Origin of the sequence: Phytopseudomonas punonensis (assembly GCF_900142655.1) — a bacterium.
GTDB lineage: Bacteria > Pseudomonadota > Gammaproteobacteria > Pseudomonadales > Pseudomonadaceae > Aquipseudomonas > Aquipseudomonas punonensis.
The window spans coordinates 2,115-115,776 of the sequence record NZ_FRBQ01000001.1; the positions used below are offsets into that span (position 1 = coordinate 2,115).

At 61.8% G+C, this 113,662-nt stretch carries 104 protein-coding genes, 2 tRNA genes and 1 riboswitch (1 of these 107 running past the window's edge); of the genes, 47 read left to right on the plus strand and 59 right to left on the minus strand.

Going from position 1 to position 113,662, the window contains the following annotated elements; all coding sequences use genetic code 11:
• On the plus strand, positions 1-4,698 hold a 4,698-nt coding region (locus BUC40_RS00010; protein WP_073261326.1), incomplete at its 5' end, for a beta strand repeat-containing protein.
• Between the two features lie 72 nt (positions 4,699-4,770).
• A complete protein-coding gene (locus BUC40_RS00015) occupies positions 4,771-5,109 on the plus strand; it encodes a tryptophan synthase subunit beta (RefSeq protein WP_073261329.1) in 339 nt (112 codons plus the stop codon).
• Here the strand turns inward: BUC40_RS00015 and lapD are convergent, their stop codons facing one another.
• From lapD to BUC40_RS00030, 3 genes are all read right to left on the minus strand, one after another.
• Positions 5,110-7,041, minus strand: a complete 1,932-nt coding sequence (lapD, locus tag BUC40_RS00020) for a cyclic di-GMP receptor LapD (RefSeq protein ID WP_073261332.1) — start codon at positions 7,039-7,041, stop codon at positions 5,110-5,112.
• A gap of 20 nt (positions 7,042-7,061) precedes the next feature.
• Positions 7,062-7,751 carry a cysteine protease LapG gene (lapG, locus tag BUC40_RS00025; protein ID WP_425272899.1) on the minus strand — a complete coding sequence of 230 codons (690 nt, stop codon included), beginning with the start codon at positions 7,749-7,751 and terminating at the stop codon, positions 7,062-7,064.
• A gap of 125 nt (positions 7,752-7,876) precedes the next feature.
• Positions 7,877-8,341 carry a hypothetical protein gene (locus BUC40_RS00030; protein WP_073261336.1) on the minus strand — a complete coding sequence of 155 codons (465 nt, stop codon included), beginning with the start codon at positions 8,339-8,341 and terminating at the stop codon, positions 7,877-7,879.
• Between the two features lie 334 nt (positions 8,342-8,675).
• Positions 8,676-8,781: riboswitch (guanidine-I (ykkC/yxkD leader) on the plus strand.
• A 63-nt stretch (positions 8,782-8,844) separates the two neighbouring features.
• On the opposite strand from BUC40_RS00030, the gene BUC40_RS00035 reads away from it, so the two are divergent.
• From BUC40_RS00035 to BUC40_RS22585, 12 genes are all read left to right on the plus strand, one after another.
• Positions 8,845-9,912 (plus strand): putative urea ABC transporter substrate-binding protein, encoded by a 1,068-nt coding sequence (locus tag BUC40_RS00035; protein WP_073261338.1) that lies wholly within the window; start codon positions 8,845-8,847, stop codon positions 9,910-9,912.
• A gap of 70 nt (positions 9,913-9,982) precedes the next feature.
• The gene (locus BUC40_RS00040; protein ID WP_073261341.1) at positions 9,983-10,798 is read left to right on the plus strand and encodes an ABC transporter permease; all 816 of its coding nucleotides are present in this window, start codon (positions 9,983-9,985) and stop codon (positions 10,796-10,798) included.
• Positions 10,795-11,568 carry an ABC transporter ATP-binding protein gene (locus BUC40_RS00045; protein ID WP_073261345.1) on the plus strand — a complete coding sequence of 258 codons (774 nt, stop codon included), beginning with the start codon at positions 10,795-10,797 and terminating at the stop codon, positions 11,566-11,568. Before BUC40_RS00040 ends, BUC40_RS00045 begins: the two co-directional genes overlap by 4 nt.
• 11 nt (positions 11,569-11,579) lie before the next feature.
• Positions 11,580-12,308 (plus strand): urea amidolyase associated protein UAAP1, encoded by a 729-nt coding sequence (locus tag BUC40_RS00050; protein ID WP_073261348.1) that lies wholly within the window; start codon positions 11,580-11,582, stop codon positions 12,306-12,308.
• 10 nt (positions 12,309-12,318) lie between these two features.
• On the plus strand, positions 12,319-12,954 hold the full coding sequence (locus tag BUC40_RS00055; RefSeq protein WP_073261351.1) for an urea amidolyase associated protein UAAP2: 636 nt from the start codon (positions 12,319-12,321) through the stop codon (positions 12,952-12,954).
• Between the two features lie 223 nt (positions 12,955-13,177).
• Positions 13,178-16,852, plus strand: a complete 3,675-nt coding sequence (gene uca / locus BUC40_RS00060) for an urea carboxylase (protein WP_073261354.1) — start codon at positions 13,178-13,180, stop codon at positions 16,850-16,852.
• A gap of 117 nt (positions 16,853-16,969) precedes the next feature.
• A complete protein-coding gene (locus BUC40_RS00065; RefSeq protein WP_073261357.1) occupies positions 16,970-18,445 on the plus strand; it encodes a sensor domain-containing diguanylate cyclase in 1,476 nt (491 codons plus the stop codon).
• Complete coding sequence (locus tag BUC40_RS00070) at positions 18,442-18,663, plus strand: cysteine-rich CWC family protein (protein WP_073261360.1); 222 nt, start codon at positions 18,442-18,444, stop codon at positions 18,661-18,663. The genes BUC40_RS00065 and BUC40_RS00070 overlap by 4 nt, the downstream gene beginning before the upstream one ends.
• A gap of 3 nt (positions 18,664-18,666) precedes the next feature.
• Entirely contained in the window at positions 18,667-19,359 is a 693-nt protein-coding gene (locus tag BUC40_RS00075; RefSeq protein ID WP_073261363.1) for a pseudouridine synthase, read from the plus strand.
• A 366-nt stretch (positions 19,360-19,725) separates the two neighbouring features.
• Positions 19,726-20,604, plus strand: a complete 879-nt coding sequence (locus tag BUC40_RS00080) for an alpha/beta fold hydrolase (RefSeq protein ID WP_073261366.1) — start codon at positions 19,726-19,728, stop codon at positions 20,602-20,604.
• Between the two features lie 95 nt (positions 20,605-20,699).
• Positions 20,700-20,773: transfer RNA gene (locus BUC40_RS00085), tRNA-Gly, on the plus strand.
• Positions 20,774-21,012: 239 nt separating this feature from the next.
• The gene (locus BUC40_RS22585) at positions 21,013-22,344 is read left to right on the plus strand and encodes a hypothetical protein (protein ID WP_139272092.1); all 1,332 of its coding nucleotides are present in this window, start codon (positions 21,013-21,015) and stop codon (positions 22,342-22,344) included.
• A gap of 58 nt (positions 22,345-22,402) precedes the next feature.
• Here the strand turns inward: BUC40_RS22585 and nadS are convergent, their stop codons facing one another.
• A complete protein-coding gene (gene nadS, locus BUC40_RS00090; protein WP_073261369.1) occupies positions 22,403-22,690 on the minus strand; it encodes a NadS family protein in 288 nt (95 codons plus the stop codon).
• A gap of 35 nt (positions 22,691-22,725) precedes the next feature.
• Positions 22,726-22,965: a type II toxin-antitoxin system RelE/ParE family toxin gene (locus BUC40_RS00095; RefSeq protein ID WP_244160605.1), complete on the minus strand. Its 240-nt coding sequence runs from the start codon at positions 22,963-22,965 to the stop codon at positions 22,726-22,728.
• Positions 22,966-23,304: 339 nt separating this feature from the next.
• On the opposite strand from BUC40_RS00095, the gene BUC40_RS00100 reads away from it, so the two are divergent.
• From BUC40_RS00100 to BUC40_RS00110, 3 genes are read left to right on the plus strand one after another with little or no spacing between them, the layout of a single operon-like run.
• Positions 23,305-24,405 (plus strand): ABC transporter substrate-binding protein, encoded by a 1,101-nt coding sequence (locus tag BUC40_RS00100; protein ID WP_073261376.1) that lies wholly within the window; start codon positions 23,305-23,307, stop codon positions 24,403-24,405.
• Positions 24,383-25,468, plus strand: a complete 1,086-nt coding sequence (locus tag BUC40_RS00105) for a FecCD family ABC transporter permease (protein WP_208605734.1) — start codon at positions 24,383-24,385, stop codon at positions 25,466-25,468. Before BUC40_RS00100 ends, BUC40_RS00105 begins: the two co-directional genes overlap by 23 nt.
• Complete coding sequence (locus tag BUC40_RS00110) at positions 25,465-26,256, plus strand: ABC transporter ATP-binding protein (protein ID WP_073261378.1); 792 nt, start codon at positions 25,465-25,467, stop codon at positions 26,254-26,256. Before BUC40_RS00105 ends, BUC40_RS00110 begins: the two co-directional genes overlap by 4 nt.
• Positions 26,257-26,487: 231 nt before the next feature.
• Here BUC40_RS00110 and BUC40_RS00115 read toward each other — a convergent pair whose 3' ends face one another.
• The 21 genes from BUC40_RS00115 to trmJ all read right to left on the minus strand — a co-directional run bounded on the left by BUC40_RS00115 (position 26,488) and on the right by trmJ (position 46,365).
• Complete coding sequence (locus BUC40_RS00115) at positions 26,488-28,611, minus strand: TonB-dependent siderophore receptor (RefSeq protein WP_073261380.1); 2,124 nt, start codon at positions 28,609-28,611, stop codon at positions 26,488-26,490.
• A 140-nt stretch (positions 28,612-28,751) separates the two neighbouring features.
• Entirely contained in the window at positions 28,752-29,429 is a 678-nt protein-coding gene (locus BUC40_RS00120) for a type 1 glutamine amidotransferase domain-containing protein (protein ID WP_073261382.1), read from the minus strand.
• 323 nt (positions 29,430-29,752) lie between these two features.
• The gene (gene der / locus BUC40_RS00125; protein ID WP_073261384.1) at positions 29,753-31,225 is read right to left on the minus strand and encodes a ribosome biogenesis GTPase Der; all 1,473 of its coding nucleotides are present in this window, start codon (positions 31,223-31,225) and stop codon (positions 29,753-29,755) included.
• A 117-nt stretch (positions 31,226-31,342) separates the two neighbouring features.
• Positions 31,343-32,494: an outer membrane protein assembly factor BamB gene (bamB, locus tag BUC40_RS00130; protein WP_073261387.1), complete on the minus strand. Its 1,152-nt coding sequence runs from the start codon at positions 32,492-32,494 to the stop codon at positions 31,343-31,345.
• Positions 32,487-33,125 carry a tetratricopeptide repeat protein gene (locus tag BUC40_RS00135; RefSeq protein ID WP_073263798.1) on the minus strand — a complete coding sequence of 213 codons (639 nt, stop codon included), beginning with the start codon at positions 33,123-33,125 and terminating at the stop codon, positions 32,487-32,489. The genes bamB and BUC40_RS00135 overlap by 8 nt, the downstream gene beginning before the upstream one ends.
• 34 nt (positions 33,126-33,159) lie before the next feature.
• Complete coding sequence (hisS, locus tag BUC40_RS00140; protein WP_073261390.1) at positions 33,160-34,449, minus strand: histidine--tRNA ligase; 1,290 nt, start codon at positions 34,447-34,449, stop codon at positions 33,160-33,162.
• A gap of 20 nt (positions 34,450-34,469) precedes the next feature.
• The gene (ispG, locus tag BUC40_RS00145) at positions 34,470-35,582 is read right to left on the minus strand and encodes a flavodoxin-dependent (E)-4-hydroxy-3-methylbut-2-enyl-diphosphate synthase (protein ID WP_073261393.1); all 1,113 of its coding nucleotides are present in this window, start codon (positions 35,580-35,582) and stop codon (positions 34,470-34,472) included.
• A 1-nt stretch (position 35,583) separates the two neighbouring features.
• Entirely contained in the window at positions 35,584-36,606 is a 1,023-nt protein-coding gene (locus BUC40_RS00150) for a RodZ domain-containing protein (RefSeq protein WP_073261395.1), read from the minus strand.
• On the minus strand, positions 36,603-37,367 hold the full coding sequence (gene pilW / locus BUC40_RS00155) for a type IV pilus biogenesis/stability protein PilW (protein WP_073261398.1): 765 nt from the start codon (positions 37,365-37,367) through the stop codon (positions 36,603-36,605). Before pilW ends, BUC40_RS00150 begins: the two co-directional genes overlap by 4 nt.
• Positions 37,368-37,377: 10 nt before the next feature.
• On the minus strand, positions 37,378-38,526 hold the full coding sequence (rlmN, locus tag BUC40_RS00160) for a dual-specificity RNA methyltransferase RlmN (protein ID WP_073261401.1): 1,149 nt from the start codon (positions 38,524-38,526) through the stop codon (positions 37,378-37,380).
• A 25-nt stretch (positions 38,527-38,551) separates the two neighbouring features.
• Positions 38,552-38,983, minus strand: a complete 432-nt coding sequence (gene ndk / locus BUC40_RS00165; protein ID WP_073261403.1) for a nucleoside-diphosphate kinase — start codon at positions 38,981-38,983, stop codon at positions 38,552-38,554.
• A 140-nt stretch (positions 38,984-39,123) separates the two neighbouring features.
• Positions 39,124-39,324, minus strand: a complete 201-nt coding sequence (iscX, locus tag BUC40_RS00170; protein WP_042555297.1) for a Fe-S cluster assembly protein IscX — start codon at positions 39,322-39,324, stop codon at positions 39,124-39,126.
• Between the two features lie 15 nt (positions 39,325-39,339).
• Positions 39,340-39,681, minus strand: coding sequence for an ISC system 2Fe-2S type ferredoxin (fdx, locus tag BUC40_RS00175; RefSeq protein ID WP_073261405.1), 342 nt, complete (start codon positions 39,679-39,681; stop codon positions 39,340-39,342).
• Between the two features lie 3 nt (positions 39,682-39,684).
• Positions 39,685-41,550, minus strand: coding sequence for a Fe-S protein assembly chaperone HscA (gene hscA, locus BUC40_RS00180; protein WP_073261407.1), 1,866 nt, complete (start codon positions 41,548-41,550; stop codon positions 39,685-39,687).
• A 55-nt stretch (positions 41,551-41,605) separates the two neighbouring features.
• A complete protein-coding gene (gene hscB, locus BUC40_RS00185) occupies positions 41,606-42,133 on the minus strand; it encodes a co-chaperone HscB (protein ID WP_073261409.1) in 528 nt (175 codons plus the stop codon).
• Positions 42,133-42,456: an iron-sulfur cluster assembly protein IscA gene (gene iscA / locus BUC40_RS00190; RefSeq protein WP_070883323.1), complete on the minus strand. Its 324-nt coding sequence runs from the start codon at positions 42,454-42,456 to the stop codon at positions 42,133-42,135. Before iscA ends, hscB begins: the two co-directional genes overlap by 1 nt.
• Before the next feature lie 12 nt (positions 42,457-42,468).
• A complete protein-coding gene (iscU, locus tag BUC40_RS00195) occupies positions 42,469-42,855 on the minus strand; it encodes a Fe-S cluster assembly scaffold IscU (protein WP_070883324.1) in 387 nt (128 codons plus the stop codon).
• 41 nt (positions 42,856-42,896) lie between these two features.
• The gene (locus tag BUC40_RS00200; RefSeq protein WP_073261410.1) at positions 42,897-44,111 is read right to left on the minus strand and encodes an IscS subfamily cysteine desulfurase; all 1,215 of its coding nucleotides are present in this window, start codon (positions 44,109-44,111) and stop codon (positions 42,897-42,899) included.
• Between the two features lie 43 nt (positions 44,112-44,154).
• Complete coding sequence (gene iscR / locus BUC40_RS00205) at positions 44,155-44,652, minus strand: Fe-S cluster assembly transcriptional regulator IscR (protein WP_073261411.1); 498 nt, start codon at positions 44,650-44,652, stop codon at positions 44,155-44,157.
• A 149-nt stretch (positions 44,653-44,801) separates the two neighbouring features.
• Positions 44,802-45,581 (minus strand): serine O-acetyltransferase, encoded by a 780-nt coding sequence (gene cysE / locus BUC40_RS00210; RefSeq protein WP_073261412.1) that lies wholly within the window; start codon positions 45,579-45,581, stop codon positions 44,802-44,804.
• Complete coding sequence (gene trmJ, locus BUC40_RS00215; RefSeq protein WP_073261413.1) at positions 45,574-46,365, minus strand: tRNA (cytosine(32)/uridine(32)-2'-O)-methyltransferase TrmJ; 792 nt, start codon at positions 46,363-46,365, stop codon at positions 45,574-45,576. Before trmJ ends, cysE begins: the two co-directional genes overlap by 8 nt.
• Before the next feature lie 128 nt (positions 46,366-46,493).
• Here trmJ and suhB point away from each other — a divergent pair, with 128 nt between their 5' ends.
• The gene (gene suhB, locus BUC40_RS00220) at positions 46,494-47,309 is read left to right on the plus strand and encodes a type III secretion system regulator SuhB (protein WP_073261414.1); all 816 of its coding nucleotides are present in this window, start codon (positions 46,494-46,496) and stop codon (positions 47,307-47,309) included.
• 92 nt (positions 47,310-47,401) lie between these two features.
• Here suhB and BUC40_RS00225 read toward each other — a convergent pair whose 3' ends face one another.
• The 6 genes from BUC40_RS00225 to queA all read right to left on the minus strand — a co-directional run bounded on the left by BUC40_RS00225 (position 47,402) and on the right by queA (position 53,647).
• On the minus strand, positions 47,402-47,944 hold the full coding sequence (locus tag BUC40_RS00225) for a glycine zipper 2TM domain-containing protein (RefSeq protein ID WP_073261415.1): 543 nt from the start codon (positions 47,942-47,944) through the stop codon (positions 47,402-47,404).
• A 124-nt stretch (positions 47,945-48,068) separates the two neighbouring features.
• Positions 48,069-48,986: a protein translocase subunit SecF gene (gene secF, locus BUC40_RS00230; RefSeq protein ID WP_073261417.1), complete on the minus strand. Its 918-nt coding sequence runs from the start codon at positions 48,984-48,986 to the stop codon at positions 48,069-48,071.
• A gap of 9 nt (positions 48,987-48,995) precedes the next feature.
• On the minus strand, positions 48,996-50,864 hold the full coding sequence (gene secD / locus BUC40_RS00235) for a protein translocase subunit SecD (RefSeq protein WP_073261418.1): 1,869 nt from the start codon (positions 50,862-50,864) through the stop codon (positions 48,996-48,998).
• A 229-nt stretch (positions 50,865-51,093) separates the two neighbouring features.
• Positions 51,094-51,429: a preprotein translocase subunit YajC gene (gene yajC / locus BUC40_RS00240; protein ID WP_073261419.1), complete on the minus strand. Its 336-nt coding sequence runs from the start codon at positions 51,427-51,429 to the stop codon at positions 51,094-51,096.
• A gap of 38 nt (positions 51,430-51,467) precedes the next feature.
• Positions 51,468-52,583: a tRNA guanosine(34) transglycosylase Tgt gene (gene tgt, locus BUC40_RS00245; RefSeq protein ID WP_208605749.1), complete on the minus strand. Its 1,116-nt coding sequence runs from the start codon at positions 52,581-52,583 to the stop codon at positions 51,468-51,470.
• 14 nt (positions 52,584-52,597) lie between these two features.
• Positions 52,598-53,647 carry a tRNA preQ1(34) S-adenosylmethionine ribosyltransferase-isomerase QueA gene (queA, locus tag BUC40_RS00250; protein WP_073263800.1) on the minus strand — a complete coding sequence of 350 codons (1,050 nt, stop codon included), beginning with the start codon at positions 53,645-53,647 and terminating at the stop codon, positions 52,598-52,600.
• A gap of 113 nt (positions 53,648-53,760) precedes the next feature.
• Between queA and BUC40_RS00255 the strand changes: the two genes are divergently transcribed.
• The 3 genes from BUC40_RS00255 (at position 53,761) to BUC40_RS00265 (ending at position 54,991) form a co-directional block, all read left to right on the plus strand.
• Positions 53,761-53,845 (plus strand) — tRNA-Leu (locus BUC40_RS00255).
• Between the two features lie 344 nt (positions 53,846-54,189).
• The gene (locus BUC40_RS00260) at positions 54,190-54,402 is read left to right on the plus strand and encodes a cold-shock protein (protein ID WP_010486675.1); all 213 of its coding nucleotides are present in this window, start codon (positions 54,190-54,192) and stop codon (positions 54,400-54,402) included.
• A 94-nt stretch (positions 54,403-54,496) separates the two neighbouring features.
• A complete protein-coding gene (locus BUC40_RS00265; protein ID WP_073261421.1) occupies positions 54,497-54,991 on the plus strand; it encodes an RDD family protein in 495 nt (164 codons plus the stop codon).
• An 85-nt stretch (positions 54,992-55,076) separates the two neighbouring features.
• Here BUC40_RS00265 and lptG read toward each other — a convergent pair whose 3' ends face one another.
• Both lptG and lptF read right to left on the minus strand, forming a co-directional pair.
• On the minus strand, positions 55,077-56,138 hold the full coding sequence (lptG, locus tag BUC40_RS00270) for an LPS export ABC transporter permease LptG (protein WP_073261426.1): 1,062 nt from the start codon (positions 56,136-56,138) through the stop codon (positions 55,077-55,079).
• Positions 56,131-57,243, minus strand: coding sequence for an LPS export ABC transporter permease LptF (gene lptF / locus BUC40_RS00275; protein ID WP_073261428.1), 1,113 nt, complete (start codon positions 57,241-57,243; stop codon positions 56,131-56,133). Before lptF ends, lptG begins: the two co-directional genes overlap by 8 nt.
• A gap of 141 nt (positions 57,244-57,384) precedes the next feature.
• Between lptF and BUC40_RS00280 the strand changes: the two genes are divergently transcribed.
• The 6 genes from BUC40_RS00280 to BUC40_RS00305 all read left to right on the plus strand — a co-directional run bounded on the left by BUC40_RS00280 (position 57,385) and on the right by BUC40_RS00305 (position 65,301).
• Positions 57,385-58,875: a leucyl aminopeptidase gene (locus tag BUC40_RS00280; protein ID WP_073261430.1), complete on the plus strand. Its 1,491-nt coding sequence runs from the start codon at positions 57,385-57,387 to the stop codon at positions 58,873-58,875.
• A gap of 123 nt (positions 58,876-58,998) precedes the next feature.
• Positions 58,999-59,418 carry a DNA polymerase III subunit chi gene (locus BUC40_RS00285; protein ID WP_073261431.1) on the plus strand — a complete coding sequence of 140 codons (420 nt, stop codon included), beginning with the start codon at positions 58,999-59,001 and terminating at the stop codon, positions 59,416-59,418.
• Positions 59,419-59,427: 9 nt separating this feature from the next.
• The gene (locus BUC40_RS00290; protein ID WP_073261433.1) at positions 59,428-59,835 is read left to right on the plus strand and encodes a DNA polymerase III subunit chi; all 408 of its coding nucleotides are present in this window, start codon (positions 59,428-59,430) and stop codon (positions 59,833-59,835) included.
• Positions 59,836-59,956: 121 nt separating this feature from the next.
• Positions 59,957-62,788 carry a valine--tRNA ligase gene (locus tag BUC40_RS00295; RefSeq protein ID WP_073261435.1) on the plus strand — a complete coding sequence of 944 codons (2,832 nt, stop codon included), beginning with the start codon at positions 59,957-59,959 and terminating at the stop codon, positions 62,786-62,788.
• Between the two features lie 122 nt (positions 62,789-62,910).
• Positions 62,911-63,207, plus strand: a complete 297-nt coding sequence (locus tag BUC40_RS00300) for a winged helix-turn-helix domain-containing protein (RefSeq protein WP_073263802.1) — start codon at positions 62,911-62,913, stop codon at positions 63,205-63,207.
• 264 nt (positions 63,208-63,471) lie between these two features.
• A complete protein-coding gene (locus tag BUC40_RS00305) occupies positions 63,472-65,301 on the plus strand; it encodes an SLC13 family permease (RefSeq protein WP_073261437.1) in 1,830 nt (609 codons plus the stop codon).
• Positions 65,302-65,489: 188 nt separating this feature from the next.
• Here BUC40_RS00305 and BUC40_RS00310 read toward each other — a convergent pair whose 3' ends face one another.
• Positions 65,490-65,957 carry a bacteriohemerythrin gene (locus tag BUC40_RS00310; RefSeq protein WP_073261438.1) on the minus strand — a complete coding sequence of 156 codons (468 nt, stop codon included), beginning with the start codon at positions 65,955-65,957 and terminating at the stop codon, positions 65,490-65,492.
• A gap of 197 nt (positions 65,958-66,154) precedes the next feature.
• Here BUC40_RS00310 and rlmF point away from each other — a divergent pair, with 197 nt between their 5' ends.
• Entirely contained in the window at positions 66,155-67,141 is a 987-nt protein-coding gene (gene rlmF / locus BUC40_RS00315; RefSeq protein ID WP_073261440.1) for a 23S rRNA (adenine(1618)-N(6))-methyltransferase RlmF, read from the plus strand.
• Between the two features lie 38 nt (positions 67,142-67,179).
• Here the strand turns inward: rlmF and BUC40_RS00320 are convergent, their stop codons facing one another.
• Positions 67,180-67,806 (minus strand): DUF998 domain-containing protein, encoded by a 627-nt coding sequence (locus tag BUC40_RS00320; protein WP_073261442.1) that lies wholly within the window; start codon positions 67,804-67,806, stop codon positions 67,180-67,182.
• Positions 67,807-67,993: 187 nt separating this feature from the next.
• Here BUC40_RS00320 and BUC40_RS00325 point away from each other — a divergent pair, with 187 nt between their 5' ends.
• The gene (locus BUC40_RS00325; RefSeq protein WP_073261444.1) at positions 67,994-69,613 is read left to right on the plus strand and encodes an NAD(P)/FAD-dependent oxidoreductase; all 1,620 of its coding nucleotides are present in this window, start codon (positions 67,994-67,996) and stop codon (positions 69,611-69,613) included.
• Between the two features lie 123 nt (positions 69,614-69,736).
• Here BUC40_RS00325 and BUC40_RS00330 read toward each other — a convergent pair whose 3' ends face one another.
• From BUC40_RS00330 to dinG, 15 genes are all read right to left on the minus strand, one after another.
• Positions 69,737-70,069 carry a Na+/H+ antiporter subunit G gene (locus BUC40_RS00330; protein ID WP_073261446.1) on the minus strand — a complete coding sequence of 111 codons (333 nt, stop codon included), beginning with the start codon at positions 70,067-70,069 and terminating at the stop codon, positions 69,737-69,739.
• Between the two features lie 15 nt (positions 70,070-70,084).
• Positions 70,085-70,354 carry a K+/H+ antiporter subunit F gene (locus BUC40_RS00335; protein ID WP_073261448.1) on the minus strand — a complete coding sequence of 90 codons (270 nt, stop codon included), beginning with the start codon at positions 70,352-70,354 and terminating at the stop codon, positions 70,085-70,087.
• Positions 70,339-70,842 carry a Na+/H+ antiporter subunit E gene (locus tag BUC40_RS00340; protein ID WP_073261450.1) on the minus strand — a complete coding sequence of 168 codons (504 nt, stop codon included), beginning with the start codon at positions 70,840-70,842 and terminating at the stop codon, positions 70,339-70,341. The genes BUC40_RS00335 and BUC40_RS00340 overlap by 16 nt, the downstream gene beginning before the upstream one ends.
• On the minus strand, positions 70,839-72,341 hold the full coding sequence (locus BUC40_RS00345; protein ID WP_073261452.1) for a monovalent cation/H+ antiporter subunit D: 1,503 nt from the start codon (positions 72,339-72,341) through the stop codon (positions 70,839-70,841). The genes BUC40_RS00340 and BUC40_RS00345 overlap by 4 nt, the downstream gene beginning before the upstream one ends.
• Positions 72,341-72,667 carry a Na+/H+ antiporter subunit C gene (locus BUC40_RS00350; protein ID WP_073261454.1) on the minus strand — a complete coding sequence of 109 codons (327 nt, stop codon included), beginning with the start codon at positions 72,665-72,667 and terminating at the stop codon, positions 72,341-72,343. Before BUC40_RS00350 ends, BUC40_RS00345 begins: the two co-directional genes overlap by 1 nt.
• Positions 72,667-75,459 (minus strand): monovalent cation/H+ antiporter subunit A, encoded by a 2,793-nt coding sequence (locus BUC40_RS00355; RefSeq protein ID WP_073261456.1) that lies wholly within the window; start codon positions 75,457-75,459, stop codon positions 72,667-72,669. Before BUC40_RS00355 ends, BUC40_RS00350 begins: the two co-directional genes overlap by 1 nt.
• Before the next feature lie 413 nt (positions 75,460-75,872).
• Entirely contained in the window at positions 75,873-76,337 is a 465-nt protein-coding gene (locus BUC40_RS00360) for an outer membrane lipoprotein (protein WP_073261458.1), read from the minus strand.
• Between the two features lie 180 nt (positions 76,338-76,517).
• Positions 76,518-77,660 (minus strand): glycerate kinase, encoded by a 1,143-nt coding sequence (locus BUC40_RS00365; protein ID WP_073261459.1) that lies wholly within the window; start codon positions 77,658-77,660, stop codon positions 76,518-76,520.
• Between the two features lie 54 nt (positions 77,661-77,714).
• Complete coding sequence (locus BUC40_RS00370; RefSeq protein ID WP_073261461.1) at positions 77,715-79,073, minus strand: GntP family permease; 1,359 nt, start codon at positions 79,071-79,073, stop codon at positions 77,715-77,717.
• Positions 79,074-79,221: 148 nt separating this feature from the next.
• Entirely contained in the window at positions 79,222-80,328 is a 1,107-nt protein-coding gene (locus tag BUC40_RS00375; protein WP_073261470.1) for a sugar diacid recognition domain-containing protein, read from the minus strand.
• 86 nt (positions 80,329-80,414) lie between these two features.
• Entirely contained in the window at positions 80,415-81,062 is a 648-nt protein-coding gene (gene pdxH, locus BUC40_RS00380) for a pyridoxamine 5'-phosphate oxidase (protein ID WP_073261472.1), read from the minus strand.
• 48 nt (positions 81,063-81,110) lie between these two features.
• Positions 81,111-81,947, minus strand: a complete 837-nt coding sequence (locus BUC40_RS00385) for an OmpA family protein (RefSeq protein ID WP_073261474.1) — start codon at positions 81,945-81,947, stop codon at positions 81,111-81,113.
• 92 nt (positions 81,948-82,039) lie between these two features.
• Entirely contained in the window at positions 82,040-83,185 is a 1,146-nt protein-coding gene (locus BUC40_RS00390; RefSeq protein ID WP_073261476.1) for a serine hydrolase domain-containing protein, read from the minus strand.
• Positions 83,186-83,232: 47 nt separating this feature from the next.
• Positions 83,233-85,518: a beta-agarase gene (locus BUC40_RS00395; RefSeq protein WP_073263804.1), complete on the minus strand. Its 2,286-nt coding sequence runs from the start codon at positions 85,516-85,518 to the stop codon at positions 83,233-83,235.
• Positions 85,519-85,839: 321 nt separating this feature from the next.
• Positions 85,840-87,984, minus strand: coding sequence for an ATP-dependent DNA helicase DinG (gene dinG, locus BUC40_RS00400; protein WP_073261478.1), 2,145 nt, complete (start codon positions 87,982-87,984; stop codon positions 85,840-85,842).
• Positions 87,985-88,231: 247 nt separating this feature from the next.
• Here dinG and BUC40_RS00405 point away from each other — a divergent pair, with 247 nt between their 5' ends.
• Positions 88,232-88,693 (plus strand): CopD family protein, encoded by a 462-nt coding sequence (locus BUC40_RS00405; RefSeq protein ID WP_073261480.1) that lies wholly within the window; start codon positions 88,232-88,234, stop codon positions 88,691-88,693.
• A gap of 33 nt (positions 88,694-88,726) precedes the next feature.
• Here the strand turns inward: BUC40_RS00405 and BUC40_RS00410 are convergent, their stop codons facing one another.
• The 3 genes from BUC40_RS00410 to BUC40_RS23285 form a co-directional block, all read right to left on the minus strand.
• Positions 88,727-89,491 carry a collagen-like triple helix repeat-containing protein gene (locus tag BUC40_RS00410; protein WP_073261482.1) on the minus strand — a complete coding sequence of 255 codons (765 nt, stop codon included), beginning with the start codon at positions 89,489-89,491 and terminating at the stop codon, positions 88,727-88,729.
• A complete protein-coding gene (locus BUC40_RS00415; RefSeq protein ID WP_073261484.1) occupies positions 89,479-89,784 on the minus strand; it encodes a DUF1145 domain-containing protein in 306 nt (101 codons plus the stop codon). The genes BUC40_RS00410 and BUC40_RS00415 overlap by 13 nt, the downstream gene beginning before the upstream one ends.
• 153 nt (positions 89,785-89,937) lie before the next feature.
• Positions 89,938-90,573 (minus strand): OmpA family protein, encoded by a 636-nt coding sequence (locus BUC40_RS23285; protein ID WP_073261486.1) that lies wholly within the window; start codon positions 90,571-90,573, stop codon positions 89,938-89,940.
• A gap of 162 nt (positions 90,574-90,735) precedes the next feature.
• Here BUC40_RS23285 and BUC40_RS00425 point away from each other — a divergent pair, with 162 nt between their 5' ends.
• The gene (locus BUC40_RS00425; protein WP_073261488.1) at positions 90,736-91,233 is read left to right on the plus strand and encodes a DUF6231 family protein; all 498 of its coding nucleotides are present in this window, start codon (positions 90,736-90,738) and stop codon (positions 91,231-91,233) included.
• A 5-nt stretch (positions 91,234-91,238) separates the two neighbouring features.
• Positions 91,239-91,718 (plus strand): YchJ family protein, encoded by a 480-nt coding sequence (locus tag BUC40_RS00430; RefSeq protein WP_073261490.1) that lies wholly within the window; start codon positions 91,239-91,241, stop codon positions 91,716-91,718.
• A gap of 9 nt (positions 91,719-91,727) precedes the next feature.
• On the opposite strand, the gene BUC40_RS00435 is transcribed toward BUC40_RS00430, so the two are convergent.
• Entirely contained in the window at positions 91,728-92,270 is a 543-nt protein-coding gene (locus BUC40_RS00435; protein WP_073261492.1) for a hypothetical protein, read from the minus strand.
• A gap of 198 nt (positions 92,271-92,468) precedes the next feature.
• Between BUC40_RS00435 and BUC40_RS00440 the strand changes: the two genes are divergently transcribed.
• From BUC40_RS00440 to BUC40_RS00490, 11 genes are all read left to right on the plus strand, one after another.
• A complete protein-coding gene (locus BUC40_RS00440) occupies positions 92,469-92,966 on the plus strand; it encodes an LEA/WHy family protein (protein ID WP_073261494.1) in 498 nt (165 codons plus the stop codon).
• Between the two features lie 5 nt (positions 92,967-92,971).
• Positions 92,972-93,175, plus strand: coding sequence for an SEC-C metal-binding domain-containing protein (locus BUC40_RS00445; RefSeq protein WP_073261496.1), 204 nt, complete (start codon positions 92,972-92,974; stop codon positions 93,173-93,175).
• Positions 93,165-93,617, plus strand: a complete 453-nt coding sequence (locus BUC40_RS00450) for a DUF2489 domain-containing protein (RefSeq protein ID WP_073261498.1) — start codon at positions 93,165-93,167, stop codon at positions 93,615-93,617. The genes BUC40_RS00445 and BUC40_RS00450 overlap by 11 nt, the downstream gene beginning before the upstream one ends.
• Before the next feature lie 179 nt (positions 93,618-93,796).
• Positions 93,797-96,268, plus strand: a complete 2,472-nt coding sequence (locus BUC40_RS00455; RefSeq protein ID WP_425272908.1) for a penicillin acylase family protein — start codon at positions 93,797-93,799, stop codon at positions 96,266-96,268.
• 261 nt (positions 96,269-96,529) lie between these two features.
• The gene (locus tag BUC40_RS00460; RefSeq protein WP_073261501.1) at positions 96,530-97,795 is read left to right on the plus strand and encodes an NAD(P)/FAD-dependent oxidoreductase; all 1,266 of its coding nucleotides are present in this window, start codon (positions 96,530-96,532) and stop codon (positions 97,793-97,795) included.
• Entirely contained in the window at positions 97,795-100,536 is a 2,742-nt protein-coding gene (locus BUC40_RS00465; RefSeq protein WP_073261503.1) for a nitrate reductase, read from the plus strand. The genes BUC40_RS00460 and BUC40_RS00465 overlap by 1 nt, the downstream gene beginning before the upstream one ends.
• A 38-nt stretch (positions 100,537-100,574) precedes the next feature.
• The gene (gene cobA / locus BUC40_RS00470; protein ID WP_073261505.1) at positions 100,575-101,321 is read left to right on the plus strand and encodes a uroporphyrinogen-III C-methyltransferase; all 747 of its coding nucleotides are present in this window, start codon (positions 100,575-100,577) and stop codon (positions 101,319-101,321) included.
• 74 nt (positions 101,322-101,395) lie between these two features.
• The gene (locus BUC40_RS00475) at positions 101,396-102,703 is read left to right on the plus strand and encodes a nitrate regulatory protein (protein ID WP_073261507.1); all 1,308 of its coding nucleotides are present in this window, start codon (positions 101,396-101,398) and stop codon (positions 102,701-102,703) included.
• A 578-nt stretch (positions 102,704-103,281) separates the two neighbouring features.
• Positions 103,282-104,613 (plus strand): CmpA/NrtA family ABC transporter substrate-binding protein, encoded by a 1,332-nt coding sequence (locus tag BUC40_RS00480; protein ID WP_073261509.1) that lies wholly within the window; start codon positions 103,282-103,284, stop codon positions 104,611-104,613.
• A 13-nt stretch (positions 104,614-104,626) separates the two neighbouring features.
• A complete protein-coding gene (gene ntrB, locus BUC40_RS00485; RefSeq protein WP_073261511.1) occupies positions 104,627-105,472 on the plus strand; it encodes a nitrate ABC transporter permease in 846 nt (281 codons plus the stop codon).
• 10 nt (positions 105,473-105,482) lie between these two features.
• Complete coding sequence (locus BUC40_RS00490) at positions 105,483-106,337, plus strand: ABC transporter ATP-binding protein (protein WP_073261513.1); 855 nt, start codon at positions 105,483-105,485, stop codon at positions 106,335-106,337.
• Positions 106,338-106,349: 12 nt separating this feature from the next.
• On the opposite strand, the gene BUC40_RS00495 is transcribed toward BUC40_RS00490, so the two are convergent.
• Both BUC40_RS00495 and dcd read right to left on the minus strand, forming a co-directional pair.
• Entirely contained in the window at positions 106,350-106,577 is a 228-nt protein-coding gene (locus BUC40_RS00495; protein WP_073261515.1) for a hypothetical protein, read from the minus strand.
• A 276-nt stretch (positions 106,578-106,853) separates the two neighbouring features.
• Positions 106,854-107,420 carry a dCTP deaminase gene (gene dcd / locus BUC40_RS00500; RefSeq protein ID WP_073261517.1) on the minus strand — a complete coding sequence of 189 codons (567 nt, stop codon included), beginning with the start codon at positions 107,418-107,420 and terminating at the stop codon, positions 106,854-106,856.
• Between the two features lie 327 nt (positions 107,421-107,747).
• On the opposite strand from dcd, the gene BUC40_RS00505 reads away from it, so the two are divergent.
• Entirely contained in the window at positions 107,748-107,957 is a 210-nt protein-coding gene (locus BUC40_RS00505) for a cold-shock protein (protein WP_004423761.1), read from the plus strand.
• A 115-nt stretch (positions 107,958-108,072) separates the two neighbouring features.
• Here the strand turns inward: BUC40_RS00505 and apbC are convergent, their stop codons facing one another.
• Together apbC and BUC40_RS00515 are read right to left on the minus strand one after the other, a co-directional pair.
• Positions 108,073-109,161 carry an iron-sulfur cluster carrier protein ApbC gene (gene apbC / locus BUC40_RS00510; protein ID WP_073261519.1) on the minus strand — a complete coding sequence of 363 codons (1,089 nt, stop codon included), beginning with the start codon at positions 109,159-109,161 and terminating at the stop codon, positions 108,073-108,075.
• A gap of 95 nt (positions 109,162-109,256) precedes the next feature.
• Entirely contained in the window at positions 109,257-109,949 is a 693-nt protein-coding gene (locus BUC40_RS00515) for a YiaD family glycine zipper/OmpA-like lipoprotein (RefSeq protein WP_073261521.1), read from the minus strand.
• A gap of 153 nt (positions 109,950-110,102) precedes the next feature.
• Here BUC40_RS00515 and metG point away from each other — a divergent pair, with 153 nt between their 5' ends.
• The 3 genes from metG to BUC40_RS23200 all read left to right on the plus strand — a co-directional run.
• A complete protein-coding gene (gene metG, locus BUC40_RS00520; protein WP_073261523.1) occupies positions 110,103-112,151 on the plus strand; it encodes a methionine--tRNA ligase in 2,049 nt (682 codons plus the stop codon).
• Between the two features lie 16 nt (positions 112,152-112,167).
• Positions 112,168-112,971: a DUF4349 domain-containing protein gene (locus BUC40_RS00525; protein WP_073261525.1), complete on the plus strand. Its 804-nt coding sequence runs from the start codon at positions 112,168-112,170 to the stop codon at positions 112,969-112,971.
• Between the two features lie 163 nt (positions 112,972-113,134).
• Positions 113,135-113,662: the start of an RnfABCDGE type electron transport complex subunit B gene (locus BUC40_RS23200; RefSeq protein WP_073263806.1), read on the plus strand. The gene runs 597 nt beyond the window's last position; only the first 528 of its 1,125 coding nucleotides appear in the window; its start codon is at positions 113,135-113,137; its stop codon lies beyond the right edge, outside the window.

The window sequence follows — 113,662 nt, forward strand, 5'->3', positions numbered from 1 at the left end:
ACCGAAACCTTCAGCCTCACCGTAGGCGGCAAGACCGGCACAGCGACCATCATTGATAACGATGCAGCGCCGACTGTCGGTTCCGTGAGTTCGGCGGTCGATAACACCGGCGGCCAAGTCGATGAAGGCGATAACGCCGTCTTCACGGTGAACCTCACCAATGCCAGCAGCACGCCGACCACCTTCAGCCTTTCGCTGAATGCCGGTACCGCGACGGCAGGTAGCGATTACAACGCAGCTCTGACCAACCAGAGTTTCAGCAATGGCGTGACCTACAACGCTGGTAACGGGACGGTGACTGTTCCAGCTGGTGTGACCAGCTTCACGGTCACAGTGCCGACCATTAATGACACCGTCAGCGAGCCGACCGAAACCTTCAGCCTGACAGTCGGAGGCCAAACTGGTACCGCTACGATCATCGATAATGATGCAGCGCCGACTGTCGGCTCTGTGAGCTCAGCGGTCGATAGCACAGGCGGCCAAGTCGATGAGGGCGACAACGCCGTCTTCACCGTCAATCTCACCAACGCCAGCAGCACGCCGACCACCTTCAGCCTCGCGCTGAATGCGGGCACCGCGACGGCGGGCAGTGACTACAACGGTACGCTCACCAACCAGAGCTTCAGCAACGGCGTGACTTACAACGCTATCACTGGCCAAGTCACCGTTCCGGCTGGCGTGACCAGCTTCACGGTCACGGTTCCGACCATCAACGACACTATCAGCGAACCTACCGAGACCTTCAGCCTTACCGTAGGCGGTCAGACCGGCACAGCGACCATCATCGATAACGATGCAGCGCCAACCGTCAGCACTGTCAGTTCGGCTGTCGATAGCACCGGCGGCCAAGTCGACGAAGGCGATAACGCCGTCTTCACCGTCAACCTCACCAACGCCAGCAGCACGCCGACCACCTTTAGCCTCGCGCTGAATGCCGGTACTGCGACAGCGGGCAGCGACTACAATGGCACGCTGACTAACCAGAGCTTCAGCAACGGCGTGACCTATAACGCCACCACGGGCCAGGTTACCGTGCCTGCCGGCGTCACCAGCTTCAGCGTCACGGTACCGACTATCAATGACACCGTCTTCGAGCCGACCGAAACCTTCAGCCTGACCGTAGGCGGCAAGACCGGTACCGCGACCATCATCGACAACGATACGGCGCCTACCGTTAGCACCGTCAGCGCAGCGGTCGATAGCACAGGCGGCCAGGTCGACGAAGGCGATAACGCCGTCTTCACCGTCAATCTCACCAACGCCAGCAGCACGCCGACCACCTTCAGCCTCGCGCTGAATGCCGGTACGGCCACTGCCGGTAGCGATTACAACGGCACACTGACCAACCAGAGTTTCAGCAATGGCGTGACTTACAACGCTACAAACGGGACCGTCACTGTTCCAGCGGGCGTGACGACCTTTACGGTCACCGTACCGACCGTCAATGACACGGTCTTCGAGCCAACCGAGACCTTTACGCTCAACGTCGGCGGCAAGGTCGGCACCGCGACCATCATCGACAACGACCCGGTGCCGACGGTGAAAACCATCGACGTCGGCCAACCCGGTACGGCCGATGACAACGTGGTCGAAGGCAATAACCTGGTCTTCAACGTTACCCTGAGCAATGCCAGCTCGACGCCGACCGTGCTGTCCTTCAACGCCACCGGTACGGCAACCGCCAACGTCGACTACAAGCTGAGCGCTCAGAGCTTCAGCAATGGTGTGACCTACGATGCCAACACCGGAAAAATCACCGTGCCTGCTGGTGTCACCACGTTCTCGGTGACCGTACAGACGCTTGCCGACAATGTCGTGGCCGAGCCGTTGGAAACAGTGAAGCTGGACATCGGCGGCCTGAGCGCCACCGGCGGCATCATCGATGGCACGCCGGATGCGAAGGATGACAGCTACACCAAGATCACCGGCCTTAAAGCCGAATACTACGGCTACAACGACACGAGCACTGGTACGGGCAACGATGGCGCCAACCTGACCAACCTGAGCCAGGTTCGCCAGTTCATCGACAGCCACAACCCAGCGGCGACCTTCAACGCCACCAAGCTGGATTACGGCACGTTGAGCAATGCATCGGGCCTGGGCAACGGCACCAACCTGCAGAACTTCCTGGGTGTGGACGTCGCGTCAGGCAACGGTACCAAAGCCAATTCGCTGTCCACGGATCCGGGCAATACGTCCGACGCCATCATCAAGATGGGTGGCTACATCAACCTGGCCGCCGGTACCTACCAGTTCAAGGTCACGGCCGATGACGGCTATAGCATCCGTATCAACGGCCAGGTGGTTGCCGAGTTCAACAACATCCAGTCGACCTCCACCGCCACCGGCAACTCGTTCACCATCAGCGCGGCTCAAGCGGGCGCTCAGCAGATCGAAATCATCTATTGGGATCAGGGCGGTGACGCTCGCCTGAAGGTAGAGCTGGGCCAAGGCGGCACCTTCAAGGTCGTCGATTCGGACATGCTCTACCACGTGCCGAGCACATCGAGCCTGGTGGTCGAGTCCGGTGACAGCCTTACAATTGCCGGCAGCACCCTGCTCGGCAACGACACCGACCCGAATGGCGATGCGCTTTCCATCACCAGCGTGCAAAACGCCACCAACGGTACGGTCACACTCAACAATGGCAACGTTGTGTTCACACCGAAAGCAGGCTTCTACGGTGACGCCAGCTTCCAGTACAGCATCAGCGACGGTAAGGGCGGCAGCGATATCGCCACTGTCACACTGAAGGTAAACCAGCCGACTAACGCCATCCAAGTGGCAGGCAATGGTGCCAATGACAACGGCGACAACACCATCCGAGGTGGTTCCGGAAACGATGTGCTGCTCGGTGACGCCGGCGGCACGCTGACCACCGTCCAGCCCGCAACCAATTACAACATCGCCTTGCTGGTCGACACCTCCGGCAGCATGCAAGGCGATCGAATGAGCCTGACCAAGGATGCCCTGTCGAAATTCGTGAAAACCCTGGCAGGGCACGACGGCGTGATCAACCTTACCCTGGTGGGTTTCGCTGGCAACGTAACGCTGAGCACCACGGTTGCTGATCTGCAGAGCGGCAGCAAACTCGACACGCTGCTGGCGAACATCCAGAAGCTTACCGCTAATGGTGGCACCAACTACGAAGCAGCCTTCAAGGAAGCCTCCGCCTGGTTTGACGCACAGAGCGCTGCCGGCAGCTCCAAGGCTGCCGGTTACGAGAACCTGACGTTTTTCCTGTCTGACGGCGATCCGACTTACTACTACAACGGCAACACCACCACCGTCAGTGGTAATGGATCGACTACCAACAATGAGGTATTGCTGGGTTCGCTCGATACTTTCAATGTGCTCGCTGGCAAGAGTGCCGTGCACGCGATCGGCATCGGTTCGGGTATCAGCGAAAAGAACCTCAGCCTGTTCGACAACACCACGGACTCCCCTGCGTCCACCTACCTGACCAATGGTTCGTCGGCCACACTGGCCAACTTCAACAACAATTCGAGCGGCTGGAACAACCTGACCAATTGGGAAACCTCCGGCACCGGTGGCGGTAGCTCGGTGAGCCGCAGCTCGGATACGCTGGTGCTTCGTGATACCTATGGCGGCACACCTGTCACCGCAGCGACCCCGACGATGACGGTTGCCGATGGCGCCTTCAGCAGCCTGAAGTTTGCTTACGGCACAACGGATACCGGCAGCGGCGACTCCCTCTCCTGGAAGCTGCAGCAGCTGGTAAATGGCGCCTGGGTCGACGTGCAAACAGGTGGCGGCACCACTGGCGGCAATTGGACGAGCGTTGAAACATCGGTTGTCGGTGCTGGTACCTATCGCCTGGCGTTCAGTGTTGACGATAAGTCGTTCAACCTCAACAGCGCCTCCATGTCGATCGACAACATCACCCGTGTGGACTACACCAAAGTGCCGGTCGGCAAGGTTGAGATCGTCAACTCGGCCGATGAGCTCTCCGTAGCCCTGCACGGTGGTTCGAACGCCAACGTGCCGGTCGCTGTGGGCAATGACACCATCTACGGTGGCGATGGCAACGACATCATTTTCGGTGACGTGATCAACACCGATGGCTTGAAGTGGGGCGTGGACGGTAACCCGACCAAGCCAACCGACCTGCACGATGGTGCCGGCGTGAAAGCCCTGGAAACCTTCCTGGAGCTGAAGAACGGCATTGCGCCAACCAACGCCGATCTGTACGACTACATCCGCGCCAACCATGAGACGTTCAACGTGGCAGGCGATACCCGAGGCGGCTCGGATCACCTGTACGGCGGTGCCGGCAACGACATCCTCTACGGCCAGGGTGGTAACGACTTCCTGGTTGGCGGCGCAGGCGACGACATCCTGTTCGGCGGCGCGGGTGCCGATACGTTCGCGTGGCAGAAAGGCGATTTCGGCAAGGACGTGATCAAGGACTTCAGCGTGGCCGAGGGCGACACCATCGACCTCAGCTCGTTGCTGCAGGATCACAGCAACAACCTGGATAGCTACCTGAAACTGGTGACGGATAACGGCAGCTCCACCTTGCTGATCAGCACCAAGGGTGAGTTCAACAACGCCGACACAACCAATCAGCAGGTGGCCGCCAAGGCTGATGTGCAAATCGACCTGGGCCAGGCCAGCCTGCCGAGCTACGACATCAACACCCTGATCGCCAACCACACGATCAAAGTCGATCCGTGATAGGCCAATGCCCCGCCACACTTTCGTGGCGGGGCGCTAAGCTGTACGCATAGGTCTATTGGGAGAAGGCACGTGTTCTACGTAAAACGTAATGCCGAAGGCGAGCTGCAACGTGTGCAGCCCGAGCCGTTCGATGGGATGAACGGCGAGCTGCATGCCGACAGCGAGGAAGCGCGCGCCTGGTTTTCCAATCAGAACGTCGAAAGCAGCCTGTTGCAGCTCAAGCAGAGCGACCTGGATATGATCCGGGTACTCGAAGACTTGATCGACCTGTTGATCAAGAAAGGCGTGGTACGCATCACCGATCTACCCGACGCCGCCCAGAGCAAGCTGATGGGCCGCAGCCGAGCGCGCGATGCACTCGGTGGCATGAACCGTTTGATCAACGACGAAGAACGCGGCCTGATCTGATCAGGCCCAGGCTGCAGGCTCGCTGAACAGACGACCCTGCACGCCGCTGACGCCCATCGCGCGCAGCACCTCCCACTCCCCACGGGTTTCCACCCGCTCGGCAATCAATGGCAAGTCGATGCTGTTGGCTGCTCGCTGCATGGCTTCGATGAACAGGCGCTTGTCGCTTTCCTGATCGATACCACGGATAAAGCCACCATCAACTTTCAGATAAGCCAGGCCCAGCTTCGCAAGGTTACCGATCATGCTGAAGCGCCCACCGAAATGCTGCAGACCAAGTTCGACGCCCAGGCTGCGCAGCTTGCGGGTAATCGCTTCGAGCTCCGCAGGGCCAGGTAACTGGCCTTCGTCCAGCTCCAGAATCAACCGGCCGCTGGCCGCCGGGTTCAATCGCAAGCGCTCATAAACCTGCTGCAGCGCCTGCGGGTCACGCACCGTCATACCCGAGAGGCTCAGTGCCAACTTCCCTTCGTGGCTGGCAAGTTGCGCCAGCAAGGCATCGAGCATCACCAAGTCCAGACGAGCAGTCCAGCCAAAGCGCTCCAGCCACGGCAAGAACTGGCCAGCAGGTATGGTTTCACCGCCATCATCGATCAAGCGGGCCAGCACCTTGTTGTGCAGCACCTGCGTCGGCTCGGCCGCGTTGACCACCGGCTGCGCGTACTGCAAGAAGCGGCTTTGCTGCAGAGCACCGTCCAGCAGGCGATGCCAGTCGTTGCGCTCGTCACTCGCGCCTGCCTGCTGGCGGTGCTCGACGAACGCCCAATGGTTACGGCTGTTGCTGACAGCCTCGGCGAGCGCCGCATCCACTGCGCTGTAGAGCTCGCTGCTGCTCGCTCCCGGTGCGAAGGTGGTAATGCCGATATGCGCCACAGGCGAGCAATCGCTAGCACCGGTCTGTTGCAGCGATAGCAAGGCACCGCACAATTGCTCGGCCAGTTGCTCGGCCTCCTGACGATCGACACCGGCCGCCAACAGCGCGAACTCGCCGCCACGGTTGCGCGCCAGCAGGAAGCGCCCCTGGCTGATCTGTTGCAGTTGCTCAGCCACTGCTTTGAGCAGCAGATCGGTACGCTGCCCGCCGATACGCTGGTTCAGGCCGACCAGATCATTGACCCGCAACAGCATCAACGCGCCACTGCTGGCCCGCTCCTCCTCGGTCAGTCGGGCCTGCAGATCGAGGTCGAAATAGCGGCGATTGGCCAGGCCAGTCAGGCTGTCCTGATAGGCTTCGGCATGCAGTTTCTCGCTGCGCGAGGCCTCCTCGTCGAACAGCGTTTTGAGTTTCTCTACCATCTGGTTCATGGCCGCGACCACGCGGCGAAACTCCGGCGTGCGCGGCAGCTTCGAGGCACTGAGAAACTCGCGGCGGGCGATGGCGTTGGATTGCTCGACCATGTATTCAAGCGGGCGCAGCTGACGCTTGAGCAGCAGCACGCCAAGGCTGATGCACAGCAGGCTGATCAGTGCCAGCCACAGGAAGGTGGCGTACGCGGTTTGCCACAGCTTGGCGATAGCGAAGTATGGATGGCTGACCACCTCGACATGGGCCGCCTGATTCCAGCCGTCACTGACAATGGCGTCGCCCTGAGCAGGCGCCAGATCCACCAGGTCGGCAAACCACTGCGGCGCGCCGCGGCCCAGGCTCGGGCCGGATCGCTCGACCAGCACCTTTTCATCCGGGCCGATCACCCGAATGCTTTCGAAATAGCCACTGTCGAAAATCGAGCTGACCATCAGTTCCAGCATTGCCGGGTCGTCCAGGTGCGAGCCGAGCGACAGGCCCAGTGCCGTCGCGGCGTCCTGCGCATGGGAGCGCAACTGGTTGACCTGCTGCTCGCGCGAGCTCTCCACGTTGACCACGACGCTGCCGGCGAAACTCACCAGCATCAGCACGCAGATGGCGACACACAACTGCTTGAACAGTGACATGCACAACTCCTCGCTACGCCTTAAGGAAACCCTTCGGCGCGCATCTTCTTCAACAAATCCTGCCAGCGCGAAAGGCGCTTGCTGTCTCCCACCTGCTTGCCGCCAGCCGGCCCCGGCACCCAGAGCCCTTCGGCATTGAAGGCGTACACGGGCACCAGGTCACGCCGCTCGGTGGCGGGCTCGATAGCATCGATCAGGTTATCCAGTACCAGCGGCACGGAGGTGGGGGTCGGGTAATAGGTCAGCACCATGTGCGCCTGATTCAGGCGCACGGCCTTGACGTAGGTGATGCGCAGCTTCTCGCTCGGTACGCCCAGCTCACGCAAGCTGAAGTACTTGGCGATGGCGTAATCCTCGCAATCGGCAGCGCCGCGCATCAGCGCTTCCACGGGCGTCGCCCAATAGTCGGCAACACCCCAAATTTCCTGGTCGTCACGAAAGCGCAATTGCAGATTGAAAAAACGGTTCACGGCCTTGAGCTTGTCGGCTTCAGGCGCGCCTTGCTGCTCGTCGAGCAGCCGTTGCCAGGCATCGATACGCGGCTTGCCAGCACCCAGCGGGCCATAGAGTTGCTCGGCGCGGGCGGCGATACGCTGGAAATCCCACTGCGCGTTCAGGCCGCCAGCCACCAACGATAAGGCAAGCAGCCACGCCGCCAGCAATAGCCCGCGATAACGAGGTGAGAGAACGCCAGAATCGCCGATTGGCACGACAATGCTTCCAGACAAGCAACGCTGTCATGGTGCGGCGCACGGGGCCAAAAGACAATTGCTAGATGCCACTACAGGCGACGAATGTGTCGATGCGCTCAGAGCGCGCATCGGCACGGAGTAGATCAGCGCTCGCGATTCCAACCGCCGCCCTGGAGACGTTGATTCGTCTCGCGCTGCTGCCATTGCAGCGGTGCGGAGCGCTGTGGCCGTTGCTGCTGGTAGTGATGGCGCTGCCCTTCCCAGCCCGGCGGTGGCGCAGGGCGGTAATCGCGGCGATTGCGGTCGTGGCGGCCGTAGTAGCGCTGATCATAGCCAGACGAGTTGTAGTAACGCGGTGGCGGTGGTGGCGGCGCGTAATACCTCGGTGGTGGCGGCGCATAGTAGCCGGGCGGTGCAATACGCCGGTCGTAGCGACGATCCTCATAGACGTAGACGCGGGGTGCGCCGTACACCTCAGTGCGCTCCACATAGGTGCCCGGGTAGTACTGACGTTCGTAATACCGATTGCCATAGCGACTGTCGCCGTAAACGGCGCAACCGGTCAGCGAGAAACCCAACAACGCAACGAGCATGGATTTACGGATCATGGGGCGGCCTCCTTCGACCGCGAAACGCACATCGGCGGCTGCCGATGCCGGGAATGTTCCCAATCCATCAGACAATGGCTCATAGGCCGAATCCGCTCCGCTCGTCGGTGACTCGCTACAAATGATTTCAGAGATGATCGCCGCACCGACCAACACGACGCGCCGAAACCGCGCAAATCACATCGACCACGCACCACAAAGGCGCAACGGATCTCCTGAACAACACCGCGAGCCTCAGGCTAGGCGGCTCATCGAACGCTGGCACGATCCTCGCTTAGTCCCATATGTGCAGGAAAATCCCCGGCAATGGTCTGGGATAGCGGCATCACAATTTGCAATAGCCGACTAGGGTTCCGGTTCGCCAACAACAGGCGAATGACTGGTCCGAGAGTTGGCGACCTCCTCGAGGGGTTACACGGCGGGACAAAAGCCCGGGAGAACGCGCCCCAGTGATGGGACATGCCGCGCACTCCTGCCCGCCCTTTCTCGAACTGGAGGTTCCCATGCGCAAGCCCCGTCTTTTCTCCGTTCTCGCCGCTGGTCTCGCGGCAGCCATCACCCTCAACAGCCAAGCGGCCCAGAAGGACAGCTTCAGCGTCTGCTGGACCATCTATGCCGGCTGGATGCCTTGGGAATACGGCGCCGCCCAAGGCATCGTCGACAAGTGGGCGAAGAAATACGGCATCAATATCGATGTCGTGCAGGTCAACGATTACGTCGAGTCGATCAACCAGTACAGCGCCGGCCAGTTCGACGGCTGCACCATGACCAACATGGACGCCCTGACCATCCCTGCTGCTGGCGGCGTGGACAGCACCGCACTGATCGTCGGCGACTTCTCCAACGGCAATGACGGCGTCGTGCTCAAGGGCGAGAAGAAAACCCTCGCTGACCTCAAGGGCCAGAACGTCAACCTGGTCGAGCTTTCGGTGTCGCATTACCTGCTCGCTCGCGGCTTGGAAAAAGCCGGCCTCAGCGAGCGTGACCTGAAGGTGGTCAACACCTCCGACGCCGACATGGTGGCCGCCTTCGCCACCAAAGACGTAACCGCCGTCACCACCTGGAACCCGCTGCTCGCCGAAATCGAAGCCACGCCAGGCGTGACCAAGGTGTTCAACTCCAGCCAGATTCCGGGCGAAATCATCGACCTGATGGTGGTCAACAGCGAAACCCTGAAGGACAACCCGGCGCTGGGCAAAGCGCTGACCGGCGCCTGGTACGAAATCATGGCGACCATGAGCGACAGCGGCGCTGCCGGCAAGGCTGCTCGCGAGCACATGGCCAAAGCCTCGGGCACCGACCTCAAGGGCTACGAAGCGCAGCTCGCCACTACCAAGATGTTCTACACCGCCAAGGAAGCCGTGGCCTTCACCAAGAGCCCGAGCCTGCCGGAAACCATGAGCAAGGTCGCGGCCTTCTCCTTCGATCACGGCTTGCTCGGCGAAGGTGCGCAGAGTGCTGACGCCATCGGCATGAGCTTCGCCAATGACGTGATCACCGGCGATAAGGGCAACCTAAAGCTGCGCTTCGATCCGACCTATATGCAGATGGCTGCCGACGGCCAACTCTAGAACGGCTGACCGTTCCCATGCGCTGCGTGGGAACGAGCGTTTCGACACGGCCATCGCCAATGAGATTTCTATGCGCCTGATCAACCGACATCCCGACCGGGCCGGCCGCTTGCTGCTTGTGTTGTTGCCGTTCGCGCTGCTGCTGTTCGCCTACTTCATGGGCTCGGCGCAGCGCCTGGCGGACAACCCCAACGACAAGTTGCTGCCCAGTGCCAGTCAGATGGTTGCTGCCGTCGACCGCCTGGCCTTCACCGAAGACAAGCGAACCGGCGAATACGCCTTCTGGCAGGACACCACGTCGAGCCTGACGCGCCTTGGTATGGGCATCGGCATCGCGGCAGTAGTCGGTCTGTGCCTGGGTATTGCGGCGGGTATTCTGCCGCTGCTGCGGGCGCCGCTGTCTCCGCTGCTCACCGTGCTGTCGATGGTGCCGCCGCTGGCGATATTGCCGATTCTGTTCATCGTCTTCGGCTTGGGCGAGTTGTCCAAGGTGATGCTGATCGTCATCGGCATCACCCCGATCCTGGCGCGTGATCTGGAACAGCGCGCCCGGGAAATTCCTCAGGAATTACTGATCAAGGCGCAGACCCTCGGCGCCAGCACCTGGACGCTGATCCTGCGGGTGGTGCTGCCACAACTGTTGCCGCGCCTGCTGATCGCCCTGCGCCTGGTGCTGGGCTCCGCGTGGCTGTTCCTGATTGCCGCCGAAGCCATCGCAAGCACCGATGGCCTGGGCTATCGCATCTTTCTGGTACGCCGCTACATGGCCATGGACGTGATCCTGCCGTACGTGGTGTGGATCACCCTGCTCGCCTGGCTGATGGATCTGGGCCTGCGCCAGCTGACGCGTCTGTGCTTTCCCTGGTACGAGGGGGCAAAAGCATGAGCGCCTTTATTGAAGTAAAAAACGTTTGGCAGGTTTATGACGAACAAACCGTTCTGGAACGCCTGAACCTGTCCATCGCCGAGGGTGAGTTCTGCACCCTGGTCGGCGCCTCCGGTTGCGGCAAGTCGACCTTTTTGCGCCTGCTGCTGGGCCAGGAGCGCCCGAGCAAAGGCGAGATCCTGCTCGACGGCAAACCGCTGGCCGGCGAGCCAGATGCCAGCCGTGGCGTGGTGTTCCAGCGCTATTCGGTGTTCCCGCACCTGAGCGTGCTGGATAACGTCGCCATCGGCCTGGAGCTGCCACGTTCCGTCCTGCTCGGCCGGCTGTTCGGCAGCGCCAAGCGCGCCGCCCGCGAACAGGCCGCCGAACTGCTGCACAAAGTCGGCCTAGGCCACGCACTGAACAAGTACCCCAGCCAGCTTTCCGGCGGCATGCAGCAGCGCCTGGCGATTGCCCAGGCGCTGATCATGAAGCCGCGCGTGTTGCTGCTCGATGAACCCTTCGGCGCGCTCGACCCTGGCATCCGCAAGGACATGCACGCCCTGCTGCTCGAGCTGTGGCGCGAAACCGGGCTGACTGTATTTATGGTCACCCACGACCTCAGCGAAGGCTTCAGCCTCGGCACCCGCCTGATGGTGTTCGACAAGACCCGTATCGACCCTCATGCACCGAACGCCTTTGGTGCGCGCATCACCTATGACATTCCTCTGAATAGCGATCGCCGAAGCGCCATCGCAGCACTGCCAGCGCACCTTGCGCCGGCCCTGTAAGGAGATTTGCAATGACAACTGCCCTCACCCTGCGCCCCACCCTCTATGAGGAAACCGTCCCCGGCGGTGGCCACGCTTCCTTCGTGCTCAAGCGCGGCCAACTGCTGCGCCTCACCGATATCGAGGGCGGCGCCAACGTCAGCCTGCTGCTGTTCAACGCGGCCGAGAAAAGCGAGCGCCTGAACCTGCCCGACACTCTCAAGGGCCAACACACCGCCAAGCTCACCGCCGGCCACTGCCTGTATTCGGACATGGGCAAGGTGCTGGCAGCGATCACCGCCGACACCTGCGGCTGGCACGACAGCTTCGGCGGCGTGCTCAACGCCGAGGAAGTCGCCGAGAAGTACGGCCAGGGCCGCTACCAGGAACTGCGCAATGGCTTCTTCCGCAACGGCATGGACAACCTGCTGGTGGAAATGGGCAAGTGGAACCTGAACCTGCAGGACATGCTGATGAACCTCAACCTGTTCAGCCGCGTGGACGTCGACGCAAACGGCGCCTTCGGGTTCCAGGCTGACAACAGCAAAGCCGGTGACTACGTCGAGCTGTATGCGCCGATGGACACTCTGGTGGTGCTCACCGCCCTGCAGCACCCGATGGACCCCAACCGCCAGTACGCCCCCAAGCCGGTGCAGCTCGCCTGGAGCAAGGTCCAGAGCGACGGCATCAGCGTGCTGTGCCGCACCTCGCGCTCGGAGAACGGCCGCGCCTTCCACAACACCGAACGCCAGTACATCTGAGGGTGCCGACATGAGCCAGACCGCAAGCAACCTGCATCCCGAAACCGCCGTATTCCGCCACACCATCCCGGCCGGCGAGCCCTACCTGTTCGAGGTCAAGGCCGGCCAGACCCTGCGCCTGCATGACCTAGAAGGCAACCAGGCGATCGACACGCTGTTCTTCGCCGCCCGCAACCCGCGCGAGCGCTTCGACCCGCAGCGCACCCTGCGCAAGCAAAACAACGTCTACCTGACCACCGGCACGGTGCTCTACTCCAACCTCGGCAACCCGCTGCTGACCATCGTCGCCGACACCTGCGGGCGCCACGACACCCTTGGCGGCGCCTGCGCCCAGGAGAGCAACACCGTGCGTTACGCGCTGGACAAGCGCTACATGCACAGCTGCCGCGACAACTTCCTGCGCGCCAGCCTGCACGACGGCCGCCTGGAGAAGCGCGACATCGGCGCCAATATCAACTTCTTCATGAACGTGCCGGTCACGCCCGAGGGCGGCCTGACCTTCGAGGACGGCATCTCCGCGCCGGGCAAGTACGTCGAGCTGCGCGCCGAGACCGACGTCATCGTGCTGATCTCCAACTGCCCGCAGCTGAACAATCCGTGCAACGGCTGGAACCCGACCCCTGCCGAGGTGCTGGTATGGAACTGAGCCAGCGCCTGCGCCGCCTGTTGCTGCTGCTCTGCCAGAGCCGCTCGGGCCAATGCCTGACAGCGCAGAACCGTAGGGTGGACGTCGCTCTTAACGTCCACCAAGACCGCGATACAAATCGGCCTGCGTAAACAGCCAACGAACGACCTGATTCCAACCACGGACGGCCGTGGTGCAGACCCATTACCGGCGGGACGGCCCGCCTCCTTCGAGGGTTCCTCGAATGTTCGAAAAACTTTTGATTGCCAACCGCGGCGCCATTGCCTGCCGCATCCTGCGTACCCTGCGCGAGCTCGACGTCAAGGGCGTCGCCGTCTACTCCGAAGCCGATGTTGCCAGCCTGCATATCAGACAGGCCGACGAAGCCTTCTCCCTCGGTGAAGGCCCGGCCGCGCAGACCTATCTGGTGGTCGACAAAATTCTCGCCGTCGCCAGGCAGACTGGCGCCAAAGCCATCCACCCCGGCTACGGTTTTCTCTCCGAAAACGCCGCCTTCGCCGAAGCCTGCGAAGCGGCCGGCATCGCCTTCGTTGGCCCCACGCCCGAGCAACTGCGCGTGTTCGGCCTCAAGCACACCGCCCGCGCCCTGGCCAAACAGCACGGCGTGCCGATGCTCGAAGGCACCGAGCTGCTGGAAAACCTCGATGCGGCGCTGGTCGCCGGTGAACAGGTTGGCTACCCGGTGATGCTGAAAAGTACTGCTGGCGGCGGCGGTATCGGCATGCGCGTCTGCCGCTCGGCCGCCGAACTAAGCGACGCCTTCGAGGCGGTCAAGCGCCTGGGCCAGAACAACTTCAGTGACAGCGGCGTGTTTATCGAGAAGTACATCCAGCGCGCCCGTCACCTGGAAGTGCAGGTGTTCGGCGACGGCCAGGGCGAGGTGATCGCCCTCGGCGTGCGCGACTGCTCGGTGCAGCGACGCAACCAGAAGGTGCTGGAAGAAACCCCGGCGCCGAACCTGCCGGTCGGCATGGCCGACGAGCTGTGTGCTGCGGCGATCAAACTGGCGAAAGCGGTCAACTACCGCAGCGCCGGCACCGTCGAATTCGTCTACGACAGCGAGGCCGAGCGTTTCTACTTCCTGGAAGTGAACACCCGCCTGCAGGTCGAGCACGGCGTTACCGAACAGGTGTGGGGAGTCGACCTGGTGCGCTGGATGATCGAGCTGGCCGCAGGCGATCTGCCGCCGCTGGGCGAACTGGCCGCACAACTTCGGCCCAGCGGCCACGCCATCCAGGCACGCCTGTATGCCGAAGACCCGGGCCGCGACTTCCAACCCAGCCCCGGCCTGCTAACCGCTGTGCAGTTCCCAGAAGCCGACGGCAAAGCCCTGCGCATCGACACCTGGGTCGAAGCCGGCTGCGAGATTCCGCCCTACTTCGACCCGATGATCGCCAAGCTGATCACTTGGCAGCCGACCCGCGAGCAAGCCAGCGCCGCGCTGGACAAAGCCCTGGCCGATTCCGTGCTGTACGGCGTGGAATGCAACCGCGACTACCTGCGCCAGATCCTCAGTGATACGCCCTTCGCCAGCGGCTCGCCCTGGACGCGCTGCTTGGAAAACCTGGTCTACCAGGCCACCACCTTCGAGGTGCTCAGCGCCGGCACCCAGACCACCGTGCAGGACTTCCCCGGCCGCATTGGCTACTGGGCCGTCGGCGTGCCGCCGTCCGGGCCGATGGACAGCCGTGCCCTGCGCCTGGGCAATCGCCTGCTCGGTAATGAAGAAGGCGCCGCCGCGCTAGAAATCACCATGAGCGGCCCGCTGCTGCGCTTCAATACCGACGCAGTGATCGCCGTGACCGGTGCAGAGATTCCCCTGAGCGTCGATGGCATCGCCCAGCCGATGAACACCGCGCTGCTGATCGCGGCCGGCAGCACGCTCACTCTCGGCACCATCGCAGGTAGCGGCGCGCGTTCGTACCTGAGCGTTCGCGGTGGCATCGAGGTGCCGGATTACCTGGGCAGCAAGAGCACCTTCACCCTCGGCCAGTTCGGCGGCCACGGCGGCCGTGCCCTACGTGCCGGCGACGTGCTGCATATCCCGGTCTTAATGGATCACCAGGCCGGCGCGCAACTGCCCGCCGAGCTATATCCGGCTCTGCCGAGCGTGCGCGAAATCCGTGTGATCTATGGCCCCCACGGCGCGCCGGAATACTTCACGCCCGCCTATATCGACACCTTCTTCGCCACCGCCTGGGAAGTGCACTTCAACTCCAGCCGCACCGGCGTACGCCTGATCGGGCCAAAGCCCGAGTGGGTGCGCGAGAGCGGCGGCGAGGCGGGCCTGCATCCCTCGAACATCCACGACAACCCCTACGCCATCGGCGCGGTGGATTTCACCGGCGACATGCCGGTTATCCTCGGCCCGGACGGTCCCAGCCTCGGCGGTTTCGTCTGCCCGGTGACCATCATCGAGGCCGACCTGTGGCAGCTCGGCCAACTGAAGGCCGGTGACAAGGTGCGCTTCGTGGCGGTGGATATCGCCACGGCGCGGGAGCTGGCCAAAACCAATGCCAGCGAATGCGAAACTCTCCGTGAGAGCGGCCGGGCGGCGCTCCGCTTCAGCCGCGATACACGCGGCGCCCCTATCGCGGATAAATCCGCTCCCACAGATGCGACCGCTCCAACAAAAGCATCCGAGCTGCAAAGCCCCATAGTGCTGGATATCGGCCAGGACGACACGCGCCTGGTCGCACGCCTGTCCGGCGACACCCATCTGCTGCTGGAAATCGGCCAGCCGGAACTCGACCTGGTGTTGCGCTTCCGCGGCCATGCGTTGATGCAGGCACTGGAAGCCAAGAGGCTCGACGGCGTGCTCGACCTGACGCCCGGCATTCGCTCGCTGCAGGTGCATTACCAACCGGAAACCCTGGCCTTGCAGGCGCTGCTGGATATCGTCGCGGGCGAATGGGATGCCGTCTGCACAGCGCGTGATTTGAAAGTGCCGTCACGCATCGTCCACCTGCCGCTGTCCTGGGACGATCCGGCCTGCCAGTTGGCCATCGACAAATACATGACCACCGTGCGCAAGGACGCGCCCTGGTGCCCGAGCAACCTGGAGTTCATCCGACGCATCAACGATCTGGAAAACCTCGATGAGGTCCACCGCACCGTGTTCGACGCCAGCTACCTGGTCATGGGTTTGGGCGACGTGTACCTCGGCGCGCCAGTGGCCACGCCGCTGGATCCGCGCCATCGCCTGGTCACCACCAAGTACAACCCGGCGCGCACCTGGACCGCCGAGAACTCGGTGGGCATCGGCGGCGCCTATATGTGCGTATACGGTATGGAAGGCCCCGGTGGTTACCAGTTCGTCGGCCGCACCCTGCAGATGTGGAACCGCTACCGCGAAGTGGCGGCCTTTGGTGGCAAGCCCTGGCTGCTGCGTTTCTTCGACCAGATCCGCTTCTACCCGGTCAGTGCCGACGAGTTGCTGCGCATCCGCCGCGACTTCCCGCTCGGTCGCTTCGATCTTCGTATCGAGGAGAGCGAACTGGCTCTGGCCGACTACCAGCAATTCCTCACTGACGAAGCCGATGGCATCGCCGCCTTCCGCGATCAGCAACGCACCGCGTTTGCCGCCGAGCGCCAACGCTGGATCGACTCCGGACAGGCGCACTTCGAAAGTGACGAAGGCGTGGCTGAAGTCACCGAAGATGCAGCGCTCGAAGCAGGCCAGCACAGTGTCGACAGCCATATCGCCGGCAACCTCTGGCAGGTGCAGGTCGAGGAAGGCGCTACGGTCGAAGCCGGCGACGTACTGGTGATTCTGGAATCCATGAAGATGGAAATCCCGCTCACAGCGCCAATCGCCGGCATCGTCCGCGAAGTGCGCGTGCAACCGGGCGCCGCAGTACGCGCCGGCCAGCGCGTGGCCGTTATCGAACAGGGCTAACTCAATCAGCCAATGTCAGGCCTGGGCGGGCAGCCACAACGCATCGCGTCGTGCTGCCCCGCTTGCGCCATGGCCCCAGCCCACCTAGCATTGCGGCATTCCTACAGAGCCAGCACGATGCCCTCGCAGTCCGCCAAAGCCGCCAGCCCTCGCTCGCTGGTGTTTATCCTGCTGGTGTTGCTTACCTGCGGTTTTATCGCCACCTCGCTGGCCAGCTATTACGCGGCGCTGGATTCGATCCGCGACAACATCATCAATACCGAACTGCCGCTAACCTCGGACAACGTCTACTCGGAAATCCAGAAGGATCTGGTGCGGCCCACCCTCATCTCCTCGATGATGTCGCGCGACACCTTCCTGCGCGATTGGGTGCTTGGCGGCGAGCAGGACCTGCAACCCATGACCCGCTATTTGCAGGAAGTGCAGAGCCACTACGGCGCGGTCACCAGCTTCTTCGTCTCCGAGCGGAGCAAGACCTACTACCAGGCCAAGGGCGTGCTGAAGAAGATCGACCCGCAGGCCGAGCGCGACGTCTGGTACTACCGCCTGCGCGATCAGGAAGAGCCCTACGAGATCAATGTCGATATCGACATGGCCAATGGCGACCGCATGACGGTCTTCATCAACTACAAGGTGTTCGACTACGAGCACCGCTTTATCGGTGCCGCCGGCGTTGGCCTGACGGTGGACTCCGTGGTGCAGCTGATCGACCAGTACCAGCGCCGCTACGACCGCAGCGTGTACTTCGTCGACACCACCGGGCGCATCGTGCTCACCGGTGCCGGCGGCGGGCCTTTTGGAGCGCGTATCGGCGACCAGCTGAGCGATGTGGAAGGCCTACAAGACCTGCACGGCAAGCTGCCCCACCCCAAGAGTGGCGACTTCTTCTATCAGGAACATGGCCGCGGCCATTTCCTCAACGTACGCTTCATTCCCGAACTGGACTGGTACCTGTTCGTCGACAAACACGAAACCGGCGCGGTAGCGGGCATTCGCCAGTCGCTGTACCTGAACCTGCTGATCTGCGGCGTCGTCACCCTGCTCGTGCTGGTGTTGGTGACCCTGGTACTACGCTGCTATCAGGCGCGCATCACCGCGCTGGCAACGACCGACTCGCTGACCGAACTACCCAATCGCCGCGGCTTCGAACTGCTGGCCAACCAGGCCATTCAGGAAGCGCGGCGCAGCCAGAGCACGCTGTGCGCCCTGCTCTTCGACCTCGACGGTTTCAAGCTGCTCAACGACAGCCACGGCCACCTGGCCGGCGATGCCGTGCTGCGCGGCTTCGCCCGGCACCTGCAACAGAACCTGCGCCAGTCCGACATCATCTGCCGCTGGGGCGGTGAAGAATTCATCCTGCTGCTCAAGGACACCCCGCTCGACGCGGCCCGCCAGCTCGGCGAGAAGATCCGCCAGCAAACCGAGACCAGCGCCTTCAACTTCGCCGAGCAGACGCTGCACACCTCCACTAGCATCGGCCTGGCCACCCTGCAGGACGGCGAAGACCTGCAAGCATTGATCGCCCGCGCCGACCGCGCCCTGTATCGGGCCAAGCAGGCCGGTCGCAACCGCATGTGCGAAGAAACCCGATGAACGCCAATAGGTGCCCCGCCTGCGGCCAGCCCAACAGCTGCGCCCAGGCTGCGAGCGAAAGCGAAGTGACGCACTGCTGGTGCTTCGAGGTAGAAGTCCAGCCGCAGACGCTGCAACAGCTGCCGCCCGAAGCCTTGAACCGCGCCTGCCTGTGCCCACGCTGCGCGGGCGCCGTACACATCGCAGCTTCCCGCGAGCACGACCGCGAGCCAGACTGAACCATGCGCCTGGATCGCTTCCTCAGTAACTTCCCCCGTTTCAACCGGCAAGACAGCCGCCTGCTGATCAGCGCCGGCCGCCTGCGTGTGAACGGCGAGATCATCATTGATCCACGCTTCGATATCCGCGACTTCCACCGCGTGGAACTGGATGACGAACTGCTGCAGGCCGGGCGCAGCGCGCGCTACTGGATGCTGCACAAACCGGTCGGCGTGGTCAGCGCTACCGAGCACGACGAACATCGCACCGTGCTCGACCTGCTCGATGAGCCGGACAAGCACGAGCTGCACCTGGCCGGGCGCCTGGATCTCAATACCAGCGGCCTACTGCTGATCACCAATGACGGGCGCTGGTCGCGGCGCATCACCCAGCCGCAAGAGCGCAAGCCCAAGGTTTACCACGTCACCACCGAACAGCCGATCACGGATGAGTACGCCGAGGTCTTCGCCCGCGGCCTGTACTTCGCCTTCGAGGATCTCACCACCCTGCCCGCCGAGCTCGACGTGCTAGGCAGTCACCACGCGCGGCTGACCCTGTTCGAGGGCCGCTACCATCAGGTCAAGCGCATGTTCGGCCATTTCCGCAACCGCGTCGTCGCCCTGCACCGCGAGAGCATGGGCGAGATCGTCCTCGACCCGCAATTGGCGCCCGGCCAGTACCGCGCCCTCACCGCCGTAGAAATCGCCAGCGTCTGAGCCGCCGCCGACAAGCGGTCATGCGGAATCCTTTCAGCGTCCTTGCCAGCCCTTTTGGCCGCTGCTTAACTCGAAAAAGATGTCGCCATGCCGCTCGATAGCAGCAGGCGAAATCAAGGTCGCCGCCGCGTGGCCTGCATTACCCGCGAAAGGGGCTCCTGCCTGGTGAGAAGAACGAACTGCAACGTCTGAGGCGTCCGGCAAGCCGTTTTATTACAGCCCTGAAACCTGCATCACCCCTCTAATCACAAGATCCTCCAGCCTGACATTGCTTTGTCATGTCCAGGCGTTTTCCTAGCTATCCGACTTGCCCGGTTTACGGTTCGCCGTCAGCCGCGTTCATCTTTTGCGCCAGGAGGAATACATATGAAGCCAGCAATCGCTGTCATCGATGTGCACAGGACGTACAAGGTACACACGGAGTTTCACGCCAACCCCCAGGCCCAGAAGACCATCATCCTGGTCAACGGCTCGCTGGCGACCACCGCTTCCTTCGCGCAGACGGTCAAATACCTCGCCACCCAATTCAACGTGGTGCTCTTCGACCAGCCCTACGCCGGCCAGTCGCGGGCGCACAACCGCAACGACCACTGCATCAGCAAGGAAGACGAAGCGGCGATCCTGCTCGACCTGATCGACCACTATCAGGCCCAGTACGTGATGTCGTTTTCCTGGGGCGGCGTGGCCAGCATGCTCGCCCTCACCAAGCGCCCGCCTACGCTGGAAAAGGCCATCTTTGCGTCGTTCTCGCCGATCCTTAACGAGCCGATGCTCGATTACCTAGGCCGCGCCCTGGTGTGCCTGAATCAGGAGGACGGCGACAAGGTCGGCCACCTGGTCAACGACACCATCGGCAAGCACCTGCCATCGCTGTTCAAACGCTACAACCACAAGCACATCAGCCGCCTGAGCAGCCACGAATACCGGCAGATGAACGCCCACGTGCAGCAAGTGCTGCGCATGGAGGCTCACTGCCAACTCGATTGCCTGAGCGATATCGACATCCCGCTGCTGTTCATCAACGGCGAGCACGACGAATATACGTCTGCCGCCGACGCCCGCCTGATGGCCCAGCACATCAACGACTGCCACTTCACCACGGTCAGCAACGCCGGCCACTTCATCGACATGGAACACAAGGGCGCCTGGCTGCAGACCCAGAACGCCCTGCTCGGCTTCCTGCAACACAACAACGCCAGCAAACGCTTCACCGTCCACCCCGGCCTGCACGCCATGGCCGTATGACGCAACGCAGAGCAGCCCGCGTTGCCCCGGCTAATCACCACCGGGCAACGTGGGCTTCATTTTGCGGATGGATTCGGGTATAAAGGCGCCCTCAAGCGGGCTTCGTATAATGGCATTACCTGAGCTTCCCAAGCTCATGACGAGGGTTCGATTCCCTTAGCCCGCTCCAGATCAGAAAAAGCCCCGTCAGCGATGACGGGGCTTTTTTGTTTCTGGCGTTTGAAGGCTTGACCGAAAGGGTTTGAACTGAGAAAGATGGCGTTTTGCAATTCAGTGAAGATGGGCTAGCCAAGAAAATAAATCTGTCCCCTTTTCTATGTCCCCTTTTCTAAAATGGAAAAACCTTTTTCCATCAAAAAATATTTTCAACTCACACACGCACTTGAATAGTAGCTAAAAGGTCATTAAATGAAGCCTAAAAATAATGATTTTGGATACATCTGCCCATTCACGGGGAGCATAGTTTACTTACAGGAGGGCCGAGCTTTTCTAGCTATTTTCGATATGCTTCTCGAACTCTCCGAGACATCGGAACGGGTGTGGCGATTGAGTGATGATGTGACGTTTGTTTACTCAAGAAAAAATGGTGACATAGGCATCAACTGCGGTTCGGATTTTTTCTATGAGCTCATTGGTGACAGTGTGCTTTCAGTTCAACCAGACACATGGGATAAATTCGGCAATGGCCGCTGTGGTGAATACTTCTTGGAGTATGACCCAACAGACTCCACCCGCATAGTTAATAAAATTAAGAACGCTAGTAATTCGCTGATTGCTGAGTATATAGGCGCAGGACTCACCTATATAGGCAAGTGGGAAAAGCAGTTATTATTCCGAGCAACTGGAGTAGGTGTTATTGCATTAGACACGAATGGTAATTGGCGCACACTTTTTTCTCCAACGATGTCCAGAGCCAAATACGCAAACATTTTGAGCGATCACCTTTTAGTTTTTGGCAATGGAACTAATCGCAAAGCATGTTGTGAAATTTTCGACCTAGTGGCCCAAAAAGCTATTGGTATTTTCACTTTTGATCACCACCCAGGATATCCATCAGATATTTATAGACATGAGAAAGGATGGTACTTCCAATGGGGAAGCACGCTCTTCCACTTTAACGGAGAAGTTGTCGAACAAGTATTACCGGAGCGTACTATTGGAGGATTCTATCTCAACGCTCAGGGTATCTGTATTTTTTTCGAAGATGAAAGTGCAGTACGCATCTATGATCATGAGCTAAAGCACGTACGCGATGAAATGGCTATTCCATTGCCGGAATATTCATTTAGCTCTCTTCATGCAGACAAAGAAAAAATGGTCGGTTACTTGCGTGCTCCCAGCCATGACAGGCGACTAATCTACGCTTTAAATTTGACCATCACTCACAACGGCTGCCCACGCCTAGAACTAGAGCAACCACTATTTCAGGTTGAGAAGCGTGAGCGCGTAGAGGTTTTCGACTTATTAATTAACTTCTCTGGAGAGGCCCCTTTTTCAAAGCTATTACGCCAATCGTTGGCTGCTCTTGATGACGGACTCAATCAATACTATGCACGTGAAAACAATCCTGATGCGGCCAGGTTCAGTGGACGCATTGAACTGCACTTCGGCGGGCCGCTTAGTAATGAGGAGAAAAAGCTTTTACAACATGGCTGTCAACGCATTTACGAACTAGCACTCGGCCGTGAAGCCCCATCCACAGGAAAGCCCTACAGCTTTCATCTGGTATTCGCCGAGTGAATTTCTGGATGCCAAGAGTCAAAAAAGAAGTCCAGATTCATTTAGCGCCCAAAGACTGCTAGCCAGACAACGCCTGAATAACATATTTTGGGTCGTTATAAATGGCACGCAGCAACGCCTTGGCCGGGCCGGTCGGTTCGCGGCGGCCTTGTTCCCAGTTGCGCAGAGTGCCAAGTTGCACGTCGATCATGGCAGCGAACTTGGCTTGGGTGAGGCCGGTGGCCTTGCGGATCTGTTTCACCTGCAGGGCATCCACGGTGAATTCTCGGGATGGCTGCCGTTCGCCGCGGTGAATTTCGTCCATCTGCTGGACGCTTTCCAGCAGCTCGTCGAAGAACTTGCTCATGGTGACTACCTCCACCGCTCTATGATTTGCTTGAGCTATTTACGCTCGTCTGCCGGCAGATCATCCGTCTCGTTCTTGGGATAGATCAGCAACAAGACGATCTGCGACGCCGACGTGAAGTGGTAATAGATGACCCTGGACCCACCGCGCCTGCCGTCGCCACTGGAAGCAACCCGCACCTTGCGGATACCGCCCGTGCCTTCGATTACATCGCCCAGATCCGGGCGCTCCGCCAAGGCGCGCTGAAACGCGGCGTAGCTGTCGTCTGCCAACAGCTCTTTCAAGCGCCTGGTGAAAACCGGGGTCTCGATAGATCATGCGCAACAGTACGCCAATGGCGTACCTCCCTTCAATTGGCTGCCGGGCGGTAGCTGCGTGATAACCCTTTGGCAGCCTAACCAACCCCGAGCATTCCGGCGCCGAAACCGCTGCGGCGCGGCGGCAACAGAAAGCGTGTAAAATCCGCGCGCACACGAGTACGGCAGGGGCATTGCGTGAGCTGAACAAAGGGTTCGAGTCCCTTACTCACCTTCCCCACCAAAGCCCTGTCCTCGCAGAGCTATTCGCGCCCCTCTGACCCAACGCACCCCACGGTAAAAACGGACACCGAGACGATGAACAAGCAACGCGCTTGCCCGCTAGTAGTAATGGTTATCGCTTTTCTTCTTTCTAGCCTTTGTCATGCCGCGCAGGTGGTCGATGTGCTGGGCCGTAGCGTGGAGGTGGCGTTGCCGGCCAAGCGGGTGGTGCTGGGCTTCAACTTCGAGGATTACGCGGCCGTCGGTGGCGAGAAGGCGTTCGATTCGGTGGTGGGGATTTCCCGCGGGGCCTGGGAGCGCAAGGTGCCGACGATCTGGAAGCGTTATGTGGAGCACTACCCGCGGCTGGACACCCTGGCCGATGTTGGTGAGGTGGAAACCCAGAGTTTTTCGGTGGAGAAGGTGCTGAGCCTGGAGCCGGATCTGCTGGTGCTGACCGACTGGCAATTCCAGGCGCTGCCCGATGAGGTGGCGCGGCTGGAGAAGGCCGGCGTGCCGGTGCTGGTGATCGACTACAACGCCCAGACCCTGGAGCGCCATGTGAAGTCCACCCTGCTGCTCGGTGAAGTGACCGGCCAGCAGGCCCGCGCCCGTGAGCTGGCGGACCTGTACAGCGCGGCGGTCAAGGACATCGAGGCACGCATCGCCAAGGCCAACAAGCCCAAGCCGCGCATCTATATCGAGTTCGGCAACAAGGGCCCGGCCGAATACTCCTTCACCTACGGCAAGAACATGTGGGGCGCCATGGCCATCGCGGTCGGTGGCGACAATATCGCCGCGCCGTACGTGCGCGACTGGGGCCAGATCAACCCGGAGCAGGTGCTGGTGGCGCGCCCCGAGGTGATCATCATTTCCGGCCGTGAAGACAACACCAACCCCACCGCCCTGTCCATGGGCCCTGGCGTGGACGCAGCCACGGCACGCAAGCAGCTGCATGCCTTCGCCGCACGCCCGGGCTGGGCGGAACTGCCGGCGATTCGTGACGGTCGTTTGTACGGCGTTTACCAGGGTGCCTCGCGCAGCCTGGGCGACTTCACCATGCTGCAGTTCATCGCCAAGCAGCTGTACCCGGACCTATTCGCCGACCTGGACCCTATGGCCAACTACCAGAATTACTACCGTAAGTACCTGCCGATCCCGCTCGAGGGCACCTATGCCGTCAGCGCCCATGAATAAGCCGGAAACCGTGGTGCCGACTGCGGTCGAGCGCGACGCCATCGCCGAGCACCGCTTGCGCGAACGCAAGCGCTGGCGCAACTGCCTGCTGTTCACCCTCTTGTGCGGCGCCTGCCTAGTGCTGGATATCGCCACCGGGCCGTCGATGCTCTCGCCGTGGGACGTGCTGCGTTCGCTGCTGGACATCGGCGAGCGCCCGGCGATGACCGACACTATCGTGCATGACCTGCGCCTGCCCGTGGCGCTGATGGCCCTAGCCGTCGGTGCCTCCCTCGGCGCCGGTGGCGCGCAGATGCAGACCCTGCTCAACAACCCCATGGCCAGCCCCTACACCCTGGGTATGGCTGCCGCGGCCGGCTTTGGCGCGGCGCTGAGCCTGGCCTTCGGCAGCTTCGGCCTCGGCCCGCTGATCGGCGTGCCGCTGGGCGCCTTCGCCTGCTCGATGCTGGCAGTGGTGTTTCTGTTCGCCCTAGCCACGATGCGCCACGCCGGCAGCCACACCATCATCCTGGGCGGCATCGCCATGCTGTTCCTGTTCCAGTCTCTGCTGTCGCTGGTGCAGTTCTTGTCTTCGCCTGAGCTGTCGCAGCAAATCCTCTTTTGGCTGTTCGGCAACCTCGGCAAGGCGACCTGGACGACGCTCGGCATCACCGCCGGTGTGACCCTGCTTTGCTGCGTGATCCTGATGGGCGATGCCTGGAAGCTGGCGGCCCTTAGCCTGGGCGAAACCCGCGCGGTGAGCCTGGGTGTGAACATCCGCGTGCTGCGCCTGAAAATCCTAATTCTGGTCGCGGTAATGACCGCCACGGCGACCAGCTTCGTCGGCGTGATCGGCTTCGTCGGCCTGGTGTCGCCGCATATCGCGCGGATGATGGTCGGCGAGGATCAGCGCTTCTTGCTGCCGCTGTCGGCCATCTGTGGTGCGTTCATGCTGTCGGCGGCGTCGGTGCTGTCCAAATCCATCGTGCCGGGCGCGCTGTTTCCCATCGGTATCGTCACTGCCATCGTCGGTGTGCCGTTCCTGCTCTGGCTGATCTTCGCCCCGCAGCGAGGCCGCTCATGATCCAGCTCGACAACCTCGCCCTCGCCCGCTCCGGGCGCACCATCCTGCATGGCCTGAGTACCACGTTGGAGCCGGGCGCCATCCACGTGGTGCTGGGCCCCAACGGCACCGGCAAGACCACCCTGCTGCGCGCCATGGCCGGCGATCTGCCGCTGGCCGGCGGCGCCATCACCCATGGCGAGCACAGCCGCAGCGCCCAGGCACCGGGTCGACGGGTGTTGGAAGCCTGGCGCCGCGACTTCGCCTATATGCCCCAGGACTGCAGCACCGAGGTGTCGTTGTCGGTGCTCGAAGTGGTGGTGCTGGGCAACCTCGGGCAGATCGGCCTGCGTCTCGATGACGCGCTGCTGCAGCGCGCCATGGAAAAGCTCTCGCAAGTCGGTATCGCCCATCTCGCCGGGCGCAGCATTGGCTCGCTCAGCGGCGGGCAGCGGCAGATGGCGTTCTTCGCCCAGGTGCTGATGCGCGAACCCAAGGTGATGCTGCTCGACGAGCCCGTCAGCGCCCTAGACCTGCGCCACCAGATCGCCTTGCTCGACCGCGTAAGCCAGGAAACCCGCAGCCGCAACCTGGTGACCGTGGTGGTGCTGCATGACCTGAACCTGGCCTGCCAGTATGCCGACAACCTGCTGGTGCTGGTCGACGGCAAGCTGGCCGCCAGCGGTCACCCAGGCGAGATCGTCACTGCAGCGTTGCTGCAGAGCACTTATGGCGTGGCGGTGGATATTCTGAAGGACCGTCAGGGCCGGCCGGTGGTGCAACCGCTAAGCGCTCAGGCTTTCGCCTGAGAAGCTGTCCACGATCTTTATGCGCTAAAGCTGCAACTGCAAGGCGGACATACAGCGATCTCGTAGGAGGGGCTTCAGCCCCGAGCTTTTTATCAAGGCCGACAAAGAGCTCGCGGCAAAAGCCACTCCTACAAAAGCAGCAGCGATCTATGTCCGCTCCCGCCGCTTATCTACCAAAATCGAAGAATCAGGTCTGGACGATCATGAATAGGTTCTGAGCGCCACGGGTTATCAGAAGGTGTAGGTGAAGCCGGTCTGCACGGTACGTGGCTCGCCCGGGTAGGCGTAGTTGTTCCACGAGCTTTCTTCGTAGCCCTTGTTGAACACGTTGCGCACATCCAGATTCAGACGCAGCTGCTCGTTGACCTTGTAGAAACTCAGCAGGTCGGTGACGGTGTAGTCGTCCATGGTGAAGGTGTTCGCGGCGGTCTGCCCAGCACGCTGATCCACGTACTTGAGGTTGACGCCCAGGCCCAGGCCGCGCCAGACGCCGTCCTGGAACTCGTAGACGTTGAGCAGGTTGAAGGCATTGCGCGGGATATTGGCCAGGCGCGTGCCTTTGGGCAGCGTGCTGTCCTCTGTGACTTCGGCATCCACATAGGCGTAGCCGCCGATCACTCGCCACTCGGGCGTCAGCTCGCCGGCCACGTTGACCTCGAATCCACGGCTGCGTACTTCACCAGCGACGATACGGAAAGCATCATCGGTCGGGTCGATCCCCTGCACGTTTTCCTTGATGGTGTGGAAAACCGCTGCGTCGATATTCAGCAAGCCATCCAGCGCCGCCCACTTCATACCCAGCTCGTAGGCCTTGCCTTTTTCCGGTTCGAAACCCGCATTGCTCTGGCGCGCGGTGCCGGAGTTGGGCTTGAAAGACTTGGAGGCGTTGGCGTAGATGGCGACGCTGTCGGTCAGGTCGTAGATGACTCCGACACGCGGGGTCACGGCATTTTCGGCCTTCTGCCAATCACGATTGGCCACCGTCAGGTCGTCGTATTTATGCTCGAAGCGCTCAAGGCGCACGCCGCCCAACACCTTGAAACGCTCGGTGAGCGCGATCTGGTCCTGCACGAAGGCAGCCCAGGTCTTCAGGGTTTCATGGTCGTGGGTCGGTGTGCGGGTCAGCGCTGGCCGTGGCTGGTTGAGCACCGGATCGAAGATATTGATCGGATAGGTAATACCACCAGGCGAGCGGCTGATGATCGAGCGGTAATCGTAATCCTCGTACTCCACGCCGGTGATCAGCGTGTGAGCGAAGCCCGCCGTCTCGAAGTTGCCAGTCAGGTTCAGCTGGTAGTTGTGGTCGGTCCATTCCAGCTTGCGGTAGCTGAAGTTACGACCCAGCGTCACACCATCGTTGGCGATGCCGTTGGCCTCGACCGCGTTCCCCTTGAGGGAACCGTCTAGGTACTGATAACCGCCAGCCAACGACCAATCGTCATTGAGCTGATGCTCGAAACGTAGCTGCACCATGTCGTTGTCGTTATGCAGCATATTGTCGGTGCCCTTCCCCCAGTAATAGGTGGAATGGCTGGGCGTGCCGCGCTGACCCGGGAAGTGCGTAATACCACGATCGAGCGGGTGATTGTTACGCATGAAATCACCTTCGAGGGTGATGCGCGTGTCGTCGGACACCTGCCAGCTGAGCACCGGGGCGATGCCGTAGCGCTCGCTCTCCACATCGTCACGGAAGCTGTCGCCGCCCTCGCCCACCACGTTCAGGCGATAGGCCAGGCGGCCTTCTTCGTCCAGCGGGCCGCCCGTGTCCAGGGTGCCACGGCGCAGGCCCTGGTCGGTGAACTGGCTGCCGATGGTGGTGCGCTGCTCGTCCAGCGGCTGCTTGGTGACCACGTTGAAGGTGCCGCCGGGGTCGCCACGGCCATACAGCGTGGCGGCCGGGCCGCGCAGCACTTCTACGCGCTCCAGGGTGGAGGCGTCCGGCGAGTTGGGATAGCCGCGGTTGATCGGAAAACCGTTGCGGTAGAACTCGGAAGAGGTGAAACCGCGCACCGTGAAGTTGGTGAGGCCCTGGCCACCAAAGTTGTTGGCGCGGCCAACGCCGCCGGCCTGATCCAGCGCTTGCTGCAGGCGTGTGGCGGAGATGTCGTCGATTACATCGCGGGGCACCACGCTGACCGACTGCGGTGTTTCATGCAGTGCGGTATCGGTGCGTGTGGCGCTGGCGGAACGGGTTGCAGCGTAGCCTTGCACAGGCCCGGTCGCACTTTCACTGGTACCGGTAACTACGGAGTCGGGCAGTTCCAACGCGCCGTCTTCTGGCACAGCCAGAGATGCAGCGTGAACCGCAACGGAGCACAACGACAGCAGGCAAATTGAAGCACGACTCCAACGCATGAAAGGCGATCCTGAGAAGAGGGGTCGCGATTCTAATCCAGCTGCGATTCACTCACAATTGCATTGGATAATCACCTTCATGCCAGCCGTTTGTGAAACGCGCAGGCTGCATCACCGTTGCGGCAATGCAGCCTGAGCAACTACTTGAGCTGCGCGAGCAGCGCCTCGGCAGCAGCTTCGGAACTGGCCGGGTTCTGGCCGGTGACCAGCTTGCCATCCGTGATCACGAACGAGCCCCAATCCTCGCCCTTTTCGTAGTTGCCGCCGAGCTTCTGAAACTCGTCTTCGATCAGAAACGGCACCACGTCGGTGAGCTGCACGCTGGCTTCTTCACTGTTGCTGAAACCGGTGACACGACGCCCTTTGATCAACGGGCTGCCATCAGCAGCCTTGACGTGGCGCAGCGCGCCCGGCGCATGGCAGACGAAACCAATCGGCTTGCCGGCGCGCTCGAAGGCTTCGATCAGGGCAATGGACTCACTCGACTCGGCCAGGTCCCACAGCGGGCCATGGCCGCCTGGGTAGAACACGGTATCGAAGTCCTGCTGGTTCACCGAGGCGAGCTTCACGGTGCCTGCCAGCTGGCGCTGGGCCTCGGCGTCGGCCTTGAAACGGCGGGTGGCGTCGGTCTGCGCATCGGCTGCATCGCTTTTCGGGTCCAGCGGTGGCTGGCCGCCGGCCGGGGACGCCAGCGTGATTGTGGCACCGGCATCCTTGAACACGTAGTAAGGCGCGGCGAACTCCTCGAGCCAGAAGCCGGTTTTCGCACCGGTGTTGCCGAGCTGGTCGTGGGAGGTGAGCACCATCAGTACTTTCATCGTGAACTCCTTACTTGTCGATAGGGTTCTGAGTTAGTGGCTGAAAACGGCGCGGAGTGCCCAAAGCTTTTCATTCATCGCAGGCAGGCAGCCACAGCTCGACAGCCAGGCCGCCTGCCGGGCGGTTCTCCAGCACCAGCGTGCCATGGGTCCGGACGACCCCGCGCAGCATGTCGTTACCTTGCCTACGCAGCTCTCACGCCGCAACGAAAAGGCGATCTACAAGCGAATCGCCTTTTTCTGGTAGCAGAAACGAAACAGGGGTAGCTCCTTTCGATAGCTACCCCTGTTTGCTTATGGCGACCTGTCGCCACCTGGCCCAATCAGCGCTTGTCTTTGCGCTTCTTGTCGGCTTTCTTGTGGTGGCTCATCAAGCGGCGCTTCTTGTTCACCTGGCGATCGGTGAGGGTGTTCTTGTTGCCCTCATACGGGTTCTCGCCGCCTTTGAACTCGATGCGGATCGGCGTACCGACCAGCTTGAGCACACGACGGTAAGTGTTTTCCAGGTAACGGATATACGACTTGGGCACCGCGTCGACCTGGTTGCCGTGGATCACGATCAGCGGCGGGTTGGCACCACCCAAGTGGGCGTAACGCAGTTTGATACGACGGTTGTTGACCATCGGCGGCGCGTGCTCACGCACGGCGTCTTCGAGAATCTGCGTCAGGCGGTTGGTCGGCCAGCGGGTAATCGCCGACTGGAACGAAGCCTGCACCGACTTGTACAGATGGCCAACACCGGTGCCATGCAGCGCCGAGATGAAGTGGATATCGGCGAAGTCGGCAAAGAACAACCGGCGTTGTAGCTCGGTCTTCACGTAGTCGCGCTCGCTGGGCTCCATGCCGTCCCACTTGTTCAGGGCGATAACCAGAGCACGACCACTTTCCAGCACGAAGCCAAGCAGGTTGAGGTCGTGGTCGACCACACCTTCGCGGGCGTCCATGACGAACACCACGACGTTGGAGTCTTGAATGGCCTGCAGCGTCTTGACCACCGAGAACTTTTCCACCGCTTCGAAGATCTTGCCGCGGCGACGTACACCAGCGGTATCGATCAGGGTGTACTTCTCGTCATCGCGCTCGAAGGGAATGTAGATGCTGTCGCGAGTAGTGCCGGCCTGATCGTAAACGATGACCCGGTCTTCACCGAGCATGCGGTTGACCAGGGTCGACTTGCCGACGTTGGGGCGACCGATGATGGCCAGCTTGATGCCGTCCTTCTCGCTCGGGCCGGGAATACGCTTGGGTTCCTCACCTTCGGCGACGATTTCAGGCTCTTCACCATCCTCCAACTCGCCAGCGTCCTTGGGGAAGCTGCCCAGAGCAGCTTCGAGCATCTGGGTAATACCACGACCATGGGCGCCAGCGATGGCCAGGGCTTCGCCCATGCCCAGCGGGGCAAATTCGGCGCGGGCCAGATCCGGGTCGATGTTGTCGACCTTGTTGACCACCAAGAAGCTGCGCTTGTTGCGCTTGCGCAAGTGCTCGCCAATCATCTGGTCAGAGGCAGAAAGCCCAGCACGGGCGTCAACCAAGAACAGCACAGCGTCGGCTTCTTCAATGGCGTGCAGGGACTGCTCGGCCATCTTCGCGTCGATGCCTTCTTCATCACCGGAAATACCGCCGGTGTCGATCACGATATAGGTGCGCCCCTGCCATTTGGCCTCGCCGTACTGGCGGTCGCGGGTCAGACCCGAAAGGTCCCCGACGATCGCGTCGCGGGTGCGGGTCAGGCGGTTGAACAGGGTGGATTTGCCGACGTTCGGCCGGCCCACCAGGGCAATTACGGGAACCATTCGGCTCTCCACTTCGTTAATTCAAAAAATACAAAAGCCGCTGCACAGGCAGCGGCCGCAAATCTCGCACTATCCACCCCGCTCGCCCGGCACTGCCAGGCGAGCGAAGCGCTGGGCTTACTTGATGGTCAGCGCCACCAGTTTGCCGCCGTTGCCGAAGGCATACAGCCAGTCGCCAACCACCAGCGGACGAGCCCGCAGGCCGTCGCTGTCGATACGGATACGACCGACGAAGCGACCATCGACCTGGCTGACCAGGTGCAGGTAACCTTCCAGATCGCCAAACGCGACGTAGCTGGAGAACACTGCCGGCGACGACAGCTGGCGGCGCGCCAGGGCATCGTTGCTCCACAGTGCCGACGCCGAACGCTCGTCGATACTTTCCACGGTGCCGCTGGCCAGGGTCACGTAAACGTTACCGAAACCCTGCGCCACGCCCATGGAGCTGGACGCCTCGCGCTGCCAGATCACCCGGCCGCTCTGCAGATCCAGCGCCGCAACGCGGCCTTGGTAGGTCACTACGTACAGCTGGCCACCGGAGAGCAGCAGGCCGCCGTCGATATCGACGATACGATCAAGCTCCGAACGACCTTGCGGAATCGCCACGCGCTGTTCCCAAACCGGGATGCCACGTTGCACGTCCAGAGCAATCACCTTGCCGCTGGACAGGCCAGCGATAGCCAGTTGGTTGGTCAGCAGCGGGCTGCCGGTACCACGCAAGCTCAGCACTGCCGGAGTGTTCTCGAAGATCCAACGCTGCTGGCCGCTGTAGGCGTCCAGTGCAACGAGGGTGTCGTCCTGAGTCTGTACCAGCACGGTGTCGCTGCTGATCGCCGGCGCAGAAAGCACCTCGCTCTTGACCCGGGAACGCCATTTTTCTTCACCGCTGGAAGAATCCAACGCGATCACTTCACCCTTGAGGGTGCCGACCACGATCATCCCGTAGCCCGCCGCTACAGCGCCGGAAACCGGAACGTCGAGATCCTTTTTCCAGGCAACCTTGCCGGTGGTGCGGTCCATGGCTACGACCAGGCCTTCGACGTCAGCGGCGAAGATCTGCTCGCCATCGACCACAGGCTCGAGCATGTTGTAGATGTCGCCCTGACCGTCACCGATCGAGCGGCTCCACTCTTTCTGCAGCTTCACTTCCTCGGTGAACTTGGGAAGCTCGGCAGGCGGCAGTTCTTTCTTGCTGTTGCTGCTGCAACCTACAGCCAATACGGCCAGGGCCAGCATTGCGGCATTCTTCCAACGCATCACGTCATGCATCCCCTTTGGCCAGGTCGTCGATCTTCATCTGCAGACCACCAACGGCGGCTTCTTCAGACAGCGCACCCTTGGCTTTTACGTAGGCTGCATGAGCGTCATCGGTACGACCCAGCTTCACCAGCAGGTCGCCCTTGAGTTCTTCGCGGCTGGCCAGATACGCCTGATCGGCGTCGCCTTCGAGCAGTTTCAGGCCTTCTTCAGCCTTGTCCTGGGCAGCCAGCACGCGCGCCAGACGCTGACGGGCGAGTTCGCCGAGGGTGTCGTTGGCAGGCTTGTCGACCACGCTGCGCAGCTCGGTCGCGGCATCGTCCAGCTTGCCGGACTCGACCGCCACCTTGGCGACGAACAGGCTGCCGTACTGGGCGTACTGGGTGCCACCGAAATCCTTCTTCAGCTCGCCAGCCAGTGCCGCTACCTTGGCGGCGTCAGGCTGACCGCTCGGGGTCATCGCCGACTCCAGCAGTTGCTGATAGATAACCGACGCGCCCTGCGCCTGGTTGGCCTGGTACTTGTGCCAGCCCTGCCAGCCCAATACAGCGATCAGCGCCAGAGCGCCGCCCGCCAGCAGTGGCTTGCCGTTACGATCCCACCAGTCCTTCAGGCCGGCCAGTTCATCATCATCGCTGTTCAACGCCACCCCAGATACTCCTTAATCGCTAAATCGCTCAAGCCTGCTTGGTGCAGGACGCCAGATGGCCGGCAAGATCCGACCAGGCAATGCTTTGTTGTTCGCTGTCATCGCGCAAAGGTTTGCAACCTACCACGCGCTTGGCCAGTTCGTCCTCACCCAGAATCAGAGCATACAGGGCTCCGCTCTTGTCGGCCTTCTTGAACTGGCTCTTGAAGCTGCCACTGCCGGCGTTGACCAGCAGACGCAGCCCCGGAACTTCGTTACGCAGATTCTCTGCCAGCGTCAGCGCAGCCAGTTCGGCAGCCTCGCCAAAGGCGCAGATAAACGCATCAGCAGGACGATTGAGTTCGGCCGGCACAAGCTGCAGGGTTTCCAGCAGCAGTACCAGACGCTCGACACCCATGGCGAAGCCGACACCTGGCGTCGGCTTGCCGCCAAACTGGGTGATCAGGCCGTCGTAACGGCCGCCAGCACACACGGTGCCTTGCGAGCCGAGCTTGTCGGTAACCCATTCGAATACGGTGCGGCCGTAGTAATCCAGGCCACGCACCAGCTTCGGGTTGATTTCGTATTTGATGCCGACGGCATCCAGACGCGCCTTGAGGCCCTCGAAGTGCACGCGGGACTCTTCGTCCAGGTAGTCGTGCAGGGTCGGTGCGTCGGCGAGCAGCGCCTGGGTCTGGGCATTCTTGCTGTCGAGAATGCGCAGCGGATTGGTCTTCAGGCGGCGCTGGCTGTCTTCATCGAGCTGCTCGAAGCGCTCCTGCAGATAAGCCACCAGTGCATCGCGACACACCGCACGGGCCTCGCTGGAGCCCAGGCTATTGAGCTGCAAGGTCACGGCATCGCTCAGACCCAGTTGCTTCCACAGGCGCCAGGTCAGGGTGATCAGCTCGGCATCGATGTCCGGCCCAGGCAGGTTGAAGACCTCAACGCCGATCTGGTGGAACTGGCGATAGCGGCCCTTCTGCGGTTTCTCGTAGCGGAACATGGGGCCCGCGTACCACAGCTTCTGCACCTGGCCACCGCCGGTCATGCCATGCTCGAGCACCGCGCGTACGCAACCGGCAGTGCCTTCAGGGCGTAGGGTCAGGGACTCTTCGTTGCGGTCGAGGAAGGTGTACATCTCCTTATCGACCACATCAGTGCCCTCGCCAATGCCGCGAGCAAAGAGCTCGGTGAACTCAAGAATCGGCAGGCGAATTTCCTGATAGCCATAACTGTCCAGCAGCGTCGCCAGAGTGCTCTCCAGATAACGCCAGGCTGGCGTCTGCTGCGGCAGGATGTCGTTCATGCCACGAATGGCTTGCAGGGACTTGCTCACTTGTTTTCCTTAGACGCGGATCAGCCGCGCACGATCACTGCCGCGTCGGCTGCGACCTTCTCGGCCGCCTTGGCGCGGATCAGCTGTTCCAGCTCATCCACCAGATTGGTGTTGGTCAGTTTCGAGACGGGCTTACCGTCGATGTAGACCAAGTTGTTCGGGCTGCCGCCGGTAAGGCCGATATGCGCCTCTTTGGCCTCGCCGGGGCCGTTGACCACGCAACCGATAACCGCCACATCCAGAGGTACCAACAGGTCCTCAACGCGGGTTTCCAGCTCGTTCATGGTCTTGACCACGTCGAAGTTCTGCCGCGAGCAGCTTGGGCACGCAATGAAGTTGATGCCCCGCGAACGCAGGCGCAGCGACTTGAGAATATCGAAACCGACCTTGATCTCTTCCACCGGATCGGCGGCCAGAGAAATACGAATGGTGTCGCCAATACCATCAGCGAGCAGCATCCCCAGGCCAACGGAAGACTTCACAGTGCCCGAACGCAGGCCACCGGCTTCGGTAATGCCCAGGTGCAGCGGCTGCTCGATCTGCTTGGCCAGCAGGCGATACGCCTCGACCGCCATGAACACATCGGAGGCCTTAACACTGACCTTGAAGTCAGGAAAGTTCAGACGGTCGAGGTGCTCGACGTGACGCAACGCGGATTCGACCAGTGCTTCGGGAGTCGGCTCGCCGTATTTCTTCTGCAGATCCTTTTCCAGCGAACCGGCGTTGACGCCGATGCGGATCGGAATGCCCTTGTCGCGCGCAGCCTCGACCACTGCCCTGACGCGATCTTCACGGCCGATGTTGCCGGGGTTGATGCGCAGGCAATCGACGCCCAGTTCAGCCACACGCAGGGCGATCTGGTAATCGAAGTGAATGTCGGCCACCAGCGGCAGGTTGACCTGCTGTTTGATGCGGCCAAAGGCTTCGGCAGCGTCCATGTCCGGCACAGACACACGCACGATGTCGGCACCAGCGGCTTCGAGGCGACGAATCTGCTCGACAGTGGCGGCAACATCATTGGTATCGGTGTTGGTCATGCTCTGCACGGCGATAGGAGCATCGCCGCCAACCGGTACCGAACCGACCCAGATCTTGCGGGAAATACGACGTTTGATCGGTGATTCGCCGTGCATATTACTGCCCACCCAACTTGATGCGTGCGGTCTCGTTCGAGATATACGGCGTTACGTCGACAGCAGCGCCGTTGTAACTGACCTGCGCGCCACGGGCGTAACCCAGGCGCAGTTCCATTGGCGCATGGCCGCGAACGTCGAGGCTGTCACCGGAACGCTTCAGGCCACTAGCAACCACTTTGCCGTTGGCATCGGTCACCTGAACCCAGCAATCGGCGGTGAACTTCACGCTCACCAGCCCTTCACCGGCAGCCACCGGGGCTTGCGGCTGAGGCGCTGCAGCAGGCGCTTGCGTAACGGGTGCGGCTGGGGCAACAGTAGCAGTCGATGGTGCAGGTGCTGGCGCAGGCGAGGCAGGCTGTTCGGAAGGCGCGGCCTGAGCTGGCGGATTTTGTTCGAGCAACTCACCCGCCGTAGCTTCCGGCGCGTCGCCCGCAGCACTTTCCGACTGTTCAGCCGCGATGCCCGGCAGTGGCAGATCGGTGCCCTGGTTCTGCGCTTCGGCAACGGCTTGATCTTCCGGCTCATCGAGCGGATGAATCTGCGTACTGCCGTCGGCGCCTTCAACTTCGACATGGCCCATGCCAACATTTTTCAGGTCGTCGAGTTGCCAGCCCTGATCCTGCCACCAGTAGAAGCAGGCACTGCCGACACCGAGCAGCAGCAGGAAGCTGACCAAGCGCAGGATGCTTTGCGAATAACGGGTCGGCTCTTCGATGCGACCCAGCGCATGCACGCTGGCGCCGGTAGCGTTGCTGCCGGTGAACTGATCGAAATCAGCTACCAACGGCGCTTGCTCCAGGCCCAGCAATTTGGCGTAGGCACGAATATAGCCACGGGAGAAGGTATTGCCTGGCAGCTTGTCGAACTCGCCGGCCTCCAACTGGGTCAGGCGCATCGGCGTGAGGTTGAGCTGGGTGGCGACTTCCGCTACCGACCAGCCTCGGCTCTCACGCGCCGCGCGCAGGGCTTCTCCAGGATTGACGCGATGAGCTGCTGCAACTTCGGGTTGGGCCGCTTTCATCTTTGCTCCGACAGATATTGCTGATATTCCGGCGTACCGGGATAAAGACGTTTCAATTGCAGGCCAAGGCTGGCAGCACGGTCACGATCCTCGAAGATCGTGGCCAGGCGCGCGCCCAGCAACAGGCTACGGGCGTTCTGCTCGGAAATCGCGCTGAACCCCTCGTAATAACTGCGTGCCGGCACATATTGACGATCCTCAAAGGAGAGATTGGCCATCTCCAACAGGGCCCGTGGCTGACGGCTGTTCAGGCGCAAGGAGCGCTCGAAATAGGTTTTCGCCTGCTCGCGCTGGTTGAGCATCATGGCGGTCATACCCATGTTCTCGAACACCCGCGCGCGCTCCGGGTAGAGGCTGTCTTCAGCCGCCAGGCTGTAACGTTCCATCGCTTCCTTGTAACGCTTCTGCTCGAACAGGAAGCCGGCATAGTTGTTCAGCAAACGCGCGTCTTTCGGGTTTCTCGACAGCGATTTGCGAAAGTGCTCGTCAGCAAGCTTGGGCTCCATTTCGCGCTGGAACACCAGAGCCAGCACCGCATGCGCATCGGGAGCCGAGGAATCGATATCCAGTGCGTTCTTCAACGGCACTTTGGCCGGGCCCGTTTCACCCTGCTGCAGATAGCCAATACCCAACTGTACGAACGAGTCGTAAGCCTTCTTGCGCCCCTCGGACGTTTTCATCGGGTCGACGTCACCAGTAGAGACACAGGCGGTGAGCAGGCTGGCAATCAGCACAAACAACAGGGAACGCAGCGCGGTCATGGAGATCCTCTCAGGTACGGCTGGCGGTGGAGCGTGGAGTTCCCGCGTCGCCATTCAATTGGCGTACGGCGATATAGCGCTCACTGCGACGGGTGCGGTCCATGACCTGACCAACCAATTGCCCGCAGGCAGCGTCGATATCTTCACCACGGGTGGTGCGCACCGTGACGTTATGTCCGGCTTTTTGCAACAGTTCCTGGAAACGGCGGATAGCATTGTTGCTCGGTCGCTCGTAGCCGGAATGGGGGAACGGGTTAAACGGAATCAGGTTGATCTTGCAGGGGATGTCCGCCAGCAGCGCAACCATCTGCTCAGCGTGCTCGAGTTTATCGTTCACATCCTTGAGCAGAGTGTATTCAACTGTCAGCACACGTTTCTCGCCAAGGCGCGAGACGTAGCGTTGGCAGGCCGCGAGCAGCATCTCCAGCGGGTACTTCTTGTTGATCGGCACCAGCTGGCTACGCAGCTCATCATTCGGCGCGTGCAGCGACAGCGCCAGCGACACGTCGATCACTTCACCGAGCTTGTCGATCATCGGCACAACGCCAGAGGTGGACAATGTCACCTTGCGTTTGGAGATGCCGTAGCCAAGGTCGTCCATCATGATTTTCATGGCTGCGACGACATTGTCGAAGTTCAGCAGCGGCTCGCCCATGCCCATCATCACCACGTTGGTGACGGCGCGGTCTATGGTGGCCGGCACACTGCCGAACGACTTGCAGGCGATCCACACCTGGCCAATGATCTCGGCCGCGGTGAGGTCGCTGTTGAAACCTTGCTTACCCGTGGAGCAGAAGCTGCAGTCCAGAGCACAACCGGCTTGCGAGGAAACGCACAGGGTGCCACGCCCACCTTGGGGGATGTACACGGTTTCCACGCAGCTGCCCGACGCCACACGCACGACCCACTTACGGGTGCCATCGGTAGAAATATCTTCGCTGACCACTTCAGGCCCGCGAATGTAGGCGGTGGCCTCGAGCTTCTCGCGCAAGGCCTTGCCGACGTTGGTCATGGCGGCGAAATCATCGACGCCAAAGTGGTGAATCCACTTCATGACCTGACCGGCACGAAAGCGCTTCTCTCCGAGCTTCTCGAAGAACTGCTCCATTTCCGGCTGGGTCAGGCCCAGCAGGTTGATTTTGCCATTCGTGTCGGTCATGAACGTCACCTTCGCACGCTTCGCCTTAGCGAATGCGAGCGTTTACCTCAGTAGCGGAGAAGAAGTAAGCGATTTCGCGAGCAGCGGAAGCTTCCGAGTCGGAACCGTGAACGGCGTTCTCGTCGATGGAAACGGCGAAGTCAGCACGAATGGTGCCGGCAGCCGCTTCTTTCGGGTTGGTAGCGCCCATCAGCTCACGGTTTTTGGCGATGGCGTTTTCGCCTTCCAGAACCTGAACGATGACGGGACCGGAAGTCATGAAAGCGACCAGGTCTTTGAAGAAACCGCGCTCGCTGTGCTCGGCGTAGAAGCCAGCAGCTTCGCGCTCGGACAGTTGCAGTTGCTTGGAAGCAACGACGCGCAGGCCGGCTTCTTCGAAGCGGGTGGTGATCTTGCCGATAACGTTTTTAGCGACGGCATCCGGCTTGATGATGGAGAAGGTACGTTGAACAGCCATGTGAAACTCCAGAAACGGTGGATTAAAGCCAAAAATTAAACCCGCGAATTATACGCGGGTTCCAGTCAAAAGCATAAGAGCGCTACCCCAAGGTGCTAGCTGCTCAGCATAAAGGGCCGCATATCAACCGGCCCCAATGATTACTGCGCTTCTTCGATCCAGGCAGCCTGAATGGCTTCGAGTACCTTTTCGCCGCCGCGCTGCGGATCGTCGGAAAATTCTGGCAGCTCGACCACCCAGCGATGCAGCTGGACGAAATTAACGTAACGAGGATCTACATCGGGTTTGCCATCAGCGAGCTGGATGGCGATTTCAAGAACATCAACCCATTTCAGGCTCATGCTGTGGCTTCCTGATCAGTGCGGCGCTTCGGCGGCGTGGTTGAGCGAATACTTGGGAATTTCGACAGTGATGTCCTGCTCACCGACGATAGCCTGGCAGGCGAGACGCGACTGTGCCTCCAGCCCCCAGGCCTTGTCGAGGTAATCCTCTTCAAGCTCATCGGCTTCGTTGAGCGAGTCGAAGCCCTTGCGCACTACGCAGTGGCACGTGGTGCAGGCACACACACCACCGCAGGCACTTTCCATCTCGATGTGGTGCTCGTGAGCCAGCTCCAGAATGGACGTACCAGCCTGAGCTTCCACGACCAACCCTTCCGGGCAGAATTTCTCGTGGGGCAGAAAAGTTACCACGGGCATCAGTTATTCCTCGATCTCATTCAGGCTGCGCCCGGCCAGCGCGGCTTTTACCGTCGAATCCATACGCCGGGCGGCAAAGGCATCTGTCACCTGCGACAGACGCTTGGTCTGCTGCTCGATGGCCACGCCATCGGTGCTCGTCAACAAATCACGTAATTCCTGCATCTGCAGTTCGATGACCATGCGCTCTTCGGCATCCAGCAGGCGCTCACCGTCGGCCTGCAGCGCACCTTCAACGGCTTCGAGCAGACGCTGTGCATCGACCTGCTGCTCACGCAGCGCGCGGGCAGCCTTGTCGCCACCGGCGTGCTGGAAGGAATCCTTGAGCATGCGCGCCACCTCACCGTCGGTAAGGCCGTAGGAAGGTTTGACCTGAATGCTGGCTTCGACGCCCGACGCTAGCTCGCGAGCACTGACGCTGAGCAGCCCGTCGGCATCGACCTGGAAGGTCACACGAATCTTCGCTGCACCCGCGACCATGGGCGGGATGCCGCGCAGCTCGAAGCGCGCCAGGGAACGGCAATCGCTGATCAGCTCACGCTCGCCCTGCAGCACATGGATCATCATGGCGCTCTGGCCATCTTTGTAAGTAGTGAACTCCTGCGCGCGGGCCACGGGAATAGTGGTATTGCGCGGGATCACCTTCTCCATCAGGCCGCCCATGGTTTCCAGCCCCAGGGAAAGCGGGATGACGTCCAGCAAGAGCAACTCTTCGCCGTCGGCACGGCGGTTACCAGCCAACGCGTCGGCCTGGATCGCCGCACCGATGGCGACCACCTGATCAGGGTCGATATCGGTCAACGGCTGACGACCAAACAGCTCGCCGACCGCCTCGCGCACGTGCGGCACACGGGTCGAACCACCGACCATGACCACGGCGCCGACATCTTCGACTTCGATCCCCGAATCACGCACGGCGCGGCGACAGGCTTTCAGGCTGCGCGCCACCATGGGCTCGATCAGCGCCTGGAAATGGGCACGGGACAACGCACCGCGCCACTCGCCGAACACCACCTCAACACTTTCAGAAGCGGTCAACGCTTCCTTGGCGGCGCAGGCCGTCTGCAGCAGGCTGCGCTGGGCGCCCGGCTCGATATCGGCAGACAGGCCAGCCTGCTCGACGATCCAGCCAGCAATGGCGTGATCGAAGTCGTCGCCACCCAGGGCGCTGTCGCCGCCGGTAGCCAGCACTTCGAAGACACCGCCGGTCAGGCGCAGAATGGAAATATCAAAGGTGCCGCCGCCCAGGTCATAGATCGCCACCACGCCTTCGGCCTTCTGGTCGAGGCCATAGGCGACCGCAGCAGCGGTGGGTTCGTTGAGCAGGCGCAGCACGCTCAACCCAGCCAGACGCGCGGCGTCCTTGGTGGCCTGCCGCTGGGAGTCATCGAAATAAGCCGGCACAGTGATGACCGCGCCAACCAGCTCGCCACCCAGAGTCGCTTCAGCACGCTGACGCAGAACGCGCAGAATGTCGGCAGACACTTCCACAGGGCTTTTCAGCCCCTGCACGGTGTCTATGAACGGCATGTGCGACTCGCCAGCGACGAAGCGGTAAGGCAGCTGCTCACCCAATTGCTTGACATCGGCAAGGCCGCGCCCCATCAGGCGCTTGACCGACAGGATGCTGTTGAAGGGATCACTGGCAGCCTGGAGACGAGCCGCCTCCCCTACCTCGACGCGATCGGCGTGATAACGCACCGCCGAAGGCAGAATCAGGCGCCCTTCGCTATCCGGCAGCGGTTCGCTGACGCCGCTGCGCACGGCAGCGACCAGGGAATTGGTGGTGCCCAGATCAATCCCGACCGCCAGCCGACGCTGGTGTGGTTGTGGGCTCTGTCCGGGCTCAGCAATCTGCAATAAAGCCATAGGTAGTCAGTGCTTATCTGGGGTGTCAGGCACGGCCACGGCAGCCGCGCGAGCATTAATCGTCGAGGCGCTCTTCGAGCTGGCGCACCTCGTGGGAAAGCTTGTCGAGAAACTGCATGCGGCGCATCAGGCGTTCAGCCTCTTCTCGGCGCGCATTGTCCTCCCAAGCCTCGGCGAAGCGTTCGTTCAATTGTTGCTGAGCGATCTTCAGGCGACCCTTGAAGGCGGCAACACCGGTCAGATCGGCCTCGTCCTGCAGCTCTTCGAGTTCTTCACGCCACTGCATCTGCTGCATCAGGAAGTCAGGATCCTGCACCGTGACTTCCAGCGGCACTTCGGGGCCACGCATCGCCAACAGGTAGCGCGCGCGCTGCGAATCGCTCTTCAGCGTGCGATAGGCCTCATTGAGGCTCGCCGAACGCTCCAACGCCAGGCGCTGCTCACGTTCGGAGGCATCGGCGAAGCGATCAGGGTGCACGCTGCGAGCCAGCTCGCGATAACGCGCCGCCAACTGCTCGAGATCCAGACGAAAGCTCGGCTGCAGCTCGAACAGGGCGAAATGACAAGGACCGGAGCTGTTCATCAGATGTTGAAGCTTTCGCCACAGCCGCATTCGCCACGGACGTTCGGGTTGTTGAACTTGAAGCCTTCGTTCAACCCTTCCTTGACGAAATCGAGCTCGGTGCCGTCGAGGTAGACCAGGCTCTTGGGATCGATGATCACCTTGACGCCATGGCTCTCGAACACCTGATCTTCGCCGGCGGTTTCGTCGACGAACTCCAACACGTAGGCCAGACCGGAGCAGCCCGTGGTGCGGACACCCAGGCGGATACCCTCACCTTTTCCGCGCCCGTCGAGGGAACGCTGGATATGCTGGGCGGCAGCCTGAGTCATGCTGATAGCCATCGACAAACCTCCTTAGAGCAAACCTTTCTTCTGTTTGTAATCGCGCACTGCCGCCTTGATGGCGTCCTCGGCGAGAACGGAACAGTGAATCTTCACGGGCGGCAGAGCCAGTTCTTCGGCAAGCTGAGTGTTGCTGATGGTGACAGCCTCATCCAGGGTCTTGCCTTTCATCCACTCGGTCGCCAGGGAGCTGGAGGCGATGGCGGAACCGCAGCCGTAGGTTTTGAACTTGGCGTCTTCGATAACACCAGCGTCGCTGACCTTGATCTGCAGGCGCATCACGTCGCCGCAAGCCGGCGCGCCGACCATGCCGGTGCCGACGTCTGGGTCTTCCGCGTTCATCTTGCCGACGTTACGCGGGTTCTCGTAGTGGTCGATGACCTTTTCGCTGTAAGCCATTTTTCAATCCTCTCTCATCAGGCGCCGCTCACCGGCAGCTTTTAGTGTGCTGCCCATTCCACTTTGGAAATGTCGACACCTTCTTTGAACATGTCCCAGAGCGGCGACAGATCGCGCAGCTTGGTGACCGCCTCACGGACTTTCTCGGCGGCGTAGTCGACTTCTTCTTCGGTGGTGAAACGGCCGAAGGTGAAGCGAATGGAGCTGTGTGCCAATTCGTCGTTGCGACCCAGTGCGCGCAGCACGTAGGACGGCTCAAGCGAGGCCGAGGTACAGGCCGAACCGGACGATACCGCCAGATCCTTGAGAGCCATGATCAGCGACTCGCCTTCGACATAGTTGAAGCTCAGGTTCAGGTTGTGCGGTACACGGGCAGTCATGCTGCCGTTGATGTACAGCTCTTCCAGATCTTCGACATGTTTGAAGAAGCGGTCACGCAGGGCCAACACTTTGGCGTTCTCTGCAGCCATTTCTTCCTTGGCGATACGGAAGGCTTCGCCCATGCCGACGCACTGGTGAGTCGCCAGGGTGCCCGAACGCATGCCGCGCTCGTGGCCGCCACCGTGGGTCTGGGCTTCCAGACGCACACGCGGCTTACGGCGAACGTACAGGGCGCCAACGCCTTTCGGGCCATAGGTCTTGTGCGCCGAGAAGGACATCAAATCGACCTTCAGAGCCTGCAGATCAATCTCGACCTTGCCGGTCGACTGAGCAGCATCGACGTGGAAGAACACACCACGAGCGCGCAGCAATTCGCCGATCGCGGCGATGTCATTGACGGTACCGATTTCGTTGTTGACGTGCATGATCGACACCAGAATGGTGTCTTCACGCAGCGACGCCTCGACCATGGCCGGGGTGATCAAGCCATCTTCACCGGGCTCGATGTAAGTCACTTCGAAGCCTTCACGCTCGAGCTGACGCATGGTATCGAGGACAGCTTTGTGCTCGATCTTCGAGGTGATCAGGTGCTTGCCCTTGCTGGCGTAGAAGTTTGCAATGCCCTTGATCGCGAGGTTGTCGGATTCGGTCGCACCGGAGGTCCAGACGATTTCACGCGGATCGGCGCTGACCAGTTCAGCAACCTGGCGACGGGCATTTTCCACGGCCTCTTCGGCTTTCCAGCCAAATACGTGGGAGCGCGAGGCAGGGTTGCCGAAGTTGCCGTCATTGGTCAGGCATTCGATCATTTTTTGCGCAACACGTGGATCGACCGGAGTTGTCGCGGAGTAGTCCATATAGATCGGCAATTTCATTTCGGTATCTCCTAATCAGGTATCAGGCCGGCGCCTTGCGTGCTCAATCGACGGTGGACGCTTCAATCTTATCCAGATGGTGCGCCCTGCCATTGTTATTGCAGCGACGCTGATCCTGGCGCTGGGCGACTTCCTGCACTTCACGGCGCGTGACCAGATCGGCCAGGCTGATGCCGCTGAGGAATTCGTGGATCTGCTGGCTCAGGTCGCACCACAGATGATGGGTCAGGCAGATATCGCCGGAATGACAACCACCCTGCCCTTGGCAACGGGTGGCATCGACGGACTCGTTGACCGCATCGATCACTTCGGCAACCTGGATCCCCTGCATGTCTCGCGACAGCTGATAACCACCACCTGGACCGCGCACGCTGGAGACCAAACTTCCACGGCGAAGCTTTGCAAACAGCTGCTCGAGATAGGAAAGGGAAATACCCTGACGCTCGGAGATATCGGCGAGGGATACCGGCCCGTTCTGGGCATGCAGCGCCAGATCGAGCATGGCGGTCACGGCGTATCGGCCTTTGGTAGTCAGTCGCATGAAGGGTTACCAAGGATTCACAATGTGCAGCGATTATCCTCTTTCCCGAGTATTTGAGTCAACTATAAGTCCGACTAAAACACTCAGGCTTTAGATACCCTACCTATAAAACCGGCGGCGAATCATAGCAAAGCCCATCCCCGCCCGCATCAGGCAGCCGGCTTGCCGTCCTGCTCCTTGCAGACACCCGCGAAATCTTCATCGCGCAGCTGCGGCATATCTTTGGCGCAGTAATCACTACCGAGCTTGCCGAGCGCGCCGCAAATACCTTCGAGCCGGTTGTCGACCGCGTGCAGATGATCGAGCAACTGGCCAATGGCACGCGCCACCGGGTCTGGCATGTCCTGGCTGACGCCATAGGCATCGAAACCGAGCTTGTCGGCGATCGCCTGGCGCTGCGCTTCAAGACCGTCATCGCCCTTGATGATGATTTTCGCTGGAATGCCGACTGCTGTGGCACCTGCCGGAACCGCCTTGGTAACGACCGCATTGGAGCCGATCTTGGCACCCGCACCGACCGTAAAAGGCCCAAGCACCTTGGCACCAGCGCCCACCACCACACCATCTTCGAGCGTTGGGTGGCGCTTGCCCTTGTTCCAACTGGTGCCACCCAGGGTCACACCCTGGTAGAGCGTCACGTCATCGCCAATTTCGGCAGTTTCACCAATGACGATGCCCATCCCGTGATCGATGAAAAAACGCCGACCAATCACCGCCCCCGGATGAATTTCGATACCGGTCAGCCAACGACTAAAGTTCGACACGCCCCGCGCCAGCCACTTCCAGCCAGAGCCCCACAGCGCATGGGCCGCGCGATGCAGCCACACCGCGTGCAGTCCGGGGTAGCAGGTCACCACCTCGAAGGCATTGCGCGCAGCCGGGTCACGATGAAAAACACCCTGGATATCTTCTCGCATGCGCTCAAACATCGACCTTTCCTCGCTTATGGTGCTCACCGCGCGCCGCCTTGAGTGTTTCGGTCAGGATGCCGCGCAAAATGTTCATTTCCAGACGGGTCACTTCACTGCGTCCATACAAACGCCGCAGGCGACTCATCAGGTGTCGCGGGCTGGCAGGATCCAGAAAGCCGATTTCCACCAGCGACTTTTCCAGGTGCCCATAAAAGGACTCCATTTCATCCGCCGTCACCGGCTGATCACCCTCATCGACAACCACCTCCTCACGAACAGGCACTGGTACCGCTTCTAGCGCCAGGGCTGCCATGCGCACCTCATAGGTCAAAACCTGCACCGCAGCAGCCAGATTCAGCGAGCTGAATGCCGGATCGGAGGGGATATGCACGTGAAAATGACAGCGCTGCAGCTCTTCGTTGGTCAGACCAGCATGCTCGCGCCCGAATACCAGCGCCACCTCGCCACCCTCGCCTGCCTTCTGCACCGCCGCCACGCCACATTCGCGCGGGTCGATCAGCGGCCAGGGGATACGCCGCTCACGAGCACTGGTTCCGAACGCCACGCTGCATCCGACCAAGGCATCCTCAAGACAGGAGACCACCTGCGCGGAGTCGAGAATATCGGTGGCGCCCGAAGCCCTTGCCACCGCCTCTTCACTGGGAAACTGGCGCGGCTCGACCAGTATCAATCGAGACAGCCCCATGTTTTTCATGGCCCTGGCCACCCCGCCGATATTGCCGGGATGACTGGTGTTGACCAGTACCACTCGAATGTTCTGCAGCAAGGTAAACGCCCGCATCGGATAAATAAGGTGACAAATCTTACATAAGCCCCTTCCTTTACGCCACGCGGTACACGGCCGGCACTTACCGCCCGAATCTTTTCTGCTAGAATGGCCGGCTTTATTACGACCCCAGGTGAACCTCCATGCAGCCCATGCTGAATATCGCCCTGCGCGCCGCCCGCAGCGCCGGTGAAATGATCTTCCGCTCCATCGAACGCCTGGATGTCATCTCGGTGGATGAAAAGGATGCCAAGGACTACGTGACTGAGATCGATCGCAGCGCCGAGCTGATGATCGTGCAGGCGCTGCGCAAGGCGTACCCGACTCACAGCTTCCTTGGCGAAGAAGGCGGACTGCTCGAAGGCAGTGGCGAAGGCGCTGACTATCAGTGGATCATCGACCCGCTCGACGGCACCACCAACTTCGTCCGCGGCGTTCCGCACTTCGCCGTGAGCGTGGCCTGCAAATACCGCGGCCGCCTCGAGCACGCCGTGATCATCGATCCGGTTCGCCAGGAAGAATTCACCGCCAGCCGCGGCCGCGGCGCAGCCCTGAACGGTCGCCGCCTGCGCGTCAGCACCCGCAAGAGCCTGGACGGCGCACTGCTGGGCACCGGCTTCCCGTTCCGCAATGAGCAACTGGACAACCTCGAGAACTATCTGGGCATGTTCCGCAGCCTGGTCGGCCAAACTGCCGGTGTTCGCCGCGCTGGCGCCGCCAGCCTTGACCTGGCCTACGTTGCCGCCGGCCGTTTCGATGCGTTCTGGGAATTCGGCCTGTCCGAGTGGGACATGGCTGCGGGCGCCCTGCTGATTCAGGAAGCAGGCGGCCTGGTCAGCGACTTCAGCGGCGGTCATGAATTCCTCGAGAAGGGTCAGATCGTTGCTGGCAACACTAAGTGCTTCAAAGCCGTCCTGACCGCGATTCAGCCGCACCTGTCGGCCTCGCTCAAGCGCTAACAGCAGCTCAATAAAAAACCGGCCTTGTGCCGGTTTTTTATTGCCCATGAAAAAGGCGCTCCGAAGAGCGCCTTTTAATCCAGCTAGACGAATTACTCGTCAGCCTCGGAGCTGGCAACTACAACCTTGCCGTCACGAACCGGGATTTTGCTGCCCGGTTCTTCATCCATACGCACGCGGCCAACCTTGCCATCCAGATCGTATTTCACATCGTAACCAACGATCTTCTCACTGGTGTCGTTGACGGTTTTGCAACGGGTTTCGGTGGTAGTGTAGGTGTCACGCGCCTGCATGCCTTCCTGCACCTTGTTACCAGCATAACCACCACCTACAGCACCGGCGACAGTCGCAATTTTCTTACCGTTACCACCGCCCACCTGATTGCCCAGCAGGCCGCCGACCACGGCACCGATTGCGGTACCGGCGATCTGGTGTTGATCCTGTACGGGACGCTGACGGGTCACGGCAACGTCACGGCATTCTTCACGCGGGGTCTTGATGGTTTCGGTTACCGGCTTGACTGCCAGCACCTCGGCATACTTCGGCCCGCCGACCAAACTGTAGGTCGCGACAGCGCCACCCGCAGTAACACCGACGGCACCCAGTACAGCACCAACCAACAATGACTTGTTCATGCGATTCTCCTGATCACAACGCAGCGCCTATGCGCCTTACTCCCAGCCTTGGAAATGCAAAACGGGCGACAAGTTCCCTTGTCGCCCGTCTTTAGTGACGTGCAGATGATGAACGAATCACGCTTTATGGGCGATCGTCGACACCCTCAGCATCAGCCGCTGGAGGAATCAGATCCTCAGAGGTCAGCTTCAACCAGATGAGCACCGGCGCACTGATATATACCGAAGAGTAGGTACCCACTACCACACCGATCAGCAGGGTTAACGCGAAGCCGCCCAGGCTGTCACCACCGAATACCAGCAACGCGATCAGCGCCAAGGCGGTCGACAGCGACGTAGCAATGGTACGCAATAAGGTCTGAGTCACCGAAACGTCAATATTTTCGATAATGTCGGCCTTGCGCATCACTCTGAAGTTTTCGCGAATGCGGTCGTAGATGATGATGGTGTCGTTCAGCGAGTAGCCGACCATCGCCAGCACAGCAGCCAACACGGTAAGGTCGAACGGCACCTTGAAGAAGGCCAAGATGCCGAGCGTAACGATGATGTCGTGAGCCAGGGAACCGACTGCGCCGACGCCGAACTTCCACTGGAAGCGAAAGGCCAGGTACAGCAGGATGCCTCCCAGCGCCAGCAGCATGGCCAGGCCGCCCTGGTCACGCAGCTCCTCACCCACCTGCGGGCCGACGAATTCGACGCGCTTCACCTCGAACGAGGTATCGTCGATCTTGCGTAGTGCGGTGGCCACTTCATTGCCCAGGTCAGGCGAATCACCGGCCAGACGAACCAGTACGTCGGTGGTGGAGCCGAAGCTCTGCACAACGGCGTCGCTGTAACCGACCTGGCCAAGCTCACGCTTGATCAGCTCCAGATCAGCCGGCTTATCGTAAGTCAGCTCGATCAGCGTACCGCCAGTGAAATCCAGACCGAAATTGAGGCCATGCTTGAACAGGCTACCCAGGCCGATGAGGCTGATAACCACGGTAATGGCGAACGCGATGTTGCGTATCGCCATGAAGGGAATGCGGGTTGGCAACTTCATGACTTCACCTTAAATCCACAATTTCTTGAAGTTACGGCCACCGAAGATCAGGTTGACCATGCCACGGGTGAACATGATCGCCGTGAACATCGAGGTAATAATGCCCAGCGACAACGTTACCGCGAACCCTTTCACCGGACCGGTGCCCAGCGCGAACAGAATCGCGCCAACCAACAGGGTGGTCAGGTTACTGTCGAGAATTGCCGAATAGGCGCGATCGAAACCTTCATGTATCGCCCGCTGAACCGATAGACCCCTGGCCAGCTCTTCGCGAATCCGCGAGAAGATAAGCACGTTGGCGTCGACCGCCATACCCAGCGTCAGCACGATACCGGCAATGCCCGGAAGCGTCAGCGTGGCACCGATCACCGACATCAGGCCGACCAGCAGGGTCAGGTTGAACGCCAGCGCCACGGTGGCCAGCACACCAAAGAAGCGGTAGATAGCGATAATGAACAGCGATACGAAGATCATCGCCCACTCGGTGGACTCGATGCCCTTGACGATGTTTTCGGCACCCAGGCTAGGGCCAATGGTGCGCTCTTCAGCGAAGTACATCGGCGCAGCCAGACCACCAGCGCGCAACAACAGCGCCAGCTCGGACGACTCGCCCTGGCCATTCAGACCAGTGATACGGAATTGACTACCCAACGGCGACTGAATGGTCGCCAGACTGATGATTTGCTTTTCTTCCTTGAAGGAGTCGACCTGCACTTCCTTCTCGACGCCATCGACTATCTGTTTGACATAGCGCGTCTGCGGGCGCTGCTCGATGAATATCACCGCCATACTGCGCCCGACATTGGTGCGGGTCGCGCGGTTCATCAGGTCACCGCCGTGACCATCCAGACGGATGTTCACTTGCGGGCGACCATTCTCGTCAAAGCTGGCCTGAGCGTCGGTCACCTGGTCACCGGTGATGATCAGCTCACGCTCGAGCTGCACTGGCGGACGACCTTCCTCACGGAAACCGAACTGCTCGGTAGTGCCGCGCGGCGCATTTGGATCAGCCGCCAGACGGAACTCAAGGTTAGCGGTCTTGCCGAGAATACGCTTGGCTTCGGCAGTGTCCTGCACGCCTGGCAACTCGACCACGATGCGGTTGGCGCCTTGGCGCTGCACCAGAGGCTCGGCAACGCCCAGTTCGTTGACCCGGTTACGCACGGTGGTCAAGTTCTGGCGAATCGAGTACTCACGAATTTCGGCGATCTTGGCCGGCGTCAGGGTGACGCGCAGCACCTGCTGGCCACCACGCTCCTGAGCGTTGAGCTCAAAATCCTTGTAATCCTTGCGGATCAGTTGCTCGGCCTTGTCCAGCGTGTCGCTGTCCGCGAAGCCCAGCTGAATGGCGCCGCCTTGCTGCGGCATGCTGCGATAACGCACACGTTCCTTACGCAGAAGGCTCTTGAGCTCACCCTCGTAAACCTGGCGACGAACTTCCAGAGCCTTGTCCATATCGACTTCGAGCAGGAAGTGCACACCGCCGGACAGGTCGAGACCAAGCTTCATAGGGCTCGCGCCGACCTTGCGCAGCCACTCGGGGGTGGTCTGTGCCAGGTTCAGGGCGACTACGTAATTGTCGCCGAGCGCCTTGCGCACGACATCCTTGGCCGGCAGCTGGTCGCCTTGGCTAGTCAGGCGAATCAGGCCGCTACGGCCATGCTCGCCAACGCTCGATGCCTTGACCTCGATGCCCGCCTCGCTCAGCGATTTGCTGACGCGGTCGAGATCGGCTTGAGCGATGGTCTGCGCTGAGCTGGCCCCGCTGATCTGGATCGCCGGATCATCGGGGTAAAGATTAGGTGCGGAATAAATCAGACTGATGATCAGCACAGCTGCGATCAGCAGGTACTTCCACAAAGGGTATTTGTTGAGCATGAATGACGCCGCCCGCTTATGACGCGGGGCGCAATGTGCGCCCCGCGGGATGGATAAAACTGGAACAGAGACTTAACAAACCGCTGAAAAACGTAGGCGCGGCAGCCAGCGCTAGGCAGAGAAAGGCGAGGAAGCGGTCGGAGTCGCGAACGACTTTACTGGTGTAAATGAGCATTCCGAGCCTGTCTCTAACGCAGCGATGGCAGCGCAGGTAGTTTTTCAACCGTGATCAGATGGCTTTCAGCGTGCCCTTGGGCAGAGTTGCCGCAACGGCTGCTTTCTGGATCTTCAGCTCAACGGTGTCGGACACTTCGATAACCACGAAGTCGTCGCTCACCTTCGAAACCTTGCCGGCTATACCACCAGAGGTCACCACTTCGTCACCTTTTTGCAGGTTACCGAGCAGGCTCTTGTGATCCTTGGCGCGTTTGGCCTGAGGCCGCCAGATCATCAGATAGAAGATGACCAGAAAGCCGACCAGGAAGATCCACTCGAAACCGGTACCGGCTGGGCCGGCAGCAGGGCCAGCGGCATCAGCGTAGGCAGCGGGAATAAAAAAGCTCATTTGACACTCCTGTTGAAAGATATTTTGGCCATCGAAAATCAGTCCAGCGGCGGCGTTGGCAGGCCGCGCCGGGCGTAGAAGGCATCGACAAAGGAGGCCAATGTACCCTGTTGAATTGCCTCGCGCAAACCAGCCATGAGGCGCTGGTAATGACGCAAGTTGTGGATTGTATTCAACATGCTGCCGAGCATTTCGCCGCACTTATCCAAATGGTGCAGATAGGCACGCGAGAAGTGTTTGCAGGTGTAACAGTCGCAGGTCGGATCGAGCGGCGAGTCATCGTGACGGTGAAACGCATTGCGGATTTTCAGCACACCGGTGTCGATGAACAGATGGCCGTTGCGTGCGTTGCGGGTCGGCATCACGCAGTCGAACATGTCCACGCCACGGCGCACACCTTCGACCAGGTCTTCCGGCTTGCCGACGCCCATCAAATAGCGCGGCTTGTCACTCGGCATCTGCCCGGGCAGATAGTCGAGCACCTTGATCATCTCTTCTTTCGGCTCACCGACCGACAGACCGCCGATAGCCAGGCCGTCGAACTCCAGTTCGTTCAGGCCTTCCAGCGAACGCATGCGCAGCGACTCGTGCATGCCGCCCTGGACGATGCCGAACAGCGCAGCGGTGCTTTCGCCATGGGCGACCTTGGAGCGCTTGGCCCAACGCAGCGACAGCTCCATGGAGGTCTTGGCCACGTCGAACTCGGCCGGGTACGGCGTGCATTCGTCGAAGATCATCACGATGTCCGAGCCCAGGTCGCGCTGCACCTGCATGGACTCTTCCGGCCCCATGAACACCTTGGAGCCATCAACCGGCGAGGCGAATGTCACGCCCTCCTCCTTGATCTTGCGCATCGCGCCCAGGCTGAACACCTGGAAACCGCCAGAGTCGGTGAGGATCGGCCCCTGCCACTGCATGAAATCATGCAGGTCGCCGTGGCGTTTGATGACTTCCGTACCTGGGCGCAGCCACAGGTGGAAGGTATTGCCGAGAATGATCTGCGCGCCGATGGCTTCAATATCACGCGGCAACATGCCCTTGACCGTGCCATAGGTGCCGACCGGCATGAAGGCTGGCGTTTCCACCACACCGCGCGGGAACGTCAGGCGACCACGGCGGGCTTTGCCATCGGTGGCAAGCAGTTCGAAGGACATGCGGCAGGAGCGCGTCATACGGAATCCTCGGGCCCGCGCGGCGCGGGATTGCGGGTGATGAACATGGCATCACCGTAACTGAAGAAGCGATAACCCTCGGCCACGGCCTCGGCATATGCCGCCATGGTTTCGGGATAACCGGCAAAAGCCGAAACCAGCATCAGCAGGGTCGACTCCGGTAGGTGGAAGTTGGTGACTAGGGCATCGACCACATGAAAGGGCCGGCCCGGGTAGATGAAGATATCGGTATCGCCGCTGAACGGCTTCAACTCGCCATCACGAGCAGCGCTTTCGAGAGAGCGAACGCTGGTAGTGCCCACGGCAACCACTCGACCACCGCGGGCACGACAGGCCTGCACGGCATCGACCACATCCTGGCTAACCTCGAGCCACTCGCTGTGCATGTGGTGATCTTCGATACGCTCGACGCGCACCGGCTGGAACGTACCGGCGCCGACATGCAAGGTGACGAAGACGCTTTCGACGCCCTTCTCGCGCAATGCGGCCAGCAGTTCTTCATCGAAATGCAGGCCGGCAGTCGGCGCAGCAACGGCACCGGCCTTCTGCGCGTAGACGGTCTGATAGCGCTCGCGATCCGCGTCTTCGTCCGGGCGGTCTATATAAGGAGGGAGCGGCATGTGCCCAACACGCTCGAGCAGCGGCAACACTGGCTCGTCGAAACCCAGCTCGAACAAGGCATCGTGGCGCGCCAGCATTTGCGCCTGTCCACCACCATCGATCTCGATCATCGAGCCCGGCTTTGGCGACTTGCTAGAACGCACATGCGCCAGCACCCGATGCTCATCGAGCACCCGCTCGATCAATATTTCCAGTTTGCCGCCGGTGGCTTTCTGCCCGAACAGCCGCGCCGGTATGACACGAGTATTGTTGAACACCATCAGGTCGCCGGGGCGCAGGTATTCGAGCAGGTCGGCAAACTGCCGATGTGCGAGCGCACCGCTGGCACCGTCGACAATCAGCAGTCGGCTGGCGCGGCGTTCGGAGAGGGGATGGCGGGCGATCTGCGCGTCAGGCAGATCGAAATGAAAGTCGGCAACGCGCATGATGGAAAAGGTGTCGTACTGCAGGGCGGAGCAGCTTACCGGAATTCCCGTAATCTGACCACGCAAGTGCATTGACCAATGGCATCTTGCTCCCTATACTGCGCCGCCATTGTGCCCCGGTGGCGGAACCGGTAGACGCGGCGGATTCAAAATCCGTTTTCGAAAGAAGTGGGAGTTCGAGTCTCCCCCGGGGCACCATATATCCTTCAACTGTTACCAGCTTGTGACAGTTCGCACTAAAACAGTGCCGTGCATCGCCTCGATGCACATGCTTCGTCCATTATAAAAACCCATCACAAATCAGCCCCAAAGACTCGCGAAATTTACGTGGGTTTATGCGTGCCCGAGGGGTTGGCATTTGCGCAAAAGTTAGCGTAGAGTTCAGCCACTGTGTTTGCATGGGTCGCCGAAATTCGTGACCTGATGCAGTAGATCGATCCAGATCCGCTACATCCCGTTCGACTTCCAACACTCCTTGCAACCAGTCTTCAGTCCTCTACACATGGAGGCTGTCATCAACTCTAGTTCCAAGGAAATGAAACATGTCGAATCGTCAGAACGGTACCGTCAAGTGGTTTAACGACGAGAAAGGTTTTGGTTTTATCACTCCAGAAAGCGGTCCGGATCTGTTCGTACATTTCCGCGCTATCGAAGGTAACGGCTTCAAGAGCCTGAAAGAAGGCCAGAAAGTTAGCTTCGTTGCTGTACAAGGTCAAAAAGGCATGCAGGCTGACCAGGTTCAAGTCCAGGAATAAGCCGCTGCTCAAAAAACCCCTGACTCACGTCAGGGGTTTTTTTATGCCCGCAACTTAGTATCCGCTCTCCATGCGCCCTTTTCATGAGCACCCCATGTCCAAACCTGCGTTACGCCCGCAAGGCGACTATCAGCCTGCCGGCCTAAGCCGCCGCCTGGCTGCGATGCTGTACGACAGCTTTCTGTGCATTGCCCTGCTTATCGTCGTCGCCTTCGCCTACAAGCTGATTCAGATGGGCATCTACGGCGAGACGCAGCTACGGCAATGGTCGGACGCTGGCGCTCTGGACGGCGATCCACTGCTTTCCACCCTGCTGCTGTTCAGCCTGTTCGGTTTTTTCGCCAAGTTCTGGACACATGGTGGGCAGACACTGGGCATGCAGGTATGGGGCATCCGCGTACAAAATGCAGACGGCACCGCAATCAGCCTCTGGCAGGCACTGCTGCGCTTTCTGGTGGCGATACTTTCCGGACTGATGCTGGGCCTGGGCTATCTGTGGGTGCTGTTCGACAGCCGCAAGCGCAGCTGGCATGACCTGTACTCGAACAGCATCACGGTGCAGCTGCCAAAGCATGCGCACCGTAAATAGCAGCAAGCGTAGAAATCACCGCGAGCGCGGGATAAGAGACGAAGAGTGAAACTGCGCACCTGCCTTACGACAGGTGCGCGACGGATCAGCCGGCCCTGCGAAGCAACCAGAGCCCGCCAATCGCGCAGATACCTGCTGGAATCAGCACGGCAAGCAGCGGCGAGAAGCCGAATACCAGGCTCGCTGGCCCGAGCAGATCCTGGGCGATGCGGAATACGAAGCCCACCAGTACGCCGGTGAACACTCGCTGCCCCAGCGTCACCGAGCGCAGCGGACCAAAGATGAAGGAGATGGCCATCAGCACCAGCGCAGCGGTGACCAGCGGCTGCAGCACTTTGGTCCAGAACGCCAGCCAGTAATTACCGTTGTTCAGGCCCTGCTCTTTCAGGTAATGGATGTAGCTCCACAAGCCAGTGACCGACAGCGCTTCAGGCTCCAGCACCACAGTGCCGAGCAATTGCGGGCTGAGTTCGATATCCCAGCGCTCGGTCGGCGCCTTGACTACCTCGGTACGGCGATCATGGAACAGCGTGGTCGCTACATCTTCCAGCTCCCAATAATTGCCTTCATAGGTCGCACGACGCGCGAAGCTCGACGACTCCAACTGGCGCTTATCGTCGAAGCGATAGCGGGTCACGCCAAACAGCACACCACCGGGCTGCACGGCGTTGATGTGCACGAACTCCTGGCCCTGACGGTGCCACAAGCCGCGCTTGGCAGTTTGCGCTTCGCCACCACCCTGCGCCATGGAGCGGCTGGCCTGCGCCTGGTTTTCGGTCCAGGGCGCCACGTATTCACCGATCAGAATGCCCACCAGCATCAGCGCCAGCATGGGTTTCATCACGCCCCAGACGATACGACCGATGGACACACCAGCTGCACGCATGATGGTCAGCTCGCTGTTACTGGCCAGCGTACCCAGGCCGATCAGGCACCCCACCAGCGCCGCCATCGGCAGCATGTCGTAGATACGCCGCGGTGCGGTCAGCAGTACGTACCAGAGTGCGTCGCCGATGCCATAGCTGCCCTCGATATCGCCCAACTCGTCGATGAACGCGAACAGCAGCGCCAGGCCGACGATGATGCCGAGCACAGCCAGAATGGCGAACAGCACCTGCACGCCGATGTAACGATCCAGCTTAACCACGAGCGTTCTCCCGGCGGCTTACCATCTTCAAACGCAACGGCTCCCAGTAGAGCAGTGCCAGACCGATCAGCAGGAACAACAGGTGCACGCCCCACAGCCCGAGGTAAGGCGGGATACGCCCCTTGTCCAGGGCGCTACGGGCAGCTACCAGCAGGCCGAGATAGGTCATGTACAGAAGAATCGCCGGCAACAGTTTGAGGAAGCGACCCTGGCGTGGATTGACCCGCGACAACGGCACCGCCATCAGGGTAATGATGAAGACCAGCAGCGGAAGTGACAGACGCCACTGCAATTCAGACTGCAGGCGCGAATCATCACTGCCGATCAACTGCGAGGTTGGGATAGCCTCACGCTCGCTGATATCCGCAGCCACCGACGGCTTGGGCAACAGCACGCCATAGGTGTCGTACTGAATCACCCGATAGTCGGCCTGCCCCGGATTGCCGTCATAACGGTAACCGTTTTCCAGGATCAGGTAGCGGCTGCCATCGGGCTGCACTTCCTGGCGCCCACTTTCGGCAACCAGCACGCTGATGCCACGATCCTTGTCGCCCGCGCGGGATACGCGCTTGTCGGAGATGAAGATGCCGCCCAACTCGGTGCGGTCTTCCGACAGGTCACGGGTGTAGGTGACCCGCGAGCCGTTGCGCATCGACTGGAAGCGCCCGGGCACCAGGGTGTCGAATTCGGTCAACGCCTCCTGCTGATTGAGGATCCTGGCCACCTGGGTGACACCCTGAGGTGCCAGGCCCATGCTCAGCCAGGCCACCAGCAACGCCACCACCGCGGCGGGCGCCAGGCTGTAGAGAAACAGCCGCTGCTGGCTCATACCAGTGGCCGACAGTACGGTCATCTCGCTGTCCAGATACAGCCGCCCGTATGCCAGCAAAAAGCCCAGGAACAGGCCGAGGGGCAGAATCAGCTGCAGAAAACCGGGCAGGCGAAAGCCCATGATCAGGAACAGCACGCTCGGATCGAGTATGCCCTGGGCCGCCTGGGCCAGGTACTTGATAAAGCGGCCACTCATGATGACCACCAGCAGCACGGCGCTTACCGCACTCAAGGTAACCAGAGCCTCTCGGGACAAATATCGGAAGACGATCAAACAGACACTCCAGGGTTGTCAGGCTCAGGCGGCTGTGCTCAAACTAACCGCACTGCATGCCGATACGCGCGTTCAAGCGCACCGGCCAAAATTTTCGCCATTATCCTGAATTCGCGACTCGTTGTCTTGGGGACACCACGCATGGAATTTATCGTCAAAAACGCTCGCCCGGAAACACTGAAAACCGCCACCCTGGTCATCCCGGTTGCTGAGGGCGGCAAACTCGGCGCCACGGCCAAGGCAGTGGACGCTGCCAGCGGCGGCGCCATCGCTGCCCTGCTCAAGCGTGGTGACCTGGCTGGCAAGCCCGGCCAGACCCTGCTTGCTCACGGCGTGACGAACCTCAAGGCCGAGCGCGTACTGCTGGTCGGCACCGGCAAGGACGCCGAACTGTCTGACCGCCAACTGCGCAAATTGATCGCCTCTGTTTATGGCGTACTGAAGAATCTTGCCGGCAGCGATGCGTTGCTGGCCCTGCAGGATGTTCAGGTAAAAGGCCGCGACGCCCACGGCAAAGCCCGCCTTATCGTCGAAAGCCTGGCCGATGCCGGCTACCAGTTCGATCGTTTCAAGAGCCAGAAGGCCACACCGGGCGCCCTGAAGAAGATCACCCTGATCACCGACAAGGCAGACATCGCCGCCGTCGAACGCGCCACCCGCGAGGCACGCGCCATCGCCATCGGCATGGCGCTGACCAAAGACCTGGGCAACATGCCGCCGAACATCTGCCACCCCAGCTACCTGGCCGAACAGGCCAAGGAACTCGCCAAGGCGCACAAAAGCCTCAAGGTCGACATTCTCGACGAGAAGAAGCTGCAGGCACTCGGCGCCGGCGCATTCCTCGCCGTAGCCCAAGGCAGCGACCAGCCGCCGCGAATGATCGTCATGCAATACAACGGCGGCAAGAAAGGCGAGAAACCCCACGCCCTGGTCGGCAAGGGCATTACCTTCGATACCGGCGGCATCAGCATCAAGCCGGCCGCCGGCATGGATGAAATGAAATACGACATGGGCGGCGCCGCCAGCGTGTTCGGCACCCTGCGCGCGGTGCTCGAACTGCAACTGCCGATCAATCTGGTGTGCCTGCTGGCCTGTGCCGAGAACATGCCCAGCGGCGGCGCGACCCGTCCCGGCGATATCGTCACCACGATGAGCGGGCAGACCGTGGAGATCCTCAACACCGACGCCGAAGGCCGTCTGGTGCTGTGCGATACCCTGACCTATGCCGAGCGCTTCAAGCCGCAATCGGTGATCGACATCGCCACCCTCACCGGCGCCTGCATCGTGGCCCTGGGCAGCAACGTGTCGGGCCTGATGGGCAACGACGATGACCTGGTCAATCAGATTCTCGCCGCCGGCCGCCAGGCCGATGACCGTGCCTGGCAACTGCCGCTGTACGACGAATATCAGGAGCAGCTGGACAGCCCGTTCGCCGACATCGCCAACATCGGTGGGCCGAAAGCCGGCACCATCACCGCGGGCTGCTTCCTGTCGCGCTTCACCAAAGCCTACAAGTGGGCGCACCTGGATATCGCCGGCACTGCCTGGGTCAGCGGTGGCAAGGACAAGGGCGCCACCGGCCGCCCGGTGCCGCTGCTCACCCAGTACCTGCTCGACCGCGTGCCGGCCTGATCGCCGGTGACCCGAGGGTGGCCGTCCCTGGCCACCCTCACCCGCCGATGACGCAAGCCTGTCTGCTGACCTCCACTGCGCTTTTCGCTTGAAGCTTTCTGCTTGAAGCCCGACACTTTGCACATGCCCCGAATCGAATTCTACGTACTGTCGTCGGCCACCCCAGCCGAACGCCTGCGCGCTGCCTGCCAGCTCGCCGGCAAAGCCTGGCGCCATGGCCTGCCGGTATTCCTGCGCGGTCGCGACAGCGCGCAATGCCACGAACTCGACGAGCTGCTCTGGCGAGCCCGCCAGGAGAGCTTCATCCCCCACGGCTTGCATCAGGATGATCCGCAAGCGCCGGTGGTGATCGGCCTGGACGAACAGCCCGAGGCGCAGCAGGCAGTGCTGATCAACCTCAGCAGCACGCTCAGCCCGCATATCGATCGCTTCAGCCGGGTGATCGAGATCGTCAACCAGGAACCCGACCTGCTGACCGCCTGCCGGGAGAATTTCCGCAGCTACCGGCAGCGCGGCTATGATCCCAAACGTGTCGAACTGTAGACCCCTGCCATGGACAACCTGAACCCGCCCCACAAACCCGGCGCCCTGCTGAGCGATCTCGAATCGATTCGCGAGCTCCTAGATGACGACCTCGCCCCCCCGCTGCTGACCGAGAAGTTCGATCCTGACGACATCCCGCTGCTCTCCGATATCGTACGCGCCCCGGTCTCAGAACCAGCCGCACAGCCATCGGCACCCGGCAACAGCGCCGGCATGGCTTCGGAAGACGAACTGCGTCAAACGGTCCAGCGCGCGATTGGCCGTGACAACGAGATCAACCGCCTCGACAGCGAATTGCGTGCCGCCGCTCAGCTGTTGCTGCAAGACGTGATCGACGACTTCGTGCCGCAGATCGAGGCCGAACTCAAGCGCCGCCTGCAGGCGCGCCTCAATCGCCTGCTGCCCCCGCGCCGCTGACTCCCCTGCCCTGAAAGTTTTTCCCGCTCGACCGATAGCCGTGAGAGCGGAAGAAAACTGCGCAGCTGTCCGTTATACTGCTCGGCTTTTCCGATCAGACGCCAGAAGGGTCCCGCCGCGCATGGACAAGACCTACCAGCCCCACGCCATCGAAACCGCCCTGTATGAAAACTGGGAGGCGAAGGGCTACTTCGCTCCGCAGGGCTCCGGTGAGCCTTACACCATCATGATCCCGCCGCCGAACGTGACCGGCAGCCTGCACATGGGCCACGGCTTCAACAACGCGATCATGGACGCGCTGATCCGCTTCCGCCGCATGCAGGGTCGCAACACCCTGTGGCAACCGGGCACCGATCACGCCGGCATCGCCACGCAGATGGTGGTAGAGCGCCAACTGGGCGCCCAGGGTATCGATCGTCATGATCTGGGCCGCGAGAAGTTCCTCGACAAAGTCTGGGAATGGAAAGCCGAGTCCGGCGGCAACATCACCCGGCAGATCCGCCGCCTGGGCTCGTCGGTGGACTGGTCGCGCGAGCGCTTCACCATGGATGACGGCCTGTCCGAAGCGGTCAAGGAAGCCTTCGTACGCCTGCACGAAGACGGCCTGATCTATCGCGGCAAGCGTCTGGTCAACTGGGACACCAAGTTCCACACCGCCATTTCCGACCTGGAAGTGGAAAGCCACGACGAGAAAGGCCATCTGTGGAACCTGCGCTACCCGCTGGCCGACGGCAACAAGACCGCCGAAGGCAATGACTACCTGATCGTTGCCACCACACGCCCGGAAACCGCGCTGGGTGATGCCGCCGTCGCCGTGAACCCGCACGACGAGCGCTACAAGGCGCTGATCGGCCAGTACGTCGAGCTGCCATTGGTGGGCCGCCGTATCCCGATCATCGCCGACGATTATTGCGATCCGGAATTCGGCACCGGCTGCGTGAAGATCACCCCGGCTCACGACTTCAACGACTATGAAGTCGGCAAGCGCCACAACCTGCCGCTGATCAACATCTTCGACCAGGACGCCAAGGTGCTGGCCGGCGCGCAGATCTTCAACATCGACGGCAGCGTCAACGCCCTGCTCGATGCCAGCCTGCCTGCCGAATACGCCGGCCTGGATCGCTTCGAAGCGCGCAAGCAGATCGTCGCCGCGTTCGACGCCCTTGGTCTGCTGCAAAGCATCGACGACCACGCCCTGAAAGTGCCGAAGGGCGACCGCTCCGGCACCATCATCGAGCCCTGGCTGACCGATCAGTGGTACGTGTCCACCAAGCCGCTGGCCGAGAAAGCCATCGAAGTGGTCGAGAACGGCGAAATCCAGTTCGTACCCAAGCAGTACGAAAACATGTACTTCAGCTGGATGCGTGACATCCAGGACTGGTGCATCAGCCGCCAGCTGTGGTGGGGCCACCGCATTCCGGCGTGGTACGACCAGGCGGGCAACGTCTATGTCGGCCGCGACGAAGCCGAAGTGCGCGCCAAGCACGACCTGGGCGACATCGCCCTGCGCCAGGACGACGACGTGCTCGACACCTGGTTCAGCTCCGGCCTGTGGACCTTCTCCACCCTCGGCTGGCCCGAGCAGACCGATTTCCTGAAAACCCATCACCCCACCGACGTGCTGGTCACCGGTTTCGACATCATCTTCTTCTGGGTTGCCCGGATGATCATGCTGTCGACCCACCTGACGGAGCAGATCCCGTTCAAGACCGTTTATGTACACGGCCTGGTGCGCGACGGCCTGGGCCAGAAGATGTCCAAGTCCAAGGGCAACGTGCTCGATCCGCTGGACATCGTCGACGGCATCGACCTCGAGACCCTGCTGGCCAAACGCACCAGCGGCATGATGCAGCCCAAGCTGGCCGAGAAGATCGCCAAGCAGACCAAGGCCGAATTCCCGGACGGCATCGCCAGCTACGGCACCGACGCCCTGCGCTTCACCTTCTGCTCGCTGGCCACCACCGGCCGCGACGTGAAGTTCGACATGGGCCGCGTCGAGGGCTATCGCAACTTCTGCAACAAGCTGTGGAACGCCGCCAACTTCGTCATCGAGAACACCGATGGCCAGGACACCGGCATCAATGGCGAAGCGGTCGACCTGTCACCGGTCGATCGCTGGATCATCTCCGCCCTGCAGCGTTGCGAGCAGGACGTGACCCGCCACCTCGACGCCTTCCGCTTCGACCTGGCGACCCAAGCCCTGTACGAGTTCGTCTGGGACGAGTACTGCGCCTGGTACCTGGAGCTGGTCAAGCCCGTGCTGTGGGACGAGAACGCGCCGCTCGAACGCCAGCGCGGCACCCGCCGCACGCTGGTGCGTGTGCTGGAAGTGATCCTGCGCCTGGCTCACCCGTTCATGCCGTTCATCACCGAGGAAATCTGGCAGCGCATCAAGGGCCAGGCCGGTGTCAGCGGCGACACCCTGATGCTGCAGCCGTGGCCAGTGGCCAATGAGGCACGCATCGACGCGGCGGCCGAGGGCGACATCGAATGGGTCAAGCAGCTGATGCTCGGCGTGCGGCAGATCCGTGGCGAGATGAAGATCTCCATGGCCAAGCGCATCGACGTGATCCTCGCCAACGCCAATGCCGAAGACCTGCGCCGCCTCAACGACAACGCCCCGCTGCTCAACAAGCTGGCCAAGTTCGAATCGGTGAAGGTGCTGGCTGCCGGCGAAGAAGCACCAATGTCCGCGACCGCCCTGGTCGGCGACATGCAGGTACTGGTGCCAATGGCCGGGCTGATCGACAAGGAAGCCGAACTGGCGCGCCTGGACAAGGAAATCCAGCGCCTGGAAGGTGAAGCCAAGCGGGTCGGCGGCAAGCTGGCCAACGAAGGTTTCGTCGCCAAGGCACCGGCCGAGGTGCTGGAGAAGGAGCGCGCCAAACTGGCCGAAGCCGAACAGGCCCTGGCTAATCTGGTGGAGCAGCGCGGCAAGATCGCCAGCCTGTAAACCAGCGCGTAACGGAAAACGGCCTGCCGTGGTGAAAACCCGGCAGGCCGTTTTCGTTTATGGGCATGCCATCTGGTATCAGGCAGTATGCTCGCGACTCTTCACATGATTGGGCTATGCAAATGGAAGTGAGCAAGACCAAGACCAGTTTCTATCGCCGCCTCTACGTCGCTTGGCTGATCGACAGTGGGACTGCCGATAGCGTCCCGGCCCTGATGGCCGCCACCGGCATGCCACGCCGCACCGCTCAGGACACCTTGATCGCGTTGGAAGAGCTGGATATCGACTGCCAATTTCAGCAGCAGGACGGCGAGCGCAACAACGCCGGCCACTACGTGATCCGCGACTGGGGCGCCATCGACAAACGCTGGATTGCCGCCAACCTGCAGCAGATCAAAACGGTGCTCGGTTATCCCTGAGAACCTGCCCAAAGACTGCTGCACGTCGACACTGCCGCGTTAAAAGCAGGCTGGATCGCCAGCCCGGTCGAAAGCCACTAGTGGTAACGCGCTTTAGCGCGGTCCGAAGGGCGAGCGAAGCGAGTCATGGTCATGTACACCAGTAAAGTCGCCCGCGACTCCGACCGCCTCCTCGCCTGCTTTTTGGGGGGCGCCTAGCTCTTGCATTGTTCTAGCTCGCGAGCCTTTGAACAGGCTCTGAAACTTCCCCGGCATGGAGCCTGAATGAACATCGACCTACTCATGGTGCTCGGCCTGCTGTTCACGGCCGTGGTGCTGTTCGTCCTCAACAAGCCGCGTATGGACGTGGTCGCGCTGATGATCCTCGTCGCTTTGCCACTGACCGGCGTGCTGACAGTCCAGGAAACCCTGGCCGGCTTCGCCGACCCGAGTGTGATCCTGATCGCAGCGCTGTTCGTGATCGGTGAAGGCCTGGTGCGTACCGGCATTGCTTATCGTCTGGGCGACTGGCTGGTGGCGAAAGCCGGCAGCAGCGAAACCCGGCTGCTGGTGTTGCTGATGGTGGCCGTGGCCGGACTGGGCTCGGTGATGAGTTCGACCGGTGTGGTGGCGATCTTCATTCCCGTGGTACTCGGTGTGGCGGCGCGCCTGAAAATCGCGCCGGGCCGACTGATGATGCCCCTGGCCTTCGCAGGCCTGACCAGCGGCATGCTGACCCTGGTAGCCACGCCGCCAAACATGGTGGTGCACAGCGAGCTGCTGCGCGCTGGCTTGCCGGGTTTCAGCTTTTTCAGTTTCACGCCGATTGGCCTGGCCGTGCTGGTGCTCGGCGTGCTCTATATGCTCGCCACCCGGCGCTGGCTGCAGCGTGATGCCGACGGCGATACCTCTGCGCCGCCGCGCCTGACCCTCGCCGATCTGGCTGACAGTTATCGCCTCAGCGAACGCGAGCGCCGCCTGCAGGTGCGCGCCGACTCGCCACTGGCGAATCAAGCCTTGGACGAGCTGCAACTGCGCTCGCAATACGGCATCAACGTGATCGCCGTGGAGCGTCAGCGGCAGTTCCGCACCCTGCTGTTGATGGCCACCGGCAACACGCAGTTGCTGCCTGGCGACGTGTTACTGGTCGACTTGGCCAGCCCGGCCATCGCGGTGCTCGGCGCCTATCAGGAGCTCGGTCTGGAAGCGCTGCCGCTGCGCAACTCCTACTACAGCGTGCATTCCCACGAGCTGGGGTTGGCCGAGGTGGCGTTGCCGCCGGAATCCCATCTGCCGGGCAAGAGCATTCAGGAGCTCGGTCTGCGCAGCCGCTACAAGCTCAACGTGGTTGGCCTACGCCGTCATGGTCAGGCGCTGGAAGGCCTTCTGGTGGACGAGAAGCTGACTCACGCCGACACCCTGCTGGTGGCCGGCAGCTGGAAGCAGATTCACCACCTGCAAAGCCTCAATCGCGATTTCCTGGTGCTCAGCCTACCCGCCGAGGTCGACGAAGTGGCGCCCGCTGCGCGCAAGGCACCCTATGCCCTGCTGAGCCTGGCAGTAATGGTCGGGCTGATGATCAGCGGCCTGGTGCCCAACGTCATGGCTGCGCTGATCGGCTGCCTGCTGATGGGCGCTTTTCGCTGTATCGACATGCCCAGCGCGTATCGCTCGATCCACTGGCCGAGCCTGATCCTGATCGTCGGCATGCTGCCCTTCGCCCTGGCGCTGCAGAAAACCGGTGGCATCGACCTGGCGGTCAACGGCCTGGTCAATGCACTTGGCAACGCCGGGCCACGGGTTATTCTTGCCAGCCTGTTCGCGGTTACCGCGCTGATCGGCCTGTTCATTTCCAACACGGCAACGGCCGTGCTGATGGCGCCCGTAGCCATCGCCACCGCCCAGGCGCTGGGCGCATCGCCCCTGCCGTTCGCCATGACCGTCGCCCTCGCCGCTTCGGCGGCATTCATGACGCCGATTTCATCCCCGGTGAACACCCTGGTGCTGGGGCCAGGCCAGTATCGATTCGGCGACTTCGTGCGTATCGGCGTGCCGTTCACCATCTTGGTGATGATCGTCAACGTGGTGATGGTGCCGTGGATATTTCCGCTGTAGTCGTAGGACAGGCCGCGTCGCCCGAACGAACCGATCACCATCGACGTTCATGCGCACTGACCTGAGAGACATCGTCGCTCCGCTTCTTGACTTACACAGCCGCACGATTCGTAGGATGGGTGAAACCCATCAATTGCCGATGGGTTTCACCCATCCTACGAGTACCAGTTATTGCTTTGAATAAGCTATTACGCCGCGCGAAAGAAGCGCCGCTTGGCACGGTTCAGCCAGCTATCCTCGGCTTTGTCGGCGGTCAGGCGGCGCAGGTTTTCGGTCACCGCCGCAACGTAGTTCTGGTCATCGTTACGGATATGGCCGAACAGCCAGCGCCCTAGCAGGCTGCGCAACTCGTCGCAGACATCCTCGCCCTGCCTGAACCGCACGCGGTAGTCCTCGACCCGGCGAATAAACAGCTCGTGCACGCGCTTATGCGCCTTAGTGAATACATACCCCGCCTCCTCGAGCATCGCCTCTTCGAAGGCGAAGTGCGAGCTGGTGTAATCCACCAGTTCCTCGATCACCACGGCCACGCCCTGGCGAGCACCGCCGTGCTGGGCCGCATAGAGCTCATTGATCATGTCGACGATGCGCCGGTGCTGACCGTCGATCACCGCGATGCCGGTGTTCAGATCATCACTCCAACTGAGATAGGCCACGGTGTGCTTCCCTGTCATTGCCCGGAATAAGCCAGTCTAGAGCCCTCAAAACGGTGAATGCTTGATATGGGTCAGTGCCCGGCCTGGTATCAGGCCTGCGAGGATGACCCGCTTCACACTCTCAAGGACAAGACGGCAAGCACCGCGCTGGCGCCTGTGGGAAAATGCCCGCTCTGCCCTTTGTGTGACCCATCAGAATGCCCGCCAAACGCCCATCAAAATCACCCGCCCCGTCATCGGAGAAGGGTCAGTTACACCCGCGCAACCGTCACCAGGGCCGCTATGACTTCCCGGCGTTGATCAAGGCCAGCCCGGAACTGGCGGCGTTCGTGATCATCAATCCGTATGGCAACCAGAGCATCGACTTCGCCAACCCGGCAGCGGTCAAGGTGTTCAATCGCGCGCTGCTCAAGCAGTTCTATGGCATCGCGCACTGGGACATTCCGGCGGATTACCTGTGCCCGCCGATTCCGGGGCGAGCGGACTATCTGCATTACCTGGCCGACTTGCTGAGCGCTGACAACACCGGCGCTATCCCCACTGGCGCAGCGGTGCGGGCCCTGGATGTCGGCGTGGGCGCCAACTGCATCTATCCACTGCTGGGCAATCGCGAGTACGGCTGGCGTTTTCTCGGCGCAGATATCGCGCCCCAGGCCATCGCCTCGGCACAGACAATCGTGAAGGCGAACCCAGGCCTCAGCGAGCTGATCGAGCTGCGCCTGCAGGCCGATACCGGGCATGTGTTCAAGGGGCTGCTACAAGCCGACGAACGCTTCGAGCTGACGCTGTGCAACCCGCCCTTCCATGCCTCGGCAGACGAAGCGACCAGCGGCAGCAAACGCAAATGGCGCAACCTCGGCAAGCTCGACCCAAAACGTAAACTGCCGGTGCTCAACTTCGGAGGCCAGGCGGCCGAACTGTGGTGCCCCGGTGGCGAGGCGGCGTTCGTCGCCAAGCTGATTCGCGAAAGCGCCGAGCACCGCGAGCAGGTGCTGTGGTTCAGCACGCTGATATCCAAATCTGGCAATCTGCCTGGCGTGTACGCCACGCTGAAGAATGTCGGCGCCTTGGAAACCCGCACGGTAGAAATGAGCCAGGGCCAGAAGCAGAGCCGCTTCGTGGCCTGGACCTTCCACACTGCCGAGCAGCGTCAGCGCTGGCTGAGCACCCGCACTAGCGCCTGATCATCGCCAGGGGCTAGCACCGGCACTCGCGGATCGGGTCAGCCCGGGCGGCGCAACAGCATCAGCGCCAGCCCTGCGATCCACAGCAGTGACGCGCCGTAATTGATGCGCTGATAGAGGCCGAAGCCATGGCCGCTCTCCAGCGCAGCCGCCATCAACGGCAGCGCACCGACGGCCACCAGCGTGCATAGCAGCGAAAACCAGGCAAAAGCACGGGAGCCGAGCAGACGGCGACCCAGAAAAATCCACACTGTGCTGGCGAGTAACAGGCTGAACGCCATGACCAACCCTGCCAGGTTATGCAGGCTCTGGCTGATTGATGGATGCTGCGGTGCGCAGCCTGCATCGCAGGAGAAGTAACCAGTACCGAAACTGCCCAGCCCATGGAGGATGATCAGCAGTCCGCTGAAGCGCGCCCAGCGGTTATCAAAGCTGAGCAGCACAGCCACGCCAAACAGCATGAACAGCGCGCCCAGCGGGAAGTTGTTGATCAGCGGCGAGAGCGTTCGAGTCGGCGCGTCCTCGGCGCCCAGCAGGCTCATGGCCTGATCGAGGTGGTTGTAACCAGGATACAACCAGCCTGCGAGAGCCACGCCCAGCGCCAGCCAGAAAGGCGTGATGAAACCGGCCAGATAACCCAGGGTGAGCATCCTGTTCGACTGCATGCAAAGCTCCTTTTTATGCCATGAGGTACAGGGCAATGACGCAGCCAGCTCGCCGTGCGACACACAAGTACGCAACGCTGCCCGTCGACTGCGCCGCGCGAACTGCAGCCTCGAGCGTCTTTTTCGTCCATAATCGCCGCCCTCGAAAAGCTGCCGGGTTACCTCCGGCCCTGATAGGTAGACACTCATGCTGCGCATCACCGAACTGAAATTGCCCCTCGACCATGCAGACGACGCCCTGCGCCCCGCCCTGGTCGAACGCCTGGGTATCGACGACAGCGAACTGCTGGAGCTCAACGTTTTCAAGCGCAGCTACGATGCCCGCAAGAAGTCCGGTGATATGCCATTCATCTACACGCTCGACTTCAGCGTGCGCGACGAGGCAGCGCTACTGGCGCGCCTGAGCAATGACCGCAACCTCGGCATCGCTCCGGACGTGCGCTACAAGCCGCTGAGCATTGCTGCCGAACAGCAACCGGCGCAGCGCCCACTGGTGATCGGCTTCGGCCCTTGTGGCATTTTCGCGGCGCTGCTGCTGGCGCAGATGGGCCTCAAGCCGATCGTGCTGGAGCGCGGCAAGGAAGTGCGCCAGCGCACCAAGGATACCTGGGGCCTATGGCGCAAGAATGTGCTGGACCCCGAGTCCAACGTGCAGTTCGGTGAAGGCGGCGCGGGGACCTTTTCCGACGGCAAACTGTACAGCCAGATCAAGGACCCCAACCATTACGGGCGCAAGGTGCTGGAAGAATTCGTCAAGGCAGGCGCGCCAGAGGAGATTCTCTACGTCAGCAAGCCGCATATCGGCACCTTCCGCCTGACCGGCGTGGTGGCGACGATGCGCGAAGAGATCAAGGCTCTGGGCGGCGAAGTACGCTTCCAGCAGCGCGTCAGTGATGTGCTGATCGAAGACGGCCAATTGGTCGGCGTGGAGCTGGAGAACGGCGAGCAGATTCACAGCCGCCACGTCATTCTGGCTCTCGGCCACAGCTCCCGCGATACCTTTCGCGCGCTGCACAAGCGCGGCGTGTTCATGGAAGCCAAGCCGTTCTCGGTGGGGTTTCGAATCGAGCACCCACAGTCGCTGATCGACCGCGCGCGCCTCGGCAAGTACGCCGGCCACCCGAAACTGGGCGCTGCCGACTACAAGCTGGTACACCACGCCAAGAATGGGCGCTCGGTGTACAGCTTCTGCATGTGCCCGGGCGGCACCGTAGTGGCGGCCACCAGTGAGCCGCACCGGGTGGTCACCAACGGCATGAGTCAGTACTCGCGCAACGAACGCAACGCCAACGCCGGCATCGTGGTTGGCATCACGCCCGAGCAGGACTTCCCCGGCGGCCCGCTGGCCGGCGTCGAGCTGCAGGAGCGCCTGGAGTCGCACGCTTACGTGCTTGGCGGCAGCAACTACGAGGCGCCGGGCCAACTGGTCGGCGATTTCATCGCTGGCAAGCCGAGCGAAGCGCTGGGCAGCGTGGAGCCGTCCTACAAGCCGGGGATCAAGCTGGGCGATCTGGCGCAGGCCCTGCCGGACTTCGCCATCGAGGCGATCCGCGAGGCCTTGCCGGCGTTCGGCAAGCAGATCAGGGGCTTCGACATGCACGACGCCGTGCTCACCGGCATCGAAACCCGTACCTCGTCACCGCTGCGCATTACCCGTGGCGAAGACCTGCAAAGCCTCAACGTTCGCGGCCTGTTCCCGGCCGGTGAAGGCGCGGGCTATGCCGGCGGCATTCTGTCTGCAGGGGTTGACGGTATCCGCGTGGCCGAAGGCGTGGCACGGGCGATCATTGAGCAGCAGGCCGACTGAAGCAGCGGCCACCCCGCGCTGTCGCCCGCCACCTGCTGCTGCTGCTGCTGCTGCTGCTGCTGCTGCTCATGATGGTGTGCCACGGCCGCCTGTCGCGGCAGCACGCGGCAGGCAGCGATCAGCTCAGGACTCCCAGGGCTGACCGCGGGTGCGCCTGACCAGCTTGACCTTGTCCTGCATCGCCGCCTTGGCCAGCATGTGTGCACTGACTGGTGCGGTGATGAACAGGAACAGGGTGATCAACAACTCGTGGACGCTCAGGCCATGGGACTGGTTACCGAAGAAAATCATCGAGGCGACGATCATAGCCCCCACACCCAAAGTGGTGGCCTTGGTCGGGCCATGCAGGCGTGTGAAGAAATCCGGCAACCGGTACAGACCGATGGCGCCGATCAACGCGAACGTGCAGCCCAATAGCAAAAAGAACGCGACCAGCGCTTCGATCCAGAAAGACATGGTTTAGATCTCCGATCAGTCGATGATTTCGCCATGGAGCATGTGTTTACCCACAGCCACGGTACCAACAAAACCCATGATAGCGATCAGCAGGGCTGCCTCGAAGAACAGATCAGACTGCAACCAGATGCCAAATAGCACGATCAACGCCAGCGCGTTGATGTACAGCGTATCAAGCGCCAGCACGCGGTCCGGCATCGACGGCCCCCTCACCAAACGAATCACGTTGAGTATCATGGCAAGGCCCATCAAGACCATGCATAAAGGAATCACGATATCGAGCATTCGAAAATCTCCAGCAGCGGCGCCTCGTAGCGGGACTTGATCTGCGCGACGACGTCATCACCATCAGCCAAATCGAGCACGTGCAGCAGCAACGTCTTGTGGTCGGCGCTGAGGCCCGAGGAAACGGTGCCGGGTGTCAGCGAAAGAATGCACGCCAGCACCGCCAGAAGAAACTCGTTGTCGATGAGCATGGGCACTTCGACGAAAGCCGGCTTGATCTTACGCGTCGGCCCCAGCACCAAGCGCGCCACATGAATGTTGGCGACCAGTATGTCCCACAGCACCATGAGCAGGTAGCGGCATAGCTTCAGCGGTTTACGCAGGCGCGGAACCTCGAACATGAAGTCTCGGCACAGCAGCATGATCCCCCAACTGAGAAAAGCGCCAAGCAGCAGATGGCCGACACTTGGCTGGTTGACCAGCAGCAGCCAGATCACGGTCAGCATCAGGGTGAATATGGGGTGGGGAAGCCAGCGTTTGAGACTCATGCTTCACCTCCCCGCACGAGCTGCAGATAGGCATCGACGTTCAACAACTGCTGCGCCGTGGCCTGGGTATACTCGTAGACCGGCTGCGCCGCGACCACCAGCAACGGGCTGCAGGCCAGCAGCCCGATGGTCGCCAAGGCGCGCACAGTATCGAGGTCGGTTTTGGGAGCGGCCTCATCCGTAGTGCGCCAGAAGAGTACGCTGCCAGCGCGGGACAGTGCGACCAGCATGCCCAACCCGCCTATCAGTACCACCGGCCAAAGTTCCAGTGCCTGTTGCCCGGCGCCAGCGGCGCGCAGCAACATAATCTTGCCGAGAAACCCCGAAAATGGCGGAAGCCCGGCCACCGAAACCGCGGCGATAAAGAACAGCGCCCCGAGCAGTAGCGGGTTGGCCAGCCGTGGCCCAGTGCGTAGGCGTCCACGCAGGTCGCCGCGCTGACGCGCGACCATATCGGCGAGCAGGAACAACGCGGCGCAAATCCAGCTGCTGTGGATCAGGTAGAACAGCGCGCCGCTCAGGCTATCGGCCGTGCCCAGGGAAATGCCGGCCAGCAAGGTGCCGACCGAGACGATGACCAGGTAACCGATCAACCGCTCGAAACTACGAACCGCCAGGGCGCCGATAACGCCTGCCGCCAGAGTCAGCATCGCCAAAGGCCAGAGCAGGCCCTCGACCAGATGGGTCAGGGTGCCAGCCTGGCTGCCGAACAGCAGCGTGAACACCCGTACGATCGCATAAAGGCCCACCTTGGTCATGATAGCGAACAGCGCTGCCACCGGTGCGGTGGCAGCGGCATAGGCGCTCGGCAACCAGAAGTACAGAGGCAGTACCGCGGCCTTGAGGCCGAACACGATCAGCAGCAGGAAGCCGGCAGCAGCCAGGAGCGGCTGCCGCTCAGCGTCGGCCTCGGCAATTTTGAGCGCCAGGTCGGCCAGGTTCAGGGTGCCGAGCAGACCGTAGAGAATGCCGATGCCGATCAGAAAAAGCGACGAGGCAACCAGGTTGAGCACCACGTAATGCACACCGGTCTTGACCCGCTGCGCGCCGCCGCCATAGACCAGCAGCGAATAGGAGGCGATCAGCAGGATCTCGAAGAACACGAACAGGTTGAACAGATCGCCGGTCAGGAAGGCGCCGTTGATGCCCAGCAGCTGGAACTGGAACAGGGCGTGGAAATTGGGCCCACGCTCGTCGTCGCCGCGCACTGCATAGAGCATTGCGAAGCCGGCCAGTACCGCAGTTATCACCAGCATCAGCGCGGCAAGTCGGTCGAGCATAAGCACAATGCCGAAGGGCGCCTGCCAGTTGCCCAGCGCGTAGAGCTGCAGCTCACCGCTATTAGCCTGCATCAGCAGCCAGATGCTGATCGGCAGCAACGCCCAGGTCAGGATCAGGGAAATCACGCGCTTGACGCGCAAAGAGAGGTAGGAACGCACCAGCAGCAGGCTGCCGGCGAGCATTGGCAACAGAATTGGCAGGATCAGACCATGGTTCATCAACGAGGCTCCTCGCCATCCACATGGTCAGTGCGCAGCTCACCCAGGGCACGCAATGACAGCACCACCACGAAGGCCGTCATCGCGAAGCCGATGACGATGGCGGTAAGCACCAGCGCCTGAGGTAGCGGATCGCCGTGCTCGGTGCTCTTGCCGATTACGGCCGGCACGCCGGTGCCGAGGCGCCCCATGGCGAACAGGAACAGGTTGACGGCATAAGAGATCAGAGTAAGCCCCATTACCACCGGATAGACCCGCGCACGCATTAGCAGATACACGCCCGCTGCTGTCAGGACGCCAAGCGTCAGGGCGTAGAGCGCTTCCATCAGTGAACCTCCTTGCTGGATTCGTCCTGGCTGACATGGCCAATATTAGAAAGGATCAGCAGTGTCGCCCCTACCACCGTTAGGTACACGCCAAGGTCGAAGAGTAGCGCCGTGGCCAGTTCGAACTTGCCGATCAGCGGCAGATGGAAATAGTCGAACGCCGAGGTCAGGAACGGTGCGCCGAACGCCAGGCTGCCCAGACCGGTCAGCGCAGCGATGAGAATGCCCAGACCGGCCATGGAGTGGTAACTCCAGCGCAGCCGCTGCTGAGTCCACTCGACACCATGGGCAACGTACTGGAGGATCAACGCAATGGCCGTGATCAGGCCGGCGATAAAGCCGCCGCCCGGCAGGTTGTGGCCACGCAGGAAGATAAATGCCGAAACCAGCAGTGCCATGGGCATCATCAACCGGGCGATCACATCGAGGATCATGGGGTGGCTATCGGTCGACCAGAGTTTACCGTTGCGATCGGTATGCGGATGCGGCAGGTGCAACCCTGCCAGCAAGCCGTAGATACCGACAGCCGCGATAGCCAGCACGGCAATCTCGCCGAGGGTATCAAAGCCGCGGAAATCCACCAGGATCACATTGACGACGTTGGTGCCGCCACCGCCACTGACGCTGTTCTCCAGGAAGAACGACGAAATGCTGTCGTACGGACGGGTCATCACCGCGTAGGTCAGCAAGGCGATGGCGATACCAGCACCGCCGGCCAGAGCCGCGTCGCGCAGCCCGCGCAGGCTGCTGGACTCCTGCGGCGTGCGGTCGGGCATGAAGAACAGCGCCAGCACCAGCAGAATGATGGTCACTACCTCAACCGACAGCTGAGTCAAGGCAAGATCCGGTGCCGAATAACGGGCAAAGGCCAACGCCACCATGAGTCCCGCACAGCTGAGCGTCATCAAGGCCTTGAGGCGGTCGCGGTGGAACACCACCGTCAGTACTGCCATCACACAAAGGATCAACATACCCAACGTGGTGATCCCATCGACCGGCGACAGCGCCACTTCACCACCGAGCTTCTTGAGATCCGACAACGCCACCACTAGGAGCGCCAGCGCGCTGAGCAACAGCCAGGCGATATAACGCTGCAGCGAGCCGCTCTCCAGAATCCGCGTCAGCGCGCGGGCACCCATGACCACACTGGAGATAAAGCGCTCGAAGATATCCTTGGCGTCCATCGTCGGCATACCGTCGTACCAACGGAACAAAGGCTCGCGGCAGGCATAGACGAGAACCCCACCGGCCAACGCCACGACACTCATGGCAAGCGGTAGATTGAAGCCGTGCCAGATTGCCAGGCTGTACTGCGGCACCTCACCGCCCAAGCTAGCCGCAACAGCCGCGGCCAACAGTGGCGCAACGGTGTAGGCCGGCAGCATGCCCACCAATAGGCAGAGAAACACCAGAACTTCCACGGGAACCTTCATGTAGCGCGGCGGCTCATGGGGCGGATATTTGGGCAGGTCCTTCGGCTCACCGTTGAAGAACACGTCATGAATGAAGCGCAGCGAGTAGGCCACCGAAAATACTCCGGCCAGGGTCGCCGCCACCGGAATCATCCAGTTGAAGATCCCTAGCAGGTCCTGGTTGAGTGTTTCGCTGAAAAACATTTCCTTGCTGAGGAAGCCATTGAGCAACGGCACACCAGCCATTGCCGAGGCCGCCACCATGGCCAGCACCGCAGTGTGGGGCATGTATTTCCATAGCCCGGCGATACGCCGCATGTCACGGCTACCGGTCTCGTGGTCGATGATGCCGGCGGCCATGAATAGCGAGGCCTTAAAAGTAGCGTGGTTGATGATGTGGAACAGCGCCGCCACCGTTGCCAGCTCGGTATCCAAGCCAAACAGCAGCGTGATCAAGCCCAGGTGGCTGATGGTGGAGTAAGCCAGCAGGCCCTTGAGATCGTGCTGGAACAACGCCATACCTGCACCGAACAGCAGCGTGACCATGCCGGTCATGCTGACCATGTAGAACCACCAGTCCGTTCCAGCCAGCACTGGATAGAGGCGCGCCAGAAGAAAAACTCCGGCTTTGACCATGGTGGCCGAGTGCAGATAGGCGGAGACCGGCGTGGGTGCTGCCATGGCCTGGGGCAGCCAGAAATGGAAAGGAAACTGTGCGGACTTGGTGAATACGCCGAGCAGAATCAGCGTCAGTGCCACCGGATAGAGCGAGTGGGCGCGCACGATATCGCCGGCCTCAAGCACCATGCTCAGCTCAAAGCTGCCGGCGATGTGCCCCAGTAGCAAGATGCCAGCTAGCAGTGCCAGGCCGCCACCGCCGGTGACGGTCAGCGCCATGCGCGCGCCACGACGGGCGTCGCTGCTACCGCTCCAGAACCCCACCAGCAGGAATGAAGACAGGCTGGTCAGCTCCCAGAACACCAGCATCAACAGCAGGTTCTCGGACAGCACCACGCCCAGCATGGCGCCCATGAACAGCAGCAGGTAGGCGAAGAAGCGCCCCATCGGCTCCTGCTTGGCCAGGTAATAACGGGCGTAGAGGATAACCAGCAGGCCAATGCCCAGAATCAGCAGCGCGAACAGGAAAGACAAGCCGTCAAGACGAAAGCTCAGGTCCAACCCCAGCTCGGTCAGCCAGGGGTAGCGCACCACGTGGCCGTGCCCTTCGAAAGTGCCCGGCCGTTCCGCCCACAGCAGAACCATGGCGGCGGCCGGCGCGATCGCGGCCGCCAGTGCGCAGAGCGAGCGACCCTTGCGGTCAGCCAGCAGCGGAAGAAGGATGCCTAGAAATGGTAGGGCGACGACCAGCGCAAGCGCCATACACTAAAACCTCTCGTACCAGCCCGCCTGTAACCTGGCGGCCCATTGATGTGTGCTAAAGCCAGCCGGCTACAGCCTGACCGCTCCTTGCAAGGGTAAGCGCGAAGCCGAATCAGCGGGCGTAAGTGCCGGTGGTCATTTTTAGCCCATACCCAGAACTGGCCGAAACCGCTTGGTCACCGGCAATCGCCTATAACTGACTGATAATCCGTGCGTTATGTTCGATCTGTTTTGGTCTGGGCGCCTGATTCGAAGCGCCGGACGATTATGCTTAGCTATCAGCCCGAGGTCATGGATAGAACTATTACTAAACACTATCAGGGCGGTCTAAATATCTGCTTACAGCATAAGCAAAAGGGCCGGAACAGCTTGCTGTTCCGGCCCTCGATTCACTCCGGCAACTGCCGGCATAATCAGTGGGTGACGCGGCTGGTGCCGTTGACGGTCATGATGCGCACGCGATCACCGACGCGGAAAATCTGGTTTTCCTCTACAGCCTGCACATACGCACGCATACTGCCGTCGTCTTCACGCACTGTGATTTCCACGCCTTGGGTACGGGTGATGCCTTCCTCGGCTGCGGCGCCCAGTAGGCCGCCCGCTACCGCGCCAATAACAGCTGCCACGGCCGAACCACGACCGCCGCCAACGCCGCTACCCGCTACACCACCGATTACCGCACCTGCGCCACCGCCGATTGGCGTTTTGGTGCCTTCGATCTTCACCGGCCGCAGGGATTCGATGGTGCCCATGCGCACGGTCTGTACGGCGCGTGCTTCGTCGCGCGAATAGCTGTCGCCGGTCAGGCTGGACGCGCAGCCGCCGAGGGTGAGAGTCGCTGCAGCAAACAGGACAGCGAAAATACCGGGTTTAAGCATGACGATTCTCCAGACTGGACTGATAAACCTATGACAGCTTGGCCTTCAGGACGGTCACTGTGATTGCTGACAAATTGCTTCACGCGTTCAGCTGCGGTACAGCTCAAAAACCTGACCACATTAGCGACAGCAGTATAGACAGCTGCCATTGGCAATCGTCACAGCGGTATCCAGCGACGATCAGCAGCGTGCCGCTTGAGCAAGGCGCCAGAACCTGGCGAGATCAGCAGCACGTGCTTCAAGCTCCTGGCCGGCGTGAGCGCAAGCATGCTCCAGGGTGATCGGCCCAGGCGCCAGGCTGAAACAAGCTTCGATACCCGCCTCGCGTACCTGTTGGTAGCCTTCACCCAGGCTACCAGCGAGGGCGATCACCGGCACGCCTTGTGCCTGCGCCACCCGTGCGACGCCGACCGGCGTCTTGCCGTGCAGGCTCTGGGCATCCAGGCGCCCTTCCCCAGTAATTACAAGGTCAGCACCACGCACAGCCTCGGCGAGGCCGGACAACTCGGCCACCAACTCGATGCCCGGGCGAAAACGCGCGCCGAGAAACGCCTTGGCCGCAAACCCCAGGCCGCCGGCGGCGCCCACGCCCGGAAAGGTACTGAAATCCTCACCCAACGCCTCGCTGACGACTTCCGCCAGACGCGCCAACGCCGCGTCCAGCTCCCTGACCTGTTCGGGATTGGCACCCTTCTGCGGGCCGAAAACCGCCGATGCACCTTTCGGTCCGCACAACGGATTGTCGACATCTGCCGCCACATCGACCTGCACATTCTGCAGGCGATTATCGAGCCAGCTCATGTCGACGCGCTGCAGCGATGCCAGCGCGGCGCCGCCCTGGCGCAATTCGTTGCCGCCTGCATCGAGAAACCTGAGGCCCAGAGCCCGTAGCAAACCGCTACCGCCATCATTGGTGGCGCTGCCGCCGAGGCCCAGGATGATTCGCGTGGCACCGGCATCCAGTGCAGCCCTTATCAGCTCCCCGGTGCCATAGCTGCTGGTTACCCGGGCATCACGTTGTTCACTCGGCACCCAATGCAGGCCACTGGCGGCGGCCATCTCGATCACCGCAGTGCCGTCGCCCAGCCAGCCCCAATGAGCGTTTACAGGTGTTGCCAGCGGCCCTGTTACGCTCACCTCGCGACGCTCGCCGCCACTGGCAGCCAGCACCGCATCGACAGTGCCTTCGCCGCCATCGGCCATGGGGCACAACACGATCTCGGCTTGCGGATACACGGCAAGCCAGCCGCGGGCGATGGCCTGGGCCACCTCGGGCGCACTCAGGCTCTCCTTGAACGAATCAGGGGCGATGACGATTTTCATGGGAAGACCTCGATAGCAGCGGGACGCCACGCGGGCGTCCCGTAGAGAAACGACTTACAGGAGAACCAGACTGAGCAGCCATACGGTGAGCATGCCGACCAGCCCCTGGATCAAGGTAGCCATGGTTTGCGCGCGATAAGCTACGGCCACCGGCATACGGCTGAACTGGGTGACCACCCAGAAGAAGCTGTCGTTGGCGTGGGAGACGGTCATGGCTCCCGAGCCAATGGCCATTACAGTCAGCACGCGGCCCATTTCGCTGTCCAGGCCGAGCTGCGTCAGCAGTGGTGCGACCATCGCCGAGGTGGTGACCAGAGCGACGGTGCTCGAGCCCTGGGCGGTCTTCAGCGCAGCCGCGACCAAGAACGGCATGAACAACCCAACGCCCAGGGCCGACAGCGTGGCGCCCAGGTAGGCGCCCAGCGGCGAGGCACTCAACACCGCGCCGAACGCACCACCGGCACCGGTAATCAGCAGGATGGGCGCTGCGGAAACGATGCCCTCGCTAACACGGTCATGCAGATTCTGGCGTTTGCCATTGCCCTTGAGCAGCGTGCAGGCCAGCAGCAGACCGATCAGCAACGCCACTACCGGCTGACCGCAGAAACGCAGAACCGCAAGGATTTCGCCCTCTCCGAACGGCTTACTGGGGAATACCGCTATAGAGCCCAGGCAGATCAGCAGGATAGGTACGAAGATCGGCGCGAAGGCCTGGCCGGCACTTGGCAGTTTTCCGTACCTGCTACGCAGCTCGGCGAACTCTTCGGCGCTGGGCAGCGGCGTGCCGTCATCCACCAGGGCGATGTCCTTGCCCACGAAGCGGTTAGCCCACCACATGCCCGCCAGGGCGGTGATCATGGCGACAAACAGGCCAACCGCGATCACCAGCCCCAGGCTCGACTCAAGCCCCAGGTTGCCGGCCGCGGCAATCGGCCCAGGCGTTGGCGGCACGAAGGTGTGGGTGGCGTACAGGCCAGTCGCCAGCGCGACGCTCATGGCCACGACCGAGACCTTCATGCGCGCCGCCAGAGCGTTTTTCAGCGAGTTGAGGATGACGTAGCCGGAATCGCAGAACACCGGAATCGACACCAGATAACCGATGATCGACATGGTCAGCGTGGGAAAGCGCTCGCCGAGCAGCTTGATCACCGTTTCGGCCATGGTGATCGCCGCGCCACTGCGTTCGAGGATTACCCCGATGATGGTGCCGAGCACGATGACGATACCGATGTTGCCAAGAATGCCGCCAAAACCGGTGGCGATGGTCTTGAGGATGTCCTGATGGGGCAACTGATAAGCAAAACCAGCGATCAGGGCCGCGGCCAGCAGAGCGAGAAAGGGATGCAGCTTGAGACGGGTAGTCGACACCACGATAAACGCGATAAGTGCGACCAGGATCAGAACCAGAGCCATGCCGGTGTCCTCATTGTTGTTATGTGATTTGCCAGGTGCCAGGCATTGTCACCCATCAATACCGGGCGACACCCTGTTCATTCGCACAACAAGAGAGGCAAAGCGAATGCGTGTTACTGTGCAGCAGCATCACTTCGGATAGCAGCGCTCAGTCTGGCTCGATCAGCCCTAGCCCCAGGGAAAGCTGCAGACGCCGATCCAGACGCGTCAGCTCCACGCCACTGAGCTCGGCGATGCGTTCGAGGCGATAGCGCAGGGTGTTGCGATGAATGCCCAGAGCCGCCGCGCAGCTTTGCACCTGGCCATCATGCTCACACCAGGCTTCGAGGGTTTCGCGCAGCACACCACTGCTGTCATGGGCGAGCACCTTCTTCAACGGTGCCAGCCATCCTTGCAGCAGCCAGCTGTTGCGCTGGGCGTGAAGCAGCGTCGGCAGGCGATGTTCCTCAAGCGCCACCAGACGCAACGCCGGATAGCGTGCCCGGGCAAAAGCCTGCAGATCACGTAGGGCCAGGCAGGCCTGACGCAACTGCTCCAGAGACTGCACCGGGTCGCTGATCAACAGTCGGGCCACGCCCCAGCCGCGCTCATCGGCACCTTCCAGCCAGTGCGCGTCGTCACGGCCCGCGTGTAGCGGCCGGCACCAGAACATCTCGCGCATGCCCAGTGGCGCTGCCAAGTGCTCGCTCTTGCTCGATAGCACACCCAGCAAACGCGCCTGCTGGGCCAGCGGCTCGCCGCCGTCCTGCAACTCCAGCAGGCAAACATGGCGCGGCCAGGCGAGTGTCAGCCCCTGGCGCTCGGCATCCGCCGCCAGCGTACCTATCGGCACTGTCGGATCAAACAACTGACGAAGCCAAGCGTCCAGCTGATGGCGCTGCCAATGGCGCTCGGCCTGCAGCTGACGTTGCTCGACGAGCATCTCCGCAGCCATACGCACCAGTTCAGCGTAGGGCCGCACGACCTCGGGATCGCCAGTGATGCCCAGCACGCCGATCAGCTCATCAGCATGCAGCAACGGCAGATTCACCCCAGGCCTGACGCCGCGCAGACAGGTGGCAGCCTGCTCGTCGATTTCCACCACACGGCGGTTGGCCAACACCAGTTGGGCGCCTTCATGACGGGTATGCAGACGCGCCGGATCACCGCTGCCGATGATCATGCCCTGGGCGTCCATCACGTTGATGTTGTGCGGCAGGATGGCCATGGCTCGATCAACGATGTGTTGAGCCAGGGCAGAGTCGAGTTCAAGCATCGTGCGGCCTACATAAAGAAAGCCGCCCTATTGGGCGGATATCTGGGGCATACCGTGCGCCGCCTTGGCGACGCAGCGGAGAGTCGTCAGGGTGCCAGGCGCTGACGCAGCCAGGCTTCACCCTCAAGACGATAGTCGAGACGGTCGTGCAGGCGGCTGGGGCGACCTTGCCAGAACTCGATGCGCTCGGGCAGCAGGCGGTAACCGCCCCAGTGCGGCGGGCATTCGGGCGCCTGGTCGGCGAAGCGCCGTTCGGTTTGCGCCAACAGGCCTTCGAGCTCGCCACGGTCGTGGATCACTCGGCTTTGCGGTGAGGCCCAGGCGCCCAGTCGACTACCCAGTGGGCGCACCTGAAAGTACGCGTCGGATTCAGTCGGCGTAACCCGCTCGACGCGCCCTTCGATACGCACCTGGCGCTCCAGGGTCGGCCAGAAAAAAGTCAGTGCGGCAAAGGGGTTGGCTTGCAGCTGCTCACCCTTGGCGCTCTGGTAATTGCTGAAGAAGGTGAAACCACGCTCGTCCAGCCCCTTGAGTAGCAGCACACGGCAGTGCGGCCGGCCATCCGCATCGACGGTCGCCAGGGTCATAGCGTTGGGCTCTACAGGAAGTTGCTCGGTTTTCACCGCATCGGCGAACCAGCTTCTGAACAGCGAGAGGGGCTCCAGCGGAGCCTGATCCTCGCTCAACCCGTCACGGGTGTAATCACGGCGCATATCGGCCAGGGTCTGAGTCATGAGAGTGCTCTCGGAAGCGACAAAGACCCTAGCTTAACGGGACAAACCTTATTTGGCTTGATCTGCGGCAACCGCTTTCTTGGCATCAGCCAGCTTGGTGGTGCCCTTGTCAGCCGGTTTGTCGGCAGCTTTGGCAACTGCTTTTTTGGCAGCAGGTTTGGCGGCCGGCTTTGCCGCGGCCTTCGGCTTGGCGGAAGCTTTTGCTACCGTTTTGGCTGCGGGTTTGGCGGTAGCCTTGGCAGCCGGTTTCTCGGCTGGCTTGTCGGCTGCTGCAACAGCCGTGGCGGCAGCAGGTGCCGGCTCTGGCGTGCTGTATTTGGCGATCAGGGCCTGCAGCGTGTCCTGGCGGGTCAGGAGGATTTCCACACGGCGGTTCAGCTCACGACCGTTGACACTGTCGTTGGCGGCGCGCGGCATATCCGGGCCCATGCCTTTGACCATCAGGCGGTCCTGCTTGAGGCCGCTGAGGCGGAAGATGGCGGTGAACGCACGGGCACGCTCAAGGCTCAGTGCGCGGTTGGTGTCCAGCGCGCCGCTGCTGTCGGCGTGGCCGAGTACCAGAACGCCAACCTTGCTGTCTTTTTCCAGCACCTTGGCGACACGGGTGATCGGGCTGAGGGTGACAGGCAGCAGCATGCCCGGACGATCAGGGTTGAACGAACCCTTTACCGGCGCGGTGACCACCAGCAGGTTCTCACGACGTTCCATTTCGAAGTTGCTGTCCTTGATCGCTTCGCGCACCAGCGGCTCGTATTCGTCGAGCCAGGCTTGAGTGACCTCAGGCGGCGGCATCGGAACCGGCTTGGGATCTTCCTTCTTCTCGAACAGGGAGCAACCTGTCAGCAGTACGCAAAGCGCCAGCGCGCAAGTCTTATAGGAAAGCATCGGTTCATCCACTATCTAATCGGTCGAAGTCACCCGGGCAACCCGGAATCAGCAGCTAAAAGCGTTATTGCGCAAGAGTTTAAGCGCGCTTCTTAAAAACACTCGCATAAGATACCCGCAAGTTTCTGTGCCCGCGGATCCATTAAGACGAACGGCCCCAGGTTATTCGTAACGAAACCCACAGCCACATCGCGCTCCGGGTCGGCAAATCCGGTGGTACCACCCGCACCCGGATGGCCGAACGCACCTGGTCCCATGCCGTAGGTGGCATTGCTCACGGTCGGTTGATCGAGCATACAGCCGAGGCCGAAACGCGTGGAGGTCAGCAAAGTCTTGTCCTCACCGACACTGTGTTCGCGGGTGAGTTCAGCGAGCAGCTCGCTGTCGAGCAGGTTGCCATCGAGCAGGCCAGTGTAGAAACCGGCCAGGCTGCGGGCATTGCCATGGCCATTGGCTGCTGGCTGCTGCATGCGCCGCCACTCGGGTTTGTTGGTGCTGGTCATGATCGAGGGCGGATTGGTGAATGCCCGAGTGGTCATCGCCAAGGCGTCGCTCATCATGGTCTTGAGCATGCGCTGCGCTGCCGCATCACCCAAGTTGCCCTTGCCACGACTAATGGTCGCCACGCGGTGAAACTCTTCATCGGCCAGGCCGACATGAAAATCCAGCCCCAACGGTTTGGCAGTACGCGCGACGATCGACTCACCTGGACCACGCCCCTCGACCCGCCGCAACAACTCACCCACCAACCAGCCGTAGGTGATCGGCGCGTAACCGTGCCCCTCGCCCAACGCCCACCAGGGCGCTTCGGCAGCCAGGGCAGCGGTCATGGTTTGCCAGTCGTACAACGCTTCGGCAGGCAGATTCGCGCGGATCGCCGGCAGCCCGGCCTGATGGCTGAGCAGATGCCGCAGGGTGATGCGCTCCTTGCCCGCAGCGGCGAACTCCGGCCAGTAACGCGCGACCGGCTCATCCAGTTCGAGCTTGCCCTCGCCCACCAACTGCAAGGCGGTGACGGCCGTGAACGGTTTGGTACAGGAGAACAGATTGAGGATGGTATCGCTGTGCCAGGCCTCTTGACCGTCCTTGTCGGCGACGCCGGCCCAGATATCCACTACGGTTTCACCGCCGACCTGCACGCAAAGCGCTGCGCCGCGCTCCTGAGGATCATCGAACAAGGCAGCGAACGCGTCTTTCACTGCTTCGAACTTGAGGTCGAAGTAACCTTGAATCTGCACAAAGGGCTCCTGCGAAGAAAGCGCCAGACTGGGCTGGCGCGTGATGATTACGGTTTGGCTGGCGCAGCGGGCTCGGCGGCTGGCGCCGCAGCTGCATCCTGAGCGGAAGCCGGCGCGGCCTCAGGTTCAGGCGTTGCCTCTGGCTCTGCTTCTGCAGCGGGCTCTGGCTGTTTGGCGGCTTGCTCAAGCACCAGCGGCGGCACAGTCAGGTTGGCCCTGCGCACAGCGCTGACGAAACCATCCCACGGCCTGTCGGTGATGGCCACCAGCCCCAGGTGACCATTCTCGCCGTCAAGCAGGCGGCCGGTAACCGGCTGATCGAGGTACTGGAACCAGTGCACGCCAACGATCTGCGGCTCTTCCAGGGCTTTCTTGAGGAAGTTGGCATAGGCTGGGCCGCGCTCTTCTTCCTTGTACACCTCGGCGACGCCACCCCAGAACGGGCCGCGGTCACGGGAGCCGAAATGGAATTCGGTGACCATCAGCGGCTTGTCCAGCTTGCGCAAGACCTCGAAGTCATAGCCCTGCTGCGGCTCACGGGTATAGAAGTTGAAACTCAGCACGTCGCAGTACTGGGCGCACGCCTCGACCGCCTCGGGAATACTGGCCGAGAAGCGGCCACCGAGCAGCAGGTGGTTCGGCGTATGCCATTCGAGCGAGTCGTCGATGGTCTTGAAGTAGGTATCGGCGAACAGGCGCAGGAAGCGCTTCATGTCGTTTTCGATGGCCGGGTAAGCCGGGTTGATCGGCGGCGCCTGGAACCCTGGATCCTCCATCAGCTCCCAGGCCTTGAGGTCGATCCCCCAGGCCTTGGACAGCCCTTCCTGGTTGCGGTACTTGTCGCGCAGCTGCTTGAGGAACGCACGCTTGGCCGGCACATCGGTGGTCAGGCGCAAGGTCGCATAGGCCAACGCATAGCGCGACAGCGGATCATCGGCCGGCCCGGCCCAGGCCAGCTCGTTGTCGGCGTAGTAGCCAATCACCCACGGGTCGTCACGATGGCCGCGGGTAGCGATGGCGATGGCACGTTCGGCGGCCATGGCGAAACGCGGATCGAACGGGTCAGGCATGCCGCCCCACCAGTCCACCCCAGTGCTGATGGTCGCGTAGTCACCGTGGATCGACAGCGGAATGCTGTAGGGCATGCGCTTGTCTTCGGCGAAATTGTTGTCGCTCCAGTTACCCAGGGTATTGAAGCCCCAGGCCTGCAGGCGATTCTGCGCACGCTCGCGCCAGGCTTTCGGATCCTGAGCGCCATAAGTCCGCTGCAGGTTGGCGGAGTAAAAGTCGTACCAACGGCCGCTGTCGAACGCGCGCCCACGGTTGGCACCGGTTTCCGACTGGTTGTCGCTGCTGCCATAGAACGCCGCCAGCGGTTCGCCTTCGGCAGGCAACGCGCTGAACATGATCTCGCGCCCTTCGATGTAAGTCTGGCTCTCGGTACCGACTACGGTGTTCACGCCAAGCGAATAAAAAGGATTGCCTTCCGGAGTGACCAGAAACCAGCGATCGCCACGCTTTTCGGTGCGAAAGAAACCGCTGGCCTTGAACGACGGCCCGCCGATCCAGCCGCCGTAGCTGTCCTGCCGCGGGCGGTCGGCCTGCCAGGCTTGCAGCTGCTTGTCTTCCTGAGCGACGCCCTGGCGCAGTTGTTCGTCGTTCTTGATCTTGCCCGTCCAGTCGCGGCGGGTGAACTGGCCATAGCCGTCGACGATGCCACGATAGGGCTGTTCCAGGTCACCGCTGCCGCGCACGCCAAAGCGGCCCAGCAGTAGGTGTTGGGCGACTTGGGGATTGGGAATCGAGATCGTTACGGCGGTGACGTTCTTGACATCAATTTCGCCGTTCACGGTTTCTGCCAATAGCAGCAGACGCCCGTCATAACGCCACGGCATTGGCACACCAGCGCGCATGCCCTGGGCGCGCGGCGACGTGGCGCCAAGGGGAACCAGCAGGGTTTGTGCCGGGCCGGCAGGCAGCGCGATCTGACTGGTCAGGCGCTTGCCATCGGCGCTTTCGATGGTCACATCCAGGGTCAGCGCCCAGTCCATGGCGTTCTGCACGCGCAGGCTCATGGCGCTTGATTGCGACCAATCCCAGCTGCCGCTCTGCGGCGTGAGGCGCAGGGTCGGACGCTCGCCCGGGTTGAAGCTCACCCGGCGCAGGATCTCGCCCTGAGCAGCACTTTCTGCGGTGACGCTCGGCAGGTAGGCGTTATCACCCGAAACCTGCACGGCATCCATCGGCCGCACGAAGTTGAACAGTTCCTGACGATCAGCAGCGCTGCCCAAGGCCGGCAGGCCAAGCAGCGTGACGAGCGCCAAACGCCTCATCGCCAGCGGGTGTCGAGGACGGGCTGCAGCGATGCACAGTGACAGAACTTTGGAAACCAGACCCTCGGATGCGTGCATATCGCACTGCCCCGAACGGTCGGCCGACAGCAGCCAGGTGTTAACCTTCAAGACCCCTACTCCCCGCAACTCGACGTCGAATATGTGTGCCCGCGACAGTCCCGTCACGAGCCTTTTGCCACGCATGCTGCGCGCAGGCGCAATAGTGCGACAGATGGGGGCTCCACCGCAAAGCCCGCATGTCTGATGACGGGCAACTAGCAGCTTTTTTCTATATCAGCGCTGTTCGGATCGAAGGCCGACTCAGCCGATTTCCCGGCGAAATGGCGGCAGCGCATTGAGAATCGCCTTGCCATAACGCTGGGTGACCACCCGCCGGTCCAGCAGCGTGATGGTGCCGCGGTCCTCTTCGGTACGCAGCAACCGCCCACAGGCTTGCACCAGGCGCAGCGAAGCATCGGGCACGGAGATTTCCATGAATGGATTACCGCCGCGCGCTTCGATCCACTCAGCCAGGGCCGCTTCGACCGGATCGTCCGGCACGGCAAAGGGAATCTTGGCAATCACCACATGCTCGCAATAGGCGCCTGGCAGGTCGACGCCCTCGGCAAAGCTGGCCAGCCCAAACAGCACGCTTTCCTCGCCACTGTCGACCCGCGCCTTGTGCTTGTTGAGGGTCTCCTGCTTGGAGAGGTTGCCCTGAATGAACACGCGCTTGCGCCAGTCGCGTTCCAGGCCATCGAAAACGTCCTGCATCTGCCGGCGTGAGGAGAACAGTACCAGCGTGCCTCGCGAGCCCTGCACCAACCCCGGCAGCTCGCGAATTATCGCAGCGGTGTGCTCGGCGGCGTTGCGCGGGTCGGCCTTGAGGTCCGGCACGCGTAGCACACCCGCGTCGGCATGATGGAACGGGCTCGGCACCACCGCCGTGGACGCCACTTTCGGCAGCCCGGCGCGCATCCGGTAGCGGTCGAATGTGCCCAGCGCAGTCAGCGTCGCCGAGGTGACCAGCGCGCCATAGGCGACGCTCCACAGATTGCGGCGCAGAGTTTCCGCCGCCAGGATCGGGCTGGCATTGACCTCGATATCGAACAGCGCACCGCTCTCGGCCAGCGTCAGCCAGCGCGCCATCGGCGGGCTGTTTTCCGGGTCTTCGGCGGTGAATGCCAGCCACAGTTCCCAGGTGCCCTGCGCGCGCGCCAGCAGGCTGCCAAACAACGGATACCACTCCTCGGCCTGATGGCTGGCGATACCGATACTGCCCTCGCCGTCCATGGCTTCCTTCAACTTCTCGGTCACGCCGGTGAACAGGTCGTTGAGCTTGGAAAAGCCCTTTTTCAGCTCCAGCCCCAACTCGATCAGATGCTCGGGCACCACGCCGCCAATGAACCTGTGTCGCGGCCGCTCGCGGCCTTCCATGTCTTCGCCAGGCTTGAAGTCGGCAACCTGCTCGCAGGCGCTGAACATGAACTGCTGGTGAGTCTTGAGCTCGCGGGCCAGCTCCGGCACCTGCTCGATCAAGCGACCGAGATCGCCCGGCAGAGGATGCTGAGCCAGCAGCTTGGTGAGGTTCTTGGCGATCTGTTCGAGCCAGTCAGCCGTCGAGCGCAGACGGGTGAAATGGGCGAAGTGACCGATGGCCTTGTCCGGCAGGTGATGACCTTCGTCGAACACATACAGCGTGTCGCGCGGGTCAGGCAGTACTGCACCACCGCCAAGGGCGAGGTCGGCCAGTACCATATCGTGGTTGGTGACGATCACGTCGACCTTGCCCATGCCTTCACGGGCTTTATAGAAGGTGCACTGACCAAAATTCGGGCAATGGCGCCCGGTGCACTGGCTGTGGTCGGTGGTCAACTGCGACCAGCGGCTGTCTTCCAGTTCCTGGGGCCAGCTGTCGCGGTCACCGTCCCACTTGTTGCCCGCCAGTTTCTCGACCATGGTGGTGAATAGCTTCTGGCCTTCTTCGTCCACATCGATGCGAAAGCCTTCTTCCTCGAACAACTGAGCCGTGGAGCTTTGCGCCTGCCCCTCTTGCAGCAATACGTCGAGCTTGGACAGACACAGATAACGACCGCGGCCTTTGGCCAGTGCGAAGCTGAAGCTCAGGCCACTGTTACGCATCAGGTCAGGCAGATCCTTGTGCACGATCTGCTCTTGCAGCGCCACGGTTGCCGTGGCGAGCACCAGGCGCTTGCCGGCCGCCTTGGCGATGGGGATGGTTGCCATGCAATAAGCCACGGTCTTGCCGGTACCGGTGCCGGCCTCGACTGCGACCACTGCGGGATCGCCAAGCCGGTGACCTTCGTCGTCGGTCTTGATGGTGCCCAGTACCTTTGCCACTTCGGCGATCATCAAGCGCTGCCCATAGCGCGGCTTGAGGCCCTTGGATTCGAGAAAACGGGAATAGGCGCCCTGAATCTGGGTCTTGAGTTCGGTACTGAGCATTAAGGATCTTGACTGCGAAAGGGCTGGATATATTTTCAGTATTTGCAAACGGCCGCTATCATAACGCGCCAATCGCCCGCGTGCTGACTCGCTTGCCTCCTCCCGATGAAGAGCACGAATAAGCGCGGCGCCGGGCCAGACCTTTTTTGAAACCGATCACAGCTCATCGACCGCTAAAGACTGGCCTGCAGCATGGGTGCCGCCAAGCCAGCCGTCGACGTGGCCTGCCGGATAACGGAGTGCGTGAATGCCACCTTATTCCCTCGTCTACACCTTGCACCTGCTCGCAGCGCTGGTCTGGGTCGGCGGCATGTTCTTCGCCTGGATGGTGCTGCGCCCGGCTGCCGGAGCGTTGCAGCCGCCGGAGCGGCTAACGCTGTGGCTGGAGGTGTTTCGCCGCTTCTTCGTCTGGGTGTGGGTCGCGGTCGTGCTGCTGCCGGTCAGTGGTATCGGCATGCTGCACATGGGTTTCAGTGGCTTCGATGGTGCACCGCGCTACGTGCACGTGATGATGGGGTTGTACCTGGCGATGCTGGCGTTGTTCCTGCGTATTCAGGCGCTGCAACTACCGGTGATGCGCCGCGCGGTCGAGCAGCAGGACTGGCAGACAGCAGGCGCCACGCTGGGCCGCATCCGCCGCCTGGTCGCCTTCAACCTGCTGATCGGTTTGAGCGTGACGGCGCTTGCCGCAGCGCGTCCGAGCTTCTAAACGAAAAGGGCTTGGTCACAGGCCCTTTGATAATCAGAAACGCACGATATCCAGGCTACCGGCCTGCCCGGCAGGGCCAGGTTGCCCTGCTAAGCCAGGTCGACCGTCAAGGGCTGCGCTGGTGCTGTAAATCCAGCAGCCTTTACTCGCTCCGCCGCTACCGGCACTGCCCGCGCTTCCCGCAGGGCCACCCGCGCCGCCATCCAGGCGGGCCTGCAGATGTTCCACGGGAAAATCGGCCGGGACCTCCAGGCGAACCTGACCACCAGGCGCACCAGGGTGGCCGTCGGTGCCATCCTGACCATTATGCCCAGCGCTGGCCTGCCCCCAAGTGCATCCGCCCGGTTTGCCATCAGCGCCGTCCAGGCCCGCATAGCCAGCTGCGCCGCGCCCACCACGGGCATCGAGTAACCAAGGCTCACTGGTAACCGACTGCATACGAATGACCAGCGTACGCCCCGGCACTGCCTCCCGCTGTGCAGTACCTGGGGCACCCGCTGCGTTGATTTGCGCACCAGAGGCGATCTGGCTAGTGCCGATATCCAGCAGCAGCTTCTCGTTGGAAGGCGCGATGGCGATCTGCGCGTCATGGCCCAAGTACAACTCACCGATATGCAACTCGCTGACACCGGCTGGAATCAGCAGCGTGCCGCTGTCGGCAACAGCCACACGCTCAAGCTGCAAAACGCTGCCCTGCGCTGGCAGGCGGGTGAAGTTATGGGAATCGACTTCGATCACGGCGGCGGCCATCGCAGCCAGAGGGCAGCACAATGCGGCCAGGATAATCAGCTTGCGCATACGACGCCCTCTTCGGTAACGACTGGCTGGACGACGACTTCCGTGCGGGTGAGCGACCAGATATGAAACATGCCGAAAGCCAGCACCTTGGCACGCTCGGCGCCCATGCGTGGCTGAGCCCGCAATACGCTGCTGAACAGCGCCAGTTCGACGAGGTGCAGACCAAACAGCAAAACACCGGCAAGCGCCAGCAACTGCCCGAAAGGTTGCGCATAAGGGGTGATCGGATTGGCCAGCACGACGCACCAGAACAGTGTCGCCAGCAGTTTGCCCAGCCCTGCAATAGTCTTCATTACCCCGCCCCACAAGCTTGTGATTGTGCGGCACATTACTGCGTTTGTAGGTAGGGAACTAGAGGGCGAAATTAAAAACGATGCACATTGCGTGACATCGCGCTCCTGGTCGGCACGGGGCCGACCAGGATACTCACGAACATCGAGTCAGGCTTATGGCCGGGCTTCGACTTCCGCTTCCACGCGACGGTTGATCGCACGGCCTTCTTCGGTGGCGTTATCAGCAACCGGACGGCTTTCACCATAGCCGACTGCGTTCACGCGGGTACCACCCACACCGTACTGGTTGACCAGCACTTCACGCACAGCTTTCGCACGGCGCTCGGACAGCTTCTGGTTGTAGGCGTCGGTACCAACGGAGTCGGTATGGCCTTCAACTACTGTGGTGGTTTGCGGGTATTGCTTCATGAAGTCAGCCAGGCTTTGGATATCGCCCAGGCTTTCCTGCTTGACTTGCGCCTTGTCGAAATCGAACTTCACGTCCAACTCAACACGTACTGCTTCGGCAACCGGCTCAGGTGCAACAGTCTCTTCGACCATAACGGTCTCTTCGACTACTGCAACTTCCTGGGCTTCAGCGCCATGAACCCAGCAATAGGCAGCGGCGAAGCCAGCGCCAATTACCGCACCACCGCCCGCCCAAGCAGAGCTTTCGATGGCACCCAGAGCAGCACCGCTCACACCACCAACAGCGGCACAGGTCGGCCAGTCGGATTTCTGGACGCCAGCGCAGCCCGTCAGAAGGGTGGACGCAATGATCAGGGGTACCGCTTTCCTTGTAATACTCATATGCAAGTCTCCTAATGGAATCGGCGCAAAAACCGACACTCTGGATTAAAGACGCCCGCTTTAGAATCTGCCAGACAGCATTACGACATCACTGCAGGCCGAACAGTTCTAGTTGAATATGAGGATGCGCGGTAGTCTTTTGTGATTGTTTCGAGGTTTCTGATGAGCCATATCACGTCCGCACGCACACCCCAACAATCACTGGCCGCTCTACTGCAACGCTATGCGCCCGCTCGACTGCTTTTGGTCAGCGCCAGCGAACAGCCCGCGGTTAATGCCTTCAAACAGGCACATCCGCAGAGTCTGGTGGCCCACGCCACCCCCGGCTACCTGCCAGAAGAGCTTGCCGGGCAACGTTTCGATCTCGCTGTGATAGTCGATTGTCTCGAGCACCTGGAGCGCCGCGCGGGCCTGCAGTTGCTCGGTGGTATTCGCAATCTGAACGCCAGTCGCATGGCCGTGCTGGTCGATCTGCCAGCTTGCGGCTGGAAAGACACCGACTTCTTCGCGCTTGCGCTGCATGTCAGCGAACGCTTCTCCCGGGATGAGCAGGTGCTGAGCCTGTTCACCTACGACCTGCTCGAATACAAGCAGGCGCCCGACTGGCTGAATGCGAAGTTTTGGGCCAACCCGGAAAACTACGGCAAATACTGGTGGTAAGCACGATGCCTGACGCTATGCCAAGCGGCTGCCCTTGCGGCAGCGGCAACTCCCTGCCCGATTGCTGCGGGCGCTACCACAGCGGTGCCCACGCCCCCTGCGCCACGAGCCTGATGCGCTCGCGCTACAGCGCCTACGTGCTGGGTAATGTCGACTATCTGGTCGCCACGTCATTGCCGGCGCAGCAGGCGAAGCTTGATATAGAAGGTATTCGCGCCTGGAGCCTGCAAAGCACCTGGCTGGGCCTGGAGGTTGAGCATTCGGAATTGCTCGGCGGCCAGCCCGAGCATGCGCGGGTCACGTTCGTGGCGCGCTGGCACGACGCAGGTGGCGAGCACAGCCATCGCGAGCGCTCGGCCTTCGTGCAGAATCAGGGCCGCTGGTACTTTATCGACCCCACCATTGGGCTGCACGTCGGCCGCAATGATCCCTGCCCCTGCGCCAGCGGGCAAAAATTCAAGAAGTGCTGCGCCGGCTATCTATAAAGGCAGCCCCTAAACCAGCTTGAGGTGCGAGGTATCCGGCACCTCAGCCGCGGGCGCTGCCTTGGCCTGGCCCATATCACTGCCCACCGGCGCCAGGCTGAACGACGACAGGTCGAGTGCCGGCGGCGCTATCTGCGCTTTGCCATCCTGCAAATCTGCACCTAACGCAGCGACACCGAAGTCCGGCGCATCCACATTGGCGAAAGCCGCCATGTACTCGTCCCGCGGTGCGACAACCAGGCGGCCTGTAGGTTGAGCGTCAACAGGGCTAGCTGGAGCAGCCACGGGCGGCGGCGCCAGCTCGATCTCCTCGATGACCTGCGCATCGATATCGATTACCTCGACACGCGCTCCGGCGCGCTCCAGCGTGCTGCGGTACTTTTCTGCCGCGGCTTCATCAAGGTTGTTCTTGATCACCACACGGCGCCCAGAAAACAGCAGGGCAATACGCTGGGCGTCGGCCTGGAACAATTTGGCCAGATTGGCCTGTACCACTTCCAACTGAGCACCGGGGACCAGCTCACCGGAAAATGCGATCTCGTATCGCGCCATCTTCTCGTTCCTTCCTGTCGGCTCGCCGCACCTTTTCGGTCACGGCAATAAAACCTAAATGCGTGAGGGCCAGTATGACGCAGCTTTTCGCACGCACACGAGAGTCGGTCGGCATTTTCCCCACGGCAAATCACGCGCGACAGCACTAGGGCAGCCAAGCCGTCTCTTGTTACACTGAGGCCTCGAACGGAGTATGAAATGTTTTCTCAGGCGCAAATGATAAGAATTCTTAGCCTAATGGTATTCCTCGGTCTGGGCTCGGCACTCGGTGGCTGCTCGACCTGGTTTTCCGACAGTTTCAAAGACCCGGACGTCCGCCTCGTGGACGTCAATGTGGTGAAAGCCAAATTGCTCGAGCAGCGCTTTATCCTGCGCTTTCGCATCGACAACCCCAACGAAGTCAGCCTGCCGATACGTGGCCTCAACTACGTGGTGCACCTAAACGACGTGCTGCTTGCAGATGGCGACTCGGAAGTCTGGTTCACCGTCCCTGCCAACGGTCATCTGGAGTTCGACGTACCGGTGCGCACCAACCTGTGGCGTCATGTGCGGCAGGTGGTCAAGTTGCTGGAAGAGCCCGATCAGCCGATTCGCTATCGCCTGCAGGGCGAAGTGAAAACCGGATTATTCTTCGGCCGCCGCGTGCACATGGCGCGCAATGGCGAGATAATTCCCGGCGATTATCTTCCGGAGTAACCCGCATGACCCAGCAACCACACGTTCACGGCCCTGACTGCAACCACGATCACGACCATGATCATCATCACGACCACGGCCATGTGCATGGCCCACACTGCAACCATGCGCCCCAGGAGCCGGTGCGCAACTCCCTGAAGGATGTTGGCCGCAACGACCCTTGCCCATGCGGCAGCGAGAAGAAATTCAAGAAGTGCCATGGGGCTTGATCAAGCTCTGATCCCTCTCGCGATACTGCTCGTCGTTGCTCTTGCACTCTACGCCGTTCATCTCTGGCGCCAGGTCTGGGTCAAACAACGTCAGCAAGCTGAAGTTCGCAGCGCGCAACACCAGCGCCTGCGTGACGATTTGCGGGTGTTGGCCAGTTGCCTGCTCGACGGCCAACTGCCATTGATCGAAGGCGCCATCCGTATAAAGGTGCTGCTCGACAACTACGACAGCGCACTGAGCCTCACACCGCAGGCCCAGGTCTTTCAGCAACTTTACGAGGCGACCGCTCATGTGCCGACTCACGCCGGCTGGAAAGCCCTCAGCCGTGCCGAGCGACGCCAGCACGAAGCGCGTTTTGCCGAGCTGACCGAGGCTTACCAGCAGCAGGCGCACGACGCAGCACGCTGGTTGCTCGACGAGGGATTGGCCGCCCGGCCATAACCCCACGTCGCGGCACTCATCGCGCCTCTTGCCAGGCGCCATGGGGCTCTCTACCTTTAGCGCCATTCGCGCCCGGGCAGCCGCCCACCGCCATCATTTACCCATCAGGAGTCCGCCGCATGCTGCCGCGCGCTTTCCGTCCTCTCGCTACCCTGAGCCTGGCTGGCATCGTTACCGGCATGGTCGCGCTGAGCGGTTGCCAGTCCCTGTTCGACAGCCGTTACCGCAACAGCGTGCATCCCGATCAGGGTTCCTTTCGCGTGCAGGGCCTGGCGCAAACCGCCTCGGTACGCCGCAACCCGCTGGGCATGCCGCTGATCGAGACGCATACCTTCCATGACGCGCTGTTCACCTTGGGCTACGTGCACGCCAGCGACCGCATCAGCCAGATGGTCAGCATGCGCCTGATGGCCGAAGGTCGCCTGGCGGAGATGGCCGGCCCGGGCGCGCTGGAGATGGACCGCTTCATGCGCGCGGCAGATCTCAAGAAGAGCGCCGAGGTGCTCTACAAGAATGCCTCGCCACGAATGAAGGCGTTCTTCGAGGTGTACGCACGCGGCGTCAACGCCTACCTGTTCCGTTACCGCGACAAGTTGCCGATGGACCTGGCCGAGGCTGGCTATCGCCCGCCGTACTGGAAGCCGGAGGATTCGGTGATGATCTTTTGCCTGCTCAACTTCGGCCTTTCGGTGAACCTGCAGGAAGAAATCGCATCGCTGAGCCTGACCCAGAAAGTCGGCGCCGACAAACTCGCCTGGCTGCTGCCGACCTACCCAGACGAGCCGCTGCCGTTCGAGGAAGCCGACAAGCTCAAGGGCCTGTCCCTGGGCGGCACCATCGCCGGTCTGCAGGCGGTGAAGAGCGCCGCTGCGCAAGTCTCCGAGCACCATATGCTCGGCGTCGCAGCCTCGAACAACTGGGCCATCGCCCCGTCGCGCAGCCGCAGCGGCAAGAGCCTGCTGGCCAATGACATGCACCTGCCGATCGGCCTGCCCTCGGTGTGGAGCTTCGTGCAGATTCGCGCACCAAAATTCCAGGCCTCCGGGGTGACCGTCGCCGGCATGCCGGCTGTGGTCGCCGGCTTCAATGGCAAGCTGGCCTGGGGAATGACCATGGTCATGGGCGACAACCAGGATCTGTTCCTTGAGAAGGTCAAACGCGAAGGCAATCGTCTGCTGTATCTGGCCGACGGCAAATGGCAGCCCGCTCACGAGCGCCAGGAAACCTTTTTCATCAAGGGTCAGAAGTCGATCCGCGAAACCGTTTACGAAACCCGCCACGGCCCGCTGCTTAACAGCGTGCTGGGCGAACGCAAACATCCGCTGCAGCCGCTGCAATTGCAGAGCGGCTATGGCCTGGCGCTGAAGACTGCACAGTTCGAGGAAGATGCCAGCCTCGACGCCTTCTTCAATCTATCCCGCGCCCAGTCCGTGGAGCAGGCCTTCGAAGCAACCCGGGAAATCCGCGCCATGTCGCTGAACCTGGTATTCGCCGACGCCAGCAACATCGGCTGGCAGGTCACCGGGCGCTTCCCCAATCGCCGTGAAGGCCAGGGCCTGGTGCCCTCACCCGGCTGGGACAGCCGCTACGAATGGGATGGCTTCGCCGACCCGATGCTCCACCCTTACGATCAGGATCCGCAGCAGGGCTGGCTGGGCAGCGCCAACCAACGCAGCGTGCCGCGCGGCTATGGCATGCAGCTGTCCAACTCCTGGTACGCGCCGGAACGCTACGAGCGTATCGCACAGCTGGCTGGCAGCGGCCGTCACGACACGCCAAGCATGATCGCCATGCAATACGACCAGACCTCGCCCTTCGTGGCCAAGCTGCAGGGCATGTTCGAAGCGCAGAACATGGCCGGGCCGCTGCGCCAGGCCATCGACCGCCTGCCCGAGCCGCAGCGCGGCAAGGCCCGCGAAGCCCTGAGCCGACTGATGGCCTTCGATGGCAAACTGTCGGCCACCTCGGCGGATGCCGCCGTGTATGGCGCCTTCCTGCAACAGAGCGCACGGGAGATCTTCCTCGACGAACTGGGCCCTGACACCTCGCCCGCCTGGAAGGCACTGGTGGACACCGCCAACCTGTCCTACTCGGCGCAGGCCGATCACCTGCTCGGGCGCGAAGACAGCCCCTTCTGGGACGACGTGCGCACCGCGCAGAAGGAAGACAAGCCGGCGATCCTGGCCCGCAGCCTGGCAGCCAGCATCGAGCTGCTCGAACAGCGCTTGGGCAGCGAGCGCACGGCGTGGCAGTGGGGCAAGCTGCACACCTACGAGTGGCTGAGCGGCAGCACGCAGATGGCGCCGCACCTCGGTGCCGGCCAGCGCGCCAGCATCGCGTCGCTCAAGGGCTATCTGGATCGCGGCCCCTACCCGGCCGGCGGTGACCACAGCACACTGAACGTCTCGGCCTACAACTGGGGGCAGGACTTCGATACCTGGCTGATCCCGAGCATGCGCATGATCGTCGACTTCGGCCGCGAAGAGCCGATGATCGGCCTGAACAGCTCCGGGCAGTCCGGCAACCCGGCCAGTCCGCATTACGCCGACGGCATCGACGCCTGGCGCCGCGCCCAGTACGTGAGCTTCCCGATGCTGCAACAGAACCTGGAGAAGACCTACGGGCGCAAACGCCTGCTGCTGACGCCTTGACGCACAACAGCGGTGCGCAGCGCACCAAGAGAAGTCAGCAGGTGCGCTGTCATTAGGGCAAGGCGTCACGGGTAGCCCGCTACGGCGGGCTCTGCCGAGTTGGCACACTCCCTGCTCTTCGCATCTCAGACATAGCGCGCGCCGGCAAACGGCACGCGCCCCCGAACGATCGGGACCGGACAAAGGCGTCCTTGCACTCACGGTGCAGGACGCTTTTTTTTGGCCTCGAGGTCGCCTGGGCTGGTTCCATGGAGGTGAAGGATGAAGCGACTGAAACTGGTGATGATCGGCAACGGCATGGCCGGAGTGCGCACGCTCGAAGAGCTGTTGAAGATCGACCCGGATCTCTATGACATCACCGTGTTCGGCGCCGAACCGCACCCCAACTACAACCGCATCCTGCTCTCGCCGGTACTGGCCGGTGAACAGACCTTCGCTGACATCGTGCTCAACGACCTCGCCTGGTACGCCAACCACGGCATTGAGCTGCGCCTGGGCCGCACCGTGGTGGAGATCGACCGCGTGCGTCGCCGGGTGCTCGCCGATGACGGCAGCAGCGCAGGCTACGACCGCCTGCTGATCGCCACCGGTTCGCGACCGTTCATGCTGCCAATCCCAGGTAATTCGTTGGAGGGTGTGATCGGCTACCGTGACATTGCCGACACCCAGCTGATGCTCGACAGCGTCACCCGGCACCGCCGCGCCGTGGTCATCGGCGGCGGCCTGCTGGGCCTGGAAGCCGCCCACGGCCTCAAGCTGCGCGGCATGGACGTCAGCGTGGTGCACAACGGTGCGACCCTGCTGGAGCGCCAGCTCGATGCCCGCGCCGGGCGCCTGTTGCAAGGCGCCCTGGAGCGCCGCGGCCTGCACTTCGCCCTAGGCAAGCAGACCAGCGAGCTGATCGGCAACGCCGCCGGCCGGGTTGGCGCCGTGCGCTTCAGTGATGGCGAGAGCCTGCCGGCCGACCTGGTGGTGATGGCCGCCGGCATCCGCCCCAATATCGAACTGGCCCAGAACGCAGGCCTGCCCTGCGCTCGCGGCATTCTGGTCAACGACACGCTGCAGAGCTTCGACCCACGGGTGTACGCGGTGGGTGAATGCGTCAGCCACCGGGGCGTCGCCTATGGCCTGGTGGCGCCGCTGTTCGAGCAGGCCCGCGTGTGCGCCAGTCATCTGGCCATGCAGGGCTATCGTCGCTACCTCGGCTCATTGACCTCCACCAAGCTCAAGGTCACCGGCATCGAGCTGTTTTCCGCCGGCGATTTCACAGGCCAGCCGGGCACCCAGAGCATCACCCTGGACGACCCCACCACCGGCAGCTACCGCAAGCTGGTGCTGAAGAACGACGTGCTGGTCGGCGCCTGCCTGTACGGCGACACCGCCGACGGCGCCTGGTACCTGCAACTGATCCGCGAAGGCCGCAATGTGGCCGCCATCCGCGACCTGCTGATGTTCGGCGACGCGGCCGTGGCCAGCCAGACACCGGCTGCGCCTGCCGAACCGCTGCTTCTGCAGGGAGCAGCCTGATGAACAAGCGCGCCACACAGACCACCGCCTCGACCTGCTGCTACTGCGGCGTCGGCTGCGGTGTACTGATCGAACATGACGGCGAGCGGATCCTCGGCGTCAGCGGCGACCCGGCGCACCCGGCCAACTTCGGCAAGCTGTGCAGCAAGGGTGCCTCGCTGCACCTGACCGGCGACCTCGCCGCCCGCGCGCTATATCCCGAACTGCGCCTGGGCAAGGGTCTGGGCCGTACTCGCACCGACTGGAACAGCGCCCTGGATCATGCTGCAGACCGGTTCGCCGACACCATCCGCGAACACGGTCCGGACAGCGTCGCCTTCTACATTTCCGGGCAGTTGCTGACCGAGGACTACTACGCCTTCAACAAGCTGGCCCGCGCCCTGGTCGGCACCAACAACATCGACAGCAATTCGCGCCTGTGCATGTCCTCGGCGGTGGTCGGCTACAAGCGCAGCCTGGGCGCCGATGCGCCGCCCTGCTCCTACGAAGACATGGAACAGGCCGACACGCTGCTGATCATCGGCAGCAACATGGCCTACGCCCACCCGATCCTGTTTCGCCGTCTGGAAGCGGCCAAGGCAGCCAACCCGCAGATGAAGGTGATCGTCGTCGACCCGCGGCGCACCGACACCTGCGAGCTGGCCGACCTGCACCTGGCCATCGCCCCTGGTAGCGATGTGGCGCTGCTGCACGGCGTGTTGCACCTGCTGCTGGAACAGGGGCGGATCGACCACACCTTCATTGCGGCGCATACCGAAGGCTTCGATGCGCTGCAAAGCCTGGTTGCCGAATACGAACCCGCGCGCGTCACCGAGTTGTGCGCCATCAGCGAAGCGGATCTGCGCCGCTGCGCAAGCTGGATCGGCAGCTCGCCGCGTTTTCTGTCGCTGTGGTGCATGGGCGTCAACCAATCCACCGCCGGCACCGCGAAGAACGCCGCGATTATCAACCTGCATCTGGCCACCGGGCAGATTGGCAAGGTCGGCAGCGGCCCCTTCTCGCTGACCGGCCAGCCCAACGCCATGGGCGGAAGGGAGACCGGCAGCCTGTCCAACCTGCTGCCCGGCCACCGTGAAGTTGCCAACCCCGAGCACCGCGCCGAAGTCGCCGCTTACTGGGGCGTCGACAGGCTGCCGGAAATGCCCGGACTCAGCGCCATCGAACTGTTCGACGCGGTGGGCAGCGGCAAGATCAAGGCGCTATGGATAGCCTGCACCAACCCGGCTCAATCGATGCCCGACCAGCACAAGGTTCATCAGGCACTACGCGACTGCCCATTCGTGGTGGTGCAGGAAGCGTTCGCGAACACTGAAACCTGCCGCTATGCCGACCTGCTGCTGCCCGCTGCCAGCTGGGGCGAGAAGGAAGGTACGGTGACCAATTCCGAGCGCCGCATCAGTCGCGTGCGCCGTGCAATAGCCGCACCTGGCGAAGCGCGTGCCGACTGGTCGATCACCTGCGACTTCGCCCGCCGCCTGGAAGCCAGGTTGCCAGCTGCACCTGTCGGCCGTTTCGCCTTCACCCACCCCGAGCAACTGTTCGAGGAATACAAGGTACTGACCCGCCGGCGCGACCTGGACCTGAGTGGGCTCGGCTATGCCCTGCTGGAAGCGCGTGGCCCACAGCAATGGCCATTTCCCGAAGGTGCAAAACAAGGTACGACGCGCCTCTACGGTGATGGCCATTTCCCAAGCGCCAATGGTCGCGCACGCTTTATCACCGAGGCGTATCAGCCACCCAGGGAGCAACGCGATGAACGCTATCCACTGACGCTCAACACCGGTCGCCTGCGTGATCAATGGCATGGCATGAGCCGCACCGGCACCGCAGCGCGGCTGTTCGCCCATGTCGAAGAGCCGCTGCTTGGCCTGCATCCGCAGGACATGGCGCAGCGGCAGCTGGAAGACGGCAGACTGGTCGAAGTGCGCAGCCGTCGCGGCGCGCTGGTGGTACGCGTGCAGACCGATAGCAGCCTGCAACAGGGCCAGGCATTTCTGCCCATGCACTGGGGCGATCGCTTCCTCAAAGGCCTCGGTATCAACGCCCTGACCTTGTCAGCGTTCGATCCGCTGTCGAAACAACCCGAGCTCAAGCATGCAGGGATCGACGTGCAGCCCATCGACCTGCCCTGGACCTTCCACGCGCTGATCGAAGACGATGTGCAGCAACGCCTGGAAGCCCTGCGCCCACTGTGCGAAACCTTTGCCTACGCCAGCTTCGGCCTCGCCGGTCGCGAGACATCAGCACTGCTGATGCGCGCCGCCCACCATCACGCGCCCGCTGCAGCGTTGCTCTCAAGGCTGCACGAACATTTGGGCCTGAACGATGGGCCAGTGATGCGCTACGACGACCCACGCGAAACCCAGGGTTGCCTGCCCATTCACAAACGCGTACGCATCGAGGATGGCCGCCTCACCGGTTTCGCCCTGAGTGGCGAAACCAGGGCACGCAACTGGCTGCGCGAACTCTGGCAGAGCCAGACCTCAATGGATGACGACAGCGGCCGCGCCTTGCGCCGCTGGCTGCTGGCGCCCGTGGAAAGCCCACCCGGTGAAACCCGCGCACGTGCTGGCAAAACCTTGTGCACCTGCATGAACGTCAGCGAAACCGCCGTGCGCGAGGGCATCGAGCGCGGCTGCGACCTGAATGCGCTGAAACAGAATCTCGGTTGCGGCACTCAGTGCGGCTCCTGCGTACCGGAAATCAGGCGCCTGCTGGCGCTACAGACCATCGAAGCCTAGCGAAGACTGGGCGGAACCTAGAGAGAAGGAATACCGTGATGAACCCAAGCGTATGGCTGATCGGCGCCGGCCCCGGCGATCCGGAGCTGCTCACTCTCAAGGCGGTGCGCGCCCTCGGCCTGGCCGATGTGGTGCTGATCGATGATCTGGTCAACCCACAGGTGCTGGAGCACTGCCCCGGCGCCCGGGTGATCCGCGTCGGCAAGCGTGGCGGTTGCCGCTCGACGCCCCAAGCCTTCATCCATCGGCTGATGCTGCGCTATGCGCGCCAGGGCAAGGTCGTCGCGCGCCTGAAGGGCGGTGACCCGTGCATCTTCGGCCGTGGTGGTGAAGAAGCCGACTGGCTGGCGGCGCGCGGCGTGCACTGCGAGATCGTCAACGGCATCACCGCCGGCCTGGCCGCGGCGACCCGCTGCGGTATCTCCCTGACCCTGCGCGGCATCGCCCGCGGGGTCACGCTGGTCACTGCCCATACCCAGGACGGCAGCTCGCCAAACTGGCGGGCGCTGGCCCACAGCGGCACCACGCTGGTGGTGTACATGGGCATTGCCACTCTGGCCGACACCCGCCAACACCTGCTCGACGCCGGCATGGCCGCAGACACCGCGGTAGCGATGATCGAAAACGCCTCGCTGCCCGACCAGCGCGAATGTCGCAGCACACTGCAGGCAATGGCCGACGATGCCCAGGCCTTCAAGCTGAAAAGCCCGGCCATTCTGGTGATCGGCGATGTGGTCGGCGCGGCCACTCTGGCGGCGGAGCAATTGCACCTGCACAGCGCCTGAAGCAGGTGGCTCAGCAGAACTGGACTGCTATTTGCACCGTTCTGGTTCAATACCGCGACCGATAAGACGCTCCCATGCCCGATCACAAAATGCCTCCCACCCTGCGTTTCATGCTCGCCGCCCGCCGCTGCGAGCTGCAAGGCCTGGAAAGCCTGTCCGTGACCTGCGAGCTGGTCACTCGGATCAGCCAGCTGGTGCACCAGCTACAAAAGGAACGGGGCTATTCGAACATCTACCTGGGCAACCAGACGGATCGCTACCTGCACCATCTTGATGCGCACAGCGCCGGTTCCGCCCTCGTGGAGCGCGAGGTGCACGACTTTTTCCTGTCCATGGACACCGCCCAGCACAACGCCGCCGACCGCGCTCGCCTGTTCAACCGTATCGCCTACGTGCTGCACGGCTTCGAAGAACTGCCCGACCTGCGCCGGCGTATCCGTGAACGGCAACTGTCTCCGCGCCAGGCGACTCAGACCTTTACCCGGCTGATCGGCGGTCTCCTGGCAGTGGTGTTCGAAGCGGCTGATACCGCCGTGGATCCGGGCATCACCCGGGTGCTGGTGGCGCTGTTCAACTTCATGCAAGGCAAGGAGCTCGCCGGCCAGGAGCGCGCGGTCGGCGTCGAGGGGTTTTCTCGCGGTTACTTCGATGACGAGCTGCAGGCGCGGCTGCTGCACCTGCAGGAAGGCCAGGAGCGCTGCTTCGATATTTTTGCTGAATTCGCCGACGCCGAGGCCAATGCGCTGTGGCAGCAGATTCTCGGTACCGACACCGTTGCCCAGGTGATCAGCCTGCGCGGCGTCGCCAAGCGCACCTCGGCCGAGGCGCAGGTGGATCCGGGTTTGTGCGAACTGTGGTTCGAGCTCAACACCCTGCGCATCGACGCCATGAAGCAGGTGGAAAGCCACCTGACCCAATGCCTGCTCGAACGCTGCCGGCGCAGCATCGCCGAAGCCCATGCCGACCTGGATAACCACCGCGCGCTGCTCGGCCGCGTGGCACGGATGGATACCGGTAGCGACCAGGCGCTGCTGTTCAGCGTGCACAGCAGCACGCTCGACGTCCCGCCTCAGGACGCCGTAGGTAACCACCTGGCCCGCTCGGTGCTGGATCTTCTCCATGAGCAGAACCAGCGCCTGCAACAGGTCAGTGACGAGCTGCAGGAAACCCGCGAAACGCTCAATGAGCGCAAGCTGATCGAGCGGGCCAAGAAGCTGCTGATGAACGACTACCGCCTCAGCGAGGAAGACGCCTACGCGCGCCTGCGCCAATCGGCCATGGAGCGCAGCATGCGCCTGGTCGACGTCGCCCAGAACCTGCTCACCTTCGCCGCGCGCAAGGCCCAGCAAACCCCGCGGGCGGACAAGGGGCGGCGCAGCTGAGCGAGCTGCGGCTGTCGGCTGAGCATGGCCTTGCCCCGCCTGAAATCTGTTCACGATCGTCGACGTACTGCCATGCGCAATTCGCTGCAACGTGGCGGGAGTGGTCCATTGTGGGAGCGGGCCATGCCCGCGAAAAATCACGGGCCTGGCCCGTTCCCACGGGATAGGGTAAAGGCCGCTTTTGCCTTATCGCCGTAGATCCGTCTGACTACCGCTGCCCCAGCCGCGAACTTGTCATGCACCTATGCCGCGCACTTGAGGAGCATCGCGCCCCGCCGCTGTGCGATAGCGACGGTGGCCCGCGTGCTGCGCGGATGGCCATGAAGTATCGATAACGATCTGAAAAGCCTTCCCGCTCAGTCAGTTAACACATCGGTACCGGCTGTTCTGCGGTCGCCACCTGGCCGTCGATTGGGACGACGCAGTGGCTGGCATGCAACCTGCTAAGTCCCTGACAGGGAGGCAGACTCTGCCCTCCACAATCCGAATTCTGGACAACGGCGTCCACACTCGACGCAGCCCTGCGCTGCCATGAGCGTGACGCCGTTTTTTTATGCGTGCCTTTTGGGGAGAACGAGATGGACGACACGCCACGCGAACAGCAGAACGCCGAACCAAAAACCGGCCTGCCACGCCGCACCTTCCTCAAGCAGTCCATGGGCCTGCTGGGCGGCGGCGCCTTGATGAGCATGCTGCCGGCGGGCCTGAGCAGTGCGGTGTGGGCTGCCGGCAGCGACGGCCTGGAAACCACCAAGGCCAAGCTCGGCTTTATCGCCCTCACCGATGCCGCGCCACTGTTCGTCGCCGAGGAGCTCGGGCTGTTCGCCAAGCACGGCATGACCGACGTGGAAGTGCTCAAGCAATCCTCCTGGGGCACCACCCGCGACAACCTGTTGCTCGGCGCCGGCAGCGGCGGTATCGACGGCGCCCATATCCTCACGCCGATGCCCTATCTGATGGCCGCCGGCAAGATCACCACCAACAACACACCGCTGCCGATGGTCCTGCTGGCGCGCCTGAACCTCAACGGCCAGGGCATCTCGATCAGCAAGGAATATGGGGACCTCAAGCTCGGCAGCGACGCCAGCGCCTTCAAGCAGGCGGTCGCCGCCAAGCAGGCCAAGGGCCAGAAGATCGCGGCGGCGATGACCTTCCCGGGCGGCACCCATGACCTGTGGCTGCGCTACTGGATGGCCGCCGGCGGTATCGAGCCGAACAAGGATCTACCGACTGTGGTCATCCCGCCACCGCAGATGGTCGCCAACATGAAGGTCGGCAGCATGGACGCCTTCTGCGTCGGCGAGCCATGGAACGCCCAACTGATCAACCAGGGCATTGGCTACAGCGCGGTAACCACTGGCGAGCTGTGGGCCAACCACCCGGAAAAGGCCCTGTCGCTGCGCGCCGATTATGTCGATGCCAACCCCAATGCCACCCGCGCAATACTCAAGGCAGTGATGGAAGCGCAGATGTTCTGCGAAGCAGCAGAGAACAAGGAAAAGGTCGCCGAAATCTGCGCCAAACGCCGCTGGATCGGCGCGCCCGCCAAGGATCTGCTGGCCCGTCTGCAAGGCACATTCGACTACGGCAATGGCCGCGTGGTGGAAAACAGCCCGCACCTGATGCGTTTCTGGAGCGAGTTCGCCTCCTACCCCTTCCAGAGCCACGACCTGTGGTTCCTGACCGAAAACAAGCGCTGGGGCTACCTGCCGAAGGATTTCGACAGCCAGGCGCTGATCGACACCGTCAACCGCGAGGACATCTGGCGCCAGGCTGCGGCCGAACTGGGCGTCCCCGCCGCACAGATTCCACAGGGCAAATCCCGCGGTATCGAGACTTTCTTCGACGGCAAGACCTTCGACCCGCAGAACCCGCAAGCCTATCTCGACAGCCTGGCCCTGAAGGCCTAACCGGAGAAACCCCATGAATGCGCCCGTAAAATCGCTGGCCCTACCGGCTGGCGTCATCGCCCCCAGCTGGCTGAAACGCCTGTCGCAAACCCTGATGCAGTCGGTGCTGCCACCGCTGGTGATCACCGCCGCGTTGATGCTGATCTGGCAACTGCTGTGCAGCGGCGCGAATGCCGCCCTGCCGCCGCCCAGCCAGGTGATCGAAGACACCTGGGAGCTGATCATCAACCCGTTCTACGACAACGGCGGCACCGATGTCGGCATGGCCTGGCAGTTGCTCGCCAGCCTCGAACGCGTCGCTTACGGCTATGCCCTGGCGGTGGTGGTGGGTGTGGCCCTGGGCGTGCTGGTCGGCCAGTCGACCTGGGCGATGCGCGGCCTCGATCCGTTGTTCCAGATCCTGCGTACCGTGCCGCCGCTGGCCTGGCTGCCGCTGTCGCTGGCCGGCTTCAAGGACAGCCATCCCTCGGCACTGTTCGTGATCTTCATCACTGCCATCTGGCCGATCATCATCAATACCTCGGTGGGCATCCGCAACATCCCCGAGGACTACCGCAACGTCGCCAAGGTGCTGCGCCTCAATGGCGTGGAGTATTTCCACAAGATCATGCTGCCGGCAGCAGCGCCGTACATTTTCTCCGGGCTGCGCATCGGCGTGGGCCTGTCCTGGCTGGCGATCATCGCCGCAGAGATGTTGATCGGCGGCGTGGGCATCGGTTTCTTCATCTGGGATGCATGGAACGCCTCGCGCATCAGCGACATCATTCTTGCCCTGGTCTACGTCGGCGTGGTCGGTTTCATACTCGATCGCCTGGTGTTGTTCGTCGGCAATCGCATCACCCGCGGCACATCGGCCTGAGGAGACGGACATGAGCAAGCACTACCTGAGCATCGAGCATGTGGAAAAGTACTTCGAGCGTGACGGCGTCAGCTCCCACGTACTGAACCAGATCAACCTCAACGTCGAGCGCGGCGAATACATTTCCATCATCGGTCATTCCGGTTGCGGCAAGTCGACGGTGCTGAATATCGTCGCCGGCCTTACCGACTCCAGCAGCGGCGCGGTGATTCTCGACGGCCGCGAAGTGCGCGGCCCCGGCCCGGATCGCAGCCTGGTGTTCCAGAACCACTCGCTGCTGCCCTGGCTGACCGTGCAGGAGAACGTTGCCCTGGCCGTCGACAAGGTGTTCAAGCGCACCAAGAGCAAGGCCGAGCGCCGCGAATGGACGCTGCATCATCTGGAACTGGTGAGCATGGGCCATGCGCTGCACAAGCGGCCCAGCGAGATTTCCGGCGGCATGAAACAGCGCGTCGGCATCGCCCGGGCGCTGGCCATGGAACCCAAGGTGTTGCTGCTCGACGAGCCGTTTGGCGCGCTCGACGCGCTGACCCGCGCACACCTGCAGGACGAGGTGATGCGCATCCAGAGCGAGCTGCACAACACGGTGATGATGATCACCCACGACGTCGACGAGGCGGTGCTGCTCTCCGACCGCATCGTGATGATGACCAACGGCCCTTCAGCGACCATCGGCGAGATTCTCACCATCGACCTGCCACGGCCACGCGACCGCATCGCCCTGGCGGACGATCCGCGCTACAACGCCTATCGACACGCGGTGCTGAGCTTCCTCCATGAGAAGCAGCGCAAGGTAGAACCACTGGGCACCCGGCGCAGCGCGCCAGCGGCAGAACTCGCTACCGAGCAGCGCGCTCGCGCCTGACACCGGTAGCCGTCAGTCCTTGGCGATACCGGTAATGGTGATGCCATAACGCTCCTCGAGGCGTACCGCGGGCGTCTGCTCCTCGTGGGGCTGCTCCTTCGGTTCGAGAGGTTCGAGATTCTCTTGCGCCCACTCGAGCAACCAGGTGACGGCCTCTTCCAGGCTGGGTTTGTCTTTGGATTTGACCTTGAGGACTTCGGCAGCTTCGTCTCGACTATAGGTGATGATCCATTGGCTCATGGCGAGTCTCCAGCAGGTGGTGGCACGCTGACGCGTACCCTGATAGAAGATGTAGACCTATCGACCGTGAACAGTTCGCCCTATAAATCCGGGGGAACTTCGCTGGCTCATGCCACTCAGAAATTACGCATCGATTGATTTCTCCGGGCGCATGAAGCGCCCATTTTTTTGCCTGAAATTCAGCGTTTCCGGGCCGCCCAGGCCGCAGCTGATAGAGCGCAGGCATAAAAAAACCGGGAATCTCCCGGTTCTTTCCTCAGCGAACCAGTGTGGCCATCAGGCCTTCGGCAGTGTCACGCCAGTCTGGCCCTGATACTTGCCGCCACGATCCTTGTAGGAAACTTCACAAGCCTCGTCCGACTGCAGGAACAGCATTTGCGCCACCCCTTCGTTGGCGTAGATCTTTGCCGGCAGGTTGGTGGTGTTGGAGAACTCCAGGGTCACGTGACCTTCCCATTCCGGCTCCAGCGGCGTGACGTTGACGATGATGCCGCAGCGCGCATAGGTGCTCTTGCCCAGGCAGATGGTCAACACATCGCGCGGAATGCGGAAGAATTCGACGGTACGCGCCAGCGCAAAGGAGTTCGGCGGGATGATGCAGACATCGCTCTTGATGTCGACGAAGCTTTTTTCGTCGAAATTCTTCGGGTCGACGATGGCCGAATGAATATTGGTGAACACCTTGAATTCATCGGCACAACGTACGTCGTAGCCGTAGCTGGAAACCCCGTAGGAAATCACCCGGCTGTCGTCCGCGCCGCGCACCTGGCGCTCGACGTACGGCTCGATCATCCCGTGTTCCTGGGCCATGCGGCGAATCCACTTGTCCGATTTGATGCTCATGGCGGGGCCTTCCTGAAAGTCTTTGCGGTGAAAAGTGCTCGCATCTTACCGGGCTGCAGAGCCGCGTTCAAAGCCTCTTGACGGGCCGTTGCGATGCGTTCGGCAGGGGGCCGATGCAAGTAAATCGCAAAAAGACTGACAGAGCATTCGCACTTCGCGAAAAAAGCGGGTATGGTGATCCCACTGTGCTGCATGTGTCACCGCGAATCGCTACATGATGCCTAGATTTCGATCCAAACATCGTCCGACTCCTAGTACTCGTTGCACTCAGTCCCGGCCTGGTTTTATCCAGGGCTGTTAATTTATTTAGTTCTTAGGAGACATCACATGTCCAATCGTCAGACTGGCACCGTTAAGTGGTTCAACGATGAGAAAGGCTACGGCTTCATCACCCCGCAATCCGGTGACGACCTGTTCGTACACTTCAAAGCTATCCAGAGCGATGGCTTCAAGAGCCTGAAAGAAGGCCAACAAGTGACTTTCGTGGCCACCCGTGGTCAGAAAGGCATGCAAGCAGAAGAAGTTCAGGTTGTATAACCTGCTTTAACTGTTAGAAAAAACCCCGCTTCGGCGGGGTTTTTTATGCCTGTGATTTGTGCCTGCCGCTTAGTTGCCTGAGCCGTGCGCCCGCTTTGCGAGCGCACGTTGACGATCAATCGTCGGCAATCACGATATTCGGCATAGCCTGCGTGGTACTCGACGCGATACGCGCGCCGACCAGGCGGGCGACCTGCTGATAGAGCATGGCGATCTGGCTTTCCGGGTCGGCGATGGCCGTTGGCTTGCCGCCATCGGCCTGCATGCGAATGGCCATCGACAGTGGCATCGAGGCCAGCAGGTCGACACCGAATTGCGCGGCCAGCTTCTCGCCACCGCCCTCACCGAACAGATGCTCGGCATGCCCACAGCTGGAGCAGATGTGCACGGCCATGTTTTCCACTACGCCAAGCACCGGAATGTTCACCTTGCGGAACATTTCCACGCCTTTCTTGGCATCGAGCAGCGCAAGATCCTGCGGCGTGGTGACGATCACCGCACCAGCCACCGGGACTTTCTGCGCCAGGGTCAGGTGGATATCGCCGGTGCCCGGCGGCATATCGATGATCAGGTAATCGAGATCGTCCCAGGCAGTCTGGGTGACCAGCTGGATAAGCGCACCGGAAACCATCGGGCCACGCCAGACCACCGGGGTGTTCTCGTCTGTCAGAAAGGCCATCGACATCACCTGAACGCCATGGGCTTGCAGTGGCACGAACCACTTCTGCTCGCGCACCTGCGGCCGCGTGCCTTCGGCAATGCCGAACATGATGCCCTGACTGGGGCCGTAGATGTCCGCATCGAGAATGCCCACCCGAGCGCCTTCACGGGCCAGGGCCAGGGCCAGGTTGGCGGCAGTGGTGGACTTGCCAACACCGCCCTTGCCGGAGGCCACGGCGATCACGTTCTTGACGTTGGCCAGCGCCGGCACCTGGGCCTGCGCCTTGTGCGCGGCAATCACGCAATTCACCTCGACAGTGGCGCTGCGCACTCCTTCGAGGTTCTCGATGGCCAGTTGCAGCATCTGCGCCCAGCCCTGCTTGAACTGTGCAGCGGCATAGCCCAGTTCCAGCTTGACGCTGACCTGACCGCCCTGCACGTCGATGGTGCGCACGCAGCCAGCGCTGAGCGGATCCTGGTCGAGATGGGGGTCGGTGTACTGGCGCAATACGGCTTCGACCGCAGCGCGGATATCAGCGCTCATGCTTGGCTCCGGAAATGACAGGAAAGGCGCCTATCCTACCCGAGCTGTTTGGCTGATGCAGGCTGGCGGCCACCTGAGCCGCCAGCACGCAAAACTCACTGCACGGGCTGGCCCGGCAGTGGCTTGAGATTTACCTCGACGCGGCGGTTCTGCGCACGCCCCTCGGCGGAGGCGTTGTCGGCAATCGGATTGTCCGGGCCGGCACCGCGATTGGACAGGCGCGAGCCGTCGATGCCCTGGGCGGTCAGGTAGCTCGTCACACTCTGCGCACGGCGCTCGGACAGCGCCATGTTGTGCTGGCGCGAGCCGGTGCTGTCGGTGTAGCCGACGATCTCGATGCTGTTGTTCTGGAACTGCTTAAACGAGGTGGCCAGGTTGTTCAGCGGCGCATAGAAGCTCGGTGCGATGTCCGCCGAGTCGGTGGCGAAGGTGATGTTGCCCGGCATGATCAGCTTGATGTCGTCACCCTGGCGCTGCACTTCCACGCCGGTGCCTTCCATGCTGCGCCGCAGCTCGGCCTCCTGACGATCGGCGTAATAGCCGTAGCCGGCACCCGCCGCCCCGGCCAGCACTGCACCGATGGCCGCGCCCTTGCCACGGTCGTTATGGCTGATCGCTGCGCCGACAGCCGCGCCGGCAAGCGCTGCCAAGCCGCCGTAGGTCGCGGTACGGTGACCACTGCCGCCGGGCGCCCCACCATCGACATTGTCATAAGGATTGCTGGAGGCACAGCCAACCAGCAGGGCCAGCGCAGTGGCACAGGCGAGCGGACGTAGAATTGCACGCATGGTTCATCTCCTGGAGGGAGAGCGGAAGGTAATCCTTGGAACCCGCTCACGCCTGTAAATTCAAGCCGATAGCCGCTGAATTTGCCCGCTGGCCGGAACGCGCCCGGTTACTTTATAGTGACCGACCACCCGCCAACCGATGACTGCCTGACAATGTCCCAAGCTCGCCAGATTCTCGTTACCAGCGCCCTACCCTATGCCAACGGTTCGATCCACCTTGGCCATATGCTCGAGTACATCCAGACCGACATGTGGGTGCGTTTCCAGAAGCTGCGCGGCAACCAGGCCATCTACGTGTGCGCCGACGATGCTCACGGCTCGGCGATCATGCTGCGCGCGGAGAAGGAAGGCATTACCCCAGAGCAGTTGATCGATGGCGTCAAGGCCGAGCACAGCAGCGACTTCGCCGACTTTCTGGTGGACTTCGACAATTTCCACTCCACCCACTCGCCAGAAAACCGCGAGCTGTCGGAGTCGATCTACAAGGCGCTGCGTGACAACGGCCACATCGCCACGCGTTCGGTGACCCAGTATTTCGACCCGGAAAAAGGCATGTTCCTGGCCGACCGCTTCATCAAGGGTACCTGCCCGAAATGCGCGACGCCGGACCAGTACGGCGACAACTGCGAGAAATGTGGCGCCACCTACGAGCCTACCGAGCTGAAAGACCCGCGTTCGGCGATTTCCGGTGCGGTGCCGGTGCTCAAGGACTCCAAGCACTTCTTCTTCAAGCTGCCGCAATTCCAGGAGATGCTCCAGCAGTGGACGCGCAGCGGCACCCTGCAGGAATCGATGGCCAACAAGCTCGCCGAATGGCTCGATGGCGGCCTGCACGAGTGGGACATCAGCCGTGATGCGCCCTACTTCGGTTTCGAGATTCCCGACGAGCCGGGCAAGTACTTCTACGTCTGGCTGGATGCGCCGATCGGCTACATGGCCAGCTTCAAGAACCTCTGCGCACGCCGCCCGGAGCTGGACTTCGATGCGTTCTGGAACAAGGACTCCAAGGCCGAGGTGTACCACTTCATCGGCAAGGACATCGTCAACTTCCACGCCCTGTTCTGGCCGGCCATGCTCGAAGGCGCCGGCTACCGCAAGCCGACCGCCATCAACGTGCATGGCTACCTGACCGTCAACGGCCAGAAGATGTCCAAGTCGCGTGGCACCTTCATCAAGGCGCGCACCTATCTGGATCACCTGAATCCCGAATACCTGCGCTACTACTACGCCGCCAAGCTCGGTCGCGGCGTCGATGACCTCGACCTGAACCTCGAGGACTTCATCCAGAAGGTCAACTCGGACCTGGTCGGCAAGGTGGTCAACATCGCCAGCCGCTGCGCCGGTTTCATCCACAAGGGCAATGCCGGTGTGCTGGTTGCCGCCAACCCGGAACCCGAGCTGTGGAATGCCTTCCAGAGCGCCGCGCCAGGCATCGCCGAAGCCTACGAGAGCCGCGACTTCGCCCGCGCCATGCGTGAAATCATGGCCCTGGCCGACCGCGCCAACGCCTGGATCGCCGACAAGGCGCCCTGGTCGCTGGCCAAGCAGGAAGGCAAGGCCGACGAGGTGCAGGCGATCTGCGCCTTGGGCGTCAACCTGTTCCGCCAACTGGTGATCTTCCTCAAGCCGGTACTGCCGAACCTGGCCCGCGATGCCGAGGCCTTCCTCAATGTCGCGCCGCTGGAGTGGAAGGACCTGACCACACTGCTCGCCGATCATCAGCTCAACCCGTTCACCCCGCTGCTCAGCCGCATCGAGCCGGCCAAGGTGCAAGCCATGGTCGAAGCCTCCAAGGAAGACCTGGCAGCCGCCGAAGCCCCCAAGGAGGACGCTCCCCGAGGTAATGGCGAACTGAAAAAGGATCCGCTGGCCGCGGAGATCGCCTTCGACGCCTTCGCTGCCGTCGACCTGCGCATCGCGCTGATCGAAAAATGCGAGTTTGTCGAAGGTGCCGACAAGCTGCTGCGCCTGACTCTGGATATCGGCGACGAGAAGCGCAACGTGTTCAGTGGCATCAAGAGCGCCTACCCGGACCCCAGCAAGCTGGAGGGCCGCCTGACGCTGTACGTGGCCAACCTGGCAGCACGCAAGATGAAGTTTGGCGTGTCCGAAGGCATGGTGCTGGCGGCCGGCCCTGGCGGCGAAGAAATCTACCTGCTCAGCCCCGACAGCGGTGCCAAGCCGGGTCAACGCGTCAAGTAACCGATCTGGAGCAAGGATGCTTATCCAAAGAACCTGGTTTCTCGCCACTGCCCTGGCCCTGCTGACCCTGGTCGGCTGCTCGCCGTCTGGGGACGGTCGCGCACCGGCAGGTGCAGCGCTGCAGGGTGAAATGGCGCAACCGGGCGCCTTTCTCGCCTACGAACACAGCGTCGGTATTCGCCTGCCGGTCGAGCAGGTCGAGCCACGCCTGGCAGCGGTACGTGACGCGTGCAGCAGCCAGCGTTTCGGCCAATGCGACCTGCTGGCCATCGAGCAGAGCCAAGGCCATTACCAGGCGGCCAGCATCACCGTGCGCATCGCGCCGGCGGGTGTCGAACCGCTGGTAGGTTTTGCGGGTGAAGGCGGCGAGCTGCAGAGCCGCCATACCCGCGCCGAGGACCTGGCTCAGGCAGTCAGCGATACCGAACAGCAGCGCCAACGCCTGGAGCGCCAGCAGAAAACCCTGCTGCTCTATCAGGCACGCACAGACCTGAGCGTCAGCGACATGCTCGCTCTGGCCCACGAACTGGCCGAGGTAGAGGTGCAACTGGCAGGCAATGCCCAGCAGTCGGCACAGCAGCAACGTCGCCTGACCACCAACCTGCTGACCATCAGCTTCAGCACCGAAGGCGAACCTGTTGGGCGCCTGGCGCGTATCGGCGACGCGGCAAGTGGCATGCTCGACAACGCCACCGAGGGCGCCACCGAAGCGCTCAGGCTGCTTGGCTACGGCATCCCCTTCGTGATCATTCTGTTCCCGCTCGCCCTGCAGGTTCGCTGGCTGTGGCGTAAAGCGAGCCGCGCACGCATCAAGGCATGAGTGAGCGCTGACGCGGCCGTGCCGCTGTACCGGGCGCGGCCCATGCCGGATAATGCCCGGCTCACGCGCCAGCCAGACCTGCAACAGCGATGATCGACTCCCGCCACTTCACCTGCCCGCACCGCCATGGGCCGCATCCGTGCCGGCGCGCCTGGGTGCGCCCATGAGGGACGCGCAGCGTATTGCCGCCATCGACGCGCTGCTGCCGCAGACGCAATGCGGCAAGTGCGGTCATCCGGGCTGCCTGCCCTACGCAGAGGGCATCGCCGCAGGTGAGGTGATCAACAAGTGCCCGCCCGGCGGTACGGCGACCCTCCATGCCCTGGCTGATCTGTTGAAGGTACCTGAGCTGCTCCTGGCACTGCCGGCGACGCCGCCCCAGGTGGCGGTGATCCGCGAGGCCGAGTGCATCGGCTGCACCAAGTGCATCCAGGCCTGCCCGGTGGACGCCATCGTTGGCGCGGCCAAGCTGATGCATACGGTGATCAACGATGAATGCACGGGCTGCGAGTTGTGCATCGCCCCTTGCCCGGTGGACTGCATCGACCTGATCACCCTGGCGCCAACCGAGGCCGAAGAGCAACGCGCCCGGGCCGACCAGTTCCGTACCCGCCACCAGAATCGTCTGGCCCGCCTGGCGCGCAACGATGCCCGTCGCCGCACGGCCCGCCCGGTACGTCCTGCGCCTGTA

What these genes read in the sequence shown, in the direction of transcription:
- lapD (WP_073261332.1), bottom strand. Translation starts at nt 7,041, where the DNA reads ATGTCACTGTTCAAGCAGTTGTGTGTCGCCATCTGCGTGCTGATGCTG.
- BUC40_RS00030 (WP_073261336.1), bottom strand. Translation starts at nt 8,341, where the DNA reads ATGATCCGTAAATCCATGCTCGTTGCGTTGTTGGGTTTCTCGCTGACC.
- BUC40_RS00035 (WP_073261338.1), top strand. Translation starts at nt 8,845, where the DNA reads ATGCGCAAGCCCCGTCTTTTCTCCGTTCTCGCCGCTGGTCTCGCGGCA.
- BUC40_RS00040 (WP_073261341.1), top strand. Translation starts at nt 9,983, where the DNA reads ATGCGCCTGATCAACCGACATCCCGACCGGGCCGGCCGCTTGCTGCTT.
- BUC40_RS00045 (WP_073261345.1), top strand. Translation starts at nt 10,795, where the DNA reads ATGAGCGCCTTTATTGAAGTAAAAAACGTTTGGCAGGTTTATGACGAA.
- BUC40_RS00050 (WP_073261348.1), top strand. Translation starts at nt 11,580, where the DNA reads ATGACAACTGCCCTCACCCTGCGCCCCACCCTCTATGAGGAAACCGTC.
- BUC40_RS00055 (WP_073261351.1), top strand. Translation starts at nt 12,319, where the DNA reads ATGAGCCAGACCGCAAGCAACCTGCATCCCGAAACCGCCGTATTCCGC.
- uca (WP_073261354.1), top strand. Translation starts at nt 13,178, where the DNA reads ATGTTCGAAAAACTTTTGATTGCCAACCGCGGCGCCATTGCCTGCCGC.
- BUC40_RS00065 (WP_073261357.1), top strand. Translation starts at nt 16,970, where the DNA reads ATGCCCTCGCAGTCCGCCAAAGCCGCCAGCCCTCGCTCGCTGGTGTTT.
- BUC40_RS00070 (WP_073261360.1), top strand. Translation starts at nt 18,442, where the DNA reads ATGAACGCCAATAGGTGCCCCGCCTGCGGCCAGCCCAACAGCTGCGCC.
- BUC40_RS00075 (WP_073261363.1), top strand. Translation starts at nt 18,667, where the DNA reads ATGCGCCTGGATCGCTTCCTCAGTAACTTCCCCCGTTTCAACCGGCAA.
- BUC40_RS00080 (WP_073261366.1), top strand. Translation starts at nt 19,726, where the DNA reads ATGAAGCCAGCAATCGCTGTCATCGATGTGCACAGGACGTACAAGGTA.
- BUC40_RS22585 (WP_139272092.1), top strand. Translation starts at nt 21,013, where the DNA reads ATGAAGCCTAAAAATAATGATTTTGGATACATCTGCCCATTCACGGGG.
- nadS (WP_073261369.1), bottom strand. Translation starts at nt 22,690, where the DNA reads ATGAGCAAGTTCTTCGACGAGCTGCTGGAAAGCGTCCAGCAGATGGAC.
- BUC40_RS00100 (WP_073261376.1), top strand. Translation starts at nt 23,305, where the DNA reads ATGAACAAGCAACGCGCTTGCCCGCTAGTAGTAATGGTTATCGCTTTT.
- BUC40_RS00105 (WP_208605734.1), top strand. Translation starts at nt 24,383, where the DNA reads ATGCCGTCAGCGCCCATGAATAAGCCGGAAACCGTGGTGCCGACTGCG.
- BUC40_RS00110 (WP_073261378.1), top strand. Translation starts at nt 25,465, where the DNA reads ATGATCCAGCTCGACAACCTCGCCCTCGCCCGCTCCGGGCGCACCATC.
- BUC40_RS00115 (WP_073261380.1), bottom strand. Translation starts at nt 28,611, where the DNA reads ATGCGTTGGAGTCGTGCTTCAATTTGCCTGCTGTCGTTGTGCTCCGTT.
- BUC40_RS00120 (WP_073261382.1), bottom strand. Translation starts at nt 29,429, where the DNA reads ATGAAAGTACTGATGGTGCTCACCTCCCACGACCAGCTCGGCAACACC.
- der (WP_073261384.1), bottom strand. Translation starts at nt 31,225, where the DNA reads ATGGTTCCCGTAATTGCCCTGGTGGGCCGGCCGAACGTCGGCAAATCC.
- bamB (WP_073261387.1), bottom strand. Translation starts at nt 32,494, where the DNA reads ATGCATGACGTGATGCGTTGGAAGAATGCCGCAATGCTGGCCCTGGCC.
- ispG (WP_073261393.1), bottom strand. Translation starts at nt 35,582, where the DNA reads ATGCACGGCGAATCACCGATCAAACGTCGTATTTCCCGCAAGATCTGG.
- BUC40_RS00150 (WP_073261395.1), bottom strand. Translation starts at nt 36,606, where the DNA reads ATGAAAGCGGCCCAACCCGAAGTTGCAGCAGCTCATCGCGTCAATCCT.
- pilW (WP_073261398.1), bottom strand. Translation starts at nt 37,367, where the DNA reads ATGACCGCGCTGCGTTCCCTGTTGTTTGTGCTGATTGCCAGCCTGCTC.
- rlmN (WP_073261401.1), bottom strand. Translation starts at nt 38,526, where the DNA reads ATGACCGACACGAATGGCAAAATCAACCTGCTGGGCCTGACCCAGCCG.
- ndk (WP_073261403.1), bottom strand. Translation starts at nt 38,983, where the DNA reads ATGGCTGTTCAACGTACCTTCTCCATCATCAAGCCGGATGCCGTCGCT.
- iscX (WP_042555297.1), bottom strand. Translation starts at nt 39,324, where the DNA reads ATGAGCCTGAAATGGGTTGATGTTCTTGAAATCGCCATCCAGCTCGCT.
- fdx (WP_073261405.1), bottom strand. Translation starts at nt 39,681, where the DNA reads ATGCCCGTGGTAACTTTTCTGCCCCACGAGAAATTCTGCCCGGAAGGG.
- hscA (WP_073261407.1), bottom strand. Translation starts at nt 41,550, where the DNA reads ATGGCTTTATTGCAGATTGCTGAGCCCGGACAGAGCCCACAACCACAC.
- hscB (WP_073261409.1), bottom strand. Translation starts at nt 42,133, where the DNA reads ATGAACAGCTCCGGTCCTTGTCATTTCGCCCTGTTCGAGCTGCAGCCG.
- iscA (WP_070883323.1), bottom strand. Translation starts at nt 42,456, where the DNA reads ATGGCTATCAGCATGACTCAGGCTGCCGCCCAGCATATCCAGCGTTCC.
- iscU (WP_070883324.1), bottom strand. Translation starts at nt 42,855, where the DNA reads ATGGCTTACAGCGAAAAGGTCATCGACCACTACGAGAACCCGCGTAAC.
- BUC40_RS00200 (WP_073261410.1), bottom strand. Translation starts at nt 44,111, where the DNA reads ATGAAATTGCCGATCTATATGGACTACTCCGCGACAACTCCGGTCGAT.
- iscR (WP_073261411.1), bottom strand. Translation starts at nt 44,652, where the DNA reads ATGCGACTGACTACCAAAGGCCGATACGCCGTGACCGCCATGCTCGAT.
- cysE (WP_073261412.1), bottom strand. Translation starts at nt 45,581, where the DNA reads ATGTTTGAGCGCATGCGAGAAGATATCCAGGGTGTTTTTCATCGTGAC.
- trmJ (WP_073261413.1), bottom strand. Translation starts at nt 46,365, where the DNA reads ATGCGGGCGTTTACCTTGCTGCAGAACATTCGAGTGGTACTGGTCAAC.
- suhB (WP_073261414.1), top strand. Translation starts at nt 46,494, where the DNA reads ATGCAGCCCATGCTGAATATCGCCCTGCGCGCCGCCCGCAGCGCCGGT.
- BUC40_RS00225 (WP_073261415.1), bottom strand. Translation starts at nt 47,944, where the DNA reads ATGAACAAGTCATTGTTGGTTGGTGCTGTACTGGGTGCCGTCGGTGTT.
- secF (WP_073261417.1), bottom strand. Translation starts at nt 48,986, where the DNA reads ATGAAGTTGCCAACCCGCATTCCCTTCATGGCGATACGCAACATCGCG.
- secD (WP_073261418.1), bottom strand. Translation starts at nt 50,864, where the DNA reads ATGCTCAACAAATACCCTTTGTGGAAGTACCTGCTGATCGCAGCTGTG.
- yajC (WP_073261419.1), bottom strand. Translation starts at nt 51,429, where the DNA reads ATGAGCTTTTTTATTCCCGCTGCCTACGCTGATGCCGCTGGCCCTGCT.
- tgt (WP_208605749.1), bottom strand. Translation starts at nt 52,583, where the DNA reads ATGTCCTTCGAACTGCTTGCCACCGATGGCAAAGCCCGCCGTGGTCGC.
- queA (WP_073263800.1), bottom strand. Translation starts at nt 53,647, where the DNA reads ATGCGCGTTGCCGACTTTCATTTCGATCTGCCTGACGCGCAGATCGCC.
- BUC40_RS00260 (WP_010486675.1), top strand. Translation starts at nt 54,190, where the DNA reads ATGTCGAATCGTCAGAACGGTACCGTCAAGTGGTTTAACGACGAGAAA.
- BUC40_RS00265 (WP_073261421.1), top strand. Translation starts at nt 54,497, where the DNA reads ATGTCCAAACCTGCGTTACGCCCGCAAGGCGACTATCAGCCTGCCGGC.
- BUC40_RS00280 (WP_073261430.1), top strand. Translation starts at nt 57,385, where the DNA reads ATGGAATTTATCGTCAAAAACGCTCGCCCGGAAACACTGAAAACCGCC.
- BUC40_RS00285 (WP_073261431.1), top strand. Translation starts at nt 58,999, where the DNA reads ATGCCCCGAATCGAATTCTACGTACTGTCGTCGGCCACCCCAGCCGAA.
- BUC40_RS00290 (WP_073261433.1), top strand. Translation starts at nt 59,428, where the DNA reads ATGGACAACCTGAACCCGCCCCACAAACCCGGCGCCCTGCTGAGCGAT.
- BUC40_RS00295 (WP_073261435.1), top strand. Translation starts at nt 59,957, where the DNA reads ATGGACAAGACCTACCAGCCCCACGCCATCGAAACCGCCCTGTATGAA.
- BUC40_RS00300 (WP_073263802.1), top strand. Translation starts at nt 62,911, where the DNA reads ATGGAAGTGAGCAAGACCAAGACCAGTTTCTATCGCCGCCTCTACGTC.
- BUC40_RS00305 (WP_073261437.1), top strand. Translation starts at nt 63,472, where the DNA reads ATGAACATCGACCTACTCATGGTGCTCGGCCTGCTGTTCACGGCCGTG.
- rlmF (WP_073261440.1), top strand. Translation starts at nt 66,155, where the DNA reads ATGCCCGCCAAACGCCCATCAAAATCACCCGCCCCGTCATCGGAGAAG.
- BUC40_RS00320 (WP_073261442.1), bottom strand. Translation starts at nt 67,806, where the DNA reads ATGCAGTCGAACAGGATGCTCACCCTGGGTTATCTGGCCGGTTTCATC.
- BUC40_RS00325 (WP_073261444.1), top strand. Translation starts at nt 67,994, where the DNA reads ATGCTGCGCATCACCGAACTGAAATTGCCCCTCGACCATGCAGACGAC.
- BUC40_RS00330 (WP_073261446.1), bottom strand. Translation starts at nt 70,069, where the DNA reads ATGTCTTTCTGGATCGAAGCGCTGGTCGCGTTCTTTTTGCTATTGGGC.
- BUC40_RS00335 (WP_073261448.1), bottom strand. Translation starts at nt 70,354, where the DNA reads ATGCTCGATATCGTGATTCCTTTATGCATGGTCTTGATGGGCCTTGCC.
- BUC40_RS00340 (WP_073261450.1), bottom strand. Translation starts at nt 70,842, where the DNA reads ATGAGTCTCAAACGCTGGCTTCCCCACCCCATATTCACCCTGATGCTG.
- BUC40_RS00345 (WP_073261452.1), bottom strand. Translation starts at nt 72,341, where the DNA reads ATGAACCATGGTCTGATCCTGCCAATTCTGTTGCCAATGCTCGCCGGC.
- BUC40_RS00350 (WP_073261454.1), bottom strand. Translation starts at nt 72,667, where the DNA reads ATGGAAGCGCTCTACGCCCTGACGCTTGGCGTCCTGACAGCAGCGGGC.
- BUC40_RS00355 (WP_073261456.1), bottom strand. Translation starts at nt 75,459, where the DNA reads ATGGCGCTTGCGCTGGTCGTCGCCCTACCATTTCTAGGCATCCTTCTT.
- BUC40_RS00360 (WP_073261458.1), bottom strand. Translation starts at nt 76,337, where the DNA reads ATGCTTAAACCCGGTATTTTCGCTGTCCTGTTTGCTGCAGCGACTCTC.
- BUC40_RS00365 (WP_073261459.1), bottom strand. Translation starts at nt 77,660, where the DNA reads ATGAAAATCGTCATCGCCCCTGATTCGTTCAAGGAGAGCCTGAGTGCG.
- BUC40_RS00370 (WP_073261461.1), bottom strand. Translation starts at nt 79,073, where the DNA reads ATGGCTCTGGTTCTGATCCTGGTCGCACTTATCGCGTTTATCGTGGTG.
- BUC40_RS00375 (WP_073261470.1), bottom strand. Translation starts at nt 80,328, where the DNA reads ATGCTTGAACTCGACTCTGCCCTGGCTCAACACATCGTTGATCGAGCC.
- pdxH (WP_073261472.1), bottom strand. Translation starts at nt 81,062, where the DNA reads ATGACTCAGACCCTGGCCGATATGCGCCGTGATTACACCCGTGACGGG.
- BUC40_RS00385 (WP_073261474.1), bottom strand. Translation starts at nt 81,947, where the DNA reads ATGCTTTCCTATAAGACTTGCGCGCTGGCGCTTTGCGTACTGCTGACA.
- BUC40_RS00395 (WP_073263804.1), bottom strand. Translation starts at nt 85,518, where the DNA reads ATGAGGCGTTTGGCGCTCGTCACGCTGCTTGGCCTGCCGGCCTTGGGC.
- dinG (WP_073261478.1), bottom strand. Translation starts at nt 87,984, where the DNA reads ATGCTCAGTACCGAACTCAAGACCCAGATTCAGGGCGCCTATTCCCGT.
- BUC40_RS00405 (WP_073261480.1), top strand. Translation starts at nt 88,232, where the DNA reads ATGCCACCTTATTCCCTCGTCTACACCTTGCACCTGCTCGCAGCGCTG.
- BUC40_RS00410 (WP_073261482.1), bottom strand. Translation starts at nt 89,491, where the DNA reads ATGCGCAAGCTGATTATCCTGGCCGCATTGTGCTGCCCTCTGGCTGCG.
- BUC40_RS00415 (WP_073261484.1), bottom strand. Translation starts at nt 89,784, where the DNA reads ATGAAGACTATTGCAGGGCTGGGCAAACTGCTGGCGACACTGTTCTGG.
- BUC40_RS23285 (WP_073261486.1), bottom strand. Translation starts at nt 90,573, where the DNA reads ATGAGTATTACAAGGAAAGCGGTACCCCTGATCATTGCGTCCACCCTT.
- BUC40_RS00425 (WP_073261488.1), top strand. Translation starts at nt 90,736, where the DNA reads ATGAGCCATATCACGTCCGCACGCACACCCCAACAATCACTGGCCGCT.
- BUC40_RS00430 (WP_073261490.1), top strand. Translation starts at nt 91,239, where the DNA reads ATGCCTGACGCTATGCCAAGCGGCTGCCCTTGCGGCAGCGGCAACTCC.
- BUC40_RS00435 (WP_073261492.1), bottom strand. Translation starts at nt 92,270, where the DNA reads ATGGCGCGATACGAGATCGCATTTTCCGGTGAGCTGGTCCCCGGTGCT.
- BUC40_RS00440 (WP_073261494.1), top strand. Translation starts at nt 92,469, where the DNA reads ATGTTTTCTCAGGCGCAAATGATAAGAATTCTTAGCCTAATGGTATTC.
- BUC40_RS00445 (WP_073261496.1), top strand. Translation starts at nt 92,972, where the DNA reads ATGACCCAGCAACCACACGTTCACGGCCCTGACTGCAACCACGATCAC.
- BUC40_RS00450 (WP_073261498.1), top strand. Translation starts at nt 93,165, where the DNA reads ATGGGGCTTGATCAAGCTCTGATCCCTCTCGCGATACTGCTCGTCGTT.
- BUC40_RS00455 (WP_425272908.1), top strand. Translation starts at nt 93,797, where the DNA reads ATGGTCGCGCTGAGCGGTTGCCAGTCCCTGTTCGACAGCCGTTACCGC.
- BUC40_RS00460 (WP_073261501.1), top strand. Translation starts at nt 96,530, where the DNA reads ATGAAGCGACTGAAACTGGTGATGATCGGCAACGGCATGGCCGGAGTG.
- BUC40_RS00465 (WP_073261503.1), top strand. Translation starts at nt 97,795, where the DNA reads ATGAACAAGCGCGCCACACAGACCACCGCCTCGACCTGCTGCTACTGC.
- cobA (WP_073261505.1), top strand. Translation starts at nt 100,575, where the DNA reads ATGAACCCAAGCGTATGGCTGATCGGCGCCGGCCCCGGCGATCCGGAG.
- BUC40_RS00475 (WP_073261507.1), top strand. Translation starts at nt 101,396, where the DNA reads ATGCCCGATCACAAAATGCCTCCCACCCTGCGTTTCATGCTCGCCGCC.
- BUC40_RS00480 (WP_073261509.1), top strand. Translation starts at nt 103,282, where the DNA reads ATGGACGACACGCCACGCGAACAGCAGAACGCCGAACCAAAAACCGGC.
- ntrB (WP_073261511.1), top strand. Translation starts at nt 104,627, where the DNA reads ATGAATGCGCCCGTAAAATCGCTGGCCCTACCGGCTGGCGTCATCGCC.
- BUC40_RS00490 (WP_073261513.1), top strand. Translation starts at nt 105,483, where the DNA reads ATGAGCAAGCACTACCTGAGCATCGAGCATGTGGAAAAGTACTTCGAG.
- BUC40_RS00495 (WP_073261515.1), bottom strand. Translation starts at nt 106,577, where the DNA reads ATGAGCCAATGGATCATCACCTATAGTCGAGACGAAGCTGCCGAAGTC.
- dcd (WP_073261517.1), bottom strand. Translation starts at nt 107,420, where the DNA reads ATGAGCATCAAATCGGACAAGTGGATTCGCCGCATGGCCCAGGAACAC.
- BUC40_RS00505 (WP_004423761.1), top strand. Translation starts at nt 107,748, where the DNA reads ATGTCCAATCGTCAGACTGGCACCGTTAAGTGGTTCAACGATGAGAAA.
- apbC (WP_073261519.1), bottom strand. Translation starts at nt 109,161, where the DNA reads ATGAGCGCTGATATCCGCGCTGCGGTCGAAGCCGTATTGCGCCAGTAC.
- BUC40_RS00515 (WP_073261521.1), bottom strand. Translation starts at nt 109,949, where the DNA reads ATGCGTGCAATTCTACGTCCGCTCGCCTGTGCCACTGCGCTGGCCCTG.
- metG (WP_073261523.1), top strand. Translation starts at nt 110,103, where the DNA reads ATGTCCCAAGCTCGCCAGATTCTCGTTACCAGCGCCCTACCCTATGCC.
- BUC40_RS00525 (WP_073261525.1), top strand. Translation starts at nt 112,168, where the DNA reads ATGCTTATCCAAAGAACCTGGTTTCTCGCCACTGCCCTGGCCCTGCTG.